General features: G+C 72.1%; 114 protein-coding genes, 1 tRNA gene and 2 pseudogenes (1 of these 117 running past the window's edge). 61 read left to right on the top strand and 56 right to left on the bottom strand.

Annotated elements, in window-relative coordinates; genetic code table 11:
• Window positions 1-134: 134 nt before the first annotated feature.
• Window positions 135-686: a GNAT family N-acetyltransferase gene (locus tag ACZ58N_RS21180; protein WP_471162056.1), complete on the top strand. Its 552-nt coding sequence runs from the start codon at window positions 135-137 to the stop codon at window positions 684-686.
• Here ACZ58N_RS21180 and ACZ58N_RS21185 read toward each other — a convergent pair.
• The 6 genes from ACZ58N_RS21185 to ACZ58N_RS21210 all read right to left on the bottom strand — a co-directional run bounded on the left by ACZ58N_RS21185 (window position 683) and on the right by ACZ58N_RS21210 (window position 7,819).
• A complete protein-coding gene (locus ACZ58N_RS21185) occupies window positions 683-2,251 on the bottom strand; it encodes a type VI secretion protein (RefSeq protein ID WP_471162059.1) in 1,569 nt (522 codons plus the stop codon). The genes ACZ58N_RS21180 and ACZ58N_RS21185 overlap by 4 nt on opposite strands.
• Window positions 2,252-2,253: 2 nt before the next feature.
• Window positions 2,254-3,669, bottom strand: a complete 1,416-nt coding sequence (locus ACZ58N_RS21190) for an ATP-binding protein (protein ID WP_388896209.1) — start codon at window positions 3,667-3,669, stop codon at window positions 2,254-2,256.
• Window positions 3,670-3,688: 19 nt separating this feature from the next.
• Window positions 3,689-5,251 carry an SCO6880 family protein gene (locus tag ACZ58N_RS21195; RefSeq protein ID WP_471162063.1) on the bottom strand — a complete coding sequence of 521 codons (1,563 nt, stop codon included), beginning with the start codon at window positions 5,249-5,251 and terminating at the stop codon, window positions 3,689-3,691.
• Window positions 5,248-6,504, bottom strand: a complete 1,257-nt coding sequence (locus ACZ58N_RS21200) for a hypothetical protein (protein ID WP_471162066.1) — start codon at window positions 6,502-6,504, stop codon at window positions 5,248-5,250. Before ACZ58N_RS21200 ends, ACZ58N_RS21195 begins: the two co-directional genes overlap by 4 nt.
• Before the next feature lie 70 nt (window positions 6,505-6,574).
• Window positions 6,575-7,408 (bottom strand): hypothetical protein, encoded by an 834-nt coding sequence (locus ACZ58N_RS21205; RefSeq protein ID WP_471162069.1) that lies wholly within the window; start codon window positions 7,406-7,408, stop codon window positions 6,575-6,577.
• Window positions 7,409-7,510: 102 nt separating this feature from the next.
• The gene (locus ACZ58N_RS21210; protein ID WP_053676383.1) at window positions 7,511-7,819 is read right to left on the bottom strand and encodes a hypothetical protein; all 309 of its coding nucleotides are present in this window, start codon (window positions 7,817-7,819) and stop codon (window positions 7,511-7,513) included.
• 402 nt (window positions 7,820-8,221) lie between these two features.
• On the opposite strand from ACZ58N_RS21210, the gene ACZ58N_RS21215 reads away from it, so the two are divergent.
• The gene (locus ACZ58N_RS21215; RefSeq protein ID WP_471162072.1) at window positions 8,222-8,824 is read left to right on the top strand and encodes a hypothetical protein; all 603 of its coding nucleotides are present in this window, start codon (window positions 8,222-8,224) and stop codon (window positions 8,822-8,824) included.
• Between the two features lie 145 nt (window positions 8,825-8,969).
• The gene (locus ACZ58N_RS21220) at window positions 8,970-10,142 is read left to right on the top strand and encodes an alpha/beta fold hydrolase (RefSeq protein ID WP_471162074.1); all 1,173 of its coding nucleotides are present in this window, start codon (window positions 8,970-8,972) and stop codon (window positions 10,140-10,142) included.
• A gap of 203 nt (window positions 10,143-10,345) precedes the next feature.
• Here the strand turns inward: ACZ58N_RS21220 and ACZ58N_RS21225 are convergent, their stop codons facing one another.
• Window positions 10,346-11,167, bottom strand: a complete 822-nt coding sequence (locus tag ACZ58N_RS21225) for a pentapeptide repeat-containing protein (protein ID WP_471162077.1) — start codon at window positions 11,165-11,167, stop codon at window positions 10,346-10,348.
• A gap of 91 nt (window positions 11,168-11,258) precedes the next feature.
• On the opposite strand from ACZ58N_RS21225, the gene ACZ58N_RS21230 reads away from it, so the two are divergent.
• The 5 genes from ACZ58N_RS21230 (at window position 11,259) to ACZ58N_RS21250 (ending at window position 16,637) form a co-directional block, all read left to right on the top strand.
• Complete coding sequence (locus ACZ58N_RS21230; RefSeq protein WP_389705153.1) at window positions 11,259-11,867, top strand: LysE family translocator; 609 nt, start codon at window positions 11,259-11,261, stop codon at window positions 11,865-11,867.
• Between the two features lie 69 nt (window positions 11,868-11,936).
• A complete protein-coding gene (locus tag ACZ58N_RS21235; RefSeq protein ID WP_471162080.1) occupies window positions 11,937-12,734 on the top strand; it encodes a thioesterase family protein in 798 nt (265 codons plus the stop codon).
• Between the two features lie 130 nt (window positions 12,735-12,864).
• Window positions 12,865-14,667, top strand: coding sequence for a serine/threonine-protein kinase (locus ACZ58N_RS21240; RefSeq protein WP_471162083.1), 1,803 nt, complete (start codon window positions 12,865-12,867; stop codon window positions 14,665-14,667).
• Window positions 14,668-14,726: 59 nt separating this feature from the next.
• Window positions 14,727-15,758, top strand: coding sequence for a bifunctional lytic transglycosylase/C40 family peptidase (locus tag ACZ58N_RS21245; protein ID WP_471162086.1), 1,032 nt, complete (start codon window positions 14,727-14,729; stop codon window positions 15,756-15,758).
• A gap of 183 nt (window positions 15,759-15,941) precedes the next feature.
• Complete coding sequence (locus ACZ58N_RS21250; protein WP_471162089.1) at window positions 15,942-16,637, top strand: phosphatase PAP2 family protein; 696 nt, start codon at window positions 15,942-15,944, stop codon at window positions 16,635-16,637.
• Window positions 16,638-16,808: 171 nt separating this feature from the next.
• On the opposite strand, the gene ACZ58N_RS21255 is transcribed toward ACZ58N_RS21250, so the two are convergent.
• On the bottom strand, window positions 16,809-17,042 hold the full coding sequence (locus tag ACZ58N_RS21255; RefSeq protein WP_471162092.1) for a hypothetical protein: 234 nt from the start codon (window positions 17,040-17,042) through the stop codon (window positions 16,809-16,811).
• A gap of 455 nt (window positions 17,043-17,497) precedes the next feature.
• Here ACZ58N_RS21255 and ACZ58N_RS21260 point away from each other — a divergent pair, with 455 nt between their 5' ends.
• Window positions 17,498-18,349: an SCO4651 family lipoprotein gene (locus ACZ58N_RS21260; RefSeq protein ID WP_471162094.1), complete on the top strand. Its 852-nt coding sequence runs from the start codon at window positions 17,498-17,500 to the stop codon at window positions 18,347-18,349.
• Between the two features lie 147 nt (window positions 18,350-18,496).
• Window positions 18,497-18,649, top strand: a complete 153-nt coding sequence (locus tag ACZ58N_RS21265; RefSeq protein ID WP_281203719.1) for a hypothetical protein — start codon at window positions 18,497-18,499, stop codon at window positions 18,647-18,649.
• Window positions 18,650-18,737: 88 nt separating this feature from the next.
• On the opposite strand, the gene ACZ58N_RS21270 is transcribed toward ACZ58N_RS21265, so the two are convergent.
• A complete protein-coding gene (locus ACZ58N_RS21270; RefSeq protein ID WP_388896174.1) occupies window positions 18,738-19,079 on the bottom strand; it encodes a metal-sensitive transcriptional regulator in 342 nt (113 codons plus the stop codon).
• Between the two features lie 195 nt (window positions 19,080-19,274).
• Between ACZ58N_RS21270 and ACZ58N_RS21275 the strand changes: the two genes are divergently transcribed.
• The gene (locus ACZ58N_RS21275; RefSeq protein WP_267091204.1) at window positions 19,275-19,895 is read left to right on the top strand and encodes a DUF47 domain-containing protein; all 621 of its coding nucleotides are present in this window, start codon (window positions 19,275-19,277) and stop codon (window positions 19,893-19,895) included.
• A 5-nt stretch (window positions 19,896-19,900) separates the two neighbouring features.
• Window positions 19,901-20,902, top strand: a complete 1,002-nt coding sequence (locus tag ACZ58N_RS21280) for an inorganic phosphate transporter (protein ID WP_471162098.1) — start codon at window positions 19,901-19,903, stop codon at window positions 20,900-20,902.
• Window positions 20,903-21,024: 122 nt separating this feature from the next.
• On the opposite strand, the gene pstB is transcribed toward ACZ58N_RS21280, so the two are convergent.
• The 7 genes from pstB to mshD form a co-directional block, all read right to left on the bottom strand.
• On the bottom strand, window positions 21,025-21,801 hold the full coding sequence (gene pstB / locus ACZ58N_RS21285; protein WP_471162101.1) for a phosphate ABC transporter ATP-binding protein PstB: 777 nt from the start codon (window positions 21,799-21,801) through the stop codon (window positions 21,025-21,027).
• 28 nt (window positions 21,802-21,829) lie between these two features.
• A complete protein-coding gene (gene pstA, locus ACZ58N_RS21290) occupies window positions 21,830-22,912 on the bottom strand; it encodes a phosphate ABC transporter permease PstA (RefSeq protein WP_471162103.1) in 1,083 nt (360 codons plus the stop codon).
• The gene (gene pstC, locus ACZ58N_RS21295; protein WP_471162106.1) at window positions 22,912-23,901 is read right to left on the bottom strand and encodes a phosphate ABC transporter permease subunit PstC; all 990 of its coding nucleotides are present in this window, start codon (window positions 23,899-23,901) and stop codon (window positions 22,912-22,914) included. Before pstC ends, pstA begins: the two co-directional genes overlap by 1 nt.
• Window positions 23,902-24,032: 131 nt before the next feature.
• Complete coding sequence (gene pstS, locus ACZ58N_RS21300; RefSeq protein WP_471162109.1) at window positions 24,033-25,172, bottom strand: phosphate ABC transporter substrate-binding protein PstS; 1,140 nt, start codon at window positions 25,170-25,172, stop codon at window positions 24,033-24,035.
• A gap of 414 nt (window positions 25,173-25,586) precedes the next feature.
• The gene (locus ACZ58N_RS21305) at window positions 25,587-26,528 is read right to left on the bottom strand and encodes a CHAD domain-containing protein (protein WP_471162111.1); all 942 of its coding nucleotides are present in this window, start codon (window positions 26,526-26,528) and stop codon (window positions 25,587-25,589) included.
• Window positions 26,509-28,761, bottom strand: coding sequence for an RNA degradosome polyphosphate kinase (locus ACZ58N_RS21310; protein ID WP_389705128.1), 2,253 nt, complete (start codon window positions 28,759-28,761; stop codon window positions 26,509-26,511). The genes ACZ58N_RS21305 and ACZ58N_RS21310 overlap by 20 nt, the downstream gene beginning before the upstream one ends.
• Before the next feature lie 236 nt (window positions 28,762-28,997).
• Window positions 28,998-29,924 (bottom strand): mycothiol synthase, encoded by a 927-nt coding sequence (gene mshD, locus ACZ58N_RS21315; protein WP_471162114.1) that lies wholly within the window; start codon window positions 29,922-29,924, stop codon window positions 28,998-29,000.
• 183 nt (window positions 29,925-30,107) lie between these two features.
• Here mshD and ACZ58N_RS21320 point away from each other — a divergent pair, with 183 nt between their 5' ends.
• Entirely contained in the window at window positions 30,108-31,925 is a 1,818-nt protein-coding gene (locus ACZ58N_RS21320; RefSeq protein ID WP_471162117.1) for a bifunctional metallophosphatase/5'-nucleotidase, read from the top strand.
• Between the two features lie 79 nt (window positions 31,926-32,004).
• Here the strand turns inward: ACZ58N_RS21320 and ACZ58N_RS21325 are convergent, their stop codons facing one another.
• Entirely contained in the window at window positions 32,005-32,790 is a 786-nt protein-coding gene (locus tag ACZ58N_RS21325; protein ID WP_471162120.1) for an alpha/beta fold hydrolase, read from the bottom strand.
• A 121-nt stretch (window positions 32,791-32,911) separates the two neighbouring features.
• On the opposite strand from ACZ58N_RS21325, the gene ACZ58N_RS21330 reads away from it, so the two are divergent.
• Both ACZ58N_RS21330 and ACZ58N_RS21335 read left to right on the top strand, forming a co-directional pair.
• Window positions 32,912-33,499: a TetR/AcrR family transcriptional regulator gene (locus tag ACZ58N_RS21330; protein ID WP_471162123.1), complete on the top strand. Its 588-nt coding sequence runs from the start codon at window positions 32,912-32,914 to the stop codon at window positions 33,497-33,499.
• Between the two features lie 60 nt (window positions 33,500-33,559).
• A complete protein-coding gene (locus tag ACZ58N_RS21335; protein WP_471162125.1) occupies window positions 33,560-34,444 on the top strand; it encodes a phosphatidylinositol-specific phospholipase C in 885 nt (294 codons plus the stop codon).
• Here ACZ58N_RS21335 and ACZ58N_RS21340 read toward each other — a convergent pair.
• The 5 genes from ACZ58N_RS21340 to ACZ58N_RS21360 form a co-directional block, all read right to left on the bottom strand.
• Complete coding sequence (locus ACZ58N_RS21340) at window positions 34,424-35,857, bottom strand: sensor histidine kinase (RefSeq protein WP_471162128.1); 1,434 nt, start codon at window positions 35,855-35,857, stop codon at window positions 34,424-34,426. The genes ACZ58N_RS21335 and ACZ58N_RS21340 overlap by 21 nt on opposite strands.
• Window positions 35,854-36,591, bottom strand: coding sequence for a response regulator transcription factor (locus ACZ58N_RS21345; RefSeq protein WP_471162131.1), 738 nt, complete (start codon window positions 36,589-36,591; stop codon window positions 35,854-35,856). Before ACZ58N_RS21345 ends, ACZ58N_RS21340 begins: the two co-directional genes overlap by 4 nt.
• A gap of 107 nt (window positions 36,592-36,698) precedes the next feature.
• On the bottom strand, window positions 36,699-37,907 hold the full coding sequence (locus ACZ58N_RS21350; RefSeq protein ID WP_471162134.1) for a S1C family serine protease: 1,209 nt from the start codon (window positions 37,905-37,907) through the stop codon (window positions 36,699-36,701).
• A gap of 134 nt (window positions 37,908-38,041) precedes the next feature.
• On the bottom strand, window positions 38,042-39,064 hold the full coding sequence (locus ACZ58N_RS21355) for a LacI family DNA-binding transcriptional regulator (RefSeq protein WP_388896109.1): 1,023 nt from the start codon (window positions 39,062-39,064) through the stop codon (window positions 38,042-38,044).
• Window positions 39,065-39,088: 24 nt separating this feature from the next.
• Window positions 39,089-39,904, bottom strand: coding sequence for a response regulator transcription factor (locus tag ACZ58N_RS21360; RefSeq protein ID WP_471162137.1), 816 nt, complete (start codon window positions 39,902-39,904; stop codon window positions 39,089-39,091).
• Between the two features lie 489 nt (window positions 39,905-40,393).
• Between ACZ58N_RS21360 and ACZ58N_RS21365 the strand changes: the two genes are divergently transcribed.
• The 13 genes from ACZ58N_RS21365 to ygfZ all read left to right on the top strand — a co-directional run bounded on the left by ACZ58N_RS21365 (window position 40,394) and on the right by ygfZ (window position 50,689).
• Window positions 40,394-40,648, top strand: a complete 255-nt coding sequence (locus ACZ58N_RS21365; protein ID WP_281203675.1) for a MoaD/ThiS family protein — start codon at window positions 40,394-40,396, stop codon at window positions 40,646-40,648.
• Between the two features lie 703 nt (window positions 40,649-41,351).
• Window positions 41,352-42,596, top strand: a complete 1,245-nt coding sequence (locus ACZ58N_RS21370; RefSeq protein WP_471162604.1) for a hypothetical protein — start codon at window positions 41,352-41,354, stop codon at window positions 42,594-42,596.
• A 97-nt stretch (window positions 42,597-42,693) separates the two neighbouring features.
• Window positions 42,694-43,410, top strand: coding sequence for an LmeA family phospholipid-binding protein (locus ACZ58N_RS21375; RefSeq protein WP_471162140.1), 717 nt, complete (start codon window positions 42,694-42,696; stop codon window positions 43,408-43,410).
• 161 nt (window positions 43,411-43,571) lie between these two features.
• Window positions 43,572-43,655, top strand: coding sequence for a putative leader peptide (locus ACZ58N_RS21380; protein WP_350206375.1), 84 nt, complete (start codon window positions 43,572-43,574; stop codon window positions 43,653-43,655).
• 189 nt (window positions 43,656-43,844) lie between these two features.
• Complete coding sequence (locus tag ACZ58N_RS21385; protein ID WP_471162143.1) at window positions 43,845-44,690, top strand: sulfurtransferase; 846 nt, start codon at window positions 43,845-43,847, stop codon at window positions 44,688-44,690.
• Between the two features lie 65 nt (window positions 44,691-44,755).
• Window positions 44,756-45,046: a DUF1416 domain-containing protein gene (locus ACZ58N_RS21390; RefSeq protein ID WP_471162145.1), complete on the top strand. Its 291-nt coding sequence runs from the start codon at window positions 44,756-44,758 to the stop codon at window positions 45,044-45,046.
• A 197-nt stretch (window positions 45,047-45,243) separates the two neighbouring features.
• Window positions 45,244-45,507, top strand: a complete 264-nt coding sequence (locus tag ACZ58N_RS21395; protein WP_388896092.1) for a DUF3099 domain-containing protein — start codon at window positions 45,244-45,246, stop codon at window positions 45,505-45,507.
• A 115-nt stretch (window positions 45,508-45,622) separates the two neighbouring features.
• Window positions 45,623-46,462, top strand: coding sequence for a hypothetical protein (locus tag ACZ58N_RS21400; RefSeq protein WP_471162147.1), 840 nt, complete (start codon window positions 45,623-45,625; stop codon window positions 46,460-46,462).
• Window positions 46,459-47,301, top strand: a complete 843-nt coding sequence (locus tag ACZ58N_RS21405) for a hypothetical protein (protein WP_471162150.1) — start codon at window positions 46,459-46,461, stop codon at window positions 47,299-47,301. The genes ACZ58N_RS21400 and ACZ58N_RS21405 overlap by 4 nt, the downstream gene beginning before the upstream one ends.
• Window positions 47,298-48,275 (top strand): hypothetical protein, encoded by a 978-nt coding sequence (locus tag ACZ58N_RS21410; protein ID WP_471162153.1) that lies wholly within the window; start codon window positions 47,298-47,300, stop codon window positions 48,273-48,275. The genes ACZ58N_RS21405 and ACZ58N_RS21410 overlap by 4 nt, the downstream gene beginning before the upstream one ends.
• Window positions 48,276-48,541: 266 nt before the next feature.
• Window positions 48,542-49,114, top strand: a complete 573-nt coding sequence (locus ACZ58N_RS21415) for a heme-binding beta-barrel domain-containing protein (RefSeq protein WP_471162156.1) — start codon at window positions 48,542-48,544, stop codon at window positions 49,112-49,114.
• Window positions 49,115-49,219: 105 nt separating this feature from the next.
• Window positions 49,220-49,669 carry a Fur family transcriptional regulator gene (locus ACZ58N_RS21420; protein ID WP_471162159.1) on the top strand — a complete coding sequence of 150 codons (450 nt, stop codon included), beginning with the start codon at window positions 49,220-49,222 and terminating at the stop codon, window positions 49,667-49,669.
• A 51-nt stretch (window positions 49,670-49,720) separates the two neighbouring features.
• Window positions 49,721-50,689 (top strand): CAF17-like 4Fe-4S cluster assembly/insertion protein YgfZ, encoded by a 969-nt coding sequence (gene ygfZ / locus ACZ58N_RS21425; protein WP_471162162.1) that lies wholly within the window; start codon window positions 49,721-49,723, stop codon window positions 50,687-50,689.
• A gap of 3 nt (window positions 50,690-50,692) precedes the next feature.
• On the opposite strand, the gene dtd is transcribed toward ygfZ, so the two are convergent.
• Window positions 50,693-51,118: a D-aminoacyl-tRNA deacylase gene (gene dtd, locus ACZ58N_RS21430; protein ID WP_389705089.1), complete on the bottom strand. Its 426-nt coding sequence runs from the start codon at window positions 51,116-51,118 to the stop codon at window positions 50,693-50,695.
• Window positions 51,119-51,249: 131 nt separating this feature from the next.
• On the opposite strand from dtd, the gene ACZ58N_RS21435 reads away from it, so the two are divergent.
• The 3 genes from ACZ58N_RS21435 (at window position 51,250) to ACZ58N_RS21445 (ending at window position 54,124) form a co-directional block, all read left to right on the top strand.
• A complete protein-coding gene (locus tag ACZ58N_RS21435) occupies window positions 51,250-51,834 on the top strand; it encodes an RsiG family protein (RefSeq protein WP_471162166.1) in 585 nt (194 codons plus the stop codon).
• A gap of 187 nt (window positions 51,835-52,021) precedes the next feature.
• A complete protein-coding gene (locus ACZ58N_RS21440) occupies window positions 52,022-53,266 on the top strand; it encodes a GNAT family N-acetyltransferase (protein WP_471162169.1) in 1,245 nt (414 codons plus the stop codon).
• A gap of 87 nt (window positions 53,267-53,353) precedes the next feature.
• Complete coding sequence (locus tag ACZ58N_RS21445) at window positions 53,354-54,124, top strand: putative protein N(5)-glutamine methyltransferase (protein ID WP_471162172.1); 771 nt, start codon at window positions 53,354-53,356, stop codon at window positions 54,122-54,124.
• Window positions 54,125-54,325: 201 nt separating this feature from the next.
• Here the strand turns inward: ACZ58N_RS21445 and ACZ58N_RS21450 are convergent.
• Window positions 54,326-54,445, bottom strand: a pseudogene (locus tag ACZ58N_RS21450) (imine reductase family protein); the annotation flags it as partial.
• Here ACZ58N_RS21450 and ACZ58N_RS21455 point away from each other — a divergent pair.
• Window positions 54,446-54,565: pseudogene (locus ACZ58N_RS21455) on the top strand (winged helix-turn-helix transcriptional regulator); the annotation flags it as partial.
• A gap of 198 nt (window positions 54,566-54,763) precedes the next feature.
• Here the strand turns inward: ACZ58N_RS21455 and ACZ58N_RS21460 are convergent.
• Both ACZ58N_RS21460 and ACZ58N_RS21465 read right to left on the bottom strand, forming a co-directional pair.
• The gene (locus ACZ58N_RS21460) at window positions 54,764-55,180 is read right to left on the bottom strand and encodes a VOC family protein (RefSeq protein WP_471162175.1); all 417 of its coding nucleotides are present in this window, start codon (window positions 55,178-55,180) and stop codon (window positions 54,764-54,766) included.
• A gap of 10 nt (window positions 55,181-55,190) precedes the next feature.
• Complete coding sequence (locus ACZ58N_RS21465) at window positions 55,191-55,619, bottom strand: helix-turn-helix transcriptional regulator (protein ID WP_471162608.1); 429 nt, start codon at window positions 55,617-55,619, stop codon at window positions 55,191-55,193.
• Window positions 55,620-55,761: 142 nt separating this feature from the next.
• Between ACZ58N_RS21465 and ACZ58N_RS21470 the strand changes: the two genes are divergently transcribed.
• The 3 genes from ACZ58N_RS21470 to ACZ58N_RS21480 all read left to right on the top strand — a co-directional run bounded on the left by ACZ58N_RS21470 (window position 55,762) and on the right by ACZ58N_RS21480 (window position 57,281).
• Complete coding sequence (locus tag ACZ58N_RS21470; protein WP_471162178.1) at window positions 55,762-56,202, top strand: helix-turn-helix domain-containing protein; 441 nt, start codon at window positions 55,762-55,764, stop codon at window positions 56,200-56,202.
• 17 nt (window positions 56,203-56,219) lie between these two features.
• Entirely contained in the window at window positions 56,220-56,828 is a 609-nt protein-coding gene (locus tag ACZ58N_RS21475; protein WP_471162181.1) for a hypothetical protein, read from the top strand.
• Window positions 56,829-56,942: 114 nt separating this feature from the next.
• A complete protein-coding gene (locus tag ACZ58N_RS21480) occupies window positions 56,943-57,281 on the top strand; it encodes a DUF2516 family protein (protein WP_471162184.1) in 339 nt (112 codons plus the stop codon).
• A 114-nt stretch (window positions 57,282-57,395) separates the two neighbouring features.
• On the opposite strand, the gene ACZ58N_RS21485 is transcribed toward ACZ58N_RS21480, so the two are convergent.
• From ACZ58N_RS21485 to ACZ58N_RS21495, 3 genes are all read right to left on the bottom strand, one after another.
• Complete coding sequence (locus ACZ58N_RS21485; protein ID WP_471162610.1) at window positions 57,396-58,694, bottom strand: PP2C family protein-serine/threonine phosphatase; 1,299 nt, start codon at window positions 58,692-58,694, stop codon at window positions 57,396-57,398.
• A gap of 351 nt (window positions 58,695-59,045) precedes the next feature.
• Entirely contained in the window at window positions 59,046-60,158 is a 1,113-nt protein-coding gene (locus ACZ58N_RS21490) for a C40 family peptidase (RefSeq protein ID WP_471162187.1), read from the bottom strand.
• Between the two features lie 221 nt (window positions 60,159-60,379).
• The gene (locus ACZ58N_RS21495) at window positions 60,380-61,192 is read right to left on the bottom strand and encodes a class I SAM-dependent methyltransferase (RefSeq protein ID WP_471162190.1); all 813 of its coding nucleotides are present in this window, start codon (window positions 61,190-61,192) and stop codon (window positions 60,380-60,382) included.
• A gap of 215 nt (window positions 61,193-61,407) precedes the next feature.
• Here ACZ58N_RS21495 and mshA point away from each other — a divergent pair, with 215 nt between their 5' ends.
• Window positions 61,408-62,787, top strand: coding sequence for a D-inositol-3-phosphate glycosyltransferase (mshA, locus tag ACZ58N_RS21500; RefSeq protein WP_471162193.1), 1,380 nt, complete (start codon window positions 61,408-61,410; stop codon window positions 62,785-62,787).
• Window positions 62,780-63,301: a type III secretion system chaperone family protein gene (locus ACZ58N_RS21505; RefSeq protein WP_471162196.1), complete on the top strand. Its 522-nt coding sequence runs from the start codon at window positions 62,780-62,782 to the stop codon at window positions 63,299-63,301. Before mshA ends, ACZ58N_RS21505 begins: the two co-directional genes overlap by 8 nt.
• A gap of 84 nt (window positions 63,302-63,385) precedes the next feature.
• On the opposite strand, the gene ACZ58N_RS21510 is transcribed toward ACZ58N_RS21505, so the two are convergent.
• Window positions 63,386-64,759, bottom strand: a complete 1,374-nt coding sequence (locus ACZ58N_RS21510) for an MDR family MFS transporter (RefSeq protein WP_471162198.1) — start codon at window positions 64,757-64,759, stop codon at window positions 63,386-63,388.
• Between the two features lie 152 nt (window positions 64,760-64,911).
• On the opposite strand from ACZ58N_RS21510, the gene ACZ58N_RS21515 reads away from it, so the two are divergent.
• The 3 genes from ACZ58N_RS21515 (at window position 64,912) to ACZ58N_RS21525 (ending at window position 66,643) form a co-directional block, all read left to right on the top strand.
• Complete coding sequence (locus ACZ58N_RS21515) at window positions 64,912-65,673, top strand: phosphoglyceromutase (protein WP_389705065.1); 762 nt, start codon at window positions 64,912-64,914, stop codon at window positions 65,671-65,673.
• A gap of 80 nt (window positions 65,674-65,753) precedes the next feature.
• Window positions 65,754-66,083, top strand: a complete 330-nt coding sequence (locus tag ACZ58N_RS21520; RefSeq protein WP_471162201.1) for a hypothetical protein — start codon at window positions 65,754-65,756, stop codon at window positions 66,081-66,083.
• Between the two features lie 95 nt (window positions 66,084-66,178).
• Window positions 66,179-66,643: a hypothetical protein gene (locus ACZ58N_RS21525; RefSeq protein WP_471162203.1), complete on the top strand. Its 465-nt coding sequence runs from the start codon at window positions 66,179-66,181 to the stop codon at window positions 66,641-66,643.
• A 121-nt stretch (window positions 66,644-66,764) separates the two neighbouring features.
• On the opposite strand, the gene ACZ58N_RS21530 is transcribed toward ACZ58N_RS21525, so the two are convergent.
• On the bottom strand, window positions 66,765-66,914 hold the full coding sequence (locus tag ACZ58N_RS21530) for a hypothetical protein (protein ID WP_167344738.1): 150 nt from the start codon (window positions 66,912-66,914) through the stop codon (window positions 66,765-66,767).
• 163 nt (window positions 66,915-67,077) lie between these two features.
• Complete coding sequence (gene phoU / locus ACZ58N_RS21535) at window positions 67,078-67,755, bottom strand: phosphate signaling complex protein PhoU (protein WP_042813786.1); 678 nt, start codon at window positions 67,753-67,755, stop codon at window positions 67,078-67,080.
• Window positions 67,756-67,952: 197 nt separating this feature from the next.
• On the opposite strand from phoU, the gene phoR reads away from it, so the two are divergent.
• Entirely contained in the window at window positions 67,953-69,191 is a 1,239-nt protein-coding gene (gene phoR / locus ACZ58N_RS21540) for a two-component system sensor histidine kinase PhoR (RefSeq protein WP_471162204.1), read from the top strand.
• A 5-nt stretch (window positions 69,192-69,196) separates the two neighbouring features.
• Window positions 69,197-69,868: a two-component system response regulator PhoP gene (gene phoP, locus ACZ58N_RS21545; protein WP_008743935.1), complete on the top strand. Its 672-nt coding sequence runs from the start codon at window positions 69,197-69,199 to the stop codon at window positions 69,866-69,868.
• Between the two features lie 126 nt (window positions 69,869-69,994).
• Here the strand turns inward: phoP and ACZ58N_RS21550 are convergent, their stop codons facing one another.
• The gene (locus tag ACZ58N_RS21550) at window positions 69,995-70,672 is read right to left on the bottom strand and encodes a DUF461 domain-containing protein (RefSeq protein WP_471162206.1); all 678 of its coding nucleotides are present in this window, start codon (window positions 70,670-70,672) and stop codon (window positions 69,995-69,997) included.
• Between the two features lie 554 nt (window positions 70,673-71,226).
• On the opposite strand from ACZ58N_RS21550, the gene ACZ58N_RS21555 reads away from it, so the two are divergent.
• From ACZ58N_RS21555 to ACZ58N_RS21580, 6 genes are all read left to right on the top strand, one after another.
• The gene (locus ACZ58N_RS21555; RefSeq protein ID WP_003953493.1) at window positions 71,227-71,709 is read left to right on the top strand and encodes a CarD family transcriptional regulator; all 483 of its coding nucleotides are present in this window, start codon (window positions 71,227-71,229) and stop codon (window positions 71,707-71,709) included.
• 234 nt (window positions 71,710-71,943) lie between these two features.
• Window positions 71,944-72,690: a 2-C-methyl-D-erythritol 4-phosphate cytidylyltransferase gene (gene ispD / locus ACZ58N_RS21560; RefSeq protein ID WP_471162207.1), complete on the top strand. Its 747-nt coding sequence runs from the start codon at window positions 71,944-71,946 to the stop codon at window positions 72,688-72,690.
• Window positions 72,680-73,186 carry a 2-C-methyl-D-erythritol 2,4-cyclodiphosphate synthase gene (ispF, locus tag ACZ58N_RS21565; protein WP_471162209.1) on the top strand — a complete coding sequence of 169 codons (507 nt, stop codon included), beginning with the start codon at window positions 72,680-72,682 and terminating at the stop codon, window positions 73,184-73,186. The genes ispD and ispF overlap by 11 nt, the downstream gene beginning before the upstream one ends.
• A gap of 194 nt (window positions 73,187-73,380) precedes the next feature.
• Window positions 73,381-74,781, top strand: coding sequence for a cysteine--tRNA ligase (cysS, locus tag ACZ58N_RS21570; RefSeq protein ID WP_389705054.1), 1,401 nt, complete (start codon window positions 73,381-73,383; stop codon window positions 74,779-74,781).
• A 94-nt stretch (window positions 74,782-74,875) separates the two neighbouring features.
• Window positions 74,876-75,847 carry a 23S rRNA (guanosine(2251)-2'-O)-methyltransferase RlmB gene (gene rlmB, locus ACZ58N_RS21575; RefSeq protein WP_471162212.1) on the top strand — a complete coding sequence of 324 codons (972 nt, stop codon included), beginning with the start codon at window positions 74,876-74,878 and terminating at the stop codon, window positions 75,845-75,847.
• 183 nt (window positions 75,848-76,030) lie between these two features.
• Complete coding sequence (locus ACZ58N_RS21580; RefSeq protein ID WP_471162214.1) at window positions 76,031-77,578, top strand: DoxX family protein; 1,548 nt, start codon at window positions 76,031-76,033, stop codon at window positions 77,576-77,578.
• A gap of 220 nt (window positions 77,579-77,798) precedes the next feature.
• Here the strand turns inward: ACZ58N_RS21580 and ACZ58N_RS21585 are convergent, their stop codons facing one another.
• The 3 genes from ACZ58N_RS21585 to ACZ58N_RS21595 form a co-directional block, all read right to left on the bottom strand.
• Window positions 77,799-78,569: a nucleotidyltransferase family protein gene (locus tag ACZ58N_RS21585; RefSeq protein WP_471162216.1), complete on the bottom strand. Its 771-nt coding sequence runs from the start codon at window positions 78,567-78,569 to the stop codon at window positions 77,799-77,801.
• Window positions 78,570-78,648: 79 nt separating this feature from the next.
• Window positions 78,649-79,062 (bottom strand): hypothetical protein, encoded by a 414-nt coding sequence (locus ACZ58N_RS21590; protein WP_281203635.1) that lies wholly within the window; start codon window positions 79,060-79,062, stop codon window positions 78,649-78,651.
• Window positions 79,063-79,281: 219 nt separating this feature from the next.
• On the bottom strand, window positions 79,282-80,373 hold the full coding sequence (locus tag ACZ58N_RS21595) for an ABC transporter ATP-binding protein (RefSeq protein WP_471162218.1): 1,092 nt from the start codon (window positions 80,371-80,373) through the stop codon (window positions 79,282-79,284).
• A 254-nt stretch (window positions 80,374-80,627) separates the two neighbouring features.
• On the opposite strand from ACZ58N_RS21595, the gene ACZ58N_RS21600 reads away from it, so the two are divergent.
• Window positions 80,628-80,702 (top strand) — tRNA-Thr (locus ACZ58N_RS21600).
• 85 nt (window positions 80,703-80,787) lie between these two features.
• Here the strand turns inward: ACZ58N_RS21600 and ACZ58N_RS21605 are convergent.
• Complete coding sequence (locus ACZ58N_RS21605; protein ID WP_471162220.1) at window positions 80,788-82,167, bottom strand: NAD(P)/FAD-dependent oxidoreductase; 1,380 nt, start codon at window positions 82,165-82,167, stop codon at window positions 80,788-80,790.
• Between the two features lie 320 nt (window positions 82,168-82,487).
• Here ACZ58N_RS21605 and ACZ58N_RS21610 point away from each other — a divergent pair, with 320 nt between their 5' ends.
• The 3 genes from ACZ58N_RS21610 (at window position 82,488) to ACZ58N_RS21620 (ending at window position 84,853) form a co-directional block, all read left to right on the top strand.
• Complete coding sequence (locus tag ACZ58N_RS21610) at window positions 82,488-83,177, top strand: DsbA family protein (RefSeq protein WP_471162222.1); 690 nt, start codon at window positions 82,488-82,490, stop codon at window positions 83,175-83,177.
• A 100-nt stretch (window positions 83,178-83,277) separates the two neighbouring features.
• Window positions 83,278-84,195: an aminoglycoside phosphotransferase family protein gene (locus tag ACZ58N_RS21615; RefSeq protein ID WP_471162225.1), complete on the top strand. Its 918-nt coding sequence runs from the start codon at window positions 83,278-83,280 to the stop codon at window positions 84,193-84,195.
• Between the two features lie 178 nt (window positions 84,196-84,373).
• Complete coding sequence (locus ACZ58N_RS21620) at window positions 84,374-84,853, top strand: GNAT family N-acetyltransferase (RefSeq protein ID WP_471162227.1); 480 nt, start codon at window positions 84,374-84,376, stop codon at window positions 84,851-84,853.
• A 58-nt stretch (window positions 84,854-84,911) separates the two neighbouring features.
• Here the strand turns inward: ACZ58N_RS21620 and ACZ58N_RS21625 are convergent, their stop codons facing one another.
• From ACZ58N_RS21625 to ACZ58N_RS21655, 7 genes are all read right to left on the bottom strand, one after another.
• Complete coding sequence (locus ACZ58N_RS21625) at window positions 84,912-86,039, bottom strand: methyltransferase domain-containing protein (protein WP_471162230.1); 1,128 nt, start codon at window positions 86,037-86,039, stop codon at window positions 84,912-84,914.
• A 50-nt stretch (window positions 86,040-86,089) separates the two neighbouring features.
• A complete protein-coding gene (locus ACZ58N_RS21630; protein ID WP_190344470.1) occupies window positions 86,090-86,236 on the bottom strand; it encodes a hypothetical protein in 147 nt (48 codons plus the stop codon).
• Window positions 86,237-86,537: 301 nt separating this feature from the next.
• A complete protein-coding gene (locus tag ACZ58N_RS21635; protein ID WP_471162232.1) occupies window positions 86,538-86,750 on the bottom strand; it encodes a hypothetical protein in 213 nt (70 codons plus the stop codon).
• Window positions 86,747-86,950, bottom strand: a complete 204-nt coding sequence (locus ACZ58N_RS21640; RefSeq protein ID WP_471162234.1) for a hypothetical protein — start codon at window positions 86,948-86,950, stop codon at window positions 86,747-86,749. Before ACZ58N_RS21640 ends, ACZ58N_RS21635 begins: the two co-directional genes overlap by 4 nt.
• A gap of 87 nt (window positions 86,951-87,037) precedes the next feature.
• The gene (locus tag ACZ58N_RS21645) at window positions 87,038-87,880 is read right to left on the bottom strand and encodes a helix-turn-helix domain-containing protein (protein ID WP_471162237.1); all 843 of its coding nucleotides are present in this window, start codon (window positions 87,878-87,880) and stop codon (window positions 87,038-87,040) included.
• The gene (locus ACZ58N_RS21650; protein ID WP_471162240.1) at window positions 87,877-88,629 is read right to left on the bottom strand and encodes a DUF6879 family protein; all 753 of its coding nucleotides are present in this window, start codon (window positions 88,627-88,629) and stop codon (window positions 87,877-87,879) included. Before ACZ58N_RS21650 ends, ACZ58N_RS21645 begins: the two co-directional genes overlap by 4 nt.
• A 152-nt stretch (window positions 88,630-88,781) precedes the next feature.
• Window positions 88,782-88,991 carry a hypothetical protein gene (locus ACZ58N_RS21655; protein ID WP_471162243.1) on the bottom strand — a complete coding sequence of 70 codons (210 nt, stop codon included), beginning with the start codon at window positions 88,989-88,991 and terminating at the stop codon, window positions 88,782-88,784.
• A 182-nt stretch (window positions 88,992-89,173) separates the two neighbouring features.
• Here ACZ58N_RS21655 and ACZ58N_RS21660 point away from each other — a divergent pair, with 182 nt between their 5' ends.
• A complete protein-coding gene (locus ACZ58N_RS21660) occupies window positions 89,174-89,854 on the top strand; it encodes a pentapeptide repeat-containing protein (protein ID WP_471162246.1) in 681 nt (226 codons plus the stop codon).
• Between the two features lie 40 nt (window positions 89,855-89,894).
• Here the strand turns inward: ACZ58N_RS21660 and ACZ58N_RS21665 are convergent, their stop codons facing one another.
• From ACZ58N_RS21665 to ACZ58N_RS21675, 3 genes are all read right to left on the bottom strand, one after another.
• The gene (locus tag ACZ58N_RS21665) at window positions 89,895-90,398 is read right to left on the bottom strand and encodes a hypothetical protein (protein ID WP_471162249.1); all 504 of its coding nucleotides are present in this window, start codon (window positions 90,396-90,398) and stop codon (window positions 89,895-89,897) included.
• 266 nt (window positions 90,399-90,664) lie between these two features.
• Window positions 90,665-91,288 carry a response regulator gene (locus tag ACZ58N_RS21670; RefSeq protein ID WP_471162252.1) on the bottom strand — a complete coding sequence of 208 codons (624 nt, stop codon included), beginning with the start codon at window positions 91,286-91,288 and terminating at the stop codon, window positions 90,665-90,667.
• Window positions 91,285-92,487: a sensor histidine kinase gene (locus ACZ58N_RS21675; RefSeq protein WP_471162613.1), complete on the bottom strand. Its 1,203-nt coding sequence runs from the start codon at window positions 92,485-92,487 to the stop codon at window positions 91,285-91,287. Before ACZ58N_RS21675 ends, ACZ58N_RS21670 begins: the two co-directional genes overlap by 4 nt.
• A gap of 432 nt (window positions 92,488-92,919) precedes the next feature.
• Here ACZ58N_RS21675 and ACZ58N_RS21680 point away from each other — a divergent pair, with 432 nt between their 5' ends.
• On the top strand, window positions 92,920-93,471 hold the full coding sequence (locus tag ACZ58N_RS21680; RefSeq protein ID WP_471162254.1) for a GlcG/HbpS family heme-binding protein: 552 nt from the start codon (window positions 92,920-92,922) through the stop codon (window positions 93,469-93,471).
• Between the two features lie 47 nt (window positions 93,472-93,518).
• On the top strand, window positions 93,519-94,943 hold the full coding sequence (locus ACZ58N_RS21685; RefSeq protein ID WP_471162257.1) for a M1 family metallopeptidase: 1,425 nt from the start codon (window positions 93,519-93,521) through the stop codon (window positions 94,941-94,943).
• A gap of 125 nt (window positions 94,944-95,068) precedes the next feature.
• Here the strand turns inward: ACZ58N_RS21685 and ACZ58N_RS21690 are convergent, their stop codons facing one another.
• Together ACZ58N_RS21690 and ACZ58N_RS21695 are read right to left on the bottom strand one after the other, a co-directional pair.
• Window positions 95,069-95,602: a GNAT family N-acetyltransferase gene (locus tag ACZ58N_RS21690; protein ID WP_471162260.1), complete on the bottom strand. Its 534-nt coding sequence runs from the start codon at window positions 95,600-95,602 to the stop codon at window positions 95,069-95,071.
• 111 nt (window positions 95,603-95,713) lie between these two features.
• Window positions 95,714-96,289: a TerD family protein gene (locus ACZ58N_RS21695; protein WP_389705028.1), complete on the bottom strand. Its 576-nt coding sequence runs from the start codon at window positions 96,287-96,289 to the stop codon at window positions 95,714-95,716.
• A gap of 152 nt (window positions 96,290-96,441) precedes the next feature.
• Here ACZ58N_RS21695 and arfB point away from each other — a divergent pair, with 152 nt between their 5' ends.
• Window positions 96,442-96,867, top strand: coding sequence for an alternative ribosome rescue aminoacyl-tRNA hydrolase ArfB (arfB, locus tag ACZ58N_RS21700; RefSeq protein ID WP_471162263.1), 426 nt, complete (start codon window positions 96,442-96,444; stop codon window positions 96,865-96,867).
• A gap of 43 nt (window positions 96,868-96,910) precedes the next feature.
• Here the strand turns inward: arfB and ACZ58N_RS21705 are convergent, their stop codons facing one another.
• Entirely contained in the window at window positions 96,911-97,492 is a 582-nt protein-coding gene (locus tag ACZ58N_RS21705; protein WP_471162266.1) for a flavin reductase family protein, read from the bottom strand.
• A gap of 302 nt (window positions 97,493-97,794) precedes the next feature.
• On the opposite strand from ACZ58N_RS21705, the gene cdgB reads away from it, so the two are divergent.
• Together cdgB and ACZ58N_RS21715 are read left to right on the top strand one after the other, a co-directional pair.
• Entirely contained in the window at window positions 97,795-99,507 is a 1,713-nt protein-coding gene (gene cdgB / locus ACZ58N_RS21710) for a diguanylate cyclase CdgB (RefSeq protein WP_471162269.1), read from the top strand.
• Window positions 99,508-99,575: 68 nt separating this feature from the next.
• Window positions 99,576-100,595, top strand: coding sequence for a CBM35 domain-containing protein (locus ACZ58N_RS21715; protein ID WP_471162271.1), 1,020 nt, complete (start codon window positions 99,576-99,578; stop codon window positions 100,593-100,595).
• Between the two features lie 114 nt (window positions 100,596-100,709).
• Here the strand turns inward: ACZ58N_RS21715 and ACZ58N_RS21720 are convergent, their stop codons facing one another.
• The 4 genes from ACZ58N_RS21720 to ACZ58N_RS21735 all read right to left on the bottom strand — a co-directional run bounded on the left by ACZ58N_RS21720 (window position 100,710) and on the right by ACZ58N_RS21735 (window position 104,276).
• The gene (locus tag ACZ58N_RS21720) at window positions 100,710-101,045 is read right to left on the bottom strand and encodes an SH3 domain-containing protein (RefSeq protein ID WP_471162274.1); all 336 of its coding nucleotides are present in this window, start codon (window positions 101,043-101,045) and stop codon (window positions 100,710-100,712) included.
• A gap of 127 nt (window positions 101,046-101,172) precedes the next feature.
• Window positions 101,173-102,090, bottom strand: coding sequence for a 1-phosphofructokinase family hexose kinase (locus ACZ58N_RS21725; protein WP_471162277.1), 918 nt, complete (start codon window positions 102,088-102,090; stop codon window positions 101,173-101,175).
• A 102-nt stretch (window positions 102,091-102,192) separates the two neighbouring features.
• Window positions 102,193-103,344 (bottom strand): N-acetylglucosamine-6-phosphate deacetylase, encoded by a 1,152-nt coding sequence (gene nagA, locus ACZ58N_RS21730; RefSeq protein ID WP_471162280.1) that lies wholly within the window; start codon window positions 103,342-103,344, stop codon window positions 102,193-102,195.
• The gene (locus tag ACZ58N_RS21735) at window positions 103,344-104,276 is read right to left on the bottom strand and encodes an ROK family protein (RefSeq protein WP_471162616.1); all 933 of its coding nucleotides are present in this window, start codon (window positions 104,274-104,276) and stop codon (window positions 103,344-103,346) included. Before ACZ58N_RS21735 ends, nagA begins: the two co-directional genes overlap by 1 nt.
• A 212-nt stretch (window positions 104,277-104,488) precedes the next feature.
• On the opposite strand from ACZ58N_RS21735, the gene ACZ58N_RS21740 reads away from it, so the two are divergent.
• From ACZ58N_RS21740 to otsB, 3 genes are all read left to right on the top strand, one after another.
• Complete coding sequence (locus ACZ58N_RS21740) at window positions 104,489-105,793, top strand: extracellular solute-binding protein (protein ID WP_471162283.1); 1,305 nt, start codon at window positions 104,489-104,491, stop codon at window positions 105,791-105,793.
• A 44-nt stretch (window positions 105,794-105,837) separates the two neighbouring features.
• Complete coding sequence (locus ACZ58N_RS21745) at window positions 105,838-106,098, top strand: DUF3263 domain-containing protein (RefSeq protein ID WP_471162286.1); 261 nt, start codon at window positions 105,838-105,840, stop codon at window positions 106,096-106,098.
• A gap of 79 nt (window positions 106,099-106,177) precedes the next feature.
• Complete coding sequence (gene otsB, locus ACZ58N_RS21750) at window positions 106,178-107,032, top strand: trehalose-phosphatase (protein WP_471162289.1); 855 nt, start codon at window positions 106,178-106,180, stop codon at window positions 107,030-107,032.
• Between the two features lie 79 nt (window positions 107,033-107,111).
• On the opposite strand, the gene ACZ58N_RS21755 is transcribed toward otsB, so the two are convergent.
• Window positions 107,112-108,575 (bottom strand): alpha,alpha-trehalose-phosphate synthase (UDP-forming), encoded by a 1,464-nt coding sequence (locus tag ACZ58N_RS21755; protein WP_471162292.1) that lies wholly within the window; start codon window positions 108,573-108,575, stop codon window positions 107,112-107,114.
• A gap of 61 nt (window positions 108,576-108,636) precedes the next feature.
• Window positions 108,637-109,148, bottom strand: partial view of a glucosyl-3-phosphoglycerate synthase gene (locus ACZ58N_RS21760; protein WP_471162295.1) — the 3' portion only. Its footprint extends 439 nt past the window's final position; 512 of the gene's 951 nt are visible here — the last part of the coding sequence; its start codon lies beyond the right edge, outside the window; it ends in the stop codon at window positions 108,637-108,639.

Genomic DNA, 109,148 nt, shown 5'->3' on the forward strand with positions numbered 1-109,148 from the left:
GGGGGGACCCTGTGGGAGAGTAGGACGCCGCCGAACAATCATTGTGGAAAGCCCCGTACCGGGATACCGGTACGGGGCTTTTCTGCGTTCACGGGCCGATGAGTTTCCCGGATCTCGGTCTAGGATTCCCGGTCATGGACCAGCATTCGATACGTTCCGTACGTGCCGGCGAGTGGCGGCAGGTCAAGGAGCTGCGTATTTCCGCGCTCAAGGATCCGGCGGCCCCCGTGGCTTTCCTGGAGACCGTCGAACAGGCGGAGGCCCACCCCGACACGTTCTGGCAGCGGAGGGCGGAAGGCGCCTCGCACGGGCGGACGGCCGGACAGTTCGTCGCCGAGGTGCCCGACGGGAGCTGGGGCGGGAGCGTGACCGTGCTGGTCGAGGAGGCCGGGACCGTCGACATCTTCGGGCAGGGCGTCGAGCAGGGACAGGGGCACCTCGTCGGGGTGTTCGTACGCGAGGAGTGGCGCGGCAGCGGGATGGCGGGAGCGTTGCTGGCCGCCGCCGTCGAATGGGCGTGGTCTGCGGAAGGGCCGGCCGTGGAACGGGTGCGGCTCTTCGTGCACCGGGACAACGCGCGGGCCGCCGCCTTCTACCGGCGGTTCGGGTTCGTCGCGAGCGGGCGCATCGTGCGGCTGGACTCGGGCGCCGAAGAGCACGAGTACCTGCTCCGACGGCCGGTCTAGCGCGGATCGAAGGAAGCCTGCGGCCAGCGGGCTCGGGCCTGTTCCCGGCTGCGGCACAGTGCCAGGAGGGGGAGCGTGTCGTCGTCGAGGAGATCCGGGAGCTCCGGGATCGGGGCGACGGCCGCGACATCCTCCAGGACCAGGGTCAGTGGTGGGTCGAGCCGACCGTGGGATGACCGTGCGGCCATGCGCCGGCCGTGCTCGACCACGCTGGAGGCGAGTGCGGTCAGCAGCGGCATCGCACCCGGGTGGGAGCGGGGGTCTTCGAGCGGTTCACCCACCACGTAGAGGCTGCCCCCCTCGGTCACGAACGAAGCCAGGGTGAGCGAATCCGTTCGATTGGGATTGCAGGCCTCACGGATGTGGATCGACGTGAGCGAGCTCAGGGCGCGGGCCGTCAGTTGGAGGGCCTGTTCCCGGCGCTCCGGGTGGGACGTCAGGGCGCTCTCCAGCTCGCCGGCCGTACCCGCCGCCGCGCGGGGGTGCGTGCGGAGGATCCGTACCGGGTCCTGGGCCGAGGTGCCCTGGGCCCAACGGTGCAACTGCTTGAACGGGCGCTCTTCGAGCGCGGCCGCCTGGAGCCAACTACGGAGGAGCGTTTCCGCGGTGTCCGCGAGCACCGAGTCGATGCGGGCCTGGGGCCGTACGGGGGCCAGCAGGGCCGCGGCGCGGGCGGCGGCGGTGTCACGGTCCGCGCAGCCCTCGGCGGGATTCCAGTGCATGCGGGACGGGGTGTCGCACAGGTGCGAGGGATCGTAGAGGAGGACCGGGCCGAGCTTGGCCCGGGCGTCCTTGGTCTCCGCCCATAGAGCCGGCGACGACGTGACGACCAGGACCGCGCCCTCGGCCGCGGCGATGGCGTCCGCGGCGAGACGCTGGCGGGATGCCGGGACGTCGTAGGCCAGGCCCGCGGGGGTCCGGGTCGTCGCCGTGGTGGCGGTACCGGCGGGGGCCGGGGTCCCCGCCGGGGTGGCCGGTGCGTAGCCGAAGCCGTAGCGGTACGCCTCGTCCACGGGGGAGGGGCGGGGCGCGGGCGGGGCGGGCGGGGCTGTCGTCGCGGCGGGGACCGGAGCCGGAGCCGGCGTCGGAGCCGGTGTGGGAGCGGGGGCCGGCGGGGTGGCCGGGGCCGCCGTCTGTGTCGGGACGGGGGCCGGGGCCGTCGCCGGTTGCGGGAGCGGGGCCGGGGGCGCGGTGCGGGCGGCCTTGCGGCGGGCTTTCGTGCGGGCCACCACGCCCAGGGTGAAGATCGTCAGGACCAGGAGGACCAGGAGCTGGCCGATGAACAGGCCCCAGAACAGCCCCCAGCCCGGGAGGGCGGAAGGAGCGGTGGCGGGCCAGGCCGCCGCGATGTCGTGCGGCTCCGCTATCAGGGCGCGGACGGCCTCCGGGGTGCTGCGGAAGGTGACGGTGTCCGGCCAGGCGCCCTTCGCGAAGAACGCGGCGAGGCCGGTGGCCGACCAGACCATGACGGCGATCCCGAGGAGGAAGGCCAGCAGGCCGATGAGGAGTCCGTCGGGGACGCCGCCGGCTCGCGCCGGGGGCTCCGTACGTCCGGCATGGGGCACGGTCAGGCCACCGTGGTCGCTGAACCGGGGCCGCTGTGGCGGTGGCGTTCCATGTACAGGGCTCGTTCCTCCGCTTCGAGTTCGGCCGCCAGGAGTTCGTCGGGGAGCTGCGGGCCGGAGGACTCCGTCATCGCGCGGTCCGTGTAGACGAGGGGACGCTCGGCTTCGGTGATGAGGTGCTTCACGACTTGAACGTTGCCGTTGACGTCCCACACGGCGATGCCCGGGGTGAGCGTCGGGATGATCTCCACGGCCCAGCGGGGCAGACCGAGTACGAGGCCGGTGGCGCGGGCCTCGTCGGCCTTCTGGGCGTAGATGGTGCGGGTCGAGGCCATCTTGAGGATGGCCGCGGCTTCACGTGCGGCCGCTCCGTCGACGACGTCGGAGAGGTGGTGGACGACGGCGACGAAGGACAGGCCGAGGCGGCGGCCGAACTTCAGGAGCCGTTGGAAGAGTTGCGCCACGAACGGGCTGTTGATGATGTGCCAGGCCTCCTCGACGAGGAAGATGCGCTTCTTCCGGTCGGGGCGGATCCAGGTGTGTTCCAGCCAGACGCCGACGATCGCCATGAGGATCGGCATCGCGATGGAGTTGCGGTCGATGTGGGACAGGTCGAAGACGATCAGCGGGGCGTCGAGGTCGATGCCGACGGTCGTGGGGCCGTCGAACATGCCGCGCAGGTCGCCGTCGACGAGGCGGTCGAGGACGAGCGCCACGTCGAGGCCCCAGGCCCGGACGTCGTCTATGTCGACGTTCATGGCCTCCGCGGACTCGGCCTCGGGGTGGCGGAGCTGGTCCACGATGTCGGTGAGGACGGGCTGGCGGTCCCGGATGGTGGCGACGACGTAGGCGTGCGCGACCTTGAGGGCGAAGCCGGAGCGTTCGTCGAGGCCGTGGCCCATGGCGACTTCGATGATGGTCCGGAGCAGCGCGAGCTGGCCGGTCGTGGTGATCGCCGGGTCGAGGGGGTTGAGGCGGATCCCGTCGTCGTTCGCGGCGATCGGATCCAGGCGGATGGGGGTTATTCCCAGCTGCTGGGCGATCAGGTTCCACTCGCCGACGCCGTCCTCGCCCTGTGCGTCGAGGACGACGACCTGGCGGTCACGGAAGCGGAGCTGGCGCAGGACGTAGGTCTTTTCGAGGGCCGACTTGCCGTTTCCGGACTCGCCGAGGACCAGCCAGTGGGGGGCCGGGAGCTGCTGGCCGTACAGCTGGAACGGGTCGTAGATGTAGCCCTTGCCGCTGTAGACCTCGCGGCCGATGATGACGCCGGAGTCGCCGAGGCCGGGGGCGGCGGTGGGCAGGTACACGGCTTGCGCCTGCCCGGTGGAGGTGCGTACGGGCAGGCGGGTGCTTTCCACCTTGCCGAAGAGGAAGCTGGTGAAGGCGTCCGTCAGAGCGGTCATGGGATCTCGCATGGGCGGCACTTCCCTCCAGCTAGCGTCGGATGCCGGTGGCGAACGGCAGGGTGTTGACGAAGGCGCGGTGGTGCTCGCGGTCGCACCACTCCAGCTTCAGGTAGGACTTGCCGGCGGAGGCGCGGATGGTGCGCTTGTCGCGGGCGAGGGCCTCCGGGGATCGCGAGGACACCGTGATGTACCCGACCAGGTTGACCCCCGCAGCGCCGCTGGCGAGATCTTCACCCCTTTGGTCGAGTCGGCCGTGGGCGGCGATGTCGCGGGGGTCGACGGTGCGGTTCATCTTCGCGGCGCGGGAGGCGTCGGCCTCGTCGTTGGTCTTCTCCGTGAGCATGCGCTCGATGGCGATCTCGGTGGGTTCGAGGTCCATGGTGACGGCGACGGTACGGATGACGTCCGGGGTGTGGACGAGGAGCGGGGCGAGGAAGTTCACGCCGACCGGGGTCATCGGCCACTCCTTGACCCAGGCGGTGGCGTGGCACCAGGGGGCGCGGGTGGAGGACTCGCGGGTCTTGGCCTGGAGGTAGGTGGGCTCCACGGCGTCGAGTTCGGCGGGCCAGGCGTTGCGCTTCGTCATGGCCTGGATGTGGTCGATGGGGTGGTCCGGGTCGTACATGGAGTGCACGAGGGAGGACAGGCGGCCCTGGCCGAGGGGCTGGCGGACACGGATGTCGGCCTCGGCGAGGCGGGCGCAGATGTCGGTGAGTTCGCGGGCCATGACGATGGCGAGGCCGGAGTCGCGGTCGAGCTTGCGGCCCTTCTGGGGGCTCGACGCGCGGGCGATGGCGACGGCTTCGGCGGCCAGGTCGCGGGTGTAGTGCATGCAGGCGACGAGGTACGCGCGGTGCTGCTCGGAGGACGTCGACACCATCGACTGGAGTTGGTCGTAGGAGTCGCGGAGCCAGACGGGGGCGTGGGTGTCGCCGCGCTGGGCGACGTCCTTCGCGTGGGCGTCCGGGTCGGCCGGGAGGGTGCGGGCGAGCATTTGGAGACGGGTGACGAAGCCGTCGCCGTTCGCCACGTGCTTGAGGAGGGTGCCGAAGCGGTCGACGAGGGCCTCCTGGTCCTCGCTGTCGCGCAGACCGACGCCGGGGCCCTCGATCTCGATGGCGGCGGTGACGGTCCGGCGGTCCGCGTGGAGGAGCACGGCGATCTCGTCGGGGCCGAAGGGCGCGGCGAGCCAGTTGATGCGGCCGATGCCCGGGGGTGGGCCGACCTCGACCTCGCGGCCGTCGGCGGCGCGGGTGCCGGCTTCGACGACCGAGGAACGGTAGGTGGCGCCGCGGCGCAGGATGCGCTTGTAGCTGCGGCTGATCTCGAACCAGCGGTAGAAGGTGCGGCCCTTGTACGGGACGTACACGACGGCCAGGGCGAGCATGGGGAAGCCGACGAGCGCGACGATGCGCAGGGTGAGGTCGGGGACGAGCAGGCCGCTCATCATGCCGAAGAAGGCGCCGGCGATGATCAGGGCGATCTCGCCCGTTTCGCGGTTCTTTCCGACGATCGCGTTCGGCCGGGCCCGGCCGATGAGATACGTGCGGCGGGGTGTGATCGGGTGGAGCTGGTGGGACTGGGTCGTCAACGCCCGTCACCTCCTGTGTTCCTCGTGCTGGAGCCGGTGCGGGGCGGGGGTGCGGCGGGAGGGACGGAGCCGCTGCCGGAGCCGCGGCTGCTGTGGGCGGCCATGCCTCCGGAGATCTGGTTGCCGCCGCTCCCGCCGCTGCCTCCGTCGGCGCGGTGGGCGCCGCCGCCGCGGCTGCTGTGGGTCTTGATGCCCTGCGAGACGAGGGAGGCGGGGGAGCTGATGACGGCGGCGGCCTGGGCGCCGTCGGTGGCCTTGGAGCGGTTGCTGCGGGCGGAGGCGATCTCGTCGCCGAAGCCGGGGACGAAGCGGTAGATCATCGCGGACGCGAAGATCGCGAGGAGGATGATCGCCAGTCCGGAGACGACGGCGGAGAAGGCGTCGGGGCCCTTGTCGCCGGCGAGGGCGCCGGCGAGGCCGAGGACGATGACGATGACCGGCTTCACGAGGATGACGGCGATCATGATGCCCGCCCAGCGGCGGACGTGGCCCCACATGTTGCGGTCGACGAGGCCCGCGTAGACGACGGTGCCGAGGAGGGCGCCGACGTAGAGGAGGGCGGCCCGGATGACGAGCTCCAGCCACAGGATGCCGGCGGCGAGGACCGTGACGAGGGACACGACGATCAGCATGATCGGGCCGCCGCCGATGTCCTCGCCCTTCTTGAGGGCCTCGGTGAAGGAGCCGAAGAAGACGTCGGTCTGACTGCCGGTGGCCGAGGCGATGACCTCGGTGACGCCGTCGGTGGCGGACACGACGGTGTAGAGGATCAGCGGGGTGAAGGCGGAGGCGAGGACGGTCAGCCACAGGAAGCCGATGGCCTCGGAGAGGGCGGTCGTCAGGGGGACGCCGCGGACGGCCCGCTTGGCTACGGCGAGGAGCCACAGGACGAGGGTGAGGATGGTGGAGGCGGCGAAGACGACCGCGTACTGCTGGAGGAAGGCGGGGTTGGTGAAGTCGACGTTGGCCGTGCCCTTTACGGCTTCGCTGAGTTTGCCGACGATCCAGGCGGCGGCGTCGGCGCAGCCGCGGGCGAGGGAGGAGAGGGGGTCGAGGGCGCTGGCACTGCCGTCACTGGGGGCCAGGCCATTGCCCGTGGCACCGCTGGAGGTTCCGGTGTCACTTTCGCAGTACTGCTTGGACGGGCCGTCGAGCAGACCACAGGGGTCTTTGCTCGGCGAGGGCGTCGCGCCGGGCGAGGGCGTGGTACTTGGAGTTGGAGTCGGTGCGGCTTGGGCGGTACCGGACGACATCACTAGAACGATGTGGAGCGAGGCGAAGGCAGATGCAGGCCAAGCCTTGACCCGGAGCCTGCTCGTACTCTTAGCGGGCATAGGTGAACCCTCCGAACTCCTGGATGGCCTTGCTCATGTCATCGGAGGTCGATACGGGCACGTCACCGGGGACCGGCACAGGGCCGTCCTGCTGGGTGTCGTCAACAACTCTCCACCCGTCATCTACCCAGCTCAGCTCGAAGGTCCAGGTCTTCCAGATAGTCCTAACAGGGTCAATGGACTTTGCGCCCGACATGCCGATCAGGCCCGTGTACCACACAGCGATCTTCGAGGCAGTGGGGCTGTACGACTCGACCTTCGTGCCGATTGGCACCGTTCGGGATACGAACGTACTGTCCTGCGGCGGGTTGCCGTTTCCGTCCAGACCGAGCTTCGCCAAAAATGCCGGCGAGTAGGCCCCATCCTGCGGACCCTTGAGCCGGGCCGCGGCGTCCGGAGTGTAAATCCCTTCCACCAACAGGTGTCGAGCCTGCTTCTTGAACATCGCGTCGGAGCCGAGCGCCACCGCGAAGTTCGCGGCGGCCGATTGGGCGCCCTGTTCGTCACGGGCGAAGCCCTTCGGGATTTGACCCTTCGGAGTGGTTACCGGCGGCACGCCCGTCGCGGTGGTGGCGGAGTCCGTCGGGGGTTTGTCCGAGGCCTGGTCCTGTGGGGGGTCCTGGGACTGGTTGGCGAAGGCGATGGCGGCGATGAGGAGGACCACCACACCGACCACCGTGACCAGACCGCGGGAGGCGCGGGGGGTGCGGCGGGGGGTGCCGTAGGAGTCGGAGGGGGAGTCCGGGAGGCGGGTGCGGGTTTGGCCCGTGCCGCCGACCTCGCCGTGGCCCGCGCCGCCGCCGTACTGGTCGTCGTTGCTCATTCCGTGTCCGCCCCCTCCGCCTCGTACGACGGTAGCGCTCGTTCCCGCGCGGACGCGGAGTGGTGATTCGCCATCAGGTACGACGGCCGCCGGGCTGCACGGCTAGACGGCCATTCCGTAGACGATCGTGAAGAGGGTGCCGAGGGAGCCGATGATGAAGACGCCCGTGAGGCCGGCCACGATGAGGCCCTTGCCCTGTTCCGCGCTGAACGTGTCGCGCAGGGCGGTCGCGCCGATGCGCTGTTTGGCCGCGCCCCAGATGGCGATGCCTAGGCAGAGGAGGATCGCAATGGCCATGACCACTTCGATCATGACCTTCGCTTCGTTGCCGAGACTGCCGAACGGCCCCCAATTCGGAGCGATTCCGCCGATGATGGTGGTGATGTCGCCCTTTTCCGCTGCCAGGATCATGTAACTCACCGCCCCTGTATGGGTAGTTCCGGTAGCCCGTGCCCGTCGGCAGGGGTCACGCACTATCTTCCCTGATGAAACCGTCGCCGTCGTCGACTTGGCGGCTCTCTTTACCCGTTCTCTCGGCCCTCGCCCGGTCCGTGCGCTCTGACCTGGGCGGGGGTGGGGTGCATGCGGAAGAACGTATGGTCACTCTGTGTATCACGGGGGGTGACCCCGGGCAATGATTGTCGGTTCGCCGTGCGGGGGGCCGGGTGAGGGGCGGCCAATCGGCGCATCGGTGCCGCGTGTCGTTGGGCCGAGCCGCTGACATGGTCCGACATTCCGTCAGTCGTTCCATTCTCATGGTCGGTTGCGCGGGATGCTTCGCCGCGTTCGGTTGCGCGAGGCGAGGAGAGTCGGATGGGTACTGCGGGGAAGACCGGGCTGCGGGCCTGGCTGGCCTGCGGGTTGGCCGTGCCGCTGGTGCTGGGGCTCACGGGCGGGCCTGCCTCGGCGACGGCCGCCGTGCCCGGGGCGGGCGCGTCGGTGACGGCGGCCGGTTCGGGTGGCGGCACGTGCGCGAAGAACGGGAGGGCGACGCGGGCGCAGGCATCGAAGGCCCCGGGGGCCGTCGGCAACGGGTGCACGGGGGCGCGCGGCGAGAAGGGGCCCAAGGGGCCCAAGGGTGATCGGGGGCCGGCGGGTCCGGCCGGGCCGGCGGGGCCGTGCGTGGACCTGGTCACGGTGCCGGGGCCGGGTACTTCCGAGTACAGCGCGGCGGTGACCAGGGGGCGGACGTACGTGGGGGCGCGGGCCACGGTGACGGGTGCGTACAGCTGGCGGGACCTGACCCGGCCCGAGGCGACCCCGGGGTATCCGCGGACCGCGTGCTCGGTGGCGCTGCGGCTGATCGGTGAGCGGGTGTACGTCAAGGTGCTCACCACGACGGGCGACGTCTTCGAGAACTGGTGCACGGCGACCCTGAGCTGTACGCAGGGATGGACGGCCGTGCGCAAGCCCTGACGGGGTGTCGGGGCGCGGGTGTCGCCGCGGCGCGGGGGCGCGTGGAGGCATGAGGGGCGCGTACGGGGGGTGGTGGGCGCGGGCGGGGGAGGCCGGGGAGGGGCGGTGGACGGCGGGTGTCGGTGGGATGCGGGAGGCTTGGGGGATGACGACTCCCTGGACTCTCGCGGACCTTGAGGCGGCCATTCGAGCGGGCTGGTCGGCCGAGACCTGCTCGCCCGACGACGTCGAGCGGGCGCCCTGGACCGCCGACAATCCGGCTTGGGGGCATTGCGACATCACCGCGTTGGTCGTGCAGGACCTCGTCGGCGGGGAGCTGATGGTCGGTGAGGTCTGGTCGGACGGGGAACAGCACGGCTACCACTGCTGGAACGTGCTGCCCGGCGGGATCCGGATCGACCTGACGCGGGAGCAGTTCCGGCGCGGGCAGACGGTGACGCCGGGGCGGCTGATGGGCAAGCGGCCGGGCGGGCGGCTGCCGCGGCGGTGGGAGGAGTACCAGCTGCTGCGGCAGCGGGTGGCGGAGAAGTTGGGTCCGCTGCCGGGCGTGGTGGAGGTCGCGGGGGCCGGGGTCGGTGGGCCCGGCCGGCGGGTGGTGTACACGGACTTCGGTGGGGCGGGGGCGCCGCTGCTGGCGCTGCACGGGCACTTCCAGGACGGACGGTCCTACGAACGGTTCGCCCGCGACGTCGGGCCGCGGTGGCGGGTGATCGCCGTGGACCAGCGGGGTCACGGGGCGTCGGACCGGGCGCCGGAGTACGGGCGTGAGGGGTACGTGGCGGACGCGGCCGCCGTACTGGAGCACCTGGGGCTCGGGCCGGCGGTGGTCATGGGGCACGGGCTGGGCGGGGTCAACGCGTACCAGCTGGCCGCTCGGCGGCCCGATCTGGTGCGGGCGGTGGTCGTCGAGGACATCGGGGCGGTGGTGGACGGCGACCTGTCCCACGTACGGGAGTGGCCGTGGCGGGCCGGTACGCGGGCCGCGTTCCTGGCGGGGGTGGGGAGCGCGGCCGATGCCCTGGCCGGGTCGCTGAGGGAGTACCCGGACGGGTGGGGGACGGCGTTCGTGCCCGGGGACGCGGTGGAATCGCAGCGGGGCCTGAACGGGGACCACTGGGCGGACTGGCTGGCGGTGCGGCAGCCGACGCTGCTGGTGCGGGGGGATCGGAGCGGGGTGCTGTCCGCGGAGCACGCGCGGGAGATGGCGGTGCGGAGGGGCGGGGTGCGGTTGGTGGAGTTGCCGGTGGGGCACGGGGTGCGGGCCGGGGACCCGGAGGGGTTCGGGGCGGTGGTGGCGGGGTTCCTGCGGAGGCTTTGAGGGTGGGGGCCGGTGCCGGTTCGCGGGCCTCGGGGCGGGGGTGCGCCGCTGCGCGGGGCGCGTCCCCGACCCGCCCTTTCGCCGTTTCCCGGGGGCTCCGCCCCCGGACCCCCGCGCCTCAAACGCCGGCGGGGCTGGGAACGGCGGGACCGGGAGTGAGGAGGGCCGGGGCCGGCGGGGCCCGTCCGATGCCCCGCCCACGGTTACGCCCAGTGCGACGGGCGCACGAGGGTGGGTGGGATGTGGGTTTCGGGGTTGCCCCGGGCGGCGTTCAGTTGGGGTTGGGTGAGGAAGAGGGTGTTGCGGAGGTCGGCGTCGCGGAGGTTGGTGTCGCGGAAGTCCGCGCCGATCAGGTCCGCGCCGCGGAGGTCGGCGCGGCGGAGGTCGGCCGCGATCAGGTAGGCGCCGCGCAGGTTCGCGCCGCGCAGGTCGGCTCCGGCGAGGCGGGCGCCCATCAGGTCGGCGCCGCGGTGGTTCTTCTTGCGGCCCGGGAGCGTCGCGCGGACCAGTTCGCTGGTGCGCAGGAGGAGGACGTTGATCTCCTGGCGGAGGGCGCCGACGTCCAGGGCGGCGAGGGTGGTGGCGTCCGACCGGGTCAGGGCCTCGGTCCGGGTCAGGAGGCGGCGCAGGTCCGGGTGGGCGGGGGCGGCTTCCGGGCGGGTCAGGGACTCGTTGACGTAGAAGAGGAGCTCGTGGAGTTGCCGCATCACCGGGAAGACCTCGAACATCGCGGCCTTGGTGTCGGGGGCGGTGCGCCAGTCCCGGCCGCCGAAGGTGACCTGGGAGACCTGCTGGCCGGCTCCGAAGCAGTCGAAGACGGTGCAGCCCTGGAAGCCCTTGTCGCGCAGGGCGGTGTGGATGCCGCAGCGGAAGTCCTGCCGGAGGTTCGTGCAGGGGGTGCCGGCCGGCTTGTTCACCGCGAAGTCGGTCGACTTCGCGAACGGCAGGGCGACGCAGCAGAGGGCGAAGCAGTTGGAGCAGTCGGCCTGGAGGACGGGAAGGGCGGGAAGGGCGGTGGTGGACACCGGTCCATTGTCGCTGGAGCGGGCTGCCCGGGCGGGCAACGATGGGCGGAATGCCTTGATCCGGCATGCGGGGAGCGGTGAGCATCCGTACATGACAGAAGTGATCGCAGTTGCCGTCATCACCCTGCTCGCCGTGATCAGTCCCGGTGCGGACTTCGCCATGGTCGTCAGGAACAGCTATTTGTACGGGCGTCCGACGGGGCTGTTCGCGGCCGCCGGCGTCGCGGCGGGGGTGCTGGTGCACGTCTCGTACACGATGCTCGGCGTCGGTCTGCTCATCGCGTCCTCCACCGCCCTGTTCACGGCGATCAAGCTGGCGGGTGCCGCGTACCTGGTGTGGATCGGGATCCGGACCTTCCGGGCGCGGGCCGAGTTGACCGTGGACCTGGAGTCGAAGCCGGGGCTGACCCCGCTCGGGGCGTTGCGGTCGGGCTTCCTGACGAACGTGCTGAACCCGAAGACGACGCTGTTCGTGGTGTCGACGTTCACGCAGGTCGTGAACCCGGGGACCTCGACGTGGCAGCAGGCCGGGTACGGGCTGTTCATGGCGGCGGCGCACCTGGTGTGGTTCGGTGCGGTCGCGCTGTTCTTCTCGGACTCGCGGCTGCGCGAGCGGATGTTGAAGGCGCAGAAGGCCTTGAACCGGGTGATCGGTTCGGTGCTGGTGGGGTTGGGCGTGGGGCTCGGGTTCGCCCGCTGATCCGGCCTGCCGACCCGGTCGCCGCGACGGGCTGGTGCCCCGGGTTACCTGTCGGTAGCGTGCGGTGGCATGGATGCTGCCGACGGGTTCTACGAGCGGGTCGACACGGGACGGTTCCGGGCGGGCGAGGCCACCCGCGGGCCGTGGGACGTGGGGTCGCAGCACGCCGGTCCGCCGGCCGCGCTGCTCGGGCGGGCGGTCGAGGAGCGGCCGGGCGGGCGCACGGACATGCGGATCGCGCGGATCACGTACGAGATCCTGCGGCCGGTGCCGATCGGCGGCCTGGAGATCACCACGAGCGTGCTGCGGTCCGGCCGCGGTACGGAGGTGGTCGAGGCGGCGCTCGTGCCGGAGGGCGCGGACGCGCCGGTGATGTTGGCGCGGGCGCTGCGGATCAGGGTCGCCGCCGAGCCGGTGCCGGCGGTGGCACCGGCCGCGCTGCTGCCGCCGCCGGGGGAGGTGGCGGTGACGCCGTTCTTCCCGGTGCCGTGGGAGACCGGCTACCACTCGGCGATGGAGACCCGTTTCACCGAGGGCGCCTTCACCGAGCTCGGGCCGGGTACCTGCTGGATGCGGATGAAGGTGCCGCTCGTGGCGGGGGAGGAGGTCCGGCCGTTGGACCGGGTGCTCGTCGCCGCGGATTCGGGGAACGGGATCAGCTCGGCCGTGGACTTCGGCCGGTACGTCTTCGTCAACGGCGACCTCAGCGTCCACCTGCACCGACACCCCGTCGGCGAATGGGTCTGCGTGGAGGCCCGGACGAGCGTGGACGCGGTGGGGATCGGGCTCGCGGACTCCCGGCTGCACGACGAGAAGGGGCCCATCGGTCGCGGCGCGCAGAGCCTGTTCGTGGCACCGCGTCGCTGAGGCGCCGATCCGCTCCGGCCGCGGCAGGTCCGCGATCTTCGCACGAGTCGGTCCGGAGGGAGTCCCTCCGTCTCGACGGATCGTCAACCCGGCCCACGGGTGGGGGAATCGGTGTGGCAGTCTCGGGCGGATGGAGGCCTTGAGAGACACCGACCCCACCCACATCGGGGCGCAGACCCTGCTGGCCCGGATCGGGGCCGGGGGCATGGGGCAGGTGTACCTGGGGCGGTCGCCGGGCGGTCGGCTGGTCGCCATCAAGGTGATCAAGGACGAGATCACCGGGCATCCGGAGGCGCTCGCGCGGTTCCGCCGGGAGGTCGGGACGGTCCGGGCGGTGCGGTCCGCGTACACGGCGAACCTGATCGACGCGTCGCTGACGGCGCCGCCGTACTGGCTGGCGACCGAGTACGTCGCGGGCCCCACCCTCGCCGACGCCGTGCGCGACCGCGGGGCGCTGCCGGCCGACACCTGCCGCAGGTTGTTCGCCGCGCTGGCCGAGGGCCTCGCGAGCGTCCACGCGTACGGGGTGACGCACCGGGACCTCAAGCCGCAGAACGTCATCCTTGGGGTGCAGGGGCCGCAGCTCATCGACTTCGGCATTGCCAGGGCTGCCGCGCAGACGGCGCTGACGCAGTTCGGCACGGCTCCGGGCACGCCCGGGTACACGGCGCCCGAGGTGCTGCTGCGGGGTGAGGTGGCGGACGCGGCGGACGTCTTCGCGCTGGGGGCGACGATCGCGTACGCGGCGACCGGCCGGGCGCCGTTCGGTACGGGCGAGCCGACCGCGGTCAACTTCCGCGCGGTGCACGGCGAGATCGACGTGGAGGGCGTGGAGCCCGGCCTGGCCGGGCTGGTCCGGGCCTGCGTGACGGTGGAGCCGGGCGCGCGCCCGGCGCTCGCGGAGGTCATCCGGCGGTGCGCGGTGGACGCGGCGCTGGTCGACGATCCGGTGTACGCGACGTTGCTCGCGGCGGGCGCCGAGCAGGCGCGGGGCCTGCCGAGCGGGATGGCCGCGGGGATGGCCGCGGGGCTGCCCGTCGGGCTGCCCGTCACCGTCGGTCCCGGGCTGCCCGCCGGTGCGGGCGGCTACGTGCCGACGTACGTGCCGTCGCCGCCGGTCGGTGCGCCCACCGGCGGTGCGTCGCGTGGTCGGCGTCCGTCCCGTCGGGCCCTGGCGGTCGTGGCCTGCCTCGTCGTGGCCGGGTTGGGCGCGGGCGGGTACGCGCTGCTGCGGGAGGAGGACGGCAAGGTCGCCGCGGACGGGGGGTCGCCGACCGCGCCGTCGGCGTCCGCCCCTGCCGGGCGGACGCCCGCCGGACAGCCCGGGTCGAGCCCGTCCGCGTCGGCGTCGGCGTCACCGTCCGCGTCGGGCACCGCCGGTACGGGGGCCGTTCCCGGCCGCATCCAGGCCACGAACCCGTCGCGGGACCTGTGGTCGGGCAGGGACGGCGGAGCGGGGCGGTGCAACCTGCCCTCCGAGGAGGCATCGCGCTACCTGGTGGCCTCGGTCGTCGACGCCGACGACCCGGGTGCGGAGCCGGGCGCGGTCACGGGCAAGGCCAGGATCAACGTGATGCTGAAGGCGTACCACCAGGAGCAGGGCCCCTATTACGTCTCGGTCGGGGTCAAGCCCCCGCACGAGATCGACGAGGCGTCCGGGCGGCCTTACGCCGACTTCGTCGTGGAGAACAAGAGCATCGGTTACACCAGCAGGAGCGTGGACCTCGCGGCGAAGGCGGAGGCCGGCGAGAGCGTCGAGTTCACGTACCCCGACGACTTCGCCACGGAGCTCGTGGACAACCAGGGGAAGGCGAAGAGCTTTCCGGCGATCCCGGTCGCCAACGACCCCGGTGACTGGACGGTGGTGTTCTACCGCGTCAGGGGCATCAAGGACTACAGCAGCATCTTCTGCACCGGCTTTCCGGTGAAATAATGCGAACACAGGCCGACGAATGCGCTGTCAGGTCTCTTGCCATGAGGCAGTGTTGACGGGTGCGCAAGTTCTGGATGGCAAGCGGGATCGGCATCGGCGTGTGCCTGAGCTTCGTCGCGCTGCTCGTCGTGGGCACCTACTCGGCGGCGGCCGGCATCATGAACGGCGGCAGGCAGGGCGCCGTCGGACTGGTCAAGGGGGCCGTCCCGGCGATCTACCAGCCGCTGGTGGAGAAGTGGGGAAACCTTTGCCCCGCGCTGAATCCGGCCATGTTGGCGGCGCAGTTGTACACCGAGAGCGGGTGGAAGCCCGATGTGGTGAGCCATGCCGACGCCCGCGGCATCGCCCAGTTCATCCCGGGCACGTGGGCCATGTACGGGGTCGACGGCGACGGTGACGGCGACAAGGACATCTGGGACCCGAAGGACGCGATCCCGGCGGCGGCGACGTACGACTGTCAACTCGCCAAGGACGTCGCGAAGGTGCCCGGCAATTTGTCCGACAACATGCTCGCCGCGTACAACGCCGGTCCCTACCGCGTGATCAAGGCGGGCGGCGTGCCCCCGATCAGCGAGACGCAGGGGTACGTGAAGGCCATCCGGTCCCTGGAGAAGAGCTTCGCGCGGCCCCTCGGCCGGGTCGCGCCGTCCCAGCAGGCCGCGAGCGCAATCTACTTCGCGCAGAAGCAACTCGGCACCCCCTACCTGTGGGGCGGCAACGGCACTCCCGATCAGGACGGGCGCTTCGACTGTTCCGGGCTGACGAAGGCGGCGTACGAGACGGTGGGGATCGAGCTGCCGCGCGTCGCGAACGATCAGTACAACGCCGGATCGCACCCGTCCCGCGCGGAGTTGCTCCCCGGTGACCTCGTCTTCTTCTCCGATGACCTGACGAACTCCCGTGAGATCCGGCACGTCGGGATGTACGTTGGTGGCGGCTATATGATCAACGCCCCGTTCACCGGTGCGGTCATCCGCTTCGACAAGATCGACACCCCGGACTACTTCGGTGCGACGCGGGTCACCAAGGACGGCGCCGAGGCGCTTCCGGAGCGGACACCCGCAGCCCCCGCCCCCGGCAACTCTCCGTGAACCAAAGGCCTTGAGCTGCGACGATGAGTCACTCTTGGATAACGTTGGAGTGATCATTCGGTGGAGAGTGGAACGGACCCGCCAGAACGGGCGTTCCATGGACACGAGAGTTGATCGACGGGGGTTTGAAAGGGTGCGCGGCGCAGCGCGCCCGCAGGGGACCTAGGCAAGGGGCCGCGTCGCATGGCTGGACACTCAAGTGGTGGGCCGAATGTGGATGTCGGCTTGTTGTACGAGGTCAACGGCCTTGCCCGGCGCGCCCCCGACGGCGTCGACCGGGCCGTGGGCCTCCTCGCCGAGTACGGACTTCCGCTCGCCCTGGTCCTGTTGGTGCTGTGGTGCTGGCGGGGCGCCAGGAGCCAGGACGAGGCCGGTGCCGTCGATTCGTTCGCCGTGCTCGTATGGGCCCCGCTCGCCGCGGCGCTCGCCCTCCTCGTGAACGTGCCGTTGCGGGAGTTCGTCGCCCGACCGCGCCCGTTCGTCCAACACGAGGGCCTCGACGTGTTCGCCGTCGGACAGGGCCAGGGCGCGGGCTACTCCTTCGTCAGCGGCCACGCCACCCTGACGATGGCCCTCGCGGTCGGCGTGTTCCTCGTGAACCGCGGGCTCGGGCTGATCGGCATCGGGCTGGCGCTCGCCGAGGGGCTGTGCCGGGTCTACATGGGCGTCCACTACCCGACCGACGTGATCGGCGGCTTCGCCCTGGGCACGGCCGTCGTCCTGCTCCTCGCGCCGCTCGCCATGGCCCTGCTGACCCCGGTGGTCCGTACGCTGGCCCGCACGCCCGGCCTCGGCCGGCTCGTCCGTGCCCGGGACCGGGTGGTGGCCACGCCGGTGGAGCTGGCGCAGCGGTCCGCGGAGAGCGACCTCGCCGCCTGAGTCCGCGGCGCCTCAGTCCGTGCCGCCCGAGTCCGCGGCGCCGGTCGGCGGGGCCGTGCCGTCAGCCGGCGTACGCGTTCCACACCGAGAGCAGTATCGCCACCAGCAGGCAGAGACCCGCCGCGCCGAAGCAGAGCCGGACCGCCGCCGGGCGTGGGCGGGGGCGTGGGCTCACCGCTCGTCGCCGGGGCCCGGAGCGTCGTCCCGGGTCGGTTCCTCGCGGCGGTAGCGGGAACGCAGCCACAGCCCGGTGGCCACGGCCGCGGCGGTGGTGACCCCGACGGCCAGCGCCACGTCGGCCGGCCCGTCCGCCGAGCCCACGGGGCGGGCCCAGGCCGCGGCCGGGGTGAGCGCGATGAGCAGGGCCCAGAGGAGGGCCGCGTAGCGGGGTGCGGTTCCTGGCATGGGACCAGGGCATCCGCTCGCGCCCCGCCCGGCCACCCGGGCCGTCCGAACGGGCGACACGCGCGGCGACGGGGGTCGGGGCGACGCCGGGTCGGCTACCCGGAGGTGTGCCGGGTGGCGTCCCGTCTCGCCAGGTCGCGGGAGCGACGGGCCGGTCCCGTCCAACCGCAGCTGCAGACGGCCAGACAGAACGAGCCGCGTTCCGCGGTGCTCGTGGTGTGGCCGACAGGTGGCTGCGCGGGCTCCGCGGGGTGACGCGGAAGCGGCACAGCGGTAAACGGAGGGGCCAGGGACGCCTTGGTGTGCGGATCCACGTTCCCACGGTACCCGGGGGCGCCCCGGTCCGGTACGGCCCCGTCCCCCGGCGGCCCGTGACGGGAAACCCCGGACCTCGTTAACCGGAGCGGGTGGGGGCCTCGGGCAAGCAGGTTTCATGCGTTGGGGGTTGGCAGGCGATGGTGGTGCACCAGCACAGGCGGCGGCGCGGACGTGCGGGTGGGGCGGTGGTCGCGGTCGGCATGGCGGTGACCGTGGCCGCGTTGGGCGCGTGCGGTGGCGGTGCGTCCGGTGAGGCCTCCGCGAGCGACGACGCCCGGGCACCGCGCGACCCGGCCGCGGCGATCCGCGGGGCCGTCGACGGACTGGCCGGCGCCGGCAGCGCGCGGGCCCGTACGGCGATGGAGATGGCCACCGGCGGCACCCGGGTCACCATCCGGGGCGAGGGCGGCGTCGACTTCCGCAAGCGCATGGGCCAGCTCCTGGTGATGCTCCCGGCCGACGTGACGGGCAAGGCCGAGCACCGGCCGATCACCGAGCTCCTCGTCCCCGGTGCCCTCTACATGAAGAACCGCGGCGCGGGGGTGCCCGACGACAAGTGGGTCCGGGTCGACACGACGACCCTCGCCGACGGCAACCTCGTCACCGGCGGGGCCACCGATCCGCTGACCGCCGTCGAGCTGCTGCGCGCCGCGCAGGGCGTCACGTACGTCGGCGAGGACGAGGTCGCGGGCACCCGGGTGTGGCACTACCAGGGGACGACGGACATCGGGCGGGCGGCGCGGACCGCCTCGCCGGGGGTGAGGGAAGCCCTGGAAGCGGCGGCGAAAGGGTTCAGCACGGACAGCGTGCCCTTCGACGTCTACCTCGACGAGAAGGGGCTCCTGCGCAAGGTCCGGCACCGGTTCACCTACGTCAAGAATGGCGTGATCGATGTCTCCTCGACCACGATGCTCTACGGGTTCGGGACCCCGGTGACCGTGGCATTGCCCGCAAGCGGGGACATTTACGCGGGGAAGATCGCCGACTGACCGGCCGGCCGGACCGGGCCGGTGCGTCCGGGCCATGGCCGCGCTATCCGGAAATGGTCCATCCGTGTCATGTGCGCAACGGGGTCCGATCCCTACGCTGAGAGGCCGGGCGTCGAAGGGCGATGACGGCAGAAAGAGGTGACACGCGTGACTCCCGCGGGCGGTACGACGGTGCAGGACCACGTGGCGCTCGCAGAGATCGAGCTGTGCGGCGAGTTGATCATCGCGGCGTCCGCCGCCGTGGAGGACCGGCTGAGCCAGGACCGGATCGACGAGGTCCTGATGGGCATCGGTTTCTGAATCGGGCCCCGGAAGCCCCGCCCGCGCGGAATCGGAAGGCGGGGGCTCGGAGTCGGTCCGGCGGGCGGACGCGTGCGTGAGGAGCGTCTCAGGTGCGCAGGAGGCGGGCGATGGCCTTCGTGGCCTCCTCGACCTTGGCGTCGATCCCCTCCCCGCCCTTGACGGCCGCGTCCGCGACGCAGTGCCGCAGGTGCTCCTCCAGCAATTGGAGGGCGAAGGACTGGAGGGCCTTCGTGCTCGCGGAGACCTGGGTGAGTATGTCGATGCAGTAGACGTCCTCGTCGACGAGTCGCTGCAGGCCGCGGATCTGGCCCTCGATGCGCCGCAGTCGCTTGAGGTGCTCGTCCTTCTGGTGGTGGTACCCGTGCACGGCCGGGACAGGCGCGGCGCCCGCGTCGGCTCCGGAACCTTCCGCCTCGATGGTCGTCATGCGTCCTCCCGTGGTCCGGAACGAGGGGGTATATACCCCTCATGGGTATAGGGTACTGGGCCCCGGCCGGCTGGGCAGGGGTCCGTGCGGCCCACTGTGCCTGATGGAGGACACTGGGGAACGGCCGGTTAGCCGTGGCCGGGGGATGCGCCTAGCATCAGCCTGACCGAACCCAATGCACCCCGAGGACCTCACGTGCGATTTCGTCTGACCCCCAGGGAGACGAGCTTCTACGACATGTTCGCCGCCTCCGCGGACAACATCGTCACGGGCTCCAAGCTCCTGATGGAACTGCTCGGAGCGGACCCGTCCGCCCGGGCCGAGATCGCGGAACGGATGCGGGCGGCGGAACACGCGGGGGACGACGCGACGCACGCGATCTTCCACCAGCTGAACTCCTCCTTCATCACGCCGTTCGACCGCGAGGACATCTACAACCTCGCGTCGTGCCTCGACGACATCATGGACTTCATGGAAGAGGCGGTCGACCTGGTCGTCCTCTACAACGTGGAGGAGCTCCCCAAGGGCGTCGAGCAGCAGATCGAGGTCCTGGCGCGGGCCGCCGAGCTGACGGCCGAGGCCATGCCGCACCTGCGGACCATGGAGAACCTGACCGAGTACTGGATCGAGGTCAACCGCCTTGAGAACCAGGCGGACCAGATCCACCGCAAGCTGCTCGCCCAGCTCTTCAACGGCAAGTACGACGCCATCGAGGTGCTGAAGCTCAAGCAGATCGTCGACGTGCTCGAAGAGGCGGCCGACGCGTTCGAGCACGTTGCGAACACGGTGGAGACCATCGCGGTCAAGGAGTCCTGAACCACGTGGACACCTTTGCGCTGATCGTGACCATCGGTGTCGCGCTCGGCTTCACCTACACCAACGGCTTCCACGACTCCGCGAACGCCATCGCGACGTCCGTCTCGACGCGGGCCCTGACCCCGCGCGCGGCGCTCGCGATGGCGGCGGTGATGAACCTGGCGGGCGCCTTCCTCGGCAGCGGGGTGGCCAAGACGGTCAGTGAGGGCCTCATCGAGACGCCCCACGGCAACCGGGGCATGTGGATCCTCTTCGCGGCGCTGGTCGGCGCGATCGTCTGGAACCTGATCACCTGGTACTTCGGCCTGCCCTCGTCCTCCTCGCACGCGCTGTTCGGCGGCATGGTGGGCGCGGCGCTGGCGGGCGGCACCGAGGTCATCTGGTCCGGGGTGGTCGACAAGGTCGTCATCCCGATGTTCGTCTCGCCGGTCGTCGGTCTCGTGGTCGGTTACCTGGTGATGGTGGCCATCCTGTGGATGTTCCGCCGGGCCAACCCGCACAAGGCCAAGCGGGGCTTCCGCATCGCGCAGACGGTGTCCGCGGCCGGCATGGCCCTGGGCCACGGTCTCCAGGACGCCCAGAAGACGATGGGCATCGTGATGATGGCCCTGGTCATCGCCGATGTGCAGGGCGCGGGCGACGCGATCCCGATCTGGGTCAAGGTCGCGTGCGCGGTGATGCTGTCGCTGGGTACGTACGCGGGTGGCTGGCGCATCATGCGCACGCTCGGCCGCAAGATCATCGAGCTGGACCCGCCGCAGGGCTTCGCGGCGGAGACCACCGGTGCCTCGATCATGTTCGGCTCGGCGTTCCTCTTCCACGCGCCGATCTCCACCACGCACGTGATCACCTCGGCGATCATGGGTGTGGGCGCGACCAAGCGGATCAACGCGGTCCGCTGGGGTGTCGCGAAGAACATCATCCTCGGCTGGTTCATCACCATGCCGGCCGCGGCCCTGGTGGCCGCGGTCAGCTTCTGGATCGTGAACCTCGCCTTCGTCGGCTAGCCGCCGGCGTCCCGGTACGAAAGCGGGCCGGCTCCCCCCACCCAGGGGGAGCCGGCCCTTTTCCTTTCGCCTCGCGGTGGCACCGCCATGCAGCACCGCAGGACGTTTCGTCCATCCCGTGCTCAGCCGAAGCGACCCGAGATGTAGTCCTCGGTCGCCTGGACGGACGGGTTGGAGAAGATCCGGTCCGTGTCGTCGATCTCGATGAGCTTGCCCGGCATGCCGACGGCGGAGAGGTTGAAGAAGGCGGTGCGGTCCGAGACGCGGGCCGCCTGCTGCATGTTGTGCGTCACGATGACGATCGTGAAGCGCTCCTTCAGCTCGCCGATCAGGTCCTCGATGGCGAGGGTGGAGATCGGGTCGAGCGCGGAGCAGGGCTCGTCCATCAGCAGGACCTGCGGCTCGACCGCGATGGCGCGGGCGATGCACAGGCGCTGCTGCTGGCCTCCGGAGAGGCCGGAGCCGGGCTTGTTCAGGCGGTCCTTGACCTCGTTCCAGAGGTTGGCGCCCTGGAGGGACTTCTCGACGATGTCCGACAGCTCGGACTTCTTGAACGAGCCGTTGAGGCGCAGGCCCGCCGCCACGTTGTCGAAGATCGACATGGTGGGGAAGGGGTTGGGGCGCTGGAAGACCATGCCGACGGTGCGGCGGACCGCGACCGGGTCGACACCGGTGCCGTAGAGGTTCTCGTCGTCCAGGAGGACCTTGCCCTCGACGCGGCCGCCGGGGGTGACCTCGTGCATGCGGTTCAGGGTCCGCAGGAAGGTGGACTTGCCGCAGCCGGACGGGCCGATGAAGGCCGTCACCGAGCGGGGCTCGACGGTCATCGAGATGTCGTCGATGGCCTTGTGGGTGCCGTAGAAGGCGGACAGTCCGCTGACGTCGATTCGCTTCGCCATGGGGGTCACTTCGCTTTCATGGGTCGCGTCAGCGACCGGTCTTCGGGGCCTTCCAGCGGGCTATGCCGCGGGCCACCAGATTGAGGATCATGACGAAGGCGATCAGTACGAGGGCCGCGGCCCACGCCCGGTCGTAGGAGGCGTCACTGCCGACCTTGTACTGCTCCCAGATGTAGAGGGGGAGCGAGGACTGGGCGCCTTCGAAGGGGTTGCCGTTGATCAGCTGGGAGCCGAAGACCAGCAGCATGATCGGGGCGGTCTCACCGGCGATGCGTGCCACGGCCAGCATGACACCGGTCGAGATGCCGCCGATGGCGGTGGGGAGCACGACCTTGAGGATCACGCGCCACTTCGGCACACCGAGGGCCAGGGCGGCCTCGCGCAGCTCGTTCGGGACGAGCTTGAGCATCTCCTCGGTGGAGCGGACCACGACCGGCATCATCAGGATCGACAGCGCCATCGCGCCGGCGAAGCCGGAGGGGCCGAAGCCGAGCATCAGGTTCCACGTCGTCAGGATGAACAGGCCCGCGACGATCGAGGGGATGCCGGTCATCACGTCGACGAAGAAGGTGACGGCCTTGGCGAGCGAGCCCCGGCCGTACTCGACGAGGTAGACGGCGGTCAGCAGACCGACGGGCGCGGCGATCAGGGTGGCCAGGCCGACCTGCTCGATGGTGCCGAGCAGCGCGTGGTAGACGCCGCCGCCCTCCTCGAAGCTGGTCACGCCGTTCATCGAGTGGCCGAGGAAGTCCCCGTCGAGGACGGTGACGCCGCGGCTGATCGTGGTCCACAGCAGCGAGAGCAGCGGGATGACGGCCAGGATGAAGCAGACCCAGACGACGGAGGTCGCAACCCGGTCCTTGGCCTGGCGGCGGTTCTCGACGATCGCGCTGGCCGTGTACGTGATGGCCACGAACAGGAGGGCTGCGAGGAGGCCCCACTGGACCTTGCTGTGGAGGTCGAGGAGCAGGCCGATGCCGGAGCCGAGGGCGGCCGACAGGGCGGCGACGCCGGCCGGGGTCCAGCGGGGCAGACCGCCTCGGGTGAGGGAGGCGGGGGCGGCGGACTTGCGGTCCCGTACGGGACGCGGGTCCTGCAGTGCGTGGCTCATCAGGCGTTCGCCCCCGAGAACTCCTTGCGTCGCGCGATGATGATGCGCGCGGCGCCGTTGACCAGCAGGGTGAGGAGGAAGAGGACCAGACCGGAGGCGATCAGGGCGTCCCGGCCGAATTCGTTGGCCTCGTCGAACTTCGCGGCGATGTTCTGCGCGAAGGTGCCGCCGCCCGGATTCAGGACGTGGAACGAGATCAGGAAGCTGGGGGAGAGGACGGTGGCCACGGCCATGGTCTCGCCCAGGGCGCGGCCGAGGCCGAGCATCGAGGCGGAGATGACGCCGGAGCGGCCGAACGGCAGCACCGACATGCGGATGACCTCCCAGCGGGTCGCGCCGAGGGCCAGGGCGGCCTCCTCGTTCATGCGCGGGACCTGGAGGAAGACCTCGCGGCTGACGCTGGTCACGATGGGCAGGATCATGATCGCGAGCAGGATGCCGACGGTGAAGAGCGAGCGGGCGACGCCGACCTGGGTCTTGTCGAAGAGGTAGGTCCAGCCCAGGTACTCGTCCAGCCAGAGGTTCAGGCCGTTCAGCTGCGGGACGAGGAAGAGGGCGCCCCAGATGCCGTAGATGATCGAGGGCACGGCGGCCAGCAGGTCGACGACGTAGGCGAGGGGCGCGGCCAGCTTGCGGGGCGCGTAGTGCGAGATGAAGAGGGCGATGCCGACGGCGATCGGAACCGCGATGGCCATCGCGATGATCGAGCTGACGACGGTGCCGAAGAGCAGGACGGCGATGCCGAAGACGGGCGGGTTGGCGGACGCGTTCCAGTCGAAGGTGGTGAGGAAGTTGCCCTCGTTCTTCGACAGTGCGATGCCGGCGCGGTAGGTGAGGAAGATGGCGATCGACGCCATGATCACCAGGAGCAGGATGCCGGATCCCTTGGAGAGTCCGGCGAAGATCTTGTCACCGGCGCGGCCGGTGGACCTTGCGCTCCTGGAGACGGGCGGAGCCGTGTCTATCTGGGTGGGTGTGGTGGAAGCCATGGTCTTTCCGGTCTGAGTGGGGGCAGGCCCCCTGGCGGCGGTGCACCGGATCCCCCCGGGTGGAAGGGGGAGGGTCCCCGGGCGCCGGGCGGATCGGACGGGATCCACCCGGCACCGCGGGGATCAGGGCTTTAGGCCAGCGACTTGATGACTTCGCGGACCTTGGTGTTGATCTCGGCCGGGATCGGCGCGTAGCCGTTCTCGGTGAGGACCTTCTGGCCGGCGTCCGAGGAGGTGTACTCCAGGAAGGACTTCACGGTGCCGAGCGTCTCGGGCTTGTTGCCCTTGTCGCAGACGACCTCGTACGTGACCAGGACGATCGGGTACGCGCCCTCGGCCTTGGTGGTGTAGTCGAGCTTCAGCGCCAGGTCGGAGCCGGTGCCGGCGATCTTGGCGGCGGCGATGGCCTTGGAGGCGTTCTCGCCGGTGGCCTTGACCGGGGTGCCGGCGCCGGTGTTCACGTCGACCGTCTTGATGCTCTGCGAGCTGGCGTAGGAGAGCTCGAAGTAGCCGATCGCGCCGTCGACGGCCTTGACCTGGGAGGCGACACCGGAGGAGCCGGAGGCGGCCTGGCCACCGGGGGCCGGCCACTTCTTCGAGGCGTCGTAGGACCAGGCGTCGGGGGCGGCGGCCTTGAGGTACTTGCCGAGGTTCTCGGTGGTGCCGGAGTCCTCGGAGCGGTGGAAGGCCTGGATGGCGGTGGAGGGGAGCGTGACGCCGGGGTTCAGCTTCTTGATCGCCTCGTCGTCCCACTTCTTGATCTTGTCGTTGAAGATGTTGGCGATCGTGGCGGCGTCGAGGTTCAGCTTGTCCACGCCGGAGACGTTGAAGCCGAGCGCGATCGGGCCGCCGACCATCGGCAGGTTGATGCCCTGACCGCCGGTGCAGATCTTCTTCGACTCCTCGATCTGCTCGGGCTTGAGCGCCGAGTCCGAACCGGCGAAGCCGACGGTGCCCTGGTTGAAGGCGACGATGCCCTCACCGGAGGAGGAGGACTTGTAGTTCACCTCGACGCCGGAGCAGGCGGCCATGTAGTTCTTCACCCACAGGTCGACCGCGTTCTTCTGCGCGGAAGAGCCGGACGCCAGGAGCTTGCCCTTGGCACCCTCACACTTGACGTCGCCCGGCGCGGGCGCCGCGGCCTTCGAGGAGCCGTCGGTGCCGGTCTTCGTGTTGTCGTCCGAGCCGCACGCCGTGAGGACCAGGGCGCCGGACACGACAAGCGCGCCGAGGGCGGAGGCACGAAGCATGTTCTTGCGCTGAAGCTTCACTGTTTCGGGTGTTCCTTCCGGGGAGCCGCCGGCCGCTTTCTGTATCGGGGCGGCGTGCGAGGAGGACTACGGGTTCACGTGGTGCGGTCGCCGTGGTTTCCGGTCCGGCTCGCACCTTGCAGTACTGAAATTAGGCAGAACAGGTGAAGCGGTCGACGGCGCTCGGTGAACGGCGAGTGAACCGTGGCGGACGGGCCGGTGCGGATGGGCCGGTTTGTACCCGGACGTAACGGGACGTTATTCGCCCGTTATCCTGCCGTGACTTCCGAGGTCGCACCAATGTGGTCGGGCCGCGCCGGGTGGCCGGAACGCGACGGTCGGGGGCCTCGGGACCTCCGGACCTCCGCGAACGGCGACGACGCCGCCCGGCGGATGTCCGCCGGGCGGCGTCGGGGGCCCGGACGGGGCGCGGGCTCAGGCCGGGAGCGGTTGCCAGACGTCGTGGAAGGCGCGGCGGGCCGCCAGGGCCGCGTGCCGCTGGTCGGCGTGCAGCACCCCCAGGGCGTACGCCGTCGCCGGGGCGATGCGCGGGGTGCGGGCGGCCGTGGCCGACGCGGCGGCCGCCTCGGACGCGTCGCGGTGCGCGTCCAGGGCCGCGCCCGCCGCCACCAGCCGGGTCACGTCGTCGCCCAGGGCCTCCCGGGCGTACCGGTGGACCCGCAGCAGTCGGCGCACCTCGTGCCAGGCGTCGTCCTCGTGGGCCGCGTACGGGGTCTCCTGCGTGGTGGGCAGCGCGGTGACGGCCGCGCAGAGCCGGCCCTCGGCGACCGCCGCCAGCGGAGCGAGTACCTCCGTCACCCGGCCGCGCGCCGCCACGGGGTCCAGCGGCACCTCCGAGGCGAGGACCGCCACGGCGTCGGCCACCGCGTGGAAGCGGGCCGAACCGAGGGCCTGGAGGGTGGTGGAGTGGGCGCGGGTGCGCGCCGGCGTGAGCTGGCGCTCCAGCAGCGCGCCCGCCCGCGCCGAACCCACCGTGAGCGCCCCGGGTGTGGGGACGCCCCCGCGCGGCGCCGGGACCTCGGGCGCCGACAGCCGCTGGAGGGCCTCCAGCAGGCGCGACAGCCGGGCGGCGTACGCGTGCTCGTCGGCCAGGGTCGAGGACAGCCACACCAGCTCGGTGCGCAGTCCGTCCGCCCAGCCCTGCACGGTCACCGGCCGGAACGTGTTCAGGGAGCCGGAGATGCGGCGCGCGGCCCCCCGAAGGCCGCGCGCCGCTTCCCCGCTCCCGGTGGCGTCGGAGCCGCTCCCGGTGCTCTCGTCGTGCAGGCGCAGCGCGCGCAGGAACGCGGTGGCCTGGGAGCGGAGGTACGGGGCGAGCACGTCGCCCGCGGTCGGGTCATGGTTTGGCTGAGCCACGCCGGCGCCTCCGGGCGTCTATGAGCATCTCCTGAACGTGTTGCAGCGGCTGGCCCTCGGCGTCGGTGCTGTGCCGGGTCCATTCGCCGTCCGGACCGAGGTGCCAGGAGGAGGTGGCGTCGGACATGCCGGTCTCCAGCATCCGGTCCAGTGCCGCGCGGTGTGCGGGGTCGGTGACCCTCACCAGGGCCTCGATGCGGCGGTCGAGGTTGCGGTGCATCATGTCGGCGCTGCCGATCCACACCTCCGGTTCGCCGCCGTTGGCGAAGGCGAAGACGCGGGAGTGCTCCAGGAAGCGGCCGAGGATCGAGCGGACCCGGATGTTCTCCGACAGTCCCGGGACGCCGGGGCGCACGGCGCAGATGCCGCGGACCCAGATGTCGACGGGGACGCCGGCCCGGGCGGCGCGGTAGAGGGAGTCGATGAGGGCCTCGTCGACGATCGAGTTCATCTTCAGCCGGACGTACGCGGGCCGGCCCGCCCGGTGGTGGTCGGCCTCCTTGTCGATGCGCGAGATGAGGCCGTCGCGCAGGGACTTCGGGGCGGTCAGCAGCCGGCGGTACGTCTCGCGGCGCGAGTAGCCGGACAGCCGGTTGAAGAGGTCGGAGAGGTCGGCGCCGACCTGCGGGTCGGCGGTGAGCAGGCCGAGGTCCTCGTACAACCGGGCGGTCTTGGGGTGGTAGTTGCCGGTGCCGACGTGGGAGTAGCGGCGCAGGTTGTCGCCCTCCTGCCGGACGACGAGGGAGAGCTTGCAGTGCGTCTTGAGGCCGACGAGGCCGTAGACGACGTGGCAGCCGGACTCCTCCAGCTTGCGCGCCCACTTGATGTTGGCCTGCTCGTCGAAGCGGGCCTTGATCTCGACGAGGACGAGGACCTGCTTGCCGGATTCGGCCGCGTCGATCAGGGCGTCGACGATCGGGGAGTCGCCGGAGGTCCGGTACAGCGTCTGCTTGATCGCCAGGACGTCCGGGTCGGCGGCGGCCTGCTCCAGGAAGGCCTGCACGGACGTGGAGAACGAGTCGTACGGGTGGTGCAGCAGGACGTCCCGCTCGCGCAGCGCGGCGAAGATGTCCGGCGCGGACGCCGACTCGACCTCGGCCAGGTCGCGGTGCGTGCCCGCGACGAACTTCGGGTACTTCAGCTCCGGCCGGTCCAGGGAGGAGATCCCGAAGAGGGCGGTGAGGTCCAGCGGGCCGGGCAGCGGGTACACCTCGGCGGCGGACACCTTCAGCTCCTGCACGAGGAGGTCCAGCACGCCGGGGTCGATGGACTCCTCGACCTCCAGGCGCACGGGCGGCCCGAAGCGGCGCCGCATGAGCTCCTTCTCCAGGGCCTGGAGCAGGTTCTCGGCGTCGTCCTCCTCGACCTCCAGGTCCTCGTTGCGGGTCACCCGGAACATGTGGTGCGCGAGCACCTCCATGCCGGGGAACAGCTCCTCCAGGTGCGCGGCGATGACGTCCTCCAGCGGGACGTAGCGCTGCGGGGAGGCCTCCAGGAACCGGGAGAGGAGCGGCGGGACCTTGACCCGGGCGAAGTGGCGGTGGCCGCTGACCGGGTTCCGGACGACGACGGCCAGGTTCAGGGAGAGGCCGGAGATGTACGGGAAGGGGTGCGCGGGGTCGACGGCCAGCGGGGTCAGCACCGGGAAGATGTGGTTGCGGAACAGGGTGAAGAGGCGGGCCTGCTCCTTCTCGGTGAGGTCGGGCCACCGGATGAGGTGGATGCCCTCCTCGGCCAGCTGCGGGGCGATGTCCTGTTGGTAGCAGGCGGCGTGCCGGGCCATGAGCTCGCGCGATCGGGTCCAGATCAGGTCCAGGACCTCGCGGGGTTGCAGGCCGGAGGCCGAACGGGTGGCGACGCCCGTCGCGATGCGCCGCTTCAGACCGGCGACGCGGACCATGAAGAACTCGTCGAGGTTGCTCGCGAAGATCGCCAGGAAGTTCGCGCGCTCCAGGAGCGGGGTGTTCGGGTCCTCGGCCAGCTCCAGGACCCGTTCGTTGAAGGCCAGCCAGCTGCGTTCCCGGTCGAGGAACCGGTTCGCGGGGAGTTCGCCCGTGCCGTCCTTGTCCTCGTACGCGTCGAGGTCGGCGTCCAGGTCCGGATCCAGTCCGCCGGGGCGGTGGGCGGCTATGGATCCCAGGCGTGCCTTCACCGCGGCGGCGCTGGTCGCGGACGGGTGGGACGGGTGCTGTGCGGGGACCTCGCTGGGGCCCGCGGCGGGCTTCTGGCTCATGCCCCCATTCTTCCGCGCACGAGGCAGGACAGGCGCGTCGGACGCATCGGCTGTCAGTCGGAGTCGGGGCTGCATGACCGGAGACTGGCAAGCGTGTTTGAATGCCCGGTTAATGGCGTATGGCTTCCCGGCTCTTTCCGGAGGCGCCTTGGGCCGTTCGGGGGGGGCTCGCGCGGCGGCGCACCGGGCCGTCGGGCCACCGTCACCCCGCCCGGGGGCTCCGGTGGCCCGGGCGGTCAGCTCTCGGTGCGGTACATCAGGTCGACCTCGTGGGTGGTGAAGCCCAGCCCCTCGTAGACGGCCAGGGCGGCCGGGTTGTCGGCGTCCACGTAGAGCATCGCGGTGGGCAGGCCGGCCGCCGCCAGGTGGCGCAGGCCGATCGCGGTGAGCGCCTTGCCCAGGCCGCCGCCCTGGGCGCCCGGCCGGACCCCGACGACGTAGACCTCGCCGAGTCGCTCCGCCTCGTGGACCTTCGTCCAGTGGAAGCCGACGAGCTCGCCCCCGCGCTCCGCGAGGAAGAAGCCCTTCGGGTCGAACCACGGCTGCGCGATCCGGTCGCTCAGGTCCCGCTGCGTCAGTGATCCCTGTTCGGGGTGGTGGGCGAAGGCCGCCGCGTTCGCGGCGAGCCAGGCGGCGTCGTCCGTACCCGGGACGAAGGTGCGCACCGTCACGCCGGCCGGCAGGACGGGCTCGGGCAGCGGGTCGTCCGAGGCGAGGGGGCGACGGAGTTGGCGCAGCTCGCGGAAGAGGGTCAGGCCGAGTACCTGGGCCAGGTGGCGGGCGGCGGACTTGCCGCCGTGGGCCCACACCCGGATCCGCTTGCCGGAGGCGTTCAACAGGGCCGAGCCGAGGGCCCGGCCGTGGCCGCGTCCGCGCAGTGCGGGGTGCACGACGAGCTCGGCGGCGGGTGCCTCCACCGGGTCGGTGTCCTCCAACTGTCCGTACGCGGCGAGCCGGGTGCCGTCGCTCAGGAGGAAGTGTCGGATGCCCGCGCGCGGTCCGCCGCGCAGCTGGATCCGTCCTTGTTCGGACACCGCGGTGGTGCCGTCGGTGCGGGCCGCCTCGGCGATCAGCTCCAGCACGGAGTCGGCCTGTTCCTCCGTCAGCTCGTCGAGGGTCTGGATCTGCCGTCCCGGCTCCGGGGCCGCTGCTGCGTCAGTCATGCCACGAGCCTACGACCGCGGCCCGCGGTTGTGTGTCCCGCAGGCCCGGTCCGAGGTCCCGCGGGGGCCGCGACGTGCGCGCGTAACCAGCTCGCAACCCGTTACCCCCTGTCGTGCTACGCGCGTTGACAATAAGCTGCGGCGGACCTCCCAACTTGTCTCGCTGTCCACAAAGGGGACTAAATGTCAGCGACGCCACAACGGCCCCGCACGGCCCGCCGGTTGACCCTCACCGCTCTCGCCCTCACGGCCGGTGCCGGAGCCATGGTCGCCGCCGCGCTACCGGCCGGGGCCGCGAGTGGTGGCGGTGCGGCGAAGAGCCGGACCGTCGACGTGCAGATGCTGTCGTTCAACGACTTCCACGGCACGCTGGAGCCCCCGCAGGGCTCCAGCGGCACGGTGAGTGAGCGGCAGGCGGACGGCACCACCAAGGCCATACCGGCAGGCGGCGTGGAGTACCTCGCGACCAGCCTGCGCGAGGCCCGCAAGGGCCACGAGTACTCCGTCACGGCCGCGGCCGGTGACATGATCGGCGGCAGCCCGATGCTGTCCGGGCTCTTCCACGACGAGCCGAGCATCGAGGCGCTGAACAAGATCGGCCTGGACGTGTCCAGCGTCGGCAACCACGAGTTCGACGAGGGCCGCACCGAGCTGCGCCGCATGGCGTACGGCGGCTGCCACCCGGTCGAAGGCTGCTTCGAGTACGGCAAGACGTTCACCGGAGCGGAATTCCAGTACCTCGCTGCCAATGTGACGGACGACCGGACCAAGCGTCCGATGATGTCGCCCACCTTCGTGTGGAAGAAGGGGGACGTGAAGATCGGCTTCATCGGCGTCACCCTGGAGGGCACGCCGGACGTCGTCACGGCCGAGGGCGTCAAGGGCCTCACGTTCGGCGACGAGGTCGAGACGATCAACAAGTACGCCGCCGAGCTGAACAAGCAGGGCGTGAAGTCGATCGTCGCGCTGATCCACGAGGGCGGTCTGCCGGCGAACGGCTCGTACAACTACGACTGCGACGTGCCGGGCGCCGGCGCCGGCATCTCGGGTGCCATCGTCGACATCGCCAAGAACGTCGACGCGAAGGTCGACGCGCTGGTGACCGGCCACACGCACCAGGCCTACAGCTGCAACATCCCCGACCCGGCGGGCAACCCGCGCACGGTCACCTCGGCCGCCTCGCTGGGACGCCTGTACACGGACACCACGCTCACCTACGACCGGCAGACGAAGGACATCGTCCGCACGCCGGCCGCCGCGCCCAAGCCGGTCAACAAGCTCGTCACCCGCGAGCAGCCCAAGGCCGGGGACATGACCGAGCTGATCCAGCGCTGGAACGAGCTGGCCGCCCCGGTCGCCAACCGTCCGCAGGGCTTCATCTCGGCGGACATCCCGGGCCGTGGTTCGCCGGATCCGGAGAAGCCCCTCGGTGACCTGATCGCCGACGCGCAGTTGGAGGCCCTGGCCCCCGCCGACAAGGGCGGCGCCGAGCTGGCGATCATGAACCCGGGCGGCATCCGCGCCGACCTCGCGTACAAGGCCTCCGGGGCCGAGGGCGACGGCGTGGTGACGTACGGGGAGTCCTTCACGGTCCAGCCGTTCACCAACATGATGAACGTGGTCGACCTGACCGGCGCGCAGCTCGTCACCGCGCTCCAGCAGCAGGTCAGCGGTACGGTCAACGGCCCGAGCCCGAAGATCCTCCAGGTCTCGAAGGGCTTCACCTACACCCTCGACATGACGAAGGCGGGCGCGGACCGCGTCGTCGTCGACTCGGTGCGGCTGAACGGCGCTCCCCTCGACCCGGCCCGCACCTACCGCGTCGCGATGAACGAGTTCCTCGCGGGCGGCGGTGACGGCTTCACCGTCCTGAAGGAGCACAAGAACAAGCTGGTGGGCGCGTCCGACCTGGACTGCTTCAACGCCTACCTGGCGAACAACTCCTCGGCGTCGGCCCCGATCGCCCCGCCGGCGGCGAACCGGATCACCGTCATCAAGTAGTTCGCGTACGTGGTGCGCCCGTGAGGGGCGGTGGGCCGGTGGCCCGCCGCCCCTCACGCGTTCGCGCGGCCCGGCCGCGTCAGTTCAGCCCGTCCAGGAATGCGGCGACGGCCCGGTGGAAGCCCACGGGGTCGCTGAACGGGACGAAGTGGTCGCCGTCCAGCGGGGCGTACGAGGTCCCGGGCCGCCGGGCCACCATCGCGTCGGCCTGCTCCTGGGGCAGGGCGTCGCTGCGGGTGCCGTGGACGAGGAGAGCGGGGCAGTCGCTGCCGAGCCAGGCGTCCCAGTGGTCGCCGCGGCAGCCCTCGATGGAGTCGAGCATGTCCCGGGGGTGGAACGGCATCCGCCAGCCGGTCCCGTCGGGCAGCTTGCGCAGGGCGGCGCCGACGATGCTGCCGCCCACCGGCCCGGCGGCGGCCAGGAGTTCCCCGGTGGTCGGCGCGGTGTAGGGCAGGCCGTCGAGGAAGGAGAACCAGCCGGACTCGGCGGGCTGGACCTCGACGGCGGCGTCCACGCCGATCAGGGCGTGGAACCGGGTGGGGTGGCGGGCGGCCAGGTGGTAGGCGTTGAGCCCGCCGACGGAGTAGCCGAGCAGGGCCACCGGCTCGTGCAGCCCGAGGTGGTCGAGGAGGGCGACGGCATCTCGGACGTACCCCTCGCGGTCGTAGGCGGGGGCCCGGTCGGAGTCGCCGTGGCCCCGCTGGTCGGGGGCGATGACCCGCCATCGGTCGCCGAGTTCCTCGGCGAGGGCCCTGAAGGCGATTCCCTCGGACATGCCCCCGTGCAGCGCGAGCAGCGGGCGGCCGGGGCCGCCGAAGTCCCGGTAGGAGAGCGTGCGGTCGTCGATCTTCAGCTCGTGACGCATGTCCGGGTGCCTTCCGTGGCCGGTGGATCTTCCGATGCGGCTCAGCCTGCCAGGGATTGGGCAAGCGCGGAATACGTTTGTATAGCGCGCTTGCCCAAAGCGGCGCGGCTACGATCCCGCCATGGGAAATCGCGAGGACCTGCTGGCCGGAGCCAGGCGCTGCCTGGAGGAGAAGGGGTACCTGCGCACGACCGTGCGCGACATCGCCACGGCGGCGCGGGTGAGCATGGCCGCGATCGGCTACCACTACGGATCCCGCGAGGCCCTCCTCAACCAGGCGCTGTTCGCCGCCATGGACGACTGGGCGGCCGGCTCGGGCCGGCTCGCCGGCGAGGGCGCCACCACCGAGGAGCGGTACGCCGACACCTGGGACCGCAAGATCCGGGACTTCGGCGAGCTGCGCTGGCTGTGGATCGCCAACATCGAGGCCTTCGTCCACGCCCAGTCCTCCCCCGAACTGCTCGCGGCGCTCGCCGAGGGCCAGCGCCGCTCCCGGCGGATGGTGGCCGCGGCGCTGGCCGGGGTGGCCGAGGACGCCGTGACGGAGGAGGACGTACGGGGCCTCGGATCGGTGCACCTCGCGCTGCTCAGCGGGGTGATGGTGCAGGCCCTGACGGACCCGGAACACGCGCCCGACGGGCATGCGCTCGCCCAAGGCCTGCGCAGAATGGCCGAGTTGCTCGACCGACCCGTTTCTACCGACGGGTAGCAAAGGCGGTCCCGGCACGCCATAATCCCGTCCCATCACTGGGTCGGCAAAGGGGCGGACATGGGCGTGGCACTGGACCGGCGGACTTTCCTCACGGGGGCGGGAGCACTGGCGGCCGTGGCCGCCGCGGGACTGGGGACGGCGACGCCCGCCTCCGCCCACGCCCTCGGCACCGCGGACTGGATGGCCGGACTCGCCGACTCCACCCCGCTCCAGCGGATGACGATCCCCGGCACGCACGACTCCGGCGCCCGCAAGGGCGGCCTCTACGTCGCCTGCCAGAACACCTCGATCGCCCAGCAACTCGACGCCGGCATCCGCTTCCTCGACGTCCGCTGTCGGGTCACCGGCGGCTCGTTCGCCATCCACCACGGTTCGTTCTTCCAGGACCTGATGTTCGGTGACGTGCTCGTCGCCTGCTGGAACTTCCTCGCCGCGCACCCCTCCGAGACCGTCCTGATGCGGGTCAAACAGGAGTACTCCGGCGAAAGCGACGCCACCTTCCGCGCCGTCTTCGACGACTACCTCGACAACCGCGGCTGGCGCCCCCTGTTCCGGATAGGCGACGCGCTGCCCTCCTCGCTGGGCGCCGCCCGCGGCAAGGTGGTCCTCCTCGCCGACAACGGCGGGCTGCCCGGCCTGCGGTACGCCGACGGCAACGTCTTCGACGTCCAGGACGAATGGAACGCCGAGCCCTTCGCCAAGCGCGGCAAGATCGAGAACCACTTCCGGCGGGCCGTGCAGCAGCCCGGCAAGCTGTTCGTCAACTACGTCAGCACCGCTGCCTACATGCCGCCGCGCTGGAACTCCGACCGGCTGAACCCGCAGGTCCACGGCTTCGTCAACGGCGGCGAACTGGCCGGCCGGACCGGCCTGGGCATCGTCCCGATGGACTTCCCCAACACCCGGTCCGGCCTGGTCGAATCACTGATCCGGCACAACTGACGCATCGGGCGGCGGCACCGGAGCCCCCGGTACGCGGAGAACCGCCTCCGTACCGGATCCGCCGTCGGCCGCCGCCCGCAGCTCGGCCGTGCCGCCCGCGCGGTGGACCGTACGGGCCACGATCGACAGCCCCAGGCCGCTGCCGGGCAGGGCGCGGGCCGACGGGGAACGCCAGAACCGTTCGAAGACGTGGGGCAGGTCCTCCGCCGGGATGCCCGGACCGTGGTCCCGCACCGTCAGGACGCCTTCGCGCAGCGACACCTCGACCGCGCCGCCCGGCGGGCTGAACTTCACCGCGTTGTCCAGGACGTTGACCACCGCCCGCTCCAGCGCCGCCGCCTCGCCCCGGACGTACCAGGGCTCCAGATCGGAGCCGAAACGCAGCTCCGGACCGCGCAGCCGGGCCCGGGACAGCGCGGTGTCGGCGATCTCGTGCAGGGCCACCACCCCGAGCGGGGCGTGCGGGGCCGCGTCCGGACGGGACAGCTCCTGGAGGTCCCCGATCAGCGAGGCGAGTTCCGTCATCTGGGCCTTCACCGAGGCCAGCAGCTCCCGCCGGTCCTCGGGCGGGATGGCCCGGCCGGTGTTCTCGCTGCGGGCCAGCAGCTCGATGTTCGTCCGCAGCGAGGTGAGCGGCGTGCGCAGCTCGTGCCCGGCGTCGGCGATCAGTTGGGCCTGCCGCTCCTGGGAGGAGGCCAGCGCCGCCGTCATCGAGTTGAAGGACCGCGACAACCGGGCGATCTCGTCGTCGCCCTCGTCGGGGATCCGCACCGTGAGGTCCTCGGTCCGGGCGACGTGCTCGACGGCCGCCGTCAGCTCGTCGACCGGCCGCAGCCCCGTACGGGCCACCCACAGGCCCGCCGCGCCCGCACCCACGATGCCGATGCCCGACACCACGAGCAGGATCCAGGCCAGCGTCGACAACGGATCGTCGACGTCCGCGGCCGGCTTGGCGATGGAGATCCCGAAGTACTGGCCGGCGGGCGTCTGCCGCTTCAGCGTCAGGACGCGCATCTCGACACCGTCGGTGGTCTTCACGTCGTGCAGGGTCTCCTCCCGCACGCCCGCGGCGATCTCCTTGTCGACGGCGGTGACCGGCAGGCCGGTCCGCCCGCTCACCCAGCAGCGCGTGCCGTCGGCCAGCACCAGCTGGACGGTCGCGCCCAGGTTCTCCGCGACCTGCTGCTCCGGCTGCCGCACCCGGGTCACGCAACCGTCGCGCAGGGTGCGGCCCACCTCGGCGCTCACGTCCGTCGCCATCAGGGAACGGTCGAGCTGCTCGCTGAGCTGCGACTTGACCATCACCCAGGACACGCCGGCGACGGCCGCGACGGCCACCGCCACCGCGACCGTCACCAGCAGCGCGATCCGTGAGCGCAGCGGCAGCGCGCGGAACCGGGCGGCCGGCGTCACTCGGGACCGCCGTCGCCCGGGCGCAGCACGTAGCCCACCCCGCGCACGGTGTGCACCAGGCGCGGTTCGCCGCCCGCCTCGGTCTTGCGGCGCAGGTACATCACGTACACGTCCAGGGAGTTCGAGCTGGGCTCGAAGTCGAAGCCCCAGACCGTCTTGAGGATCTGCTCGCGGGTCAGGACCTGACGCGGGTGCGCGAGGAACATCTCCAGCAGCGTGAACTCCGTACGGGTCAGCTCCACCGGGCGCCCGCCCCGGACGACCTCGCGGGTCGCGAGGTCCATGCGCAGGTCGCCGAAGACCAGCGCGTCCTCGTGGCCGCCGCCCCCGCCCGGCCGCGGCGCGGCGTACGCGCTGCGCCGCAGCAGGGCGCGGACGCGGGCGAAGAGCTCGTCCAGCTCGAACGGCTTGACGAGGTAGTCGTCCGCGCCCGCGTCCAGGCCGGTGACGCGGTCGCCGACGGTGTCGCGGGCGGTGAGCATCAGGATCGGCGTGACGCCGCCGGCGGCGCGCAGCCTGCGGGCCGCCGTCAGCCCGTCCATGCGGGGCATCTGGATGTCGAGGACGATCAGGTCCGGGTCGTAGGAGGCGGCCCGCTCCAGCGCGTCGAGGCCGTCCACCGCCGTCTGGACGTCGTACCCCTCGAAGGCGAGGCTGCGGCGCAGGGCCTCCCGTACGGCCGGCTCGTCGTCGACGACGAGGATGCGCTGCTGGTCGCCTTCGGCGGCGTTCATCTCGGGTCCCCCAGGGGTGGTGGTCGGCCATGGAATGCGGTGCGTGACGGCGCTTCCCAGCGTCGCACGGGCCGGCCGGTGGAGGTCTCAGGAGACCGGTGGACGTCTCAGAAGGAGGTGCCGAAGCCGTCGTTGCCGGTGTTCCCCGAGCCGTTGCCGGTGCTGTCGCCGCCCGAGCCGGTGCCGCTCCCGCCGCCGCGCAGCGAGGCGAGGTCGGCCTTGATGGTGTTCACCGGGATCGCGAAGCCCAGGCCGACGCTGCCCGCGCTCGCGCTGTCGGAGGAGGGGGAGTAGATCGCGGAGGGCATGCCGACGATCTCGCCGTTCATGTTGACCAGGGCGCCGCCTGAGTTGCCCGGGTTCAGCGAGGCGTCCGTCTGGATGGCCTTGTACGAGGTGGTGTTCGAGCCGGTGTCCCCGTTGAACTGCTGACCGTCGTACGAGAACGGCCAGCCGCCCTGCCCGCGCTGCGGGGACTGCTGCCGCTCGGACTTCGGGACGTTCACCTCCCGGCCCAGTGCGGAAACGATCCCGCTGGTGACCGTGCCGGTGAGCCGGTCGGGGGAGCCGATGGCGACGACCTCGTCTCCGACCTTCAGCCCGTCGGAGTTGCCGAGCGAGGCGGGCTTGAGGCCGCTCGCGCCCTGGAGCTTGATGAGTGCGAGGTCCTTGTCGGGGTCGGTGCCGACGGTCCGGGCGGTGTACTTCTTCCCGTCGCTCATCGTCACCTGGATCTCGGAGGCGCCGTCGATGACGTGGTTGTTCGTGACGATCTCGCCGTCGGCGGTGATCACGATGCCGGAGCCGGTGCCCTGCCCGGACCCGGTGCGGGTGTCGATCCGCACGACGGACGGGCTGACCTGCTCGGCGACCCCCGTGACGGTGCCGGTGTTCGACTGCGACACGTTGGAGGCGTTCACCCCGCCGGAGCCGACGCCGCCGCCGACCAGGAACTGCTGCACGACCGTCGCCGTCCCGCCGCCGATCACGGCCGCCGCCAGGGCGACGGCGACCAGCAGCGCGACCGGCCGCTTGGCTCGGACGGCGTGCGCGGGACCGCCCTGCGGGACTGCCTCGGGATCGGGCCAACCCGCGGCGGGCGACACCGTCTCGCCCGGGACGACCGGCGGCTGGTGCGCCTCGTGCCAACCGGGCGCGCCGGGCGGCGGGTACGCGGGCGGCGGCGGGTAGCCGCCCGCCCCGGCGTCCTGCGCCATGCGCTCACGACCCCGCTGCCAGTCCTCGCCGAACGGCGGGTACTGGCCCGGGCTGTTCTCCTGCGGGTACTCGCCTTCGCGGCGGAAGCTGTCGGTCATGTCTCCGACTGTCCCCGGGGATCATGAGAGCTTCCTGAGTCCCGGCTGAGAAGCCCGACAGAACCTCGTATGCCCGATATAAAGCCCGGGGGTGCGAGGGTGGTGCGGTCGGCGCCGGCCGGCCGGGCCGTCGGTCAGCGACAGCCGCAGGAGCGGCGCACGACCAGTGCCGAGGGGAACTGCTTCAGCCGCTCGCGGCGCGAGCCGGTCACGCGCAGCGCGTCGTCCAGGACGAGGTCCACGGCCGCGCGGGCCATCGCCGGACGGTCCGAGGCGATCGTGGTCAGCGGCGGGTCCGTCAGCGCCGCCTCCTTCACGTCGTCGAAGCCGGCGACCGCCAGCTCCCCGGGCACGTCGATGCGCAGCTCGCGGGCGGCCCGCAGGACGCCGATGGCCTGGTCGTCGGTGGCGCAGAAGATCGCCGGCGGGCGGTCCGGCCCCGACAGGACCTCCAGGGCGACCCGGTACGCGTCGTAGCGGTTGTACGGGGCCTGGAACAGCCGGCCCTCCACCGAGCGGCCGGATTCGAGCATGGCCCGGCGCCAGCCCTCGACGTGGTCGGCCACCGGGTCACCGACCTCGGGGGTGTTCTCCACCCCGCCCAGGCAGGCGACGTACGGGTGCCCGTGCTCCAGCAGGTGACGGGTGGCGAGCTGTGCGCCGCCGATGTCATCGGTGACGACGGCGACGTCGTCGATGGCCTCGGGGCGCTCGTGCAGCAGCACGATCCGCGCGTCCCACGCCTCGATCTCGGACGCCGCGCGCTCGCTCATGCCCTGGCTGACCAGGATCAGCCCGGAGACGCGCATCCCGAGGAAGGCCCGCAGGTAGTGGACCTCGCGCTCGTCGCGGTAGTCGGAGTTCCCGACCAGCACCATCTTTCCGCGCTCGGCGGCGGCCTGCTCGACCGCGTGCGCCATCTCCGCGAAGAACGGCTGCCGCGCATCCGGGACGATCATGCCTATGAGGTCGGTGCGCCGGGACGCCATCGCCTGCGCGACCCGGTCCGGGCGGTAGCCCAGGTCCTTGATCGCGGCGAGTACACGCTCGCGCGTGGCCGGGGCAACCGGCCGGGGTCCGTTGTTGATGACGTAGCTCACGACGGCGGTAGAGGTACCCGCAAGTCGCGCCACGTCATCCCGCGTCACCTTGGCCACGCGCGGCAGTCTACGCGGGGTGACCTACCTCTGGGCAGGGCGTCCGGCCGAGTGGATGCTCACAGCCGGTTCCTCCGTCCGGGGGAGGTCGCGCCGCTCGGCGGGCTCCGCCGCGCCGCCCGGTCCGGCGGCCGCCTTCGCCGCCGCCTCGGCCGCCGCCCGCTCGACCTTCTCGGGGGTGACGAAGCGGTAGCCGACGTTGCGGACCGTCCCGATCAGCGACTCGTGCTCGGGCCCGAGCTTGGCGCGCAGGCGCCGTACGTGCACGTCGACGGTGCGGGTGCCACCGAAGTAGTCGTACCCCCACACCTCCTGGAGGAGCTGCGCGCGGGTGAAGACCCGGCCCGGGTGCTGGGCGAGGTACTTCAACAGCTCGAACTCCTTGAAGGTCAGGTCCAGGACCCGGCCCTTCAGTTTCGCGCTGTACGTCGCCTCGTCGACCGACAGGTCGCCGTTGCGGATCTCCATCGGGGAGTCGTCGGAGCCCAGCTGCCGGCGGCCCGTGGCCAGCCGCAACCGCGCCTCGACCTCGGCCGGACCGGCGGTGTTGAGGAGGACGTCGTCGATGCCCCAGTCGGCGGTGACGGCCGCGAGGCCGCCCTCCGTGACGACGAGGATCAGCGGACAGCCCGGTCCGGTGGAGCGGAGCAGCTGGCACAGGGACCGGACCTGGGGGAGGTCGCGGCGGCCGTCGACGAGGATCACGTCCGCCCCGGGGGTGTCCACCAGGGCGGGGCCCTCGGCCGGTGCGACCCGGACGTTGTGCAGCAGCAGGCCGAGTGCGGGCAGCACCTCGGTCGACGGCTGCAGGGCGTTGGTCAGCAGCAGGAGGGAACTCATGCCCGATCACCTGCCCAGCTCCGGTGGCCGTGCACGTGCACGGTTCGCTGGTCCATCACGTCGGTTCCTCCTCGGTCCCGTCCCGGGGGTACCTCCCAGCGGTGGCTGGGGGAGTGAGCGGTACTGCTTCGTACGTCTGCCAGGCGCCCGCCCGGCCCCCGCGCCCTGGGGTCCGGATGGATACCACTGTTCTCGGTCCGTTCAACGTGCTGAAAGCACAAAAGGACCCGGGGGCTACGTTGCCCGGATCCTCTACCCCGCCAGAGTAGCCCACCTCTCCTTGCGGGGCCGAGGTCTCTCGTGAACCGCATTCTGTGGTTCCCACCACGCCTTCCTCCGGTGTATGCCCCGGTTTCACCGGATCGGTGGACCCCCGCACGGGAACCGGGGCGCACCCGGGGCGCGTCGGGGTACGCCGGGGGTCGGGGCAGGAGGGGTCATCATGGAGGCCGACGGTAGAGAGCCGACGGGGCGACGATAGGAGCTGCAGTGGCAACCGGAACCATCCGCTACTGGGCGGCGGCCAAGGCCGCGGCCGGGACGGCGGAGGAGCCGTACTCGGCACGCACACTGGCCGAGGCGCTCGACGCCGTGCGGGAACGCCACCCGGGAGAGCTGACACGGGTCCTGCTGCGCTGCTCCTTCCTCGTGAACGAGGAGCCCGTGGGCAAGCGTCCGCACGACGCCGTCCTGCTGACCGAGGGGGGCACCGTAGAGGTGCTCCCGCCCTTCGCGGGCGGGTGAACGGGAACCGATGAGCACTCCGGAAGAACAGCAGCGCGGGCAGCAGCAGGCCGCCGGCGAGCAGGATCCCTGGACCCAGACCTGGCAGGGCGAGACCTGGGACACCAGCTACCAGCCGGTGCAGCCGCCGCTGGGCTCGGTGCCGGGGCAGCCGGTGGCGCCGGAGGGGTGGTTCCGCGAGGAGTCCGCGCCGCAGCAGGAGGCGCAGCACCAGCAGCAGGGGCACCAGCAGTCGCAGCAGCACCAGCACCAGCAGCAGGGGCCGCAGCAGGGGCACCAGCAGCATCAGGAGCCGCAGCAGGATTGGGGCGTGCCGCAGGCCGCTCCCGCGCCTTGGCCCTCGGAGCCCGTTGCCGAGCAGACGGCGTACCTGCCGCCCTACCCCGGACCGGCCGCGCCTCAGGCGCAGCAGCCGCAGCAGCCGGTGGCGCCGGAGGGGTGGTTCCGCGAGGAGTCCGCGCCTCAGCAGCCGCATCAGCATCAGCAGCAGCACCAGCCTCAGCAGCAGTCGCAGGACTGGGGTGCCCCGCCGGCCGCCGACCAGTGGCCCGCCGACCCGCGCACGTCCGGTGGGACCGGCTTCGGAGCCGGTCCCGGGGTCGGTTCGGGCACCGGTGCCGCGCCCGGGACCGCCGCCGAGCAGACGGCGTACCTTCCGCCGTACCCCGGCCCCGCGGTCGCGCAGGACCCCCCGCAGCAGCCGGTGGCGCCGGAGGGGTGGTTCCGCGAGGAATCCGCGCCTCAGCAGCAGCACCAGCCTCAGCAGCCGCAGCAACAGCAGCCCCGGCACGCGCAGCCCCGGCACGCGCAGCCGCAGCCCTGGGAAGCGGAGTCCGCGGCCTACCCGCCGCCCGCGCCCGACGCCGCCGCCGAGCAGACGGCGTACCTTCCGCCGGTCCGTGAAGGCGCCGCCGAGCAGACCGCGTACCTTCCGCCGGTGCGTGAGGGTGCCGCCGAGCAGACGGCGTACCTTCCGCCGGTGCGTGAAGGCGCGGCCGAGCAGACGGCGTACCTTCCGCCGGTGCGTGAAGGCGCGGCCGAGCAGACCGCGTACCTTCCGCCCTACCCGGGCCCCGGCGCGGCCGAGGCGGGCGCCGCCGCCCCCGCCGCCGGTGGGCCCGCTCCCGCGCCGGCGGCCGGCGGACCCGCCGCCGAGTACTCCCCTCCGACCCTGGGCGGCAACACCATCCGCGCCGTCGACCCCGCCCAGGCCCGCGCCGAGGGCCGCTCGCCGATCATCGACCCCGGTCCGCAGTCGGCCATACTGACGGCCGCCCTCGGGCTGCTGCTGGCCGTGGCCGCCGCGTTCGGTGACTTCGCCCTGCTGCTCCCGCTGGTCGCCCTCCAGGCACTCACCGCGGCCGGCTGGTTCCGCCTGAACGGCATGTGGCCCGCCCGTCAGGGCATCGCCCTCGCCTTCCTCGGAGCCCTCGTCGCGGACGCGGCGGTGCTCGCCGTGGACAGTACGTACGGCCCCGGCGCGATCATCGGCACCCTCGGCGCCTGGGTGCTGCTCACGCTGGTCCTCCAGCTGCGCAGCCACGCGGACCCCGACGAGCGCATGTACGGGCTGATGGCCTCGGTGGCCTCCGCGGCGCTGGCCATCGCCTGCGCGGGCTTCCTCGCGGCCGACGGCGAGGCCGTGAGCGTGGGCGCGGCGGCCGTCGCCGTGGCCGTGTTCACAAGGGCGCTGCCGCTGCCCACCCTGCCCTCCGTCGCCGTGTCGCTGGGTGCGGCGACGGGTGCGGGCATCGCGGTCGGGACCGTCACCGGAACGGGCGCGGGCGGGGCGCTGATCGGCCTGGCGGCCGGGATCTGCGCGCTGATCGGCCTGCGGGTGGCGGCGTACGACTACCCGTCGAAGTTCGTCCACATGACCGCCGGTGTCGCGCTGCCGCTGGCCGTCGCGGCTCCCGCCGTGTACCTGATCGGCAGGGTGGTGGGCTGACGCGGGCACCGGCGCGGCCGGCCGGCGGCCTCACGCCGCCCCCACGGCCGGTCATGGTCAACTAGAACGCACGTACCGACTAGTAGGGGGAGGGCACGTGCGTTTCCTGCGCGTCGTCTTGATCATCGCAGTGGTCCTGGGGGCCTTGTTCGTGGGCGCCGACCGATGGGCGGTCGGTTACGCCGAGGAGCGGCTGGCCGAGCGCATCCAGGCGCGGCAGGGGGCCGGCGGCACGGCGGAGGTCGAGATAGAGGGCTTCCCGTTCCTGACGCAGGCCCTCAGCCACGACCTGGACCGGGTCAACCTGAAGCTGACCGGTGTCGAGGCCACCGCGGACGGTCGCAAAACGCGCCTGTCGCAGATCGACGCGAGCTTCCGCGAGGTGAAGCTGAACGGCGACTACACCGGCGGCACGGCCCGGCGGGCCGAGGGCACGGCGCTGATCTCCTACGAGGACCTCACCAAGGCCTCCCAGAACGGCGTGGTCCTGACCTACGGCGGAACGCCCGGCAAGGTGAAGGTCACCGCGACGCTGGAGTTCCTCGGCCAGTCCCTGACCCGGCACGTGGTGTCGACCGTCACCCTCGTCGACGCGAAGGACGGCAAGGGCGGCAAGATCGTCCGGGTGCGCGCGGACGAGGTTCCGGGTGAGGGCATCCCCGGGATCGAGCGCGAGGTCCGCAAGCGGACCGACTTCGACCGCAACGTCGACGGCGGCCTGCCGGCCGGTCTCGGCCTCTCCGCGCTGACGGCGGACGAGGCCGGTGTGCACCTCACCCTGACGGGCACGGACGTGGTGTTGGCCGGATCGTGAGACAGCACGGTCCGATCCGCAGATGGACGGGCCGTACGAGGAGCCCCGGGGGCCGCGCGGCGGCCCGCCGGGGCTTTCTCATCCCACCATTCGGACGATCCTGTCTCGACATATGACACGCCGGTGACAGGGCGGCCGATTCGTCCCTACGATCCATGCCTATGAAGCATCAGCAGGCGGACCTCACGAAGCGGCGGGCAGTAGACCTGTGTCGCGTCGCCGCCATGCTCTGTCGCTCCATGTAGCGGTGTGAGCCTTCCGCTCCACCGGCCGGACGACGGCCCTTCAGCCGCGTGACCGCACCCGCCTCCCGCCCCCTGACGCCTCCCCGCGCAGGGTCCGCGCGTGACACCCGGAACGGCGCGCAACCGCACTGCCAGCCCCGCAGCAGCACCAGCACCACCCCGCCGCACACTGCCCCGGAGGAGAACATCATGAGCCGCAGCGACGTCCTCGTAGACGCCGACTGGGTCGAGGCCCACCTGAACGACGCCGACGTCGTCATCGTCGAGGTGGACGAGGACACGTCCGCCTACGACAAGAACCACATCACCAACGCCGTCCGGATCGACTGGAAGAGCGACCTCCAGGACCCGGTGCGCCGCGACTTCGTGGACCAGGAGGGCTTCGAGAAGCTCCTCTCCGCCAAGGGCATCTCCAACGACGACACCGTCGTCCTCTACGGCGGCAACAACAACTGGTTCGCGTCCTACGCCTACTGGTACTTCAAGCTCTACGGCCACCAGGACGTCCGCCTCCTCGACGGCGGCCGCAAGAAGTGGGAGCTCGACTCCCGCGACCTGGTCGACGGCAAGGACGTCCCGAACCGCCCGGCCACCACGTACAAGGCCAAGGCCCAGGACACCTCGATCCGCGCCTTCCGTGACGACGCCGTCGCCGCGATCGGCACGAAGAACCTGGTCGACGTCCGCTCGCCCGACGAGTTCTCCGGCAAGCTGCTCGCGCCGGCGCACCTTCCGCAGGAGCAGTCGCAGCGCCCGGGACACATCCCGAGCGCCCGCAACATCCCGTGGTCGAAGAACGCCAACGACGACGGCACCTTCAAGTCGGACGAAGAGCTGACCGCCCTCTACCAGGCCGAGCAGGTCGACCTGGCGAAGGACACCATCGCCTACTGCCGCATCGGTGAGCGCTCCGCGCTCACCTGGTTCGTGCTGCACGAGCTCCTGGGCCAGGAGAACGTCAAGAACTACGACGGCTCGTGGACCGAGTACGGCTCGCTGGTCGGCGTGCCGATCGAGCTCGGCCCCAACAAGTAACCCTGCCGGGCGCGCAGGGCACCCATCAGCCAGTAGCAGTACCTCTCCAGGACAGGACAGAGAACATGTGTGGAGCACAGATCGGCGGGCCCGACCTCGCGACGCTGAAGCCCGGTGAGACCGCCATCCAGGGCCAGATCACGAAGGGTGGCGAGCCGGTGTCCGGCTACGTCCGCCTGCTGGACTCGACCGGTGAGTTCACCGCCGAGGTCCCGACCTCGGCCACCGGCCAGTTCCGCTTCTACGCGGCCACCGGTTCCTGGACCCTGCGCGCGCTCGTGCCGGGCGGCACGGCCGACCGCAACGTCGTGGTCGCCGAGTCCGGCGGCGTGACGGACGTGGCCATCGCGGTCTGAGCACCGCACGGCACGACGATTGACCGGCCGAAGGGCCGCACCCCCGGGGGTTGGACGCCACTGGAACGGGGTGCGGCCCTTCGTGCCGTCCGGGGGCGTCGGTCCGGGGCGTTCGTGCCGGGTCGCCCGCACCGAGCTGCTCGTACCGGGTCGTCCGTGCGGGGTCGTTCGCGTCGCCGCGGACCTACCCTGGAGGTATGTACGCCCGGCGCCGACGCGCCTACTTCCTGCTCATGGGCGGATGCCTGTTCCTGTTCGTCTCCGCCTGGTCCTTCGTGCGCCTGTGGTCGGTGGAGGCCGCGGTGGCCCTCTGCGTGGTCGCCATGGTGATCCCGCCGGTCGCCGCGATGGTCGCCAACCGGCGCGGCCCCGACGACCGCTGGTGGGACGACCCCTCCGGCGATCGGAAATCGGACGAATGGTGGGACGAACTGGACGGAAAGCGGCGTCGGGACGAATGAAACCCGCCTATATAAAAACGTAATAAGGGTTCGGTACAACTACTTCCGGTCGAGGTCCGTCTTGGCTGTGCGCGGGTAAACCACCCGGCGCCTCAGTCCTGTGGGGGGACCTCCCTTGGAACAACAACAGACCGTGCCCGAGCTGCCCATACCGGGGGAGAAGGCGCCGGAATCAGGCACTTCGGAGTTTCCGGCCGCGAATTCGGACGACGCACCCGCCGAAAACTCCCCGAGGCGCCGCCGGCGCGGGCGTACGGCGCTCCTGATCGCCTCCGCGCTCGTCCTCGGCGCCCTGGCCGGCACGGTCACCGGTTACGCGATCCAGTACCACCGCGAACCGACCCCCCTGCCCCCGCTGGCGCAGCGGGAGTTGGACACACCGAAGCCGCTGGCCGCGGACGGTACGACGACGCTCAAGTCGATCAACGCCAACCGTTGGCACAAGAGTGACGGTGACCTGACGGAGCTGTTGCTGGAGCCGCCGCCGGGCGCGAAGGTGCAGGAATCGCCGGGCTACGAGTCCCTCGACTACTTCGCGGCCGGGTACGAGAACCCGGAAGAGGCCCTGCGGGACTTCGTCACGGGCGGCCTTCGCCGGATCGCGCTGACCTCGTGGTCCACGAACGACCGCTATTACGTCACCGTCCGGCTCATTCAGTTCAGGGACCGCGAAAGCGCGGACGGGTACCTGCAGGGTTACAGCGCGGGCATGTCGAGCGCGCGGCGCGCCGGCAATCCCGGCGTGTCCGTTCCCGGAGTGCCCGACGACCTCGGTCACGCCTGGGTGGACTCGAAGGTGCAGCAGGAGCCGGGCTACGAGGCGTACCGCAGCTCACGGGCCCTCGTCCGGCGCGGTGACGTGCTCCTGGAGATCTTCTACAACGACAACCGGGGCGGAAACATCGCCGAATCGAACGTCATCGACCTGGCCAAGCGACAGCTGGAGCGACTGTGACCGAGCCGACGAACGACACGACGACGGATCCGATCGCCCCCGCCACTCCCTCGGCGACGGAGCCCACACCGGCTCGGGCCACGGTGGCCGCCCCCGACGCCCCGACCGGGAGCCGCGTCAAGGTCGGACCGCTGGTGGTCGGCGTGCTCAGCCTCGCCGTCCTGGTGGGTTCCGGGGTCTGGGCGTCCGCGACCGTGGAGGACGCCGACCGCAGCGCGCCCACCGCCTACTGGGCCGCCGCCGGGACGGAGCCGCGCGAGGCGCCCGAGCCGCCGAGCGTGCCCGCGAACGAGATGGCGGCCAAGCTGCTGCCGGTGCCGTCGAGCTACGAACTCGGACCCGACTTCGGCAGCGAGGGCAACGACTTCGTCGTCTCGGGCGCCCAGGCCGTCGAGGGACTCAAGGAGATCCGCAAGGGGCTGTCCACCGCGGAGCGCAAGAAGCGTGACGAGGTGCTGGCCGAACTCGACCTCAAGGGCCGGGCGGGGCGCACCTACACGAAGTGGGCCGGCAACTTGACCGTCGAGGTGAGGATCCTGCAGGCCGACCCGAAGGCCGTGAACTCCTTCGCCGGGGCCTCGAAGGCGTTCCTGGAGATCGTCGGCGACAAACGCGACGCCCCGAAGGTGGAGGGCTACCCGGACGCCAAGTGCGCGCTGGTGGCAGTGGGCGAGGAGAAGAAGGAAAAGATCGAGTCCATGTACTGCATCGCCGTCGAAGGCGACGTGATGGTCGACTTCCGTGCCTACGGCCCCAGATCCGGCTTCTACACCACGGACGCGATCGATTTCCTCACGAGGCAGCTGCGCCACCTGAAGTCCCCCGGGGAGTCCGCGTGACCGAGCAGCACACCGACCCGGCGGAAACGATTCCGCAGGCCACCCCGGCCCCGGCCACCCCGCCGCCGGCCGCCACCGAGCCGCCGGCCACCGGGGCGGCCGCCCCGGCGATCCCGGCCCCGGCCCCGGTAACCCCCGCGGACACGGCCCCGGCCCCGGCCCCGGTCACCCCCGTCGACGCGGACGCCGCCCCGGCCGCCCCCGCGCCGCCCGCCAAGGACCGCCGCAAGCTGTTCGCGTTCCTGCGGTGGAGCGCCGCCGTGCTCGTCTTCGCCGCCGCCGGCGCGGGCGCCGCGTACGGTCTCGTCCAGCCCGACCGCACCGACCTCCCCGGGCTCGCCACGCTCGACGACGGCCGCTGGGAGTACCCGACCCTGGCCAAGCCGACGCTGCCGCCGGGTGCCCCGCTGCCCTTCGCCGCGGACAACGAGGACGGCACCCACTACGCCGGCCTCACCCAGCTGCTGCTGCCCGCGCCGAAGGGCTCCGTACCGGACCCCGGGCTGAAGCTGGAGAAGGACTCCGTCGTCACCGTGGACACCCTCATGGAGGAGTACGAGGGCACCGCGCGCGAGAAGCTGAAGGAAGGCCTCGCGAACGACGGCCTGCGCCAGATCGTGGGCCGCGGCTGGACCACCCCCGACGGCACCCGCACCCGTGTCTACCTGCTGCGATTCCACTCGTCCGGCTTCGCGGACGCCTTCCCGGGCTGCGGCGCCGACATGAACCTCAGCGGCGTCAACCGCATCGAGGCGGACAGCGTCTGGGGCAAGGCCAAGGTCGACCAGCAGGCCCCCGACACCACCGGCGTGACCGTCCTGGAGGAATCCGCGCCGGTCGGCGACGAGCAGGTCAGGGCCGCGTGCGTGCAGTCCGGCGACCTCCGGGCCGTGATCCTGCAGACCCGCAAGGGCGAGGTGCCCGCCGTCCCGCTCCACCAGACGGTGATCCTCCAGCACCAGCTGCTGGGCTGACCCGCCGGACGGCGTACGGCCACCTCGCAGAGTGCGCCGGTCCGCGGGCCAGTAGGCTTGGGGACCGGCCCGTACCCCGCCATCGAATCCTCCCGAGGAGCACCCCGTGCTTGAGGCAGTCTTCACCTCCCTGCTGGTCCTGGTCTGCGTCGGCGTCATGGCCTTCACGGTCCTGGCCGTCAAGAAGCTGTACCAGGGTCAGCGCTGAGCGTCCGAGCAGCCGACCACCCCGGAACCCCTCGAACAGATCGCCTGAGCAGCCAACCATGATCCAGATCCCCTCCGACCTGAACCCGGGCCTCGTCCCCCTCGCCTTCCTCCTCGGAAACTGGGAGGGCGCCGGAGTCTTCGACTTCCCCGGCGAGGAGAAGTGCAACTTCGGCCAGGAAGTCGTCTTCAGCCACGACGGCCGGGACTTCCTGGAGTACACCTCCCACACGTGGGTCCTCGACGCCGAGGGCAACAAGGTGCGCCCGCTGGAGTCCGAGTCGGGCTACTGGCGCATCGACGCGGACCGCAAGGTCGAGATCGTCATGGTCCGCGACCAGGGCGTCGTCGAGGTCTGGTACGGCGACCTCGCCCACCAGAAGCCGCAGATCGACGTCGTCACGGACGCGGTCGCCCGCACGGCCGCCTCCGGCCCGTACAGCGGCGGCAAGCGCCTCTACGGGTACGTGAAGAGCGACCTCATGTGGGTCGGCGAGAAGGCCACGCCCGAGGTCGAGCTGCGCCCGTACATGTCGGCGCAGCTGAAGAAGGTCGTCACCCCGGAGGAGATCGCCGACATGGCGCGCAACCTGCCGGAGCTCCCGGAGGACGGCATCGCCTTCTTCCGCTGAGCCGTCGGCCGGCTCGCGCCGGCCGCCGTCCGGGCGGACAGTCGTACGAAACGAAGGGGACCGCGGACTCGACCGCGGTCCCCTTCGCGCGCTTACACTGGCCGGGTGGTGAGCACCGACTGGAAGAGCGACCTGCGGCAGCGCGGATACCGGCTGACACCGCAGCGACAGCTTGTGCTGGAGGCGGTCGACGCCCTGGAACACGCCACCCCGGACGAGATCCTCGTCGAGGTGCGCAGGACGGCCTCCGGGGTGAACATCTCGACCGTCTACCGGACCCTGGAGCTCCTGGAGGAGCTGGGCCTGGTCTCGCACGCCCACCTCGGGCACGGCGCCCCCACCTACCACCTCGCCGACCGGCACCACCACATCCACCTCGTGTGCCGGGACTGCACCGGGGTGATCGAGGCGGACCTGGACGTCGCCGCCGAGTTCACGGCGAAGCTGCGGGCCGACTTCGGCTTCCGGACCGACATGAAGCACTTCGCGATCTTCGGGCTGTGCGAGGAGTGCGCCGCCCGCCGCGCGGCGGACGCCCGCCCCGAGCTGCCCTGACCCCGGGGAGCGCCCCGGACGCCGCGCCGGCGGGGTCGTAGGCTTGGTGGCATGACCAGCAGCCCCTTGCTCCATCTCCCCGGCGCCGTACAGGCCGAAGGCCGTGACGAGGGCGTCGCCGCCCACTACGGAGAGCTCTACGGCGAACAGCGCGCCCTCGCCGACGGCCGAGGCTTCGTCGACCTCTCCCACCGCGGTGTCGTCACCGTCACCGGGGCGGACCGGCTCAGCTGGTTGCACCTGCTGATCACCCAGCACGTCACCGACCTCCCCGCCGGCCAGGCGACCGAGGCGCTGATCCTCTCCGCGAACGGCCACATCGAGCACGCCCTCTACCTCGTCGACGACGGGGAGACGACCTGGGCGCACGTCGAGCCCGGCACCCAGGACGCCCTGATCGGCTACCTGGAGGCCATGAAGTTCTTCTACCGCGTCGAAGTCGCCGACCGCACCGCCGACTTCGCCGTCGTCCACCTCCCGGCCGGTTCGATCACCGAGATCGCCAAGGACCTCGCCGTGCGCGAGACCCCGCACGGGCGCGACGTCTTCCTCCCCCGTGACGGGCTGGAGGCCTTCGCGGCCGCGCACGGCCCGGCCGCCGGCCTCCTCGCCCACGAGGCCCTGCGCGTCGAGGCGCACCGGCCGCGCGTCGGCCAGGAGACCGATCACCGCACCATCCCGCACGAGCTGGGCTGGATCGGCACCGCCGTCCACCTCCAGAAGGGCTGCTACCGCGGCCAGGAGACCGTCGCCCGCGTCCACAACCTGGGGAAGCCGCCGCGCCGGCTGGTCTTCCTGCACCTGGACGGCTCCGAGGTACTCCTCCCCGCGCACGGCACGCCCGTCCGGCTCGCCGCGGACGGCGAGGAGGGACGTCAGCTCGGCTTCGTGACCACCGCGGTGCGCCACCACGAGCTGGGCCCGATCGCCCTCGCCCTGGTCAAGCGGAACGTCCCCGTGGACGCCCCGCTGCTCGTCGGGACCACCGCCGCCGCGCAGGAGGTCGTCGTGGCGCCGTAGCGCCTAGACGTCGATGACGATGGTGAACGGGCCGTGGTTGGTCAGCGAGACCCGCATGTCCGCGCCGAACCGGCCCGTCTCCACCGTCGCGCCCAGCGCCCGCAGTTGTGCCACGACCTCGTCGACCAACGGCTCGGCGACCGGGCCGGGCGCGGCCGCGTTCCAGGTGGGGCGTCGGCCCTTGCGGGCGTCCCCGTAGAGCGTGAACTGGGAGATCACCAGCAACGGGGCGTCGATGTCGCTGCAGGACTTCTCCGCCTCCAGGATCCGTACGGACCACAGCTTGCGCGCCAGCACCGCGGCCTTCTCCGGGGTGTCGTCGTGGGTCACCCCCACCAGGACGCACAGCCCTTCGCCGACGATCTCGCCGACCGTCTCCCCGGCCACGATCACGCTCGCGCCGTCCACCCTCTGCACCACTGCTCGCATACCACCTGTGTACCAGGCGTGCACCCGTCCGGGGCCGAACGGGTGCAGTGGGACTGCGTCGACACCACGGAGAGTGGCACGATGCACGCAGGCGGTGCCCCCAGCACCGGTCGAGGGGACGGATACGAACGATGAACACCTCTGGTACCTCCGCACCTGCACCCGCGTCACTCGCGTCGCCCGCCGCCGGGCGACCCCCCGCACAGCGCACCGGCGACGGCCAGGGCACGAACCCCCTGACCGGCGCCGCCACCGCGCTCGGCCTGCCGGAGCTGCGCGCGCTGCGCCGCGACGCGCAGCGCGACGAGGCCGACCTGAGCTACGTACGCAGACTCCTGCAGGGCCGCATCGACATCCTGCGCGCCGAACTGGCCCGCCGGACGGACCCCGAGACGCCGGTGGTCGACCGGCTGTCCGAGATCCTCGCCGACGCGCCGTCGAGCCGCCGGCCGTCCGCCCGTCACGTCACGCTCGGCACCCCCCACAACGAGGAGTTCCGGCTCCTGGCGGCCGAGATGCTCTCCGAGGTGGAGCTGTCCGACCTGGACGCCCGCACCGATGCCGAACTGCACGACGCGATGGGCCGTCTGGTCCGTTACGAACAGCAGGTCTCGCGGCGCCGGCAGCAGCTCCAGCGGCTGGCGGACGATTCCAGCGCGGAGATCACCCGCCGCTACCGGGAGGGCGAGGCACAGGTGGACGACCTGCTGGCCTAAGGGCTGTCGCCCGCGGGTGACGCCGGGACCTGACGCCGGGTCCGACGCCCGGCCCCGGGGCGGTACGGGACGCCTCCCGGGTGGGGCCGTGCGCGCCGGTCCCGCGCGGGCCGGCCCGCGCCCCGGCCGGGTGGGCGGCGCGTAATTCGGGCGACCCCGGCCGCCGGGGCGGTTAGCGTGAGCCGTTATGAGCGCTGACGTCCGCCCGATCACCGCGTCCGAGATCCCCGACTGGTTGCAGGCCCTGAACACCGGCTTCCTCACCGCGACCCGGGTGACGGAAACCGACGTGGCCCAACGGGCCGAGCACAGTGACCTGGCCCGCCTCCAAGGCGCCTTCGACCGGGACACGGGCCGCTGCGTCGCGAGCTTCCGGTCCTTCGCCCAGGAACTGACCGTCCCGGGCGGCGCCGTCATCCCGTGCAGCGCGATCTCCTCCGTCGCCGTGCTGCCCACCCATCGCCGCCAGGGCGTGCTGACCCGCATGATGGCCGCCGAGCTGGCGGCCTCCCGGGAGCGCGGTGACGTCCTGGCCACCCTCATCGCCGCCGAGTACCCGATCTACGGGCGCTACGGCTTCGGCCCCGCGACCTCCCTCTGCGAGTGGGAGATCGACGTACCGCGCACCGGCCTCGACCGTCGGCTGTCCGCCCCCGCCGACGGGGGCCGGATCGACCTGGTGGACGCCGCCGAGGTCCGGCGGATCGGTCCGGCCCTGCACGAACGGCTGCGGGCCACCGCGCACGGCGTGGTCGACCGGGACGCACGCTGGTGGGACGTGGCGACGGGCGCGCAGGCGATGTCGCACTCCCCCTACAAGGACAAGTTCCACGCCGTGTACCGGACGGCCGAGGGCGAGGTCGCCGGTCTCGTCGGCTACCGCGCCGACGAGCACTGGACCGCGGCGAAGACCCCGCAGAACACGCTGCGCGTCAGCGACCTGATCGCGCTCACCCCCGCCGCGGAACGGGCGCTGTGGCACTTCCTGTGCTCCGTCGACTGGGTGACCCGGGTCCGCACCGGCTACCGGGCCCCCGACGACCTCCTCCCACAGCTGCTGCCCGACCCGCGCGCGGCCGCGCTGGTGACCGCCGCCGACTTCCTGTGGGTGCGGGTGCTGGACGTCGTACGGGCACTGGCCGCGCGGACGTACGAGGTTCCCGGGGTGCTCGTCCTGGAGGTCGCCGATCCCGGCGGCCCGGCGGCGGGCCGCTACCGCCTCGACGCGGGCGCCGGCACCTGTTCCCGTACGGAGGAACCCGCCGATCTGAGGCTCGACGCCGCCGCGCTCGGCAGCCTCTACCTCGGCGACGCCTCGGCCGTCCGGCTGGCGGCGCTGGGCGAGGTGGCCGAGGAGCGGCCCGGGGCCCTGGCCCTCGCGGACAAGGTGTTCCGCACCGCGCGCCGGCCGTGGTGCCCGGACGTCTTCTGAACCGCCCGCGCGGACATCCGTACGGACATGCGTACGGACGTCCGCCCGGACGCCCGCACCCGACGACCGAAGAGGACCGAATCATCCGTGGCATCGATCGTGGAACGCCTGCGCGCCGCCGGCTGCGTGTTCGCGGAGGAGGAGGCGGACCTGCTGGTCGGGGCCGCCACCGACGACGGACACCTGGCCGGCATGGTCGCCCGCCGGGTCGCCGGGGAACCGTTGGAGCACGTCGTGGGCTGGGCGGAGTTCGGCGGGCTGCGCGTACAGGTCGGCGCGGGGGCGTTCGTACCGCGCCGGCGCACCGAGTTCCTGGTGCAGGAGGCCGTGGCGCTGACCCGGCCCGGAGCGGTCGTACTGGACCTGTGCTGCGGGGTCGGCGCCCTGGGCGCGGCCGTCGCCGCCCGGATCCCGGGCGGTGTGGAGCTGCACGCCGCCGACATCGACCCGGCGGCGCTGACGTACGCGCGGCGCAACGTGGCCCCGTACGGGGGCTCGGTCTGGGAGGGCGACCTGTACGCGGCGCTCCCGGCGGAGCTGCGGGGGCGGGTGGACGTGCTGGTGGTCAACGCCCCGTACGTGCCGACGGAGGAGATCGGCTTCATGCCGTCGGAGGCCCGCGACCACGAGCCGCTCGTCTCCCTCGACGGGGGCGCGGACGGCCTGGACGTCCATCGGCGGGTCGCCGCGGACGCCGTGCGGTGGCTGGCCCCCGGCGGGCACTTGTTGATCGAGACCAGTGCCCGACAGTCGCCGGTGACGGCCTCCGCCCTGACGTCGGGCGGGCTCGCGGTCAGGGCGGTCACCTCGGAGGAGCTGTACGCGACGGTGGTGATCGGGCGGGCGCCGGTGGGCTAGGACCTGTCGTCGAACTCCCGTCTGCCTCGCGGTGTCCGGCAAGGCCGCCCTCCGGGCGACAACGGGACTTTGACGACAGGCCCCAGGGCACCGGGCCGGGGGGATGTCGGCGACCCGTGGCGCCTCAAGGAGCTCGACCTGAGGTCCTTGGAGCTCTGAGCCGGCCGGTTCACCGCCCCACGGGCCGCCCCGCCGGCCGCCTCAGCGACGCCCGAGGACCTCGGCGATCCGGACGAAACCGTCCGTCCCGTGGCCGAGCCCGACGGCGCGGCGGGCCATGCCCTCGGCGGCGCGCATCACGCCCGCGTCGATGCCGTGCCCGAGTACTCGCTGACGGACTTCGGCCGCGAGCTCTCCGAGGCCCTGGCCCCGGTTTCCGACTGGGGCCACCGCCGTCTGGAGCGGCTCACCGGGGCCGCCGGGGAACGCCCGGCCTCCTGATCCCCCGTTTCCGCCGCACGCGCATGCCCCCGCTCTTCTTCCCGGCCCGCTTCCGGGCGGCCCCTCGTGGCCGCCCGGAACAAGCCTGGCCCGGGCGCGGGGGCATGCCAAGTACCCACTAAAAGGTGGGTACCGGGCCCTGTCGCCGACGTCGAGCCGGTGGCGACCCCCGGGAAGGGCCGTCGCAGGTGGGGTCGGCTACCGCTTTCGGGGCTGGTTGAACCGGAGCATGTTGCCCGCCGGGTCCCGGAAGGCGCAGTCGCGTACGCCGTACGGCTGGTCGACCGGCTCCTGGAGGACCTCGCCCCCGGCCGCCCGGACCCGTTCGAAGGTGGCGTCGACGTCGTCGGTGCTGAAGATGACGCCGCGCAGCATGCCCTTGGCCAGCAGTTCCGCCATGGCCTGCCGGTCGGCGGCGGAGGCGTTGGGGTCGGCGAGCGGCGGTTCGAGGACGATCTCCACGTCCGGCTGCGCGGGGGACCCGACGGTCACCCACCGCATGCCCTCGAACCCGACGTCGTTGCGGACCTCCATGCCGAGGACGTCACGGTAGAAGGCGAGCGCCTTGTCGTGGTCGTCGACGGCGATGAAACACTGCGAGAGCTTGATGGTCATGCCCTCGACGTTACGAGCCGCCGCCCGTTCCCGCTTCTCCGTTCGTGACCGGTTCGCGGTTCCCGCCGGCGGCACCGCTCCGGGCCGGTCCGCCGGTCCTGGCCGGGCGGGTGGCGACCTTGGCCACGCAGGCGGGGATCGCGGCGCCCGCGTCGTGGCAGCGGGCCCGGTAGGCGCTCGGCGTCTCGCCGACCAACTCGGTGAAGCGCGAGCTGAACGAGCCGAGCGAGGTGCAGCCCACCTCGAAGCAGACCTCCGTCACGCTCAGGTCCCCCCGCCGCAGCAGCGCCTTCGCCCGTTCGATGCGGCGGGTCATCAGGTATCCGTACGGCGTCTCGCCGTAGGCGGCCCGGAAACTGCGGGAGAAGTGCCCGGACGACATCAGGGCGACGCGGGCGAGCGCCGGCACGTCGAGCGGCCGCGCGTACTCCCGGTCCATGGCGTCCCGGGCCCGCCGCAGCCGGGCGAGATCCTCCAGATTCACGCCCCCAGCATCCCACGCGGGCCCGGTCCCCGAGCAGGGTGCGCGCTATTGCAAGCAGGCGCTTGCAATAGTTAGCAGGGTGCGGCAGGATCGGGGCATGGCATCGCTCAACGTCGGAAACCTCGGCGAATACCTCCGCGACCAGCGGCGGCAGGCCCAGCTCTCGCTGCGGCAGCTGGCCGACGCGGCGGGGGTGTCGAACCCGTACCTGAGCCAGATCGAGCGCGGGCTGCGCAAGCCGAGCGCGGACATCCTCCAGCAGCTGGCCAAGGCGCTGAGGATCTCCGCGGAGACGCTGTACGTGCAGGCCGGAATCCTGGACGAACGGGACCGCGACGAGGTGGAGACGCGAGCCGTCATCCTCTCCGACCCGTCGATCAACGAGCGGCAGAAGCAGGTGCTGCTCCAGATCTACGACTCGTTCCGCAAGGAGAACGCGCTGGACGTCGAGGCGGCCGCCGACGCGGCCCCCGGCCCGGCAGCGGACTCCGGTGCCATTGCCGACGACGGGGACCTGCCCCCTACGAACCGACTGTGATCCGGGAGGACCAGCACATGGCCATCGCCGATGACCTGAAGAAGACCCTCACCGACCCCACCCCCCTCTACTTCGCCGCGGGCACCGCCGACCTCGCCGTCCAGCAGGCGAAGAAGGTGCCCGGCCTCATCGAGCAGCTCCGCGCCGAGGCCCCCGCGCGGTTCGACGCCGTCGTGAACACCGACCCGAAGGTCGTCCAGGGGAAGGCCAAGGAGGCGCAGGAGGCGGTCACCGCCAAGGTCGCCGAGGTCTTCGGGGCGATCGACCCGAAGAAGCTGGGCGAGACCGCCCAGGACCTGGCGCTGCGCGGCGTCGGCGTGGCCGCCGAGTACGCGGTGCGCGCCAAGGAGACCTACGACAAGGTCGCCGTGCACGGCGAGCAGACCGTCCGGGCGTGGCGCGGCGAGATCTCCGACGACATCGTGGACCTGGCCGACGTCGTGGAGCCCGACCCGAAGACGGAGCCCGCGCAGAAGGCGGAGCCCGCGCCGGAGTCCCGGACCGAGGAGGCCAAGGCTTCCGACGCCAAGGCTTCCGACGCCGAGGAGAAGCCCGCCGCGAGGAAGACCACGGCCCGCAAGAGCACGGCCAAGAAGGCTGCCGCGACGGCCGGCGGCGAGGCCTGATAGACGGGTTCGGACCGGGCACCTGAGGGGTGCCCGGTTCGTTGTCGTTTGGGAAGACGGCTCCGGCGGTAGCGTGGAGTCAGGCGTGCCGGACGGGAAAAGGCGGTTGGGACGATGCTCATGCAGGGTTTCGACGAAGGGGTGCTCCCGCTGTTCGGCTACGCCATGCTGGCGCTCGCCGTCGTGGCGTTCGTCATGGCGCTGATGCCGAGCGCGCAGGCCTACACGGCGGCCGACAAGCAGACGAAGACCTTCTGGCTGGTCATCCTGGGCGTCACCGTCCTGGTGGACTTCCTCCTGGCGATGCTCTTCCTGCAGATCGCCGGCCTGGTGGCCACCATCGTCTTCTTCGTCGACGTTCGCCCCGCGCTCAAGCAGGTCACGGGTGGCGGCAAGCGTCGCGGGGGCAGCAGCAGCGACGGCCCGTACGGGCCGTACAACGGTGGCCGGTAGCGGGAGGCGGTGACGGCCCGCCGGCGGCGCGTGCGCGCGGCCGTCGGTCGGCCGGCGGTCCCGCCGCCCGGGTCTCCGGTCCGTTGCTCCGGTCGGGCTCCGGTCCGGTTCTGCTCAGCCCTCGTTGCGGGAGAGCAGGACGACGGCGACGTCGTCGGTGAGTTCGCCGCCGTTGAGGCGGCGGGCCTCCGTCACGGAAGCCTCCAGCAGCCCCTCGCCGGTCAGGCCGCGGTCCAGGTGACGGTTGATCATCTCGACCATGCCGTCCTGCCCGAGGCGCTCCTTGCCCTCGCCGATGTGGCCCTCGATCAGGCCGTCGGTGTAGAGCATCAGGCTCCAGGTGCCGCCCAGTTCGACCTGGCGGCGGGGCCAGCGGGCGCGGGGCAGCAGGCCGAGCGCCGGGCCGCTGTTCTCGTACGGCAGGAGCCGCGCCGGTCGACCCGGCCGGGATATCAGCGGGGCGGGGTGCCCGGCCAGGCACAGACCCGCGCGGCGGCCGTCCGGGGCGATGTCCACGGTGCACAGCGTCGCGAAGATCTCCTCGCAGGGGCGCTCCACTTCGAGCACCTCCTGGAGCGTGGAGAGCAGGTCGTCCCCGCACAGGCCGGCCAGGGTCAGGGCGCGCCAGGCGATGCGCAGCTCGACGCCGAGGGCCGCCTCGTCCGGGCCGTGGCCGCAGACGTCGCCGATCATCGCGTGGACGGTGCCGTCGGGGGTGCGGACGGTGTCGTAGAAGTCGCCGCCGAGCAGGGCCCGACTGCGGCCGGGCCGGTAGCGGGCGGCGAAGCGGAGGTCGGAGCCCTCCAGCAGGGGAGTGGGCAGCAGGCCCCGCTCCAGGCGGGCGTTCTCCTGGGCCCGCAGTTTCGATTCTGCAAGTTTGTACTGGGCGGTGTCCGCCCGCTTTCTCTCCACGGCGTAGCGGATGGCGCGGCTGAGGAGCCGGCCGTCGAGCTCGTCGCGGAGGAGGAAGTCCTGGGCGCCGACGCGGACGGCCTCGGCTGCGCGCTCGGCGTCCGCCTCGGAGGTCAGCACGAGGACGGCGTGGCGCGGGGCCAGACGCAGCACCTGGCGCAGGGTCGCGAGACCGTCCTCGGTGTCCGCCCCGGGCAGCGACAGGTCGAGCAGCACGCAGTGCACGTCGGGGGTGAGCAGTCGCGCGGCCTCGGTGAGGTTGCGGGCGCTGCGCAGCCGGATGCGGTGCCCGTCGGCGTCGAGGATCTCGGGGACGGTGAGTCCGCCCGCGGGGTCGTCCTCGATCACCAGCAGGGTCAGGGACGCCTGTGGTGCGGGGGCCGGTGTGGGGGCCGGCATGGGGGCAGGGCCCGGGCCGGGCGTCGCGGGGGTGACGGAAAGAACCGCCGGACCGCTTTCCACGGGCGGGGTGTTCCGCTGCCGCGGTACGGGTACGGACATCGTCTCCGGTTCCTTCCCTCCCCCCGAGGGTGCGCTCATGCGCCGACCCTAGCGGGCGGGTGGCGGCGAACGGAATGGCGGTTCGGGGGAGGGCCTCCGTCATATGCCGTTATCGCGGGGGATAAGCGGGCCGATGGATGACCAACGTCACGGAACCCCCACAACCCCGCCCCGCTCACCGAGACCCGCGCCCCACGGTCGAAACCCCGGTCGGACCGCCGTACGTGACGTCCCACACCCCGGATCCGCGCCCCTCCCACCGCTCTTGTGCGTGATGCCGCACACTTCCGGGCGCCGGGTCCCGGCAGGACCCCGCGCGCGTGACGCCGAACACCCTCACGCGGCCGGGGCCTACGCGTCGGGGCGGACCACGGCCTTGATCGGCATCGAGCCGACGCCCGCCATCGTCACGTTCCGCCCGGGGCGGGGCGCGTGGATCATCGCGCCGTCCCCGACGTACATGGCGACGTGGCTCGCGTCGTCCCAGTAGATGATCAGGTCACCGGGGCGTATGTCCTTCATCGCCACCTTCGGCAGCAACCGCAGCTGCTCCTGCGAGGTGCGCGGGATGGCCTTGCCCGCCGCCAGCCAGGCCTGGGAGGTCAGGCCGGAGCAGTCGTACGAGCCCGGGCCGGTGGCGCCCCACACGTACGGCTTGCCCATCTGCGCCGTCGCGAACTGCACGGCCCGCTTCCCGGCGTCCGTCGCCGAACCCTTCGCGTCCTTCAACGCGCCCGTCGACAGCCACTGCGTCTGGGCCTTGTACTGGGCTTCCTGCTCCAGCTGGAGCAGCCGGGCCTTCTCCTCGGCCTCCAGCTTGTTCTCCAGCTCCTCCGCCGCCTTGATCTTCCCCTCGATCTCCTTCTTGGCGGCTTCCTGCTTGGCCCGGTTCTCCTCCATCTTCTGCCAGAGCGCTCCCGCGTCCTTGGCGTACCGCTCCAAGTCGGCCTGGGTCCGGTTCAGTTCGGACAGCAGGTCCGTGGTGGCCTTCTCGCCCTGCCGCAACCGGTTCGCCCCGTCGAGGAACTGGCCCGGGCTGTCGCTCAACGCCAGCTGCGCGCCCGGCGGCAGGCCGCCCGAGCGGTATTGGGCGCGCGCCGCGGCGCCCGCGCGGGACTTCAGGCCGGAGATCCGGTCCTGGCCGGCCACGACCAGCTTCGCGATCTCCACGATCCGCTCGGACTGGGCCTTGGTCTCGCTCTCCGCGAGGTTGTACGCGTCCGTGGCGCTGCCCGCCTGCCGGTACAGCCCCTCTATGTCCTTGCGGATCTCCTCCAGCGACTTGGTGCCGGGCGCCGCGGGCGGGGTTGCCGGCGCCGAGGGCGCGGGGGACGGGACGGGGGTGGCGGGGGCCGCGTACGCGGTGCCCCCGGCGATCGCGGGGGCCGCCAGTATCGCCATCGCGCACAGCACTGTCAGGGCCGACGCCCCGTGCCGACGCGACGCTCGCTTCACGGTCCCCATGGCTCCCCCAGGCGCCCCGAGTCCGACCGGACGTCGGGTGCCTCACCCGACATCAGATCTGACTATTCATCAGTAACTTGTCACTGTCTCCGGGATGGTGCCACGACTCCGTGAATTCCAACACCCTTCCGGGTCACGGTCCGATCATGACCGGCCACGCCCCGCCCACCCCTGCCGACTCAACGGCCCGCCCACGGCGCCGGTTCCCCGTCCGGAGAGGTTCACCCCGCCGGGCGCAACGCCTCCCACCGCACCGTCAGTTCCCCCTGCCTCCAGCGCACCGGACCGTCCGCCAGCGGCCAGTCGGCGGACAACGCCCGCGCCGTCCGCATCCACCGCTGCCGCGCCCCGTACGAGGCGTACGGGGCCGAGGCCGCCCACGCCCGGTCGAAGTCCCGCAGGAACGCGTGGACCGGCTCGCCCGGCACGTTCCGGTGGATCAGCGCCTTGGGCAGCCGCTCCGCCAGGTCCGACGGGCGCTCCAGGGAGGCCAGCCGCGCCGCGAAGGTCACCGTGCGCGCCCCCTCCGGCCCGAGCGCCACCCACACGTGCCGCCGCCCGATCTCGTCGCACGTTCCCTCCACGAGCAGCCCGCCCGGGGCCAGCCGCGCGCGGAGCCGCTCCCACACCTGGGCGACCTGTTCCTCGTCGTACTGCCGCAGCACGTTCGCCGCGCGGATCAGGGCCGGCCGCTCGCCCCCGTCCAACGGCACCTCGAAACCGCCGTGCCGGAAGCTCAGCCCCTCCCGCTCGTACGGCTTGGCCCCCGCGACCCGCGCCGGCTCGATCTCGATGCCGACCACCCGCACCGCCGGCGCCGCCTCCCGCAGCCGCGTCAGCAGCTCCACCGCCGTCCAGGGCGCCGCCCCGTACCCGAGGTCCACCGCCACCGGCGCGTCCGCCCGCCGGAGCGCGGCTCCGTGCGCCGCCGCGATCCAGCGATCCATGCGGCGCAGTCGATTCGGGTTGGTCGTCCCCCGCGTCACGGTGCCCACGGGGCGCTTCGGGGGCGGTGGAGTGCTGCGGGAGGCCATGCGCCGAGCCTAAGCGGAGGGCCGTCGTCGGATAAAAAACCGGTAAACAGCGAAGGAAGTCCGCCCGCCCCGGAATGCGGGCGACGGCCGTCCGGGTTGCACTCCTTGCAGGGCGCCCACAGCGCCCCCGCAGCCATGCCGCCCCGCGGGGCGGCCCGCCACCACCGTCCGAGCGCGTCGTCCAGCGCGTCGTCCGAGCGAGAGGAACTGCTCCCTTGAGCCAGTACGTGTCCCGTCTCGGCAGCCTCAGCGGACGCCTCTCCGCCGGTCGCGGCACCCGCAACGACACGCCGCGACTGCGCCTGCCGGCCGTCGGTCACCACCGCAAGCCGCGCCGCGTCGCCATGCTCAGCGTGCACACCTCACCGCTGCACCAGCCCGGGACCGGCGACGCCGGTGGCATGAACGTGTACATCGTCGAGCTCGCCAAGCGCCTCGCCGCGATCAACATCGAGGTCGAGATCTTCACCCGGGCCACCACCGGCGGCCTGCCGCCCGCCGTCCAGCTCGCGCCCGGGGTCCTCGTACGGCACGTGGACGCCGGCCCCTACGAGGGCCTCGCCAAGGAGGAGCTGCCCGCCCAGCTCTGCGCCTTCACCCACGGTGTCATGCAGGCCTGGGCCGGTCACCGCCCCGGCTACTACGACCTCGTCCACTCCCACTACTGGCTCTCCGGCCACGTCGGCTGGCTCGCCGCCGAACGCTGGGGCGTCCCCCTCGTCCACGCCATGCACACCATGGCCAAGGTCAAGAACGCGGCGCTCGCCGTCGGCGACACCCCCGAGCCGGCCGCCCGCGTCATCGGCGAGACCCAGATCGTCTCCGCCGCGGACCGCCTCATCGCGAACACCGCCGAGGAGGCCGACGAGCTCGTGCGCCACTACGAGGCCGACCCGGGCAAGGTCGCCGTCGTGCATCCCGGCGTCAACCTCGACCGCTTCACCGTCGCCGACGGCCGCGCCGCCGCCCGGGCCCGCCTCGGACTCCCGCAGGACGCCGTGATCCCCCTCTTCGCCGGCCGCATCCAGCCGCTGAAGGCCCCCGACATCCTGCTGCGGGCCGTCGCCGAGCTGGTCGGTCAGGACCCGTCGCTGCGCCGCCGCCTCTTCGTCCCCGTCGTCGGCGGTCCCAGCGGCAGTGGCCTCGCCAAGCCGGAGGGGCTCCAGAAGCTCGCCGCGAAGCTGGGCATCGCCGACCTCGTGCACTTCCACCCGCCGGTGGACCAGGACCGGCTCGCCGACTGGTTCCGCGCCGCGTCCGTGCTGGTCATGCCGTCGTACAACGAGTCCTTCGGGCTCGTCGCCATCGAGGCCCAGGCGACCGGCACGCCCGTCCTCGCCGCCGCGGTCGGCGGCCTGCCCGTCGCCGTCAACGACGGGGTCACGGGCATCCTCGTACCCGGCCACGACCCGGTCGACTACGCCCGCGAGCTGCGACGCTTCGTCGACGAACCGGGGCTGGCCGACATCATGGGCGGGCAGGCCGCGCGGCACGCGCAGTTCTTCGGCTGGGACACCGCCGCCAGCGGCACCGCCGACGTCTACACCGCGGCCATGCATGATCATCGCCGTCGCGTACGCTCCCACCATGGCTGACACCGCCGCGATCATCGAGAGCGTCCTGACCGACGCCGAGCTGGACTGGGAGAGCCGCGAACCGGGCTCGTACGTCGTCCAACTCCCCGGCACCCGCAAGCTGAGCACCACCTGCTCCCTGCGCGTCGGCAAGCACTCCCTCTCCGTCAACGCCTTCGTGATCCGCCACCCGGACGAGAACGAGGCCGGCGTCCACCGCTGGCTGCTGGAGCGCAACCTCAAGCTGTACGGGATGGCCTACGCCGTCGACCCGCTCGGCGACGTCTACCTGACGGCCCGCCTCCCGCTGTCCGTCATCACCCCGGACGACCTCGACCGACTGCTCGGCACCGTCCTGGAGGCCGCCGACGGCGCCTTCAACACCCTGCTGGAACTCGGCTTCGCGGGCGCGATCCGACGCGAGTACGAGTGGCGGGTCTCCCGCGGCGAGTCGACCCGCAACCTGGACGCCTTCAAGCACCTGACCGGTCCGTCCCGCGAGGCGGACGCGGCGCCCCCGACGCCGGGGGCGTGACGGCGCCGGTCACCCGACGCCCCCGCCCGGAGCCCGGTCGCGCGCCCGGTCGCGCGCCCGGAGGCCGCCCCGCCCGGAGCCCGGCTACGCCGCCGGCACCGCGGTGACCGGCTTCGCGGCGTCGACCGACTTCCCGTCACCCGTGCCCGCGACGGCGACCGCGTCGATCACGAGCCCCTGCTCGCCCTTCCCGACGCCCGCTGGCCCGCCACCGTCGCCGCTCCGCCCGCCCGTCCCGTCGGACCCGATGCCCTGCGGCAGGTTCCGCATCAACAGCCAGTACCCCAGCGCCGCGACCGTCCCCAGTACCCCGGTGGTCGCCCACAGCCAGTTCGCACCCAGCCGGTCCATGACGATCCCGGCCATGAGCGGGGCCACCAGCGAGGCCACCGCCCACGACATCGTGTACATCCCCTGGTAGCGCCCCCGCCCGTGCACCGGCGACAGCCGCACGACGAGCCCCATCTGGATCGGCGAGTTCACGATCTCCGCCAGCGTCCACACGCAGACCGTCAGCGCGTACGCCCACAGCGGCCCGGCGAAGGCCGTCATCGCGAACCCGTACCCCGCCAGCAGCGCCGAGGCCACCAGCAACTTGCGCGGGTCCCGGTGCTCGATGAACCGCGTCACCGGGATCTGGAGCACCACGATCAGCAGCCCGTTGGCCGCGATGACCAGGCCGTACTCGGCCGGCGAGAAGCCGGCCGCACCCATCGCCACCGGCAACCCCACCGAGCCCTGCGTGAAGATCAACGAAATGACGAAGGACAGCCCGACGACCCCCATGAACCGGCCGTCCCGCAGCACCGTCCCCATGCCGACCTCCGGCTCGGGGGCGACCCCCTGCCCGACGGCGCTCCGCTCCGGCCGCGACTCCGGCAGCTTCACGTACACCAGCACCGCGCACGCCAGCGTCAGGGCCGCCTCGCCCAGGAACCCCGCCAGGTAGCTGTACTCGGCCACCAGTCCGGCCACCGCCGCGCTGATCCCGAAGCCGAGGTTGATCGCCCAGTAGTTCAGCGCGAAGGCCCGTACCCGGTCCTCGGGCCGGACGATGTCCGCCATCATCGCCGACACCGCCGGCCGCGAGGCGTTCGAGGTCATCCCGACCAGCATCGCCACCGCCGCGATCGCCGCCGGATGCTCCATGAACCCCAGCAGGGCCACCGAGAACGCCGTCGACGCCTGTGCCACCAGCAGCGTCGGACGCCGACCCAGCCGGTCGGTCATCACCCCCGCCACGAGCGACGACATCACCCCGCCCAGCCCGTGCAGGGCGACCACGAGTCCCGCGAAGGTGGCCGAGTAGCCCCGGTCCAAGGTCAGGTACAAGGTCATGAAAGTGGCGACGAAGGCCCCGAGCCGGTTCACGAGCGTGCTCGCCCACAGCCACCAGAACGCCCTCGGCAGACCCGACACGCTCTCCCGGGCAGCCCGTCTCAAACTCTCAACGGACATAAGGATCCCCCCGGGATATGTAAGTGTCTCCTGACGTCTCGGCACATTACGATCCACGATCCTTGGACGGCCACTCAATTGTCACCATCCGTCAATCGAAGGCGGCCCACACCGCGCGCGAGCGCCCCGGGGAGTCCACTAGGCTCGTACACATGGCCGACGCACCGTACAAGCTGATCCTGCTCCGTCACGGCGAGAGCGAGTGGAACGCGAAGAACCTGTTCACCGGCTGGGTGGACGTCAATCTCAACGAAAAGGGCGAGAAGGAGGCGGTCCGCGGCGGTGAGCTGCTCAAGGACGCCGGCCTGCTGCCCGACGTGGTGCACACCTCGCTCCAGAAGCGCGCGATCCGCACCTCCCAGCTCGCGCTGGAGGCCGCCGACCGCCACTGGATCCCGGTGCACCGCTCCTGGCGCCTGAACGAGCGCCACTACGGCGCCCTCCAGGGCAAGGACAAGGCCCAGACCCTCGCCGAGTTCGGCGAGGAGCAGTTCATGCTGTGGCGCCGCTCGTACGACACCCCGCCGCCGGCCCTTGAGGACGGCACGGAGTTCTCCCAGTCGGGCGACCCCCGCTACGCGACGATCCCGCCGGAGCTGCGTCCGCGCACCGAGTGCCTCAAGGACGTCGTCGTCCGGATGCTGCCGTACTGGTACGACGGCATCGTCCCCGACCTCCTCGCGGGCCGCACCGTCCTGGTCGCCGCCCACGGCAACAGCCTCCGCGCCCTGGTCAAGCACCTGGACGGGATCTCCGACGAGGCCATCGCCGGCCTGAACATCCCGACCGGCATCCCGCTGGCCTACGAACTGGACGCCGCGTTCAAGCCCCTGAACCCGGGCGGCACCTACCTCGACCCGACCGCCGCCGCGGCCGCCATCGAGGCCGTCAAGAACCAGGGCAAGAAGAAGTAGTCCCCGCGATCACGCCTCCCGCCCCGCGCATACGGCGCGGGGCGGGAGGCGTTTTCACGTGCCTGCGGGAAGTGAGCGCCATGCGTCGAAGGCCCGTGCTGTGTGATGCCTGCGCGCTCCTGCGGCGGCGTCGCGATCCCGACTCCCGGAACACGGCCGACCGGTACGTCGCCACCTGTGCCGCCTTCCCGGAGGGCATTCCCGGCGACATCCTTCCCGGTGGGTTCGATCACCGGCGTCCCCATCCCGGGGACGGCGGGGTGATGTTCGAGCCGAGGGAGGGCAAGGAGAGGATCGTGGCCCTCTACGAGGCCACCGTGCCGCAGGAGCGCAGGGCGCGGGTCCCGACGGCGGCGCGAGGCGAGGAGCCCGGAGCGTCCGGCCCCGCACCCGGATCCGCCCCCACGTGAAGTGCCGTTTCGGCGTTGAAGTTGATCGGCCGTACGGGTGATCGATTCGTTTCTGCGCTGGGCCGGGGAGGCGGTACGGGGCTAGAACCGTGGCCATGATCAAGAACTTCGTGCGGCGCGGTCTCCCCGCGCTCGTCCTCGCCCTGCTGCCCGCCATGGCCTCCGTGCCGGCCGCCGACGCCGCTCCGGCCGCGCCCGCCGGTGCCGCCGCGTCCGTCGCGCGCAGCGACGCGCACTTCCACGCCCCCGCCACCCTCCGCAAGAACCAGGCGTGGACCTCCGGCAACGGCCGGGCCGTCCTGCGCGTGCAGGGCGACGGGAACTTCGTCCTCTACAAGGACGGCAACCCCGCCTGGCAGGCCCCCAACGTGTGGCCCAAGGCCGAGACCGCCGTCATGCAGGAGGACGGCAACTTCGTCGTCTACGACCGCTCCGGCAACCCCGTCTGGGCCGCCGGCACCTGGAACAGGGGCCGCTACCTGGCCGTCCAGGACGACGGCAACGTCGTCGTCTACGACGGAAGTGGTCGACCGGTCTGGGCGACCAACACCGGCGACTGAACCCGGCGGCGGGCGACCGAACCCGGCGGCGGGGGCCGTCCGGGAACCGGGGCCGGCGCGCGGAAAGGCGAAGGGCCCCTCCCCGGGACACGGGAAGGGGCCCTTCTGGAACGGACGGGGTTCAGCCGCCGCACTGGCAGGGCGCACCGGACTGGCAGCCGCAGCCGCAGCCCGATCCGCAGCCGCAGGCCGCGAGCAGGGGCAGGCGCAGCGGCTCGGGCCGCGGCGGCTGCTCCTGTTCCGGGGTGATGGGGACGGGGGAATCGGGCATGGATCCTCCTCGTGGGGGCACGCACGGCAGGTCGTACGAGTACGCGGTTGCGGTTGCCTTCGCCCTCATTCATGCCCAGCCGCACGGGCGCGTCAACGGCGCATTGAAGCGAGCCGCCGCACAAGGGGTCGAACGGACCCGCCGCCGCCCCGCGCCCCGGCCCTCAGACCCCGTCGACCTGCGTCGGCTGCTGGAGCTCGTCCGCGTGCTCACCCGTCACCAGGTAGACGACGCGCTTCGCGACCGACACCGCGTGGTCCGCGAAGCGCTCGTAGTAGCGGCCCAGCAGCGTCACGTCGACCGCCGTCTCGATGCCGTGCTTCCAGCGGTCGTCCATCAGGTGCTGGAACAGCGTGCGGTGCAGCTGGTCCATCTCGTCGTCGTCCTGCTCCAGCTGGAGTGCCAGGTCGACGTCCTTCGTGATGATGACCTCGGCCGCCTTCGCCATCAGCCGCTGCGCCAGCTGCCCCATCTCCAGGATGGTCGCGTGCAGGTCGCGCGGCACCGCGCGGTCCGGGAAGCGCAGCCGTGCCAGCTTCGCCACGTGCTGGGCGAGGTCGCCGGAGCGCTCCAGGTCCGCGCTCATCCGCAGCGACGTGACGACGATGCGCAGGTCCGTGGCGACCGGCTGCTGGCGGGCCAGCAGCGCGATCGCGCGGGCCTCCAGGTCGTGCTGGAGGTCGTCCACCTTCTGGTCGGCTGCGATGACGCTCTCCGCGAGCTTCAGGTCGGCGTCGAGCATGGAGGTGGTGGCCCGCCCGATCGCGGAACCGACGAGCCGGGCCATCTCGACCAGGCTTTCTCCGATCGAGTCCAGTTCCTCGTGGTACGCGTCCCGCATTGGTGTCCCTCTCTCGCCGACTCGCCTACTGCTGCGTGGCTTCCTGCCCCACGTTGACACGTTCGGCCCTGAACGCGTCCGACTCCGACACCACAAGTGAATCAACCCCGTCGCCAGGGTGAACTCTGGGCGACGACTGTTCGAGGTGCCACCCGAACGGCTGTGGAAGTGCCGTCGTGCCTGCTTAACCTGGATGCATGGACGTGAACGCGGCGGTCGCCGCAGCTGCAGCGATCGCCGGTCTTTGCACCGGTGTGATCGCGATGCTGGCGTTCCGCTGGAGCGAGCGCGACCAGGCCCGCCCCACCCGGAGCTCCATGCGCCCCGACATCAACGCGGTGCTCCCGCCCGGCGTGGACACGGTGCTCTCCGTGCTCCGCTCCTCCGCCGTCGTCCTCGACGAGGGCGACGCGGTGGTCAAGGCCAGCTCGGCGGCGTACGCCCTCGGCCTGGTCCGCGGCGGCAAGCTCGCCGTGGAACCGATGCTCCACATGGCCCGCGACACCCGCCGGGACGGGGAGATACGACAGATCGAACTCGACCTGCCGCGCCGCGGCACCGGCCGCGGCGAGGCCCTCGCGGTCTCGGCGCGCGTCGCCCCGCTGGGCTCCCGGCTCGTGCTGCTGCTCGTCGAGGACCTCACGGAGGCCCGCCGCATCGAGGCGGTGCGCCGTGACTTCGTCGCGAACGTGTCGCACGAGCTGAAGACCCCCGTGGGCGCGATCTCCCTGCTGTCGGAAGCGGTCATGGACGCCTCCGACGACCCCGAGGCGGTCAGCCGCTTCGCGGGCCGCATGCAGATCGAGTCGGCCCGTCTGATCAACCTCGTACAGGAACTGATCGACCTCTCCCGGGTGCAGAACGACGAGGCCCTGGAGGACGCCGAGCCCGTACGCGTGGACACGCTGGTGGCCGAGGCCATCGACCGCTGCCGCCACACGGCCACCTCCAAACAGATCACCATGGCCGCCGGCGGCACCGCCGACCTGCGGGTATGGGGACACCGGGGGCAGCTGGCCGCAGCTCTCGGCAACCTGGTGGAGAACGCCGTCAACTACAGCCCGGCCCGCACCCGCGTCGGCATCGCCGCGCGCCGGGTGACCGCGCCGGGTGGAGACTTGATCGAGATAGCCGTGACCGACCAGGGCATCGGCATCCCGGAGAAGGACCGCGAGCGCGTCTTCGAGCGCTTCTACCGCGTGGACCCGGCCCGCTCCCGCGCCACGGGAGGAACCGGCCTCGGCCTCGCGATCGTGAAGCACGTGGCGGCCTCGCACGGCGGGGAGGTGTCGGTATGGAGCTCGGAGGGCCAGGGCTCCACGTTCACCCTGCGACTCCCCGAGGCACCCGCGCCGGCGCCCGCGCCGGCCACCGCACCCGCCCGACCCCTGCCCGAAACAGAACCAGTCATCCCTGCCCCGGAGGTCCTTCCGTGACCCGAGTGCTCGTCGTCGAGGATGAGGAATCCTTCAGCGACGCCCTGTCCTACATGCTCCGCAAGGAAGGCTTCGAGGTCGCGATCGCGGCGACCGGGCCCGACGGGCTCGACGAGTTCGAGCGCAACGGCGCCGACCTCGTCCTCCTCGACCTGATGCTGCCCGGCCTGCCCGGCACCGAGGTCTGCCGGCAGCTGCGCGGCCGTTCCAACGTTCCCGTGATCATGGTGACCGCCAAGGACAGCGAGATCGACAAGGTCGTCGGGCTGGAGATAGGAGCCGACGACTACGTCACCAAGCCCTTCTCCTCGCGGGAGCTGGTCGCCCGCATCCGCGCGGTCCTGCGCCGCCGCGGCGAGCCGGAGGAGGTCACGCCGGCGGCCCTGGAGGCCGGTCCGGTACGGATGGACGTCGACCGGCACGTGGTCACCGTCGGCGGGGGCAAGGTGGACCTCCCGCTGAAGGAGTTCGACCTGCTGGAGATGCTGCTGCGCAACGCGGGCCGGGTGCTCACCCGCATGCAGCTCATCGACCGGGTGTGGGGCGCGGACTACGTCGGCGACACCAAGACCCTGGACGTCCACGTCAAGCGCCTGCGCGCCAAGATCGAACCGGACCCGGGCGCGCCGCGCTACCTGGTGACGGTCCGCGGCCTGGGCTACAAGTTCGAGCCGTAGACACCGGGGCGCCGCGCAACCGAAGCGGCGCGCCGCACCACGGTGCCCGCACCGACAACGGGGAAGGCCCCCAGCCGCATCGGCTGGGGGCCTTCCCCGTGTACGTGGCGCGTTCCGCGCCGGGCCTCAGTGGCCCGCGCTGTGCGAGGCGGAGCCGGACGGCTTGCCCGACGGCGCGCCCGCGGCGCCCGAGGGCGAACCGGACGGGGATCCGGACGGTGCGTTCGCCGGGACGCCGGAGGGCGAACCCGAGGGGGAGGCGGACGGGCCGGCGGAGGGCGCTGCCGGGGCCTCGGTCGGGCCGTAGCCCGCGTACATCCCGGAGGCCGGCACGATGAAGGCCTGGAGCGGGACGTCGCCGGTGCTGCTCAGGTCGAAGACGACCTCCTGCACGTTGCCGTCCTCGACGGCCGTGCGGCCGCCCTCGATCACGGCGGAGGCGTTGCCCTTGCCGCCCAGCACCACGGAGCCGCCGGCGGGCACGGTGATCTTGCCGGTGCCCTCCGCCGCCTTCAGGACGACCTTGGACTTGCCACCCTTGAGGGTGATGCCCTCCAGGGTCTGCGGCTTGGTGCCGTTGTTGAAGACGGTCGCGGAGACGACGGCCGGACCCTTCTTCTCCTTCTCCGCCTGGGTGATCACCAAGGCGTTCTGGATCTGGATGTCGCCCTTGGTGGTGGCGGCGTTGTCCGGCTTGATCTGGAGAGTCTGAGCGTCGTTGCCCGCACCGCACGCGGCGAGCGAAGCGATCGAGAACACGACGGCAGAAGCGGCGAGGGCGCCGCGTCGAAGGCTGCGGCTCACGGCGGCGGCAACTCCTAGGACGTACGGACGGAAGGGTGGACGCTCGGGACGGCCGAGGTAAAGCCGCCCTAAGGGTGTGTCAGCGCGCTTAGGTTACCGAGCCGCCGCCCCGGCCCCGCACCCGACCCTCCGCAGCGGACGCGCGGCCCTGGACGGCGTCGGCGATCTTGCATTCCGGATAACGCCGGCGGGCCGCCCGGTGATCAATTGCGGGATTCCCTCGAACGCGACTCCGTGATCAATTGCGGATTGGGCCGGATCCCGCTCCGTACGGGTGGCCGCCAGTCGAACGGAGTACTTCGGTTTCCGGCTTCCGAACCCGGCAAAACGGGACGTACGTCACTCCTGTGGACTCGTCCGCCAGGTGTAACGTGGTCGTTTCGCCCGGTCCGCACAACACCTCCGACCTGCGAATACCCCCCTCCGGAAGCCCTTCGCAGCACGTTCGTGTCGCTGTTGTCAAGCCCCGAGATGTGCCCTGACCTGCGAAAACGCCATTCATAACAGTCAGTTCTCGTGTTACCCTGGATAGCCACGGAAGGGGTACCTGTCACATGACGTTCAAGGTTGGCGACACCGTGGTCTATCCCCATCACGGGGCCGCGCTGATCGAGGCCATCGAAACTCGCCAGATCAAAGGCGTGGACAAGACCTACTTGGTGCTCAAGGTCGCCCAGGGCGACCTGACGGTTCGTGTGCCTGCGGACAATGCGGAGTTCGTCGGCGTTCGCGACGTAGTCGGCCAGGACGGGCTGGACCGGGTCTTCGAGGTGCTCCGCGCACCGTATGCAGAAGAGCCGACGAACTGGTCCCGGCGCTACAAGGCAAATCTGGAGAAGCTCGCTTCTGGCGATGTCATCAAGGTCGCCGAAGTGGTGCGTGACCTGTGGCGTCGTGAGCGCGAGCGCGGACTCTCCGCGGGTGAGAAGCGCATGCTCGCGAAGGCTCGCCAGATTCTCGTCAGCGAGCTCGCGCTCGCGGAGAACACCAACGAGGACAAGGCTGAGGCCCTCCTCGACGAGGTTCTCGCGTCCTGACGCGAAAACCGTACACAGTTGTGCCGCGGTGCCCGATGACAAGCTCTCTCCTCCACGAGGGAGCTGTTGCCGGGCGCTGCGGCATGTCTGTACCCACACCTTTTTTCTTGGCGTGCCGGGTTCGGGCAGCCCTGCTCGACCGGTCGTCACGGAAGGGGCGAGGGGCGTCGCACCCGGCACGCTTCAGGCCATACCCATGTCGGCCGAAGTCACAAACCTGGCTCGGAGCTACTGATGTCTGACGAATCGCGTCCCCACCGCACGGCCGCCGTCATCCCGGCCGCCGGCCGCGGGGTACGCCTCGGCCCCGGTGCCCCCAAGGCCCTGCGGGCCCTCGGCGGGACGCCCATGCTCATCCATGCCGTCCGCGCCATGGCCCGGTCCCGAGCCGTGTCCCTCGTCGTGGTCGTCGCCCCCTCGGACGGGGCCGCCGAGGTGCGCCGGTTGATGGACGAGCACGCGCTGCCCGAGCGCACCGAGGTCCTGGTCGTCCCCGGCGGGGAGACCCGCCAGGAATCGGTGCGCGCCGGACTGGACGCGCTGCCGCACGACGTCACCTCCGTACTGATCCACGACGCGGCCCGCCCGCTCGTCCCCGTCGACACCGTGGACAGCGTCATCGAGGCCGTCCGTGACGGCGCGCCCGCCGTCGTCCCCGCCCTGCCGCTGGCCGACACCGTCAAGGAGGTCGAGCCGGGCGGGCCCGGCGAGCCCGAGCCGGTCGTCGCCACCCCCGAGCGGGCCCGGCTGCGCGCCGTCCAGACCCCCCAGGGCTTCGACCTGGGGACGCTGCTGCGCGCGCACCGGGAGATCGCCGTCCTCGGCGAGGGCGCCACCGACGACGCCGGCATGGTGGAACGCCTCGGAGTCACCGTCGTGACCGTCCCCGGCCACGAAGAGGCCTTCAAGGTCACCCGTCCGCTCGACCTCGTCCTCGCCGAGGCCGTACTCGCCCGCAGGAGGGCCACCGATGCCTACTGACCCCGCCGCCGCGCCCGTGATGCCCCTCGTCGGCATCGGCACCGACGTGCACGCCTTCGAGGCGGGCCGCGAGCTGTGGTGCGCCGGTCTGCTGTGGGAGGGCGAGGACGGCCTCGCCGGGCACTCCGACGGTGACGTCGCCGCGCACGCCGCCTGCGACGCCCTCTTCTCCGCCGCCGGCGTCGGAGACCTCGGCGCCCACTTCGGCACCTCCCGTCCGGAGTGGTCGGGAGCCTCGGGCGTCACCCTCCTGGCGGAAGCCGCCCGCATCGTCCGGGCCGAGGGCTTCGAGATCGGCAACATCGCCGTGCAGGTGATCGGTGTCCGCCCGAAGGTCGGCAAGCGGCGCGAAGAAGCGCAGAAGGCGCTCTCGGCCGCGGCGGGCGCCCCCGTCTCGGTGTCCGGCACCACCACCGACGGTCTGGGCCTGACCGGCCGCGCCGAAGGGCTCGCCGCCATCGCGACCGCCCTCGTCCACCGGACGAGCCGGGCCTGAGCCCGGGCCCCGCCGGGCAGGTGTCCGGCCGGGGCCGCGCCCGCGCGCCGGCGGAGCGCATCCGGCACCAACCGGGAAAACCACCCGTACGGGACTCGGTGCGCGCCCCGTCGGCGCCGCTCCGGCGGCAAACCCCACCCCCGGGCCCCCAAAGGGTCGCGGGGCACTGCTGGAGGCGCACTACCCTGGATGCCGTGACTATTCGCCTGTACGACACCAGCGCCCGGCAGATCCGTGACTTCACCCCGCTCGTTCCGGGCTGTGTCTCGATCTACCTCTGCGGCGCGACCGTGCAGGCCGCTCCGCACATCGGCCACATCAGGTCGGGCCTGAACTTCGACATGATGCGCCGTTGGTTCGCGTACCGCGGCTACGACGTGACCTTCATCCGCAACGTCACGGACATCGACGACAAGATCATCGCGAAGTCCGCCGAGCAGCGCCGCCCCTGGTGGTCCATCGGTTACGACAACGAGCGCGCCTTCAACGACGGCTACTCCGCCCTCGGCTGCCTCCCGCCCACCTACGAGCCCCGCGCGACCGGACACGTCACCGAGATGGTCGAGATGATGCGCGGGCTCATCGAGCGCGGCCACGCCTACGAGTCCGAGGGCAACGTCTACTTCGACGTGAAGTCCTTCCCGGGCTACCTCTCGCTGTCCCGCCAGGAACTCGACAACATCCGCCAGCCGGAGAGCACCGGCGAGACCGGCAAGCGCGACGCCCGCGACTTCGCCATGTGGAAGTCCGTCAAGCCCGGCGAGCCCTCCTGGGAGACGCCGTGGGGCCGCGGCCGTCCCGGCTGGCACCTCGAATGCTCCGCCATGGCGCACAAGTACCTCGGCGAGGCCTTCGACATCCACGGCGGCGGCCTGGACCTGATCTTCCCGCACCACGAGAACGAGATCGCCCAGGCCAAGGCCTTCGGCGACGAGTTCGCGAAGTACTGGGTGCACAACGCCTGGGTCACCATGTCCGGCGAGAAGATGTCCAAGTCCCTCGGGAACTCGGTCCTCGTCTCCGAGATGGTCAAGCAGTGGCGCCCGATCGTGCTGCGCTACTACCTCGGCACCCCGCACTACCGGTCGATGATCGAGTACAGCGAGGAGGCACTGCGCGAGGCGGAGTCCGCCTTCGCCCGCATCGAGGGCTTCTACCAGCGCGTCATCGAGAAGGCGGGCGGTCCCGTCGAGGCCGCGGCCGAGGTGCCGCCGGCCTTCGCGGAGGCGATGGACGACGACCTGGGCGTCCCGCAGGCGCTGGCCATCGTCCACACCACCGTCCGCCAGGGCAACAGCGCGCTCGCCGCCGACGACAAGGACGCGGCCATCGCACGCCTGTCGGAGGTACGGGCCATGCTCGCCGTGCTCGGCCTCGACCCGCTCGACCCGCACTGGGCCGGCGAGTCCGACCGGGGCGAGGACCTCCACGGCGCCGTGGACACCCTGGTGCGCCTCGTCCTGGAACAGCGCGAGTCCGCCCGGGCCCGCAAGGACTGGGCGACCGCCGACGCCATCCGCGACCAGCTCCAGCAGTCCGGCCTCGTCGTCGAGGACGGCCCGACGGGTCCGCGCTGGACGCTCGGCCCCCGCTGAGCCCCCGGAGCAGTCCGACTGTGCCGCCCGGCGCTCCGGGCGGCACACTCTTCATACGTACATATCGCAGCATCAACGAAAACAGGTAGAGGTCATGGCCGGGAACAGCCAGCGCAGGAACCGCCGCACGTCCAACAAGAAGGGCGCCACGGTCGGCAGCGGTGGCCAGCGGCGCAAGGGCCTGGAAGGCAAGGGCCCCACGCCCAAGGCCGAGGACCGCAAGAAGCACAAGGCGAACCGCATCGCGGGCGCCATGGCCCGCCAGGCCGCCAAGCGCCGCCCGGCCCCGCGCCGCGGCGGCCCCAAGGGCACCAGCGAGATGGTCGTCGGCCGCAACCCGGTCTTCGAGGCGCTGCGCGACGGCGTCCCCGCCACCACCCTCTACGTCCAGCAGTTCATCGACAACGACGAGCGCGTCCGCGAGGCCCTCCAGCTCGCGGCCGAGCGCGGCAACATCAACCTGATGGAAGCCCCGCGCCCCGAGCTCGACCGTATGACCAACGGGCTCAACCACCAGGGCCTGGTCCTCCAGGTCCCGCCGTACGAGTACGCGCACCCGGAGGACCTCACGGCCGCCGCGTACGACAACGGCGAGGACCCGCTGATCGTCGCCCTCGACGGCGTCACCGACCCGCGCAACCTCGGCGCCATCGTCCGCTCGGTGTCCGCCTTCGGCGGGCACGGCGTGGTCGTCCCCGAGCGCCGCGCGGCCGGCATGACCGCCGGAGCCTGGAAGAGCTCGGCCGGCACGGCCGCCCGTACCCCGGTCTCGCGCGTCACCAACCTGACCCGCGCCATCCAGGACTACAAGAAGGCGGGCATCGCCGTCGTCGGCCTCGCCGCCGAAGGCACGCACGAGGTGCAGGACCTGGAGGCGCTCGGCGGTCCCGTCGTCATCGTCGTCGGCTCCGAGGGCAAGGGCCTCGGCCGCCTCGTCGGAGAGAACTGCGACTACCTGGTGCGCATCCCGATGCCGGGCGGCGCCGAGTCGCTGAACGCCGGTGTCGCGGCGGGCGTCGTCCTCTACGAGGCGGCCCGCCGCCGCGCCGACCGCGGCCGCGCCTGATCATCGCGGGGCCCGGTCCCCGGCCGGGCGGACCCGTCCGCCCGGCTTGATCCACTTGGCTCACGGAACGTGACCCGTGAGCGTGTCGCCCCGCCCGATCCGGGCGGGGCGACTTGATCTTGACGGGTCTCGGACAGATCCCTGATGTCAAGGCAGTGTCCTAAACACTGATCACTCGGTTAGATGAGTGTGGACACCAGAACGTCAGGGTTCGACGACCAGCCCGCGCTGAGCATGGTCAAGGTGCCGTGCGACCCCGCACAGGTCATCGTCAACCACGCCAGCTTCCGCGTGCGGCTCGCACCGAGCCCGAGCGCGCGTTCCAAGCCCGCGAATGCCCCCGGCCGCGCGCCCGTCCTCGGCGTCGCCGCGGTCGCCGCCGCCGGAGCCACCCGCCGCCGGGCGCCCGTCGTGTGGAGCGGCAGGTCCGCCCCCGGCGACGCCGCCGCGACGGGCGGCCTCCTCCAGGCCGTACGGGAGTCCGGCCGCGGCCACGACGACGGCGGCGCCACCCAGGTCATCCCGCGCGTGGACCTGGCCCACGACCTCGCCGAGGACACCCTCGCCACGCCGACCGTCATCGGCCAGCGCAGCTACGGGGACCCCGACGAGACCCGCCCCCTGGCCGCCGTACGGGACCTGCCGCGCGGCCAGTACGCGCCGCAGCACCCCGGCGGCGAACCGGACGGCGAGTCCCGTCGGGCCGGCGACGCCCGCGGCCAGGCCTCCTACTACCCCGGCCGCCGGATGAACCTCGGCGTGGTGCTGCTCCCGCTGCGCGTCTTCCTCGGGTTCATCTGCATCTACGCCGGCATGGGCAAGCTGTGCGACCCCGTCTACTTCGACGGCGGCGAACGCGGCTCCATGGTCACCTGGCTCCAGACGCTGCACCCCTGGGCGCTGGCCGAGCCGCTGCGCGACTTCGCGCTCGCGCACCCGGTCGGCGCGGGGCTGACCGTGGCGTTCCTCCAGGTGATCGTGGGCGTCCTGACGGTCTTCGGGCTGTGGCAGCGGTTCGCCGCCTGCATCGGGGCGCTGCTGTCCGCGGCGCTGCTGATGACGGTGAGTTGGAAGACCGTCCCCGCCTACGACGCACCCGACATCATCTACCTGGCCGCCTGGAGCCCGCTGATCATCGCGGGCGCGCCCGTCTACTCCCTGGACGGACGCCTCGCGGGCGAGGCCTGGCGCACGCTGGGACCGCGTTCGGAGATCTGGCGGCTGCGGCGCCGGGTGCTGCGGCGCGGGGCCGTCATGGCCACCGTCGTGTGCGGGCTCACCCTGCTCGTCGGCTCCCTGCTCGGCGGGGCCGTACGGTCCTCCACCGTCGTCACCGTGCCGGGACCGGGTCAGGCCCCGAGCAACTACCTGCCGGGCACGCCCCTGCCGAAGGCCTCGGTCAAGCAGTCCGAGCCGGTGCGCGGGCAGCAGCAGCCCTCGAAGCAGGCGTCGTCGCCGTCCGCGGCGCCGTCGGTGGCGCCCTCGAAGCCGGCCCGGAGCGGCGCCGGCAGCGCACCGCCGCGCGAGAGCGCCGGTACGGGCGCCGGAACCCCTTCCGCCACCAAGGGCGGTGGCACCGGCAGCGGGCAGACGCCGCGCAGCAGCACCCCGAAGCAGTCCAGCCCGCAGAAGCCGCCGTCCACGTCCTCGGGGAACCGCCCCGAGAGCGGCAGCGGTGGCGGCGACACCCCGACGAAGAAGCCGGGGTTGGTGGGCGGACTGCTGGGCTGACGGTCCGGTTCGCCCGGGCGGCTCCGGAGGGCCGGGCGGGTTCGGAGAGGTCGGCGGTTCGGCGGTTCGGTGGTTCGGAAGGTTCGGATTTCGAAGGGCCCGGTGCGCGAGGAGCGTGCCGGGCCCTTCGGCGTGCGGGTGGGGTGCCTTCGGCGCGGGCGCGTACGGGCCATGGGCGCGGCCCGAGTTGGGGGAGGCGGCGGGCGGGGTGTACGGGGGCTCAGGAGGCCGTCTGGGCGGCCAGCTCGCGCGCGGCCTCGGTGAGGTCCTTCGCGGTGTCGATCGCCCGCCAGTAGGCCCCCTGGGGCAGCGGATAGCCCGCGAGGCGGCGTTCGCGGGCCAGGCGCGGGAACGTCGTCCGCTCGTGGTCGCCCAAGTCGGGCAGCAGCGCCGTGAATTCGGGGGAGAAGACGTACACCCCGGCGTTGACCGGATAGGGCGACGGCGGCGCCTCGATGAAGTCGAGCACCTGCCCGTATTCGTTGGTCTCCACGACCCCCCACGGGATCCGCGGCCGGGCGAGCGCCAGGGTGGCCACGGCGCCGCGTTCGGCGTGGAAGGCGGCCATGTCGCGCAGCGGGAACCGGGTCCACACGTCGCCGTTCGTGGCGTACCAGGGGCGGTCGGCGTGCGGCAGCCCGCGGGCGGCGTACTTGAGGCCGCCGCCGCGTCCCAGCGGCTCCTCCTCGACGACGGTGGTCACCCGTAGCGGCAACTCCGCCCGCGCCAGCCACTCCTGGAGCACCTGCGCGAGGTGCCCGCAGGACACGACGGCGTCGGTGACCCCCTCCGCCGCCAGCCAGGCGAGTTGGTGCCCGATGATCGGCAGCCCCGTACCGGGGATCTCGACCATCGGCTTCGGCCGGTCGTCCGTGTACGGCCGCAGCCGCGAACCCTGGCCGCCCGCCAGGACGACCGCCTGGGTGGGTGAGGCCGGGAACGCGGCCGCGAGGTCGGTGGATCGGGGAGGTGCGGGGGGAACGTCGCTCATGGCCGTCAGCGTAGGGACGGCCCCTGCCCCGGCGGTGGCAGGCGCGGCGGAGGTGTCGAGGAAGGCGCCGGAGGGGGTGTCAGCCCATCGAGGCGACGCCCGTCGCGTACGAGGTGTCGCAGACGGGGCGTGCGAAGGACTGGGCCTTCGTGGGCCCGTACGCGTCCACGGCGGCCCGGCCCAGGGCGCGCGCGATGCCCACGCAGTGCGCGGCGAGCGACGGCCGGCGGTCCACCTCCTGCTGGAGGTGCGTGAGGACGGCGCCCGGCTCCTGGCCCTGCTGGAGCTCGCTGAGCAACTTGTCGCGCAGGAGGTCCTGGGCGGCGCGCGGCTTCGCGGGGACGGACACGTCCTCGGCGGAGGCGGTGAGGATCTGGGAAGGGGTGTTGTCCGCCCAGGGGACCATCGTGACCGCGAGGGTCCCGGACAGGACCAGGACGACGGGCAGGACCAGGGCGAGGGAACGGCCGATACGGCGGGCAGTGTGGGTCACGAGGGCGAGAGTAGCGCTCGGTGAAGATTTGGCGACATTTAGTCACCCTGTCGGGGGATGGTTCGACGTGGTTTTTCGAATATGGGGTTGACGGATGCGGCCGAATGGCCCGGTCTGCCGGGGTTTGGCGCGGGGTTGGCGTCGGGGCGGTGACAACTACCGAAGAAGGGGCGCCCCTTGATGGGGCGCCCCTTCGGGTCGCGGTTCCCGCGGCGGGTGTCAGCCGGAGAGGCGGGCGCCCGAGGACGTCGAGAAGACGTGGATCTCGTCGGCGCGCGGCACCACGTGCAGCGTCGAGCCCTTCTCCGGGACCTGGCGGCCGCCGACGCGGACGACGACGTCCTTCGCCTTGTCGGCGCCGACCGCGGCGCTGCCGTAGACGTAGCCGTCGGCGCCGAGTTCCTCGACGACGTTCACGGTGATGGTCAGGCCGCCCGTGTCGCCGATGTCGAAGTGCTCCGGGCGCACGCCGACCGTGACGGTGCGGTCACCCGCGTCGGCGGCGGCGGACAGCGCCTCGCGCGACACCGGGACGATGCTGTCGCCGAACTTCACGCCGCCGTCGGCGATCGGCACCTCGACGAGGTTCATGGCGGGGGAGCCGATGAACCCGGCGACGAACAGGTTCGCGGGACGGTCGTACATGTTGCGGGGGGTGTCGACCTGCTGGAGCAGACCGTCCTTGAGCACCGCGACGCGGTCGCCCATGGTCATGGCCTCGACCTGGTCGTGGGTGACGTAGACCGTGGTGATGCCGAGGTCGCGCTGGAGGGCGGCGATCTGCGTACGGGTCGACACGCGGAGCTTGGCGTCGAGGTTCGACAGCGGCTCGTCCATGAGGAACACCTGCGGCTTGCGGACGATGGCGCGGCCCATGGCGACGCGCTGGCGCTGGCCGCCGGAGAGGGCCTTCGGCTTGCGGTCGAGGTAGGTGGTGAGGTCGAGCATCTTCGCCGCGTCCTCGACCTTGCGGCGGATGGTCGCCTTGTCCTCGCCGGCGATCTTGAGCGCGAAGCCCATGTTGTCGGCGACGGTCATGTGCGGGTACAGCGCGTAGTTCTGGAACACCATCGCGATGTCCCGGTCCTTGGGCGGCAGGTGCGTGACGTCGCGGTCACCGATGCGGATGGCGCCGCCGTTGACGTCCTCCAGGCCCGCGAGCATGCGCAGGGAGGTGGACTTGCCGCAGCCGGAGGGGCCGACGAGGACGAGGAACTCGCCGTCCTCGATCTCCAGCTCCAGCTGGTCGACGGCGGGCTTGTCGCCGCCGGGGTACAGACGGGTCGCCTTGTCGAAAGTGACAGAAGCCATGGTGATGAATCCCTTCTACCGGCAGGAACGTGCCGGACGATCCGAGTGGAAGGTCTAGTCCAGTGTGCTGGACTGCGCCCGACGCTACCCGGCGAACCGCTCCCTGTCAGCACCCACGTGCGGTGACTTCGCCGACGGGCGGCGGCCCGGGCCACCTTCTCCGCGGGCCCCGACCGACGGCCGCGGGCCGTTCGGCGCCGCCGGAAAGGCGATGGCTCGGGGATTCGGCTGCTGTGTAGAGTGAGTGCGGCCCTGCCCCCTTAGCTCAGTCCGGCCAGAGCAACGCACTTGTAATGCGTAGGTCGTCGGTTCGAATCCGACAGGGGGCCCCGTCCCAGGTCAGAGGTTTCCGGCCGAGGGAATTGGTGCAGGACGAAAGGCCCCGGGTGATCACCCGGGGCCTTTCGCGTGCCCTCAGTGGCGGCCCGAGATGCGGTCGGCCAGGTGGGCCAGGGGGGTCGTGGTGGGGCGGTGGGTGGCCGTCTCCCGGCGGTCCGCCTCGCGGTAGGCGGCGTACAGGGCCTGGACGCCGAGCCAGCGGAAGGGCTCCGGCTCCCAGCGGCGGACGCGGTGGTTGACCCACGGGAGCGAGGTCAGGTCCGTCGGGTTCTCCAGGACCAGGTCGCGCAGGGTGCGGGCGGCGAGGTTGGCGGTGGCGACGCCGGAGCCGACGTAGCCGCCGGCCAGGCCGAGGCCCGTGGTGCGGTCCAGGGAGACGGTGGCGCACCAGTCGCGGGGCACGCCGAGGACGCCCGACCAGGCGTGGGTGATCTCCGTGCCGGTGAGCTGGGGGAAGAAGGACGTCAGGAGCGAGGTCAGGGCGGTGATCGTGGCCGGCTGGGTGCGGCCGTCGTGGTCCGTGCGCGAGCCGTAGCGGTAGGGGACCCCGCGACCGCCGATCGCGATGCGGTCGTCGGCGGTGCGCTGGGCGTACATGTACGCGTGGGCCATGTCGCCGATCACCTCGCGTCCCGACCAGCCGAGCGAGTCCCAGACATCCGCCGGGAGCGGGGCCGTGGCGATCATCGAGGAGTTCATCGGGAGCCAGGTGCGCTTCTGGCCCTTGAGGGCCGCGGTGAAGCCCTCGGTGCAGCGCAGCACGAAGGGGGCGCGGACCGTGCCGTACGGGGTGACGGCGCGGCGCGGCGCGATCTCGGTGACGGGTGTCGACTCGTGGATGACGACCCCCAGGCGTTCGCAGGCGGCGGCGAGGCCCTTGACCAGCTTCAGGGGGTGGATCCGGGCGCCGTGCGGGGTCCAACTGGAGCCGACGGCGTCGGCGATGTCGACGCGGGTCCGGGTGGCGGGGGCGTCGTGGAACTCGCGGTCGGTCTCGCCGAAGCCGAGTTCGGCGGTGTGGAAGGCGCGCAGGCGGGCGAGCTGCGCGGGGCTGCGGGCGACTTCGAGGACGCCGCCGCGGTGGATGTCGGCCTCGATGTGCTCCTTGGCGGCGACGTCGATGACCTCGGTGACGGTGTCGTTCATGGCGTGCTGGAGCCGGAGGGCGGCCTGGTGGCCGTGGAGTTCGGCGTACCGGTCGCGGCCGGCGATGCCGTTGTAGAGCCAGCCGCCGTTGCGGCCGGAGGCGCCGTAGCCGCAGAACTTCTGCTCCAGGACGGTGACGCGGAGGTCGGGCGCGGACGACTTCAGGTAGTAGGCCGTCCACAGGCCGGTGTAGCCGCCGCCGACGATGACGACGTCGGCCGTGGCGTCGCGGGTGAGGGGGGCGCGGGCCGGTTGGGGAGCGGTGGTGTCCGTCGCGTACCAGAAGGAAATGCCGCCGTTGATCGTCATGGGGGAGTTGGTACACGGGGTGCCGGTGGGGTGTCCAGGGGCCGGATGTCGTGGTTCGGGACGTGTTTCCGGGCCGAATGACCCATGCGGGTGGGGTGGCGGGGGTCGTAGGGTGCGGTGGGGGGTTTGTGGAGTTTGGTGTTGTTTGTGGCCCAGGGTGATCCGGTGATCCGGTGATCCGGTGATCCGGTGTCGCGTTCGCCTCGCGAGTGGGCGACGGGTACCCGGTGGTGCCGGTGGGGGCGCGGTCCGGTGCGGGGTTTCGGAGTGGAGAGGGTTCGGGCGTGGGCATACGAGGCGCGGGGCGAGCGGGAAGGTTCGTGTCGGCGGTCGCCGCCGCTGCCCTGCTGGGTACGGCGGTGGCCGGCTGCGGCGGCGGGGGCGGTTCCGGTGGCGACGGGACCGCCGCCACCGGCGTCGTACGGACCAGCCCGATGGCGGAGCGGCTCGCGAAGCTGCCCGCCGCGGTCGACGGGGCGAAGGTGGTCGTGGGCCGGGCGGACGCGCCGCGCACCGTACAGGTGCTGGTGGATCCGCGGTGCGGGTACTGCGCGAAGTTCGAGGCGGCCGGTGGCGAGACGCTGCTGGGGCTGGCCGACGAGGGCAAGGTGCGGATCGAGTACCTGCTGGCCTCCTTCCTCGACCGGGACGGGGCGAGCGGCTCCGTCAAGGCGGTGAACGCGTTGCGGGCCTCGGTGGACGCGGGGAAGTTCGCCGAGTACCAGGCGGCGGTCTTCGCGAGCCAACCGAAGGGGGCGTTCACCGACGAACTGCTGCTGCGCATCGCGGACCGGGTGCCGGGGCTGCGCGGGCCGGACTTCGACCGTTCGGTCGAGCAGGGCTCGTACACGGGGTGGGTGGGCGAGGCGGAGAAGGCCTTCGAGGCGACGGGCATGCAGGGGACCCCGGCGGTGCTGGTCGACGCGAAGCCGGTCGGTGCGAAGGACGGGTCCATGTTCGACGCGGCGGCCTTCGCGCGGACGCTGGGGGCGGCCGGCATCGGCACGTGAGCCGTGGCGGGGGCGCGGGCCGGGCGTCGGGCCGTGGCGCGGGGCGGGCGGTGTCACGCCGGTCGGGCGGGAGGCCGGCGGCGCGGCCTAGGGTCGGCGCATGGTGGAGATTCCGGAAGGGTTCGCGGCGGCCCGGCTGCGCGACGACGGCGTGGCGGGACGGGAGTTCATCGAGGGGCTGCCCGCGCGGGCGGCCGGGTTCCTGGAGCGGTGGGAGCTGCGCCGCACCGGGCCCGGGATGTACGGGGCGACGGCGCTGGTGCTCCCGGTGGAGCGGGCGGACGGCACCCCGGCGGCGCTGAAGCTGCTGGTGCCGGACGAGGAGAGCGAGGGCGAGCCCCTCGCGCTGCGGACGTGGGCCGGACGGGGCTGCGTGGAGCTCTGGGAGCACGACGTGCCCACGGGGACGATGCTGTTGGAGCGCCTGGACGAGCGACGGCACCTGTCGGCGCTCGCCGAGCGGGACTCCCGGGCGGCGGTGGGGGTGATCGGCGAACTCCTGGCACGGCTGACGTCCGTACCGGCTCCCGAGGGGCTGCGCGGCCTGGACGGGATCGTGGCGCGGATGCTGGACGGGGCGCCGCGGGCGGCGGCCCAACTGGCCGATCCGCTCGAACGGCGGCTGCTGTTGGACTGCGCGGCCGCGGTCGCGGAGGTGGCGGACGAGCCGGGCGACCGGTTGCTGCACTGGGACCTGCACTACGACAACGTCCTGGCCGGCCGTACGGGTGGTGCGGGCGGCCGCGGACCGTGGCTGGCGATCGACCCGAAGCCGCTGGCGGGGGATCCCGGCTTCGAGTTGCTGCCGTCGATCGTGAACAACTTCCGCGCGGAGGAAGTGCGGTGGCGCTTCGACCTGCTGACGGAGGCGATCGGCCTCGACCGCGGGCGGGCGCTCGCCTGGACGTTGGGGCGGGTGCTGCAGAACTCCCTCTGGGAGGTGGAGGACGGCGAGGACGAACTCCCGGAGCGGGAGGTGCTGGTGGCGCGTTCGCTGCTGGGCCGCGGGGAGGGGTGAGAGGTGAGGGGTGTGCCGGTGGCTGCCGGGCGTGCCGGCCTGCGGCCTGCCGCCTGCCGGGTCTCCGTCGGAGCGGGCGCGGGCGTGGGCGCGGCTGCCGGGCCTGCCGGTCTGCCGCCTGCCGCCTGCCGGGTCTCCGTCGGGGCGGGCGCGGGCGTGGGCGACCTAGGGTGACCGCATGATCCGTGATGCCGAAATCGCCGATGTTCCCGTCATCCGCAGCATGATCCGCGAGCTCGCCGAGTACGAGAAGGTCCCGCACGAGGCGCGCGCGTCGGAGGAACAGTTGCGCGAGGCCCTCTTCGGGGAGCGGCCGGCGGCCTTCGCGCACATCGCGGAGGGGGCGGACGGGGAGCCCGTCGGTTTCGCCGTGTGGTTCCTCAGCTTCTCGACGTGGCGCGGGGTCCACGGCATCTACCTGGAGGACCTGTACGTACGTCCCTCCGCGCGCGGCGGCGGCCACGGCAAGGCGCTGCTCGCGGAGTTGGCGCGGACGTGCGTGGAGCGCAGGTACGCGCGGCTGGAGTGGTCGGTGCTGAAGTGGAACGCGCCGACGATCGCGTTCTACGAGTCCCTGGGCGCCCGCCCGCAGGACGAGTGGTCGGTGTACCGGCTGACGGACGACGCGCTCCGCGCGCTGGGCAGCGGGGCGGAGTAGCCGCCGTGCGCCCGCCCGGGGCCGTGAGGAGACGGCCCCGGGCGGCGTGGCTGTCCGGCTACCCGATGGCCGGGACCGGGTGCTCCGGGGAGTCCAGCCAGGCCCGGGAGGTTCCGTCAGGGTTCACGGTGAGGCCGAACCGCTCGAACCCGGGGCGGCCCTGGCCGTTCCACCAGGCGTGGGCCGCTCCGAGTTCGCTCCACAGCTCTCGTGGGCCGGATTGGTAGACCTCGAACTGCTCCGCGCCGGGTACGAAGTCGATCGATGCCCAGGACGTGACGTGGGTGTCGCGGAGCCAGAGCGTGTAGCTGCGGGCGTCGAGTCTCTCCGGGTACGGGAACATCCCCTGCGTCTGGAGTCCGATGGCGAACATGGGGAGCCAGTCGGCCACGTCCTCCGGGGAGAGGGAGGCCGTCGTGCGGCGGCCGTCGGCCGGCCATGGCTTCCCGCCCAGGTACGTCTTCACGTGCGTGCGGTAGGTGCGGTGCTGCCGGAGCCGCATGAAGGCGGAGGAGCCGACGAACGTACCGGACGCACTCCCGTCCTCCTGGACGGTCAGCCGAACCACGGCCTCCCCGCCGTACTCCGTGGCGTACGGACAGACGATGACACCGCCGGGCCGAGTCTGCCTGATGATCTCCGCCGGGACCTCCCGGAGGGAGGCCGTGATCAGCACTCGGTCGTACGGGGCGCGCCCCGGCCGGCCCTGGGATCCGTCTCCGACGACGGCCACCGGGTGGTAGCCGGTGGCGTCAAGGCGGGCTCGGGCCGTGGATGCGTTCTCCGGATCGAACTCGATGGTGGTCACGTTCTCGGAACCGACCCGTTCGGAGAGCAGAGCCGCGTTCCAGCCGGTGCCCGTGCCTACTTCCAGGACTTTGGCTCCAGGCTGCACGTCGAGGGCCGCCAGCATGGAGAACACCATGGCGGGCTGGGAGTTGCTGCACGTCGGGATGGAGCCCCGGTCGGGTCCGGTGTGGTTGCCGTCGTCCCACTGGGTGGTCAGAGAGGTGTCCGAGTAGACCGCGCGGAACCACGCCTCCGGGTCCGTTCGGCGGTCGATGGCCGCCACCGGTCCGCCGTCGGCCGGGCCGACTCCGGGCCAGATCACGTCCGGGACGAACGACTCCCGGAGTACGGATTGGTAGGCGGGGAGCCAGTCGGAGGTCAGGGCCCCGGTGTCCATGAGCCGGGAGGCCAATCCTTGGGGGCCGGCCTCCGTCGTGGCGCGTTCGGTCACTTGGTGCCGCTGCCCTTCGTGTCGCTGTGACCGGAGTCCTGGCCCTCCGAGCCGCCTCCGCCGTGACCGGCGCCCGACTGGCCGTCGTCCTGCTGGCTTCCGCCCTGACCCGAGCCAGTACCTCCGCCGTGCTGTCCGCCCATGAACGTGCTCCTTCTCGTGAGGGGTGAGTGGTGCTGTGGGCCGCCCCGGCCGGTCTGTGGATCGGTAACCGGGGCGGAGTGTGTGGGTGGGGTCAGTCGGACCCTGCGGTGAGAGCACCGGAGGTGCGCTCCGGTCGGGCCTGCATCTGCCGTTCTCCGGCCTCTGCCAGGAACTCCAGAAGGGGACCTCCCGGACTCAGGTGGCGGGAGAGCTGTGCGGCCCATTCGCCGCACTCCCGGAGGTCGTGGAGTTGGGCCGCTACGTCGTCCCAGGACTCGGGGGGCGGCTCCGGCGGGGCCCTCACAGCGCCGTCCCCTGACTCCGCCGGTTCGCTTCGGCCACCTTGGCGTTCAGCCGCCGGGTGCTGCCGGTGGCCGGGCGGTAGTCGGGACAGACCGGTCGGCCGCACTCGCACGGACGCCACTTCAAGGCGTTGCCGGGGCTCAGGTCCGGGCCCTCGAACTGCACCCGGCCGGGCTCCGTACGCCCTTCGTGGGCGTCGCGAGTGGTCATGCGTGCCCCCGCTTCACGACGTGCGCCGGCTTCATGGCGACGTCGGGGCGGACACCGCCCGGTCTCACCAGACCCGGGCCGGGCGGTGCCGGGTCGATGCCGAGGGAGGGGAGAACGATTCCAGTGGCCATCAGCCATTCGCGCAGCGACTCCACGACCGTGCTCGGGGTCACTGTCTCCAGTTCGTGCGAGCTGTCCATGAGAGGGACGCTAGGGCCGGTCGCCAGGGGCTGCGGGGCCTGATTCGCCGGAATTCTCGGGCTGATCCGTGATCTTCCGGTGGATTCTCAGGCGGTGTCGAGAGCCCGCCGGGCGCGGGCGATCACGCGGTGGGCGTCCGCCCCGTAGACCGCGGAGTCGGAGAGTGCGTGCCAGACCTTCCGGTACACGCCCACGCTGTCCGCGTCGTCCAGCCAGAGTTCCGCGTGCCAGTCCTCCGCGATCACCAGGCGGTCGTCGTAGAGCCAGAAGCCGTTGGCCGGCGGGATCTTCAGGGAGGCGCCGAACGGGACGATGCCCAGCGAGACGGTGTCCAGCCCGAGAACGCCCGCCAGGCGGTCGAGCTGGGCGGCCAGTACGGAAGGAGGGCACACGAGGGCGTGGAGCGCGGCCTCCCACATCACGATGTGGAACGAGCGCCCCGGCTCGTAGAGCATCTCCTGGCGCTTCACGCGGGCCCGTACAGCCTCCTCGGTGTCTCGGACGGACTGATGGAGATCGGCGTAGCGGGTGAAGACGTGGCGGGCGTACTCGGCGGTCTGGAGCATGCCCACGACCGTCGAGCCCTGCCAGACGTGGAACGTCCTCGTACGTTCGTACTCGGCCGTCAGCGTGTCCTGGACCGGCTTGTGGCCCGCGGCGAGCTGTCTGCGCCACGCGCGGGACCGGGACTCAAGGCTCCGGAGCCGGGTGATCAGCTCCTGCGTCGCCTCCGGATGGTCGGTGGCTTGCGCCCACGCCAGTAGGTCGTCCGTCGTGGCGGTCTGGCGGCCGGTCTCCAGCTTGCTGATCTTGGACTGGGTCCAGCCGAGCAGGACCGCCAACTGGCGGCCGGTGAGCCGCCGATCGGTGCGCAGCTCGCGCAGCCGCGCACCGAGGGCGACCCGTGCTTGTTGGAAGTCGGTGCTCACTCGGCGGACGGCACCTGCTGCGCGAAGGCGTCGTACGGGACGGCGTGATGCCACGCGGCGTCCCGGACTTGGCACGCGCGGGCCACCTCGACGGGGTCCGTGACCAGCTCGACGCCGGTCATCACGTCGTCGTCATCGAAGTGGAGGCGGGCGATGACCCGGGAGTCGAAGAGCCAGAAGTCTTCCTCGGGGAGTTGGAGTGCTTCGGCCTCGGAGCGCCACAGGTTGCGGATGTCCTCGCCGACCGCGCTGTTGCGGCGGGCGTTGTCGAGGAGGTAGCGCTGACCGGGGGTGGGCGGGTTGTCGGCGATCCGTACCCGCTCGAAGCGCTTGCCCAGGGCGGATTGCTCACGCCGGGACACGCACCAGGGGTCGTTCAGGTCCCAGCCGGCCTCCTCGCCCCGGACGAACCGCTGGTACGTCTCGGTCTCCTCGTCGGACTGGTAGCGGCGCCGGGTCTCCAGACGCCAGGCCGTGTGCGCGAAGGTCCGGAACATCCCGGCGAACTCCTCGAAGCCGATCAGCACGGGCGTCCTCTCCACGTCCCTCGGGGCGAAGTCGGCCAGGAGCACGCGTGGGACGACCACGAACCCCTCCCCGTCCTTGACGTTCCGGAGCTGTGCCACGTCGTGGGGGTCGGTCACGGCGTCGCCCTGAACCAGTACCTCCCCGGTGTCCAGGTCCTCGTACAGGGTCGGGCATCCGTCGTTGCCGGAGTTGGTACCGATGAACCGGAGTCGCCGTGCCATTGCCGTTCCCCTCCCACCAGCGGACAAGTCCTGAAAAGGATGGGGTGGGCACGGCGTCCCTGTCCTGCTTGATTCGCGATGATTCTCAGGCCGGACGCAAACAGGGCCCTGCTTCCGGGCGGCAGATGCGCGGCCCCGGGAACCTGAACGGATCAGGTTCCCGAGCGCATGCAGAGGATTCTGTGCAGTACGACTCCAGGAGTTGCATCGTTGATGGAGGACGAGGTGGCCGGTTCCACCAGCCGAGTTCGTAGCTCGGTGGCGTCCTCACCCAGCACGATCGCGCTGAGCACGAGCTCCAGCGTCAGAGCGGCCCGCATGCCCGACGTACCGCCATAGCGCTCCGGGTCGGATTCGACCATGGCGCCGGCGATCGTCCACCCTCCGCTCTCAGCGGGAACGAATGCTGCCGGTCACTCTCGTGAGCATCGCCGTCGGCGCGGGCGCCACGTGGTGGGCCCACCGGTGAGCAGGTGCTCGGGGGAGCCGCGGGCGGGCCCGGGAGGTTCGGGCGGCTGTCGGTGGGGTGGGTCAGGATGGGGGGATGGCACGCAGTGGTGGGCAGCAGCACGGGACGGTGAAGGCGGCGCGGCGGCCGGAGGTGAGGCTGCCGGGTCTGGCGGCGTGGGGCGGTGGTCCGTTGGAGCCGGACGGGGACTACGACGGGCTGGAGTTCGCCGACCTCGACCTGGCGGGCCAGGAGGGGTTCGGCGCGCGGTTCATGGACTGCGCGCTGCGGCGGTGCGCGCTCGACGAGGCCGGGCTGGCGAAGGCGCGGTTCATGGACGCGGTGCTGGACGGCGTCCGGGGCGTGGGCACCGATCTGTCGGAGGCCTCGTTGCGGGACGTGGAAGTGCTGGACGCCCGGCTGGGCGGGGTGCAGCTGCACGGGGCGGTGCTGGAACGGGTCCTCGTCCGGGGCGGGAAGATCGACTACCTGAACCTGCGGAAGGCGCGGCTCAAGGACGTGGTGTTCGAGAGCTGCGTGCTCGTGGAACCGGACTTCGGGGGTGCGGTCCTGGAACGGGTCGGGTTCCGTGACTGCACGCTCCGCGGGGCGGACTTCAGCGGGGTCCGGATGAAGGACGTGGACCTGCGGGACGCCGCCGAACTGGGCATCGCGCGCGGGGTGGACGCCCTGGCCGGAGCGGTCGTCAGCCCCGCGCAGCTGCTCGACCTCGCCCCGGCGCTGGCGGCGCAGCTGGGGCTGCGGGTGGTGGGGTAGGGGCCGGGGCGGACAGGAGTTCGACCGACGGGACAGCCCCTTAGGCCGGGACGCGGGGGAAGCGGGCCTGGAGGGTCCAGATGGCCGGGTTGTCGGCGAGGCCGTCGTGCATGTCGACGAGGTCGGCGATCAGGTCGTGCAGGAAGTCGCGGGCCTCGCGGCGCAGCAGGCGGTGGCTGAAGGTGATCGGGTCCTCCTCGGGTGCCATCCAGTCGGCTTCGATGTCGACCCAGCCGAAGCGGCGCTCGAAGAGCATCCGGTCGGCGGACTCGGTGAAGTCGAGCTCCGCGTACTGGCGGTTCGCGGAGCGGCTGCCGCGCGGGTCCTCGTCGAGCTTCTCGACGATGTCGCAGAGTGCCCAGGCGAAGTCCAGGACGGGAACCCATCCCCAGGCTGTGGACACTTCCCGGTCCTTGTCGGTGTCGGCGAGGTAGACGTCACCGCAGAAGAGGTCGTGGCGCAGGGTACGGATGTCCGCCGACCGGTAGTCGGTCTGCGGGGGGTCCGGGAAGCGCCGGGAGAGGGAGTAGCCGATGTCGAGCACGTACCCGATGGTGTCACGGCCCGCGCCGCCCCGGCGCCCGGGCGGGGTCCGCGGAGGCTGACGGGCGTCCGCGCGGTGGCGACCCGGGCCGCCCGGGGAACGCCGGCGCGGACGGGGCGGCGCCGGCAAGGGGCCGGGGGTGAGGCGGGGCGGGCGGGCGGGGCCCGGAGCGGGGCGAGCGGACGGGGCGGGCGGACAGGGCCCGGGGCAGGGCCCGGGGAGGGGCGCGTCGGGTCCGCGCGGGTGCCCCTGGAACCCTGCCCCGTTCAGGACGGGAGGAGGCGCTGTTCCTTGGCCACCGCCACGGCGCCCGCGCGGGTGTCGACGCCGAGCTTGTCGTAGATGCGGCCCAGGTGGGTCTTGACGGTGGCCTCGCTGATGAACAGGGCGCGGGCGATGTCGCGGTTGCCGAGGCCGCGGGCCAGCTGCCCCAGGATGTCCAGCTCCCGGTCCGTCAGGGTGGGGCGGGAGCCGCGCATGTGTGCCATCACGCGGCTCGCGACCGGCGCGGAGAGCGTCGTACGGCCCGCCGCCGCCGAGTGGATGGCGGCGAACAGCTCTTCCGGCCGTTCCGCCTTGAGGAGGTAGCCGGTGGCGCCCGCGCCGATGGCCCGGGTGATGTCGGCGTCCGTGTCGTAGGTGGTGAGGACCAGGACGTGCGGGGGGTCGGGCAGGGCCGTGACGCGGCGCGTGGCTTCGACGCCGTCGATGCCCTCGCCCAGCTGGAGGTCCATCAGGACGACGTCCGGGCGGAGTTTCGCAGCCAGCGCCACCGCCTCCTCGCCGCTGCCGGCTTCGCCGAGCACCTCGATGTCCGGTTCGCTGCCGAGCAGGGCGAGCAGGCCGGCGCGGACCACGACGTGGTCGTCGCAGAGGAGGATCGTCGTCATCCTGTGGGCTCCAGGGGGATCGAGGCCGAGAGGACGGTGCCCTCGCCCGGGGTCGATTCGATGGTGAGGGTCCCGCCGAGCTGGCGCACGCGGGCGCGGATCGCCGGGAGGCCGTGGCCGCGGTCGGGGCCGGCGCTGCGCGGCTCCGTGAAACCGTCGCCGTCGTCGGCGATGTCCAGGACGACCTGGTCGCCGAGGAAGCTCAGGGTGAGGGCCGCCGTCCGCGCGCCGGAGTGCTCGCGGATGTTGGACAGGGCGCCCTGGGCGATGCGCAGGAGCGCCGATTCGGCGCGGTCCGGGAGCGCCGCCGCGGTGCCCTCCAGGTGGAAGCGGACGGCGATGTCCGGGCCGGCGTCCAGGGCGCGCAGGGCGTCGGCGAGACCGGCGCCGTTCTCCAGCTCGGGCGGGGCCAGGTCGTGCACGAGGCGACGTGCCTCGGCCAGGCCGCGCGCGGCGATGCCGGTGGCGGTACGGACGTGCGCGCGGGCGGTGCCCGGGTCGCTCTCCCAGGTGCGGTCGGCGGCCTGGAGCAGCATCTGCTGGCTGGACAGGTGCTGCGCCAGGGTGTCGTGGATCTCCATGGACAGCCGCTGCCGCTCGGCGAGGGTGCCCTCGCGGCGTTCGGTGGCGGCCAGCTCCCGACGGGTCCGGATCAGGTCGTCGATGAGCGCGCGCTGGGCCTGCGTCTGGCGCTCCATGTGGACGAAGACGGCGGTGGCGAGCGCGGCGACGGCGGGCGGGGCGAGGAACAGGTTCGGGTCGAAGTCGGTGGACAGCCGCACCTGCGCGGCGACGACGAACACCGTGAGCAGGGCCACCAGGACGATCGCGGCGCGCGGGGGGAGGGTGCGCAGCGCGGTGAAGAACAGCGGTACGGCGCACCAGGCGAAGCTCGGCGCGAGGACGACCAGCACCACCCAGGTCGCGACGACCAGGCCGAGCCAGATCCGCCGCCGCACGGTGGGGCCGGTGGCCCGCGGCCCGGAGCCGGGCCCGCGGGCGGCGGTGCCGGTGCGGGTCGCGGTGTCGCGGTCGAGGGGGCCGGGCGGGCGGGTGGCTCCGACGACGGGGCCGAGTACGTACAGCAGGGACAGCGCGATGCTGAGGGCGAGGACCCAGGGGGTGCGGGGCTCGCCGGGGTGGCGCAGGAGGAACCGGGCCACCGACGCGCCGAGGAGCAGGAAGAACGCCGCGTGCATGACGGCGGCCAGGGTGCGGGTGTCCGGATCGGCACCGGTGGCGGGGTGCGGCCGCGGGAGGTGGCTCACGGCGGGGCTCCTGGGGCTGGGGGTGGTGTCCATCTTGCCCCCGCCCCGGCCGGGCCGATGACGGGGCGGGCGCGCCCCGGCGGGGCGGCGGCCCGGGTGCGTGCCGGACCCCGGGGCCCGGCACGCACCCCACGGCCGGGGACGGCGGCGTGTCGCCCGAGCGGTACCGGTCGGGCGGTACCGATCAGGAGAACCGGGACGCGGTGGGCGGCGCATCGGCCGATCGGTTGACCCCCGGGTCAGCCGGTGCGGTGGCCGTCGGGAGCCGGTACGGCGACGGGGTGGGGGCGGTTCCGGGCCGAGTCTTGGAACAGCGGGGAACGCGCCGGCCGGCGCCCGCCCCTCCCACCACCAGGAGCAGACATGAACACCCGCACCCGCGTCCTCACCGGTACCGCCCTCGCCCTCGCCCTCGGCGCCGGGACGTTCGGTGCCGTCAGCGCGAGCGCCACCCCCGCCCCCGCCGCCGAGGCCGCCGCGCCCGCCGCGAAGAAGGGCGACGACAAGAACTTCACCACCTCGACGCACCTGACCGTCGAAGCCGCGTCCCGCGCCGCCCAGGCCGCGCTGCAGGCCGCCGCGAAGGAGAACCAGAAGGTGACGGTCGCGGTGGTCGACCGCAACGGCAACACCATCGTCACCCTGCGCGGCGACGGCGCGGGCCCGCAGTCCTACGAGTCCGCGCAGCGCAAGGCCTACACCGCCGTGTCCTGGAACGCCCCGACCTCCGTCCTCGCGGGCCGCCTCGCGCAGACCCCGAACCTGAAGGACATCCCGGGCACCCTGTTCCTCGGCGGTGGCACCCCGGTCCAGTTCAAGGGCGCTCCGGTCGCCGGCGTCGGTGTGGCCGGTGCCCCGAGCGGTGACCTGGACGAGAAGTTCGCCAAGGCCGGTGTCGACGCCCTGGACAAGTAGTCCACGGCTCCCGGCCGGGCCTCCGCGCCCGCGCTTAGGATCGAGTCGTGGAACACCCCCGACTCACCCGCCTCGCCGCCCCCACCGTCGCAGCCGTGCTGTCCGTCGCCGTCCTGGCCACCGGATGTACGGGCTCCACGGTGCAGGGGCGGCCCGGCGCGTCCGGGGTCCGCGACCCGTACTTCCCGCGGGCGGGCAACGGCGGGTACCAGGTCGAGCACTACGACCTCGACCTCGCCTACGACCCTGCCGACGGGCACCTGCACGGCACGGCCGTCATCACCGCCCGCGCCGAGCAGGGCCTGAGCTCCTTCAACCTCGACTTCAGCGGTCTGCGGATCGAGGGCGTGGACGTGCAGGGCACCGGGGCCCGCTACAACCGGTCGGGCACCGAGCTGACGGTGCGGCCCGCGAAGGACCTGAAGAAGGGCGAGGTCTTCCGTACGGAGATCGACTACTCCGGGCGGCCGAAGCCCGTGGTGGATCCCGACGGCTCCGAGGAGGGCTGGATCACGACGGCTGACGGGGCGGTCGGTGTCGGGGAGCCGATCGGGTCGATGGGCTGGTTCCCGGGGAACCACCACCCCGGCGACAAGGCCACCTACGACATCACCCTGACCGTCCCGAAGGGGTACGAGGCGGTGTCCAACGGCGCGTTGCGTTCGCGTACGGACGTGGCGGGCGGGCGGACGGAGTTCGCCTGGCACAGCGCCGAGCCGATGGCCGGTTACCTGGCGACCGCCGCCATCGGGAAGTTCGACGTCACGACCGGCCGGACCCCCTCGGGCATCCCCGTCTACAACGCGGTGACGCCCGAGGAGGCGCAGAAGAGCGCGCCCGCGCTGGCGCGGCTGCCGGAGATCGTGGAGTGGGGCAGCGCCAAGTTCGGCCCGTACCCCTTCGCCACCGTCGGCACGATCGTGCTGCCGGGCGGCACCCTCGGGTACGCGCTGGAGACGCAGACCAAGCCGGTCTATCCCGGGGCGCCCGACGAGAACCTCATCCTGCACGAGGTGGCCCACCAGTGGTTCGGCAACTCGGTGTCGCCGAAGACCTGGAAGGACATGTGGCTGAACGAGGGCTTCGCCACGTACGCCGAGTGGCTGTGGGCCGAGGAGCACGGCGGCCCGACCGCGCAGCGCCGCTTCGAGGCCATCCTCGACGGTGACACCTCCGTCGACCCGGCCGCCGACTCGGAGTGGGACGCCTTCCCACCGGCGGCCCCGCCCGGACCGGAGCACATCTCGGGCGAGCCGGTGTACGTGCGGGGCGCGATGGTGCTGCACCGGATCCGGCAGGAGGTCGGCGACGAGAAGTTCTTCGCCCTGCTGCGCGGCTGGGCCGCCGACCACCGGTACGGGAACGCGAGCACCGCGGACTTCACGGCGTACGCGCAGCGGAAGACGGGCCACGACCTGAAGAAGGTCTGGGACGTGTGGTTGTACGGCGAGGACCGCCCCGAGGCTCCGTGACGCGACCTCGGCGGTCCCCGCCGGCCCCTACGGTCCGCCGCCCCTGAAGCAGGCGGTCCTCACGTCCGGACATCGTGCCGTCCCCACGTCGTGTCGTGCCGTCCCGTCGTCCGAGCGGTCGCCGGTCAGGCCCCCGCGTCCGGTGTCAGGGCCTTGCGCATCACCGTGCAGGGGCGGCCCAGTTCGCGGTCCTTGGCGTGGCGCAGCACCGTGTAGCCCTGGGCCTGCCAGAAGGCGAGCGCCCTGGTGTTGGCTTCGAGGACGGCGAGCCGTACGCCGGTCCGTCCCGCGGTGCGGAAGCGGTCCTCGACGGCGGTCGCGACGGAGCGGCCGTGGCCCTCGCGGTGCGCGGTGGAGTCGATGAGCAGCAGACCGATCCACGGGTCCGGGTCCTCGGACGCCGGATCGGGGTGTCGGTCGAGTGTCACCGCCAGGCCGACGAGCCGGCCGGCGGAACGGGCCAGCAGCACTTCGGCGCCGTCGTGCGCGAGTTCGTCGGCGAGGGAGGCCGCGACCTGCTCGACGGTGATGCGGGCGGGGTCGGGAAAGTCGCCGCTGATCTCGAAGAACGCGTGGTTCGTCGCGTAGAGCGTGGCGATTTCGGTGAGGACCGGCCCGGGCAGGGCGCCGTCCACGGGGACGAGCGGTTGGAGGATCACCTGTGGAACGGTAGCGAAGCCCCCGCCCCGGACGGTGGGGAGGGGGCTTCACCAGCGGCTATGCCGATGACCGGAGTCCGGTCGGGCGGCGACCGCTCAGGACGCCGACCGTCAGACGTTGACGCCGAAGTCCTGGGCGATGCCGGTGAGGCCGGAGGCGTAGCCCTGGCCGACCGCGCGGAACTTCCACTCGGCGCCGTTGCGGTAGAGCTCGCCGAAGACCATGGCGGTCTCGGTGGCCGCGTCCTCGGAGAGGTCGTAGCGCGCGATCTCGGTGCCGCCGGCCTGGTTCACGACGCGGATGTACGCGTTGCGGACCTGGCCGAAGTTCTGGCTGCGGGACTCGGCGTCGTAGATGGACACCGGGAAGACGATCTTGTCGACGTCGGCGGGGAGGCCCGCGAGGTTGACGTTGATGGCCTCGTCGTCGCCCGCGCCCTCGCCGGTGCGGTTGTCACCGGTGTGGACGATGGTCTGGTCCGGGGTGGACTTGTTGTTGAAGAAGACGAAGTGGCCGTCGGAGACGACCTTGCCCGTCGCGTTCACCGCGATGGCCGACGCGTCGAGGTCGAAGTCCACACCCGTGGTGGTGCGGGTGTCCCAGCCGAGGCCGACCGTGACGGCAGCGAGGCCGGGGGCCTCCTTCGAGAGCGAGACGTTGCCGCCCTTGGACAGGCTGACAGCCATGGGATTGTCCCTTTCCTCATCCAGCATGCACGTACAGGCGGTCAAAGTACCGCTGACTCCTCTAACGCGCCCGGGTACCCGCGGGGTTCCCGCGCGAGTCCCTCCGTGAAATATGGGTGACGGACCGGCCGCGGGCACGGATCATAGGGGGCATGCCTGGTCCCTATGTCATCCGCGGTTCCGTCGTGCTCCCCGAGGCGGAGCTCGCCTGGCGGTTCTCGCGTTCCTCCGGGCCGGGCGGGCAGCACGTGAACACCTCCGACACCCGGGTGGAGCTGTTGTTCGACGTGGCGGCCACCAAGGCGCTGCCGGACGTGTGGAAGGCGCGGGCGCTGGAGCGGCTCGCGCCCCGACTGGTCGACGGCGTGGTGACCGTACGGGCCTCCGAGCACCGCTCGCAGCTGCGCAACCGGGAGATGGCGCTGGTCAGGCTGGCCTCGCTGCTGGCGGAGGCGACGGCCCCGCCGCCGAAGGCCCGCCGGGCGACGAGGATCCCGCGCGGCATCAACGAGCGGCGCCTGCGGGAGAAGAAGGCCCGCGGCGAGACGAAGCGCGGTCGCACCGGCCGGGACTGGTAACGGCGGAACGCCCCTCCGGTACCGCCGCCGGGGCCGTCGGCCGCTACGGCGCGAGGTGCCGGTAGCGGCCCCGGAAGTACGTCAGCGGCGGCGCGTCGGGGGACGGCAGCGCGGCGGTCAGGACGCGGCCGATGACCAGGGTGTGGTCGCCGGCCTCGACCCGGGACTCCGTCCGGCACTCCAGCGTGGCGAGCGCGCCCGTCAGCAGCGGGGAGCCGGAGACCTCGCCCCGCACCCACGGCAGGCCCTCGAACAGCAGCCGGTCGCTGATCCGGCCCTTCATCGCGAACCGGCCCGCGACCTGGAGCTGGGAGTCCGCGAGGACGGACACGGCCCAGAGCGGCTGATCCGCCAGCAGGTCGTCCATCCGTGAGCCCTCGCGCAGGCTCACCAGGACCAGCGGGGGTTCCAGGGACACGGACATGAAGGCCGTCGCGGTCATGCCGACGTCCTCCCCGCGCGGTCCGTCCGCCGTCAGGGCCGGTTCGTGCGCGGTGATCAGGCTCACGCCCGCCGCCAGTCGGGACATCGCCGCCCGGAACTCGTCGTTGCTCACCCCCTCAGGATGAGGGGTGCCGCCTTCCGGCGCGGTCAGGGGTACGGGGCTCGGGCTCGTTTTCGGCACGTGGGGAACGCTAGTCCCGCGGCCGGGCGCCGCACATCGGGCGCTGGTCCGAGCCGTGTCCCCGCCTCCCGGCCTAGGCCGGGCGTATCGTTTGCTCCGGGGAAGAACGGGGAGCGCTCCCACTCAACAAGGGCTCCCTTCCGGTCTGTTGTTCATCTCATGTGACTTGAGTCACAGAGAGCAAGATTTGTTGACCCTGTGTACCTGCCGCACAGCTCACTGTGATTCAGTGGACGGGACACCGCAACGAAACGCCGATGACAAACATGGAGTTGCTGTCGAGGTCTCGGGGAGAGCGAGCAATGGAGACCGAGTCGGAGCCGTACGTCCGTCTTGCGACCCTGCGGCAGCTGCACAAGGTGGTGGCCGAGCTCAATACGGCCCGGAGCCTGGCGGACACCCTGCAGACCGTCGTGGACGGCATCGTCGTGGGCCTCGGCTACGAGCTCGCCTGTGTCAACCTCGTACGCCCTGACGGAGATCTGGTCGTCGCGGCCTTCGCCGGGGACCCCGCCGCGGAAGCCCTGATCACCGGCCGGGTCGGCTCCCGCCCCTCCTGGGACCGGCGCCTGACCATGGGCGAGAACTGGGACGGCCTCCGCTTCATCCCGCACACCGAGGGCTGGGTCCTGCTGGAGGACGACGTCCCCCAGTGGCACACCGACGGACCCGACCCGCGCTTCGAGGACGAATGGCACCCCGAGGACCGGCTCTACGCCCCCATGTACGCGACCGGCGGGGAACTCCTCGGAGTCATCTCGGTGGACAGACCCCGCAACGGCCGCCGACCCGGAGCGTGGGGCCGCGAAGCGCTCCAGATGTACGCCTTCCAGGCGGCCATCGCGATCAGCAACGCGAGGCTGCGCGCAAACATGCAGCGGGCCCTCGTCCGGCTGGAACGGGAGCAGCAGGCGCTGCGCGCCAGTGAGGAATCCTTCCGGCAGGCCTTCGAGTACGCGCCCAGCGGCATGGCCATCGCCGAAATGGGCGGGGACCAGCACGGCCGGCTGCTCCGCACCAACGACGCGCTCTGTCGGCTGCTCGGCCGGCCCGCCTCCGTCCTGCGCCGCTACTCCTTCTCCGACCTCGTCCACCCCGAGGACATCGGGACCCTGCTGCGCACCTCGGCCGAGGGCGGCCGCGCCGAGCTCCGCCTCGGGCGGCGCGACGGCACGTACGTCTGGGTCTCGCTGCGCAACTCCGTCGTCGCGGACGCCGCCGACGGGCCCCGCTTCCTCCTCACCCACGTCGAGGACATCGAGGAACGCAAGCGGCACGAGCTCCAGCTCGCGCACCGGGCCAGCCACGACTCCCTGACCGGCCTGCCCAACAGTGCCGAGCTGCGGTCCCGGCTCGGCGCCCGGCTGTGCCGAAGGCCGCAATCGGTGCTGGCCACGGCCGTCGAGGCGCTCGACGCCGCCTTCGAGGCGCGGCCCGAGGCGGGTGGTGCCGTCGAGCACGGCTTTCAGCCCGACGCCCCCCACGGATACCCGGGCGGCGCCCCCGTCGACTTCCCGGACTTCCCGGAGTTCCCCGGCGCGGCCCCCGCGCACGCGGAGGGCCCGTACGACCACCACGTGCACACCGTCGCCCCCGCCTCGGACGTCGACGACGGGACGAAGGGCCTCGCGGTGCTGTTCTGCGACCTCGACGGCTTCAAGTCGATCAACGACCGGTTCGGGCACCACACCGGTGACGCCGTCCTGATCGAGGTGGCGCGGCGGCTGACGACCGGCGTCCGGGACGGTGACACCGTCGCCCGGCTGGGTGGTGACGAATTCGTCGTCCTCGCCGACGGGCTCGGCGCCGCCGACGCCGCCGACCTCGCCGTTCGGTTGCGCAACGCGATCATCCCGCCGATCCGGGTGGACGGGCGGGCGGTGCGCGTGGGGGCGAGTTTCGGGATCGGCTGGGCGAGCTGCGGGATGTCCGCGGACGAGGTGCTGCGCTCCGCCGACCAGCGGATGTACATCGAGAAGCGGTCCCGCTCCAAGGCCCACCGCAGGGCCGGCTGAGCGGATCGACCGCCCGTGGGTGCACGTGTTCGGGGTAGGCTCCCGTGGGTCGAAAGGAGTGACCTGCGATGACGACGCCCGCGAACAACGGCTCGCACGGTGGGGCGAACCAGCCCGAGGACGACGATCCGTTCGGCTACCTCTACGAGGACGGCCGGGCCGCCGGAGCCACCCCGCCCGGTTCGGGCGGCGGGTACGGCTATCCCGGCCCCGCGGGCGGTGGTCAGCACGGTGCGCAGCCCGGTGTCCCCCGTACCTCGTACAACCAGGTGCGCACGGTCGGCGAGCGGACGTACGGCGGTCAGCGCGGCCCCGTCCCCGCCCAGCAGCCGCCCTACCAGGCCCAGTACCAGGCGCCGGAGGCGCTCCAGGCCGGCGGTTACGGCGTTCCGCAGCAGCCGTCCCCGCAGGACCGGACCCAGACGATCCAGCCGCAGGGCGGTGGTGGCGGTCGCGGCAACGGCGGCGGCTCCAGCCGCAAGGGCCTGCTCATCGCGGCGGTCGCGGTCGTCGCCGCGGTCGCGATCGGCATCGGCGCGGCGCTGGCCTTCGGCAAGGACGACGAGAAGAAGGACCAGGCGGACCCCGGCCCGGCCCAGTCGGTCGCCCCGCCGAACAACTCCGAAGCCCCGAAGCCGAGCGACTCCGCGGCTCCGTCGCCGACCCCGCTGCCGAAGGCGGACGCCTCGGGCTCCGGCATGGCCCTGACGGGCGGTGCGACGCTGATGAAGGCGGTACCGGGGGCGAAGAGCGCGGACGGCCAGTACGTCGGCAACTTCAACCAGGTCGGCGCGGCCGTCACCTGGACCCTGGACGTTCCCAAGAGCGGCCAGTACAAGGTGAAGATCACCTACGGGGTGCCCGGCAAGGACGCCAACAGCACGCTGACCGTGAACGGCGACGCCCAGTCCCGCCCGATCAACATGAAGAACTACTCCCTCGCCAAGCCGGGCGAGTGGGACAAGGGCTGGACGCACACGTACTCACTGGTGCAGCTGAAGAAGGGCACCAACACGATCAAGGTCTCCTGCGAGCAGGGCAACCTCTGCGAGATCAACATCGACCAGCTCTGGCTGGAACAGGGCTGATCCCCAAGCCCCCGGCCCACGGGCCCGCATCGACCCCCAACACCCCTGCGCGGTGGCGGGGGTCGACTCGTTCCCGGGTCCGGCCCGCAGGGGCAGCACGCGCGGCCGCGAGGGTCAGAGGCGTCCGACCTCGACGCAGTGGACGGCCACCCAGCCCGTCCGGCCGCCGTGGCTGACCTTCACCCAGTCGTTTCCGGAGGGCCCGCCCGACCAGCAGCTGTACGAGCCGCCTTCGTTGTTGCGGGTGCACGGCGTGGTCGTGCAGGGAACCCGTGTGGACGGGTTGGAGATCGTCGCGATGCTGGAGGAACCGGTGGTGGCGCCGGAGCGGATGTTGAACGAGTGGCCGTCAGACATCCAGACGCCGGCCTGGTCGGCGGCGAATCCGGGGGTTGCCGTGGTGAGGACCGCCGCCACGGCGAAGGTGAACGAGGTCAGAGCTGAACGCATCACGTGCTTCTTCAAGGCATGGTCTCCTGGGGGGCGCGGATCTTGTGCTTGCGGACCCATCCTGAGCCGCCTCCGGACACACCGGACACGGGCGGAGCCTCTTCGGCGTGAAGCGCCCGGAATCCGGCTAGATCGCGGTCACGGTGACCGAGTCGCCGAGGGACGCGTACGAGGCGGGGTCGAATTCGCCCGCCGTCGGGGCGTGGACCGTGGCCGCGGAGAGGGCCACCGCGCGGGCGAGGCGGGCCGGCCAGTCGAGGCCCTCGGTCAGGGCGGACAGCAGGCCGGCAACGGCGGAGTCGCCGGCGCCCGTCGGGTTTCCGGTCAGGGGGCGGGGCGGGGTGGCCCGCCAGGTGCCGTGCGGGGTGGCGGCGAGGAGGCCGGCCGGGCCGAGCGAGGTGATCACCGCGTGGGCGCCCCGGCGGCGGGCGTCGCGGGTGGCGGGGAGCGGGTCGCGGGAGCCCGTCAGTTCGGCGAGTTCGGCGGCGTTCGGTTTGATCATCTCGGGCCGGGCGGCGATCCCCCGGCGCAGCGCCTCGCCGCTGGTGTCCAGGAGCACGGGGACGCCGGCCGCGCGGGCCGTCCGTACGAGGAGCGCGTACGCGCCGATCGGGACGCCCGGCGGCAGGCTGCCGCACAGGGCCACCGCCCCTGCCCCGGCGACGAGTTCGGTGTAGTGCCGGAGGAACGCGGCCCATTCGGCGGCGGTGATCTGCGGTCCGGGTTCGTTGAACTGTGTGGTGTCGCCGGTGGTTTCGTCGACGACGGCCAGGGTGCGGCGGGTGCCGCCCGCGCAGGGCAGTAGGGCGTCGACCACTCCGGGCGAGGCGTCCAGCAGTTCCCGGACGACCGCGCCGGCCGGGCCGCCCGCGAAGCCCGTCGCCGTGACCCGGTGGCCGAGGGCGGCGAGCACCCGGGCCACGTTCAGGCCTTTGCCGCCCGGGCGTTCGGCGACGCCGGTGACCCGGTGGGCGGTGTGCGGACGCAGCCTCGCCACCCGGTGGGTGATGTCGAGCGCGGTGTTGAGCGTCACGGTGAGGATCATGACCAGTCCCGGTTTCGGTGTGTGCCGGGATCATGCCAAACGGAGGGCGGCCGGCCCAGTCCCGCGGGCCGCCCGCCGCCGCCGGTGCCTCCGGGAGGCGGCTCAGCCGAGGGGGCTGACGATCCATTCGCCGCGCCGCATGACGCCCTTGACGTCGAACTCGGCGTCCAGGACGACGAGGTCGGCGTATTTGCCCGGGTCCAGCGAACCGACCTGGTCGTACAGGCCGAGCAGCTTGGCGGGGTTGGCGGAGATCGCCTGGACGACGGATTCGACGGGGAGCCGGTCCAGCGTCACCGACCGCTTGAAGGCGGTGTCCAGGGTGAGGGTGGAGCCGGCGATGGACCCGCCCTCCACGAGCCGGGCGACACCGTCCTTGACCTCCACCTCCAGTGGGCCGAGGTGGTAGGTGCCGTCGCCGAAGCCGGCGGCGTCCATGGCGTCGGTGATGAGCGCGACCCGGTGGGCTCCCGCGTGGTGGAAGGCCAGTTCCAGCATCGCCGGGTGCAGGTGGGTGCCGTCGTTGATCAGCTCGACGGTGACCCGCTCGTCCTCCAGCAGCGCGGCGATGGGGCCGGGGGCGCGGTGTTCCAGGCCGGGCATCGCGTTGTACAGGTGGGTGGCGACGGTGGCGCCCGCGTCGATGGCCTGTCGGGTCTGGTCGTACGTGGAGTCCGTGTGGCCGATCGCGGCGATGACGCCGTGCTCGGCCAGCAGCCGTACGGAGTCGAGCCCGCCCGGCAGTTCGGTCGCCAGGGTGAACATGCGGGCGGCGCCGTGCGCGGCGTCGATCAGCTTGCGGACCTCGGCCGGGTCGGGGTCGCGCAGGAGTTCCTCCTTGTGCGCGCCCTTGCGGCAGGGGTTGATGAACGGCCCTTCGAAGTGGATGCCCGCGATCTCGCCCTGCTGGGTGAGCTCGGCCAGCAGCCCGGCGCGGCGGGCCAGTTCGTCGAGGTCGCCGGTGACCGTGGACGCGACGAGGGTGGTGGTGCCGTGCTCGCGGTGGGTGCGCACGCCCTTGAGCACGTCCTCGGCGGTGCCGGAGGTGAAGGAGGCCCCGCCGCCGCCGTGGTTGTGCATGTCCACGAAGCCGGGGACGATCCAGTGCCCGGACAGGTCGACGTGCCGCGCGCCCTCGTCGGCGCTGCCCGCGATGCGGTCGCCGTCGACGATGACCCGGCCGCCCGCCACGGTGCCGGTCGGCAGCACCACCCTGGCGCCGGAGAGAACGGTGCTGTGTGCGCTTCCGGACATCAGGCAGGTACCTCCGTGGCGAGTAGGTCCCAGGCGAGCAGCCCTGCGCCCAGGCATCCGGCGGTGTCCCCGAGGGCCGCCGGAACGATCTCGGGCAGCCGTTGGAACGTCACGCGTTCCTCGACGGCCGCCCGAAGGGGTGTGAACAAGGTTTCCCCCGCCTCGGCCAGCCCGCCACCGATGATCAGCGTGCGCGGGTCCAGCAGGGTGATCGCGGTGACGAGCCCGTCGGCGAGGGCGCCGATCGCGGACAGCCAGACCTCGCGGGCGCGCGCGTCGCCGGACTCGACGGCCTTCGCGCAGTCCGCCGCGTCCGCGTCGGGGTCGCCGGACGCGGACGCCCAGGCGCGGCTGACGGCGGAGGCGGAGGCCAGGGTTTCCAGGCAGCCGTGCTGGCCGCAGCCGCAGGCGGGTCCGCCGGGCCGCACCACGATGTGACCGATCTCGCCCGCGTAGCCGTGCGCGCCGGCCTCGATGGCCCCGGCGATGCCGATGGCGCCGGCGATGCCGGTGCCGAGCGGGACGAACAGGAAACGGTCGGCGCCGTGGCCCGCGCCGATGCGGCCCTCGGCGAGGCCGCCCGTACGCACGTCGTGGCCCAGGGCGACCGGGATGCCGCCGAGGCGTCCGCCGAGGAGGTCGCGCATCGGTACGTCGCGCCAGCCCAGGTTCGCCGCGTACACGGCGATGCCCCGGTCGGCGTCGACGATGCCGGGGACGGCGACGCCGGCGGCCGAGGCGGCCGTACCGAACCGCTCCAGGCCCAGGACCAGCAGCTCGGACGCGAAGTCCAGGATCGTCTCGACGACGGCCTCGGGACCCCGCTCGCGGCCCGTGGCGCGGCGCGCCTCGTGCAGCAGGGTGCCGTCCTCGGCGATGAGGGCGGCCTTCATCCCGGTGCCGCCCACATCGAGGGCGATGACGTGTTTCACGGGTTTCACAGGAGACAGTCTCGCGTGCTCGACAGGCAAAGGTCTAGTCCATTGGGAGGGATTGTTGAGCGGCCATACAAATTCGGGACCTTGGTCCGGCCACAGTCCGGACACAGTCCGGCCGCGGCGTGCGCGACGGGTGTGAGGGAGCCGTCAAAGTGGTGTAGACCTTACGTCGAATCGTACGTACGACAAGGGGTGGATCGAGAACCGTGAAGGGCCGTTACCTGAGCTTGGCCGCGTCCGGCGCCGTGCTGTGCCTGACCGCTGTGACGCTGACCGGCTGTGGCAGCCTGGACAGCCTCACCGGGAACAACGAGGTGACCCTGCGGGTCGTGGCGGCCGACTACGGCGACAATCCGCAGAACTCCTCGACGGGCTACTGGAAGGACCTCGCCGCGGCCTTCGAGAAGGACAACCCGAACGTCCGCGTCGAGGTCAGCGTCTACTCCTGGTCCGAGGTCGACGCCAAGGTCGCCGAGATGGTCAAGGCGGGCAAGGCCCCCGACATCGCGCAGATCGGCGCCTACGCCGACTACGCGGAGGCGGACAAGCTCTACACGGTCGACGAACTGCTCTCCGTGAACACCGAGGCCGACTTCCTGAGCCCCCTCGCCGACGCCGGCAAGGTCAAGCGCGTCCAGTACGGCATGCCCTTCGTGGCCAGCACCCGGCTGCTCTTCTACAACACCAAGCTCCTCGCGGACGCCGGAGTCATACCCAAGGACGGCGCCACCCCCTGGCAGCCCAAGAGCTGGGCGGACCTGGAGGCGGCGGCCAAGAAGCTCAAGGCCGCGAACGTGCCCACCCCGTTCGCCGTGCCGCTCGGCCGCGAGGAGGCCCAGGCCGAGTCGATGATGTGGATGCTCGCCGGCGGTGGTGGCTACACCGACAACGAGGAGGGCTACCAGATCGACTCCCCGGAGAACGTCAAGGCCTTCGAGTTCCTCCGCGACACGATGGTCGGCCAAGGCCTCACCGGCCCCGTCGAACCGGGCAAGCTCGACCGGCAGGCCGCCTTCGACGCCTTCACCCGCGGCGAGGTCGGCATGCTCAACGGCCACCCCACCCTGCTCAAGCAGGCCGCGGGCAAGGGCGTGAAGTTCGGCATGGTGCAGATGCCGACCGTCGACGGCACCGAGCACTCCACGATGGGCGTCGCCGACTGGGTCATGGCCTTCAAGAACGGCCACAAGAAGGAGTCCGGGAAGTTCCTGGACCACCTGTACGCGCCGAAGAACGTGACGACCTTCACCAACAAGTACGACCTCCTGCCCGTCACCACCAGCGGCTACCGCGCCATGGAGGCGAGCACCGGGGGCTCCGCCGCCCAGCTGAAGACCTTCCTGACGGCCCTGCCCAACGCCAAGCTCTACCCCGTCGGCAAGAAGTCCTGGGCCGGCGTCAGCGAGGACGTGAAGGAGAACATCGGCAAGGTCGTGCAGCCCGGCGGGCAGCCCGCGAAGGTCCTGGACGACATCGCGAGGTCCGCCATCAAGGCCGACGGCGACCGCTGACCCGCCGCGCGGCAGGTGTCGGTGGCCGCCGTTAATCTGGCCGTATGACGGACGACGGGCAGGTGGAGGGGCGGCCGGCGGCACCGCTGACCGCCACCGAGGCCGCCGTACTCGCCTACGAGGGGCGCAGCTGGCCCGGGCCGGGCGCCAAGGAACGGGCGATACGCGAGGCCCTCGGGCTGACCCCCGTGCGCTACTACCAGCTGCTCAACGCCCTCATGGACGATCCGCGCGCCCTGGAACACGCCCCCGGCACCGTCAACCGGCTCCGCCGCATCCGCGAGGCCCAGCGCGCCCGACGGTGATCCCGTACGCCGCCCCCCCTGAAGCGGCGTACGGAGGCGGTCTGGGCTTGGGGCGGACCACGCCGGTAGGGTCATCGGTATGGGGAGCCGCCCGAACGACCCGCAGATGCCCGAGCCCGTCACCGCCGCCGGACGCGAGGGCCTCGCAGCCCTCCTCCGCGCACCCCGCAGGGCCGTCGTCGCCCTCGACTTCGACGGCACCCTCGCCGACATCGTGCCCGACCCCGACCAGGCCCGCGCCCACGCGGACGCCGTCCCGGCGCTCGCCGCGCTCGCGCCCGAGGTCGCCGCCGTCGCCGTGGTCACCGGCCGCCCCGCCGGTGTCGCCGTACGGTACGGCGGGTTCGCCGGGGTTCCGGGACTGGAACACATGGTGGTCCTCGGCCACTACGGCGCCGAGCGCTGGGACGCCGTCACCGGCATCGTCCACGCCCCCGCCGAGCACCCCGGCGTCGCGGCCGTGCGGGCCGAGCTGCCCGGCTTCCTCGACTCCATCGGCGCCTGGCGCGGGACCTGGATCGAGGAGAAGGGCCGGGCGCTGGCCGTCCACACCCGTCGCGCCGCCGACCCCGAGCAGGCCTTCGCCGCGCTGCGGGAGCCGCTGGCCGAGCTGGCCGCGCGGCACGGACTGATGGTCGAGCCCGGCCGGGCCGTCCTGGAACTGCGACCCCCGGGCATGGACAAGGGCGTCGCCCTGACGGAGTTCCTCACCGAACGGGACGCCGAGGCCGTCCTGTACGCCGGCGACGACCTGGGCGACCTCGCCGCGTTCTCGGCCGTGGAGAAGCGGCGCGCCGACGGGCTGCCGGGGCTGCTGGTGTGCAGCGGCTCGGCGGAGGTGCCCGAGCTGGCCGCCCGCGCCGACCTGGTCCTGCCCGGCCCCGCCGCCGTCACCGGCTTCCTGGCCGCCCTGGCCCGGACCCTGCGCTCCTGACGACACCGCCCCTGACGTCACCGCTTCCGACCACACCCGCCGGGCCGGCCCGGACCCAGGGCCGGCCCGCGGCACCGTGTCAGGCCTCGGCCGCCAGCCGGTCCAGCTGGGCCGTGAACCAGGCCGCCGGGGGCAGCGCCGTGGCCGCCGCGGCCAGGCGCTTCGTACGCTCCGCCCGCTCCGCGGCCGGCATGGACAGCGCCGTGTGCAGGGCCTCGGCCGTCTGCGTGACGTCGTACGGGTTCACCACGATCGCGTCGTCCCGGAGCTCCCCGTACGCCCCGGCCCCCGTGGACAGGACCAGCGCGACGCCGGACTCCGACACCACCGGGATCTCCTTCGCCACCAGGTTCATGCCGTCCCGCACCGGGTTCACCAGCGCCACGTCCGCCAGCCGGTACGCGGCCAGCGAGCGCGCGAAGTCGTCCTCGACGGACACCAGCACCGGCTGCCAGTCCTCCGTACCGAACTCGGCGTTGATCTCCGCCGCCAGGTCCCGCACCGCCCGCGTGTACGACCGGTACGCCTCCAGATCCTGCCGGGACGGGTACGCGGACGCCAGGTGCACCACCTCGCCCCGCCACTCGGGGTGCGCCGTGAGCAGCTCCCGGTAGGCGAGCAGGCCGCGCAGGATGTTCTTCGACAGCTCGGTGCGGTCCACCCGGACGATCGCCTTGCGGCCGGCGACCTCGCTCCGCAGCGCCGCCAGTTTGTCGTCGACCTCCGGCCGGTGGGCCAGGGCCCGCAGGTCGTCGCCGTCCACGCCCAGCGCGAACACCGCCACGTCCGTCCGCCGATGGCGGACCGGGCCCAGCGGACTCTTGCGCACGAAGCGCGCCTTCGACTCCTCGACGCCCGCCGGGGCCATCGGCTCGGCGATGCCCCGCTCGTCGTCCAGGTGGGCGCCGCCCATGAAGCCGTGGGCCCACGCCCAGGTGTGGAAGCCGACCACGTCCGCGCCGAGCATCCCCCACATCAGCTCGGAGCGGATGTCGTCGGGCAGCATGCGCAGGTATTCGGGCGACGCCCACGGCGTGTGCGTGAAGTGCCCGATCCGCAGGTCCGGGCGCAGTGCGCGCAGCTGCCCCGGGACCAGCGCCAGGTGGTAGTCCTGCACCAGCACCCGGGCGCCCTCCGCGGCCTCCTGCGCCAGCGCCTCGGCGAAGGCCCGGTTGTAGGCGGTGTACGAGGCCCACTGCCGCCGGAATTCCGCGTCGAAGACCGGCTCGCGGGGCACGTCGTACAGGTGGTGGTGGGTGAACCAGAGCACCGAGTTCGCGATGCCGTTGTACGCGTCGTCGTACACCCCGGGGTCGATGTCGAGCATGCGCACGCCCGGCTCCGCGACGCCCCGGCGCACCGCCTCCCGATCGGCGTCGGACAGGGCCGCGCAGATCCACACGGCGTCCGGCTGCCGGGCGAGGGCCGCGGAGAGCCCGGAGACGAGACCGCCCCCGCCGCGCCGGGCACTGAGGGCGCCGTCCTGGTCGAGGGCGTACGAGAGCGGGCCGCGGTTCGCGGCGACGAGTACCTGAGAAGCCATGCGGCCAACCTAGCCAGGCCCGCCCCCGGTCAAACGCTTGTGCGCCGGGGCCCGCTGAGGATTACGCCACGCGACGGCCCGCGTACTCCTCGATCCCGGCCATCGGCGGCCGTTCCTCGGTGTCCACCGGGTAGGTATGCGGCACGAAACCGTCCGGCCCCCGCTCGAACTGCGTCAGCTCGGGCCGCACGAGGTGCCCGCGCGAGAGCCGCAGCTGCGCCGTGCGGTAGATCGCCGCCGCCATCCGGCCGAGCGCCTGCCCGTCCTGGTGGCGGTGCAGCCGCACACCGACGTCGACCTGGGCCAACGCGTCCAGCCCGACCGTGTGCAGCGCGTCCACGAGCAGGCCCAGCTCGACCCCGTAGCCGACGGGGAACGGCAGCCGCTCCAGCAGGGACCGGCGCACGGCGTACTCGCCGCCCAGTGGCTGCACGAAGCCGGCCAGCCGCGGCCAGTGCAGGTTCAGCAGGGGGCGGGCGACCAGCTCGGTGACCCGCCCGCCCTGGCCGGGGGCGTCGCCCAGCGGCCGGTCGTACATCGCCTTGACGAACTGGACCTGCGGATCGGTCAGCA

It is taken from the genome of Streptomyces sp. NPDC040432 (assembly GCF_055595445.1).

What these genes read in the sequence shown, in the direction of transcription:
- ACZ58N_RS21350 (WP_471162134.1), bottom strand. Translation starts at nt 37,907, where the DNA reads ATGACCGACAGCTTCCGCCGCGAAGGCGAGTACCCGCAGGAGAACAGC.
- ACZ58N_RS21520 (WP_471162201.1), top strand. Translation starts at nt 65,754, where the DNA reads ATGCGTCGAAGGCCCGTGCTGTGTGATGCCTGCGCGCTCCTGCGGCGG.
- ACZ58N_RS21330 (WP_471162123.1), top strand. Translation starts at nt 32,912, where the DNA reads ATGGGAAATCGCGAGGACCTGCTGGCCGGAGCCAGGCGCTGCCTGGAG.
- ACZ58N_RS21320 (WP_471162117.1), top strand. Translation starts at nt 30,108, where the DNA reads ATGTCAGCGACGCCACAACGGCCCCGCACGGCCCGCCGGTTGACCCTC.
- ACZ58N_RS21755 (WP_471162292.1), bottom strand. Translation starts at nt 108,575, where the DNA reads ATGGCTTCTCAGGTACTCGTCGCCGCGAACCGCGGCCCGCTCTCGTAC.
- ygfZ (WP_471162162.1), top strand. Translation starts at nt 49,721, where the DNA reads ATGACCAGCAGCCCCTTGCTCCATCTCCCCGGCGCCGTACAGGCCGAA.
- ACZ58N_RS21530 (WP_167344738.1), bottom strand. Translation starts at nt 66,914, where the DNA reads ATGCCCGATTCCCCCGTCCCCATCACCCCGGAACAGGAGCAGCCGCCG.
- ACZ58N_RS21605 (WP_471162220.1), bottom strand. Translation starts at nt 82,167, where the DNA reads ATGACGATCAACGGCGGCATTTCCTTCTGGTACGCGACGGACACCACC.
- ACZ58N_RS21640 (WP_471162234.1), bottom strand. Translation starts at nt 86,950, where the DNA reads ATGGACAGCTCGCACGAACTGGAGACAGTGACCCCGAGCACGGTCGTG.
- ACZ58N_RS21655 (WP_471162243.1), bottom strand. Translation starts at nt 88,991, where the DNA reads ATGGTCGAATCCGACCCGGAGCGCTATGGCGGTACGTCGGGCATGCGG.
- ACZ58N_RS21360 (WP_471162137.1), bottom strand. Translation starts at nt 39,904, where the DNA reads ATGAGTTCCCTCCTGCTGCTGACCAACGCCCTGCAGCCGTCGACCGAG.
- ACZ58N_RS21635 (WP_471162232.1), bottom strand. Translation starts at nt 86,750, where the DNA reads ATGACCACTCGCGACGCCCACGAAGGGCGTACGGAGCCCGGCCGGGTG.
- ACZ58N_RS21620 (WP_471162227.1), top strand. Translation starts at nt 84,374, where the DNA reads ATGATCCGTGATGCCGAAATCGCCGATGTTCCCGTCATCCGCAGCATG.
- ACZ58N_RS21480 (WP_471162184.1), top strand. Translation starts at nt 56,943, where the DNA reads ATGCTCATGCAGGGTTTCGACGAAGGGGTGCTCCCGCTGTTCGGCTAC.
- ACZ58N_RS21235 (WP_471162080.1), top strand. Translation starts at nt 11,937, where the DNA reads ATGGATGCTGCCGACGGGTTCTACGAGCGGGTCGACACGGGACGGTTC.
- ACZ58N_RS21490 (WP_471162187.1), bottom strand. Translation starts at nt 60,158, where the DNA reads ATGGGGACCGTGAAGCGAGCGTCGCGTCGGCACGGGGCGTCGGCCCTG.
- ACZ58N_RS21670 (WP_471162252.1), bottom strand. Translation starts at nt 91,288, where the DNA reads ATGACGACGATCCTCCTCTGCGACGACCACGTCGTGGTCCGCGCCGGC.
- ACZ58N_RS21415 (WP_471162156.1), top strand. Translation starts at nt 48,542, where the DNA reads ATGATCCAGATCCCCTCCGACCTGAACCCGGGCCTCGTCCCCCTCGCC.
- ACZ58N_RS21190 (WP_388896209.1), bottom strand. Translation starts at nt 3,669, where the DNA reads ATGCGAGATCCCATGACCGCTCTGACGGACGCCTTCACCAGCTTCCTC.
- ACZ58N_RS21205 (WP_471162069.1), bottom strand. Translation starts at nt 7,408, where the DNA reads ATGAGCAACGACGACCAGTACGGCGGCGGCGCGGGCCACGGCGAGGTC.
- ACZ58N_RS21505 (WP_471162196.1), top strand. Translation starts at nt 62,780, where the DNA reads ATGGCTGACACCGCCGCGATCATCGAGAGCGTCCTGACCGACGCCGAG.
- ACZ58N_RS21250 (WP_471162089.1), top strand. Translation starts at nt 15,942, where the DNA reads ATGGCTGGACACTCAAGTGGTGGGCCGAATGTGGATGTCGGCTTGTTG.
- ACZ58N_RS21515 (WP_389705065.1), top strand. Translation starts at nt 64,912, where the DNA reads ATGGCCGACGCACCGTACAAGCTGATCCTGCTCCGTCACGGCGAGAGC.
- ACZ58N_RS21385 (WP_471162143.1), top strand. Translation starts at nt 43,845, where the DNA reads ATGAGCCGCAGCGACGTCCTCGTAGACGCCGACTGGGTCGAGGCCCAC.
- rlmB (WP_471162212.1), top strand. Translation starts at nt 74,876, where the DNA reads ATGGCCGGGAACAGCCAGCGCAGGAACCGCCGCACGTCCAACAAGAAG.
- cdgB (WP_471162269.1), top strand. Translation starts at nt 97,795, where the DNA reads ATGGAGACCGAGTCGGAGCCGTACGTCCGTCTTGCGACCCTGCGGCAG.
- ACZ58N_RS21745 (WP_471162286.1), top strand. Translation starts at nt 105,838, where the DNA reads ATGACGGACGACGGGCAGGTGGAGGGGCGGCCGGCGGCACCGCTGACC.
- ACZ58N_RS21660 (WP_471162246.1), top strand. Translation starts at nt 89,174, where the DNA reads ATGGCACGCAGTGGTGGGCAGCAGCACGGGACGGTGAAGGCGGCGCGG.
- ACZ58N_RS21465 (WP_471162608.1), bottom strand. Translation starts at nt 55,619, where the DNA reads ATGGACCGGGAGTACGCGCGGCCGCTCGACGTGCCGGCGCTCGCCCGC.
- ACZ58N_RS21580 (WP_471162214.1), top strand. Translation starts at nt 76,031, where the DNA reads ATGAGTGTGGACACCAGAACGTCAGGGTTCGACGACCAGCCCGCGCTG.
- ACZ58N_RS21495 (WP_471162190.1), bottom strand. Translation starts at nt 61,192, where the DNA reads ATGGCCTCCCGCAGCACTCCACCGCCCCCGAAGCGCCCCGTGGGCACC.
- ACZ58N_RS21695 (WP_389705028.1), bottom strand. Translation starts at nt 96,289, where the DNA reads ATGGCTGTCAGCCTGTCCAAGGGCGGCAACGTCTCGCTCTCGAAGGAG.
- ACZ58N_RS21615 (WP_471162225.1), top strand. Translation starts at nt 83,278, where the DNA reads ATGGTGGAGATTCCGGAAGGGTTCGCGGCGGCCCGGCTGCGCGACGAC.
- ACZ58N_RS21380 (WP_350206375.1), top strand. Translation starts at nt 43,572, where the DNA reads ATGAAGCATCAGCAGGCGGACCTCACGAAGCGGCGGGCAGTAGACCTG.
- ACZ58N_RS21310 (WP_389705128.1), bottom strand. Translation starts at nt 28,761, where the DNA reads ATGAGCCAGAAGCCCGCCGCGGGCCCCAGCGAGGTCCCCGCACAGCAC.
- ACZ58N_RS21555 (WP_003953493.1), top strand. Translation starts at nt 71,227, where the DNA reads ATGACGTTCAAGGTTGGCGACACCGTGGTCTATCCCCATCACGGGGCC.
- ACZ58N_RS21440 (WP_471162169.1), top strand. Translation starts at nt 52,022, where the DNA reads ATGAGCGCTGACGTCCGCCCGATCACCGCGTCCGAGATCCCCGACTGG.
- ACZ58N_RS21230 (WP_389705153.1), top strand. Translation starts at nt 11,259, where the DNA reads ATGACAGAAGTGATCGCAGTTGCCGTCATCACCCTGCTCGCCGTGATC.
- ACZ58N_RS21625 (WP_471162230.1), bottom strand. Translation starts at nt 86,039, where the DNA reads ATGGACACCGGGGCCCTGACCTCCGACTGGCTCCCCGCCTACCAATCC.
- ACZ58N_RS21470 (WP_471162178.1), top strand. Translation starts at nt 55,762, where the DNA reads ATGGCATCGCTCAACGTCGGAAACCTCGGCGAATACCTCCGCGACCAG.
- ACZ58N_RS21335 (WP_471162125.1), top strand. Translation starts at nt 33,560, where the DNA reads ATGGGCGTGGCACTGGACCGGCGGACTTTCCTCACGGGGGCGGGAGCA.
- ACZ58N_RS21585 (WP_471162216.1), bottom strand. Translation starts at nt 78,569, where the DNA reads ATGAGCGACGTTCCCCCCGCACCTCCCCGATCCACCGACCTCGCGGCC.
- ACZ58N_RS21390 (WP_471162145.1), top strand. Translation starts at nt 44,756, where the DNA reads ATGTGTGGAGCACAGATCGGCGGGCCCGACCTCGCGACGCTGAAGCCC.
- pstB (WP_471162101.1), bottom strand. Translation starts at nt 21,801, where the DNA reads ATGGCGAAGCGAATCGACGTCAGCGGACTGTCCGCCTTCTACGGCACC.
- ACZ58N_RS21435 (WP_471162166.1), top strand. Translation starts at nt 51,250, where the DNA reads ATGAACACCTCTGGTACCTCCGCACCTGCACCCGCGTCACTCGCGTCG.
- ACZ58N_RS21240 (WP_471162083.1), top strand. Translation starts at nt 12,865, where the DNA reads ATGGAGGCCTTGAGAGACACCGACCCCACCCACATCGGGGCGCAGACC.
- ACZ58N_RS21475 (WP_471162181.1), top strand. Translation starts at nt 56,220, where the DNA reads ATGGCCATCGCCGATGACCTGAAGAAGACCCTCACCGACCCCACCCCC.
- ACZ58N_RS21595 (WP_471162218.1), bottom strand. Translation starts at nt 80,373, where the DNA reads ATGGCTTCTGTCACTTTCGACAAGGCGACCCGTCTGTACCCCGGCGGC.
- dtd (WP_389705089.1), bottom strand. Translation starts at nt 51,118, where the DNA reads ATGCGAGCAGTGGTGCAGAGGGTGGACGGCGCGAGCGTGATCGTGGCC.
- ACZ58N_RS21255 (WP_471162092.1), bottom strand. Translation starts at nt 17,042, where the DNA reads ATGCCAGGAACCGCACCCCGCTACGCGGCCCTCCTCTGGGCCCTGCTC.
- ACZ58N_RS21260 (WP_471162094.1), top strand. Translation starts at nt 17,498, where the DNA reads ATGGTGGTGCACCAGCACAGGCGGCGGCGCGGACGTGCGGGTGGGGCG.
- pstC (WP_471162106.1), bottom strand. Translation starts at nt 23,901, where the DNA reads ATGGCTTCCACCACACCCACCCAGATAGACACGGCTCCGCCCGTCTCC.
- nagA (WP_471162280.1), bottom strand. Translation starts at nt 103,344, where the DNA reads ATGTCCGGAAGCGCACACAGCACCGTTCTCTCCGGCGCCAGGGTGGTG.
- mshD (WP_471162114.1), bottom strand. Translation starts at nt 29,924, where the DNA reads ATGACTGACGCAGCAGCGGCCCCGGAGCCGGGACGGCAGATCCAGACC.
- ACZ58N_RS21460 (WP_471162175.1), bottom strand. Translation starts at nt 55,180, where the DNA reads ATGACCATCAAGCTCTCGCAGTGTTTCATCGCCGTCGACGACCACGAC.
- ACZ58N_RS21395 (WP_388896092.1), top strand. Translation starts at nt 45,244, where the DNA reads ATGTACGCCCGGCGCCGACGCGCCTACTTCCTGCTCATGGGCGGATGC.
- ACZ58N_RS21325 (WP_471162120.1), bottom strand. Translation starts at nt 32,790, where the DNA reads ATGCGTCACGAGCTGAAGATCGACGACCGCACGCTCTCCTACCGGGAC.
- ACZ58N_RS21630 (WP_190344470.1), bottom strand. Translation starts at nt 86,236, where the DNA reads ATGGGCGGACAGCACGGCGGAGGTACTGGCTCGGGTCAGGGCGGAAGC.
- ACZ58N_RS21220 (WP_471162074.1), top strand. Translation starts at nt 8,970, where the DNA reads ATGACGACTCCCTGGACTCTCGCGGACCTTGAGGCGGCCATTCGAGCG.
- arfB (WP_471162263.1), top strand. Translation starts at nt 96,442, where the DNA reads ATGCCTGGTCCCTATGTCATCCGCGGTTCCGTCGTGCTCCCCGAGGCG.
- ACZ58N_RS21215 (WP_471162072.1), top strand. Translation starts at nt 8,222, where the DNA reads ATGGGTACTGCGGGGAAGACCGGGCTGCGGGCCTGGCTGGCCTGCGGG.
- ACZ58N_RS21180 (WP_471162056.1), top strand. Translation starts at nt 135, where the DNA reads ATGGACCAGCATTCGATACGTTCCGTACGTGCCGGCGAGTGGCGGCAG.
- phoR (WP_471162204.1), top strand. Translation starts at nt 67,953, where the DNA reads ATGGACGTGAACGCGGCGGTCGCCGCAGCTGCAGCGATCGCCGGTCTT.
- ACZ58N_RS21725 (WP_471162277.1), bottom strand. Translation starts at nt 102,090, where the DNA reads ATGATCCTCACCGTGACGCTCAACACCGCGCTCGACATCACCCACCGG.
- phoU (WP_042813786.1), bottom strand. Translation starts at nt 67,755, where the DNA reads ATGCGGGACGCGTACCACGAGGAACTGGACTCGATCGGAGAAAGCCTG.
- otsB (WP_471162289.1), top strand. Translation starts at nt 106,178, where the DNA reads ATGGGGAGCCGCCCGAACGACCCGCAGATGCCCGAGCCCGTCACCGCC.
- ACZ58N_RS21345 (WP_471162131.1), bottom strand. Translation starts at nt 36,591, where the DNA reads ATGAACGCCGCCGAAGGCGACCAGCAGCGCATCCTCGTCGTCGACGAC.
- ispD (WP_471162207.1), top strand. Translation starts at nt 71,944, where the DNA reads ATGTCTGACGAATCGCGTCCCCACCGCACGGCCGCCGTCATCCCGGCC.
- ACZ58N_RS21715 (WP_471162271.1), top strand. Translation starts at nt 99,576, where the DNA reads ATGACGACGCCCGCGAACAACGGCTCGCACGGTGGGGCGAACCAGCCC.
- ACZ58N_RS21510 (WP_471162198.1), bottom strand. Translation starts at nt 64,759, where the DNA reads ATGTCCGTTGAGAGTTTGAGACGGGCTGCCCGGGAGAGCGTGTCGGGT.
- ACZ58N_RS21680 (WP_471162254.1), top strand. Translation starts at nt 92,920, where the DNA reads ATGAACACCCGCACCCGCGTCCTCACCGGTACCGCCCTCGCCCTCGCC.
- ACZ58N_RS21650 (WP_471162240.1), bottom strand. Translation starts at nt 88,629, where the DNA reads ATGGCACGGCGACTCCGGTTCATCGGTACCAACTCCGGCAACGACGGA.
- ACZ58N_RS21210 (WP_053676383.1), bottom strand. Translation starts at nt 7,819, where the DNA reads ATGATCCTGGCAGCGGAAAAGGGCGACATCACCACCATCATCGGCGGA.
- ispF (WP_471162209.1), top strand. Translation starts at nt 72,680, where the DNA reads ATGCCTACTGACCCCGCCGCCGCGCCCGTGATGCCCCTCGTCGGCATC.
- ACZ58N_RS21675 (WP_471162613.1), bottom strand. Translation starts at nt 92,487, where the DNA reads ATGCACGCGGCGTTCTTCCTGCTCCTCGGCGCGTCGGTGGCCCGGTTC.
- ACZ58N_RS21485 (WP_471162610.1), bottom strand. Translation starts at nt 58,694, where the DNA reads ATGTCCGTACCCGTACCGCGGCAGCGGAACACCCCGCCCGTGGAAAGC.
- ACZ58N_RS21200 (WP_471162066.1), bottom strand. Translation starts at nt 6,504, where the DNA reads ATGTCGTCCGGTACCGCCCAAGCCGCACCGACTCCAACTCCAAGTACC.
- ACZ58N_RS21270 (WP_388896174.1), bottom strand. Translation starts at nt 19,079, where the DNA reads ATGACGACCATCGAGGCGGAAGGTTCCGGAGCCGACGCGGGCGCCGCG.
- ACZ58N_RS21525 (WP_471162203.1), top strand. Translation starts at nt 66,179, where the DNA reads ATGATCAAGAACTTCGTGCGGCGCGGTCTCCCCGCGCTCGTCCTCGCC.
- pstA (WP_471162103.1), bottom strand. Translation starts at nt 22,912, where the DNA reads ATGAGCCACGCACTGCAGGACCCGCGTCCCGTACGGGACCGCAAGTCC.
- ACZ58N_RS21720 (WP_471162274.1), bottom strand. Translation starts at nt 101,045, where the DNA reads ATGCGTTCAGCTCTGACCTCGTTCACCTTCGCCGTGGCGGCGGTCCTC.